Genomic DNA, 115,343 nt, shown 5'->3' with positions numbered 1-115,343 from the left:
TTTTCGAAACGGTCCTGGAGCCTGTGCTTTTCCTGTTGAATCTCGCGGCCGGAGTTTTGTTGCTGTCCCGAAAACCCCCTATGATGTGGTTTGGGATTGCCGTGCTTGCCCTGAGCACGCTGATTTTTGCTTTATCCGCTTCTGGGGAACCCGATTCTGAAGGGCTTGGCTTGGTCCGTATGGCTGGATATTTTTCCTTCTATCTCTTAGTCGCAGTGGAAATTATTAAGCAGGTGTGGCGCGCAAAAAAAGTAGGCCGCAATGTTATTTATGGCTTAACCAGTGGATATATCTGCCTAGGGCTGATCGGCTTTTTCATTTGCCTCAGCATTGAGCTGGTACACCCGGGTTCATTTCAGGGATTGGTGGCGGAAAATTCAGGGACCTCTACAGGTGCTTTAACCGAACAACTGATGTATTTCAGTTTCATAACCCTGATGACCATCGGCTATGGGGATATCCTGCCCATCACCGCACTGGCCCAGAAAGCGGCTATGTTTATTGGGTTGGCAGGACAGTTTTATCTCGTAATTATCACCGCAGTAGTGGTGGGCAAGTTTTTGCAGCAGCGAACCGAGGCGCAATAGTCCTTATCGCGTCATATTGTTTTCGGCCAGGGAACCTACCAGTTCTTTGGCGTATTTATCTACAGTTTTCCTGATATCCATCGGATCCTTGAACTCAAACCGACCTACCCATTGCATATTTTCTGTGGTATTGGCATCCAGACGAAAGAGGCTGCTTTCAAAAACATAGCGCACTCCACTTACATAATCGTCCGGTTCCCAGGTGGTATACGGGTAAAAGGAGATGTAGCGACCAAACCGTCCGACCCGCGTGGGAATGTAGGTGGTATTCACGCTTCCCGGTAGTACTTCGGTATAATCTTCAGCCGAAACTAAATGCGTAACGATGACCCCGTCGTAACCTGCGGAGAGCAGATTGGCTTTTATAGTCGCCAGCTCACTATCGGAATATTCCCGGGTAATGTCCAGCACCTGTGGGTTTTTAAAAGAGGCTACCCCCGTATATCCCCGGGCAGCAAGTTCATTCACGACAGCGTTCTCGAAAGCCGCGCGGGCAGTATTATCCTTAGAACGACCTACCACGAGAATCTTGTTATACGATTCTTTGGTGTTACTGACATTTTCGAAATGGGTGAGGTAGGTGGAACAGCTTTGCGTGAGCAAGATCGCAAGAATCAGCAGGAATGTGAATTTTGGTTTCATAGGACAGTAAATAGCTGGTTTTGTGTTAGGGACATGAAAATAGTAATTGTTCAATAAACGTAAATCGGGTTTTGCCGAAATCTTTGTTGGTAACCGCTTATCCGCTACAATTTTAATACACATTTAACCTGGTGGTTTTTACAAAACATATTAAATCTATTAGTTTTGTAGGGTAATAAAATTTAGCAACAAGAAATCCTATAAAATATCATGGCAACACTACGATTAGGGGATACTGCCCCGAACTTTACCGCTGAAACTTCACAAGGCACCCTGGACTTTTACGACTATCTGGGAGATGGATGGGGAATACTGTTTTCCCACCCTGCCGATTTTACACCGGTCTGTACTACCGAACTCGGTACCGCTGCCAAATTCAAAGACGAATTCGAAAAGCGCAACGTAAAAATGATGGCCCTGAGCGTAGACCCGATCGATTCCCACCACGAGTGGATTAAAGACATCAATGAAACCCAGAATACGGTGGTGAATTTTCCCATTGTGGCCGACGACGGAACGGTGGCGGAGTTGTATGACATGATTCACCCAAAAGCCAATGATAAGCTCACCGTGCGTTCGGTATTTATCATTGCCCCGGATCGTACCGTAAAACTCATCCTTACCTATCCGGCTTCCACCGGGCGTAATTTTTATGAACTCTTAAGGGTAGTGGACTCGCTCCAGCTGACTGCCTATCACAAAGTAGCCACTCCTGCCAATTGGAAGAACGGCGAGAAAGTAGTGGTGAGCCCTTCCATTCCTACTGAGGAAGCCCGGGAAATATTTACCAAGGGGGTAGAGGAAGTAAAACCTTACCTGCGCTTTACTCCGGATCCATTGGCCGTATCTCAGGTGTAAACTGTTCAATCCAGAATACTTGATTTAACATTTTATTAAGTTTAAGTGTCTGATAATAAGTGATAAACGAGTCAATGATTCGTCTAATAGCAACCCGATTCTCGGCAATCTCCGATTAAATTTGAGATATGGAAATTGCTATTTTTATCGGAATACTATCAGTGCTAGCGCTGGGCGTCATTGTCTACATGCTGTGGATTAATGAGAAAGATGCCCGGCAGCAAGAGCGAGAAGACGCGATACTTCATTCCTGGAATGAAGAGAAACAGGCACACGAATCTGGTTTTTTAGATAATTAAGGTTGTTCTCTGTCCCGAAATAATTGCACCGGCAAGCCTCAAAGCCGGAGTAATTATCAAAAAAAGCCCATCAAAACTGATGGGCTTTTTTAGGTTCAAGGTTATTTTTTATCAAGAAGCAATCTTCCTCATAAGCCAAACCATTCCCCACCTTCTGGCAAGCTTTAGTACCATACTAGTTAAGTTATTGGGTATAAAGCGTTGTTGAAATGTCAGGCCAGCGGCCTTTGCTTCTTCTACCGCTATTTGACGTTGCAGATCATAGACTCTGAGGTCTTGTTCTATTTCTTCCAGGGAATCGTATATGCGCATCTTAACTAAAATAGGTTTTAGACAATTTTTGAATTATTGGCCGGTACAACTTCTTCCTCAAAGCAAGGGTAAGGCCTGCGAGGCCAATGAATACCAGTGCTACGAGGATCCATCCCAATGCAGGATTTTGCAAGAGGTCACCCAGGGCAATGGCGCCGGCGATTGCGCCAAAAACAGCTGCGAATAACAGCAAACTTCCAACAATCAACGCCTCAACTAAGGAGGTTGAGAGGGTAGCCAGTAGCTGGAATATTTTTAAATCATAATATTTCCTGCTGGCTTTTAAATAGCGTTTGCCTTGCTCCAGGGTACCGGGCTCATGATGTGATTGAACTTCTGTAGACATATTATGCAGAGCGAAGGTTTTTATTCTTTTTCTTGAGTACCTCCAACTTGGTTTCCAAGGCAGTAATCAAATCCTCTGCTTTGTAGCTGCCATCTTCGACCAACTCAGAAATTCGTTCGTCCATAGATGCCTTGTGGTCTTGAGCACTACTTACAATGGCCTCTTTTACCTCCATGGCTTTGGCGCCGATTGCATCAGTTGTTTCTGTCGCCTTTTCTGAAATTTTACGTCGGGTTACCGAGCCTTTATCAGGGGCGAACAGAATTCCCAGCGTTGCTCCGATGGCGGTTCCGGCTAAAATTCCCAGTGCAGTATTTGTGTTATTACTCATTATGTTTTTGTGATTTTAGGGTTAAACAATGCTTTAAAGAAATATGCTAATGTGAAAGCGAATTCCTTAACTCTTTTGATTTTGATCTTGGCTGATTTCCTAAAAACCGGATTAAACCAGCCCATTCACCTATTATTTGACCAGCTTGCAGAAAGAAATTTCTTATAATTTTCGGGAATACTATCTTTATGAAAATACCTGAGATTACTTCCTGAATGCTGGACTCCCAAGACTTTGATTATTCGCCACGCAGGATTTTGCGGGACATGCTTCCCTATCCCATCCTGACCATTCTATTACTAGCCCTGGTCTTTTTGTTTTGGACGGATGGCGTTTTTCTAAGGATTCTGTTTGTGGTCTTTATGATCTACGCGGTTAACCTGGTCGCCTTAGTCGCATTGGGGACGGGAGAGCAAACGAGCCATTTATCCGGGCGCATTCTGCTTTGCAACCTGGGCTATTCGGCCGGCCTAACCTTAATCCTTCTCCTCTTTACCGGCTTTTTCAGGGACTCCGAAAGCGGCGTACTCTATTTTGCTGCGGCCGGTTTTGGCCTGCTGATCGCAACGTTTTTCATCACCACCCTTTCCTTTCTATCCTATTATCTTATTTGGCGCAAGCAGCCTGCCCGCGAACCCTGGAATTGGAAATCGCTTCCCGTCTCAGGTTTCCTGCTGGTTAGTCTGTTCGTTTTTGGTTTTTTTACCAATTCAAGGCAGGAGGAAAAAGGTATCGTCAGATGGTCGGAACGGGAGGTGAATTGGGAGGATTTTTACCAGGTCGGCAGCATCGAAGGTGGCTATTCCGCTTCCATCTATTCGGGAATTGCCAGTCCGGATGTCATTACCGATTCCAACCCGAGTATTTATGCCTATATGGATCCCGATTTTTCCGAGAAATTGGAGGGAATGGAGGCCTATGACGACGTGCTGCGACACGAGCAATACCACTTCAATATTACCGAATACTGCGCCCGTTTAATGCGCAAGGAAGTTTTGGAAACCGGCCTGGGCGGCTTGTCTACTCCGAAATTGAAGGAGATGCATCAGCGCTATTACCGCAAGCTGGACAGCCTGCAGGATGCCTATGACACCGAGACTGATCACAGTGTAAAATACCATAGCCAGCAGGCCTGGGAAGCCCAAATAGACGACTGGTTACGGCAAACTGCCAATTTTGCCGAAGAGAACATGTATAACTACCATCAGTTTGCCGGGGGCAGTGCCCAGTACTACAAGCACATCTATTTTACAATGGATCAGGAACTCCTGACCAGTCTGCCTGTTGGGCCTGCTGAATTTCCCAATGGAGAAACCTATGAAGTGGAATACTCAGGTCGCGGGAATCGCACCATTACCTTTTATCGCAACGGGGAGGTGACCAATGGCGGTTATTTCGGAACCGCTGTGGTGGAACTTTACCGCAAAAAAGGAGGAATTACAGAGGTGCACTACAAAAATCAGGACAAAGTATATACCCGGAAATTGATGAGTGCTATAATTCGGACCCAGGTAGATTCTACCGGTCGCATAACCTCCCAGTATTTTAATGATAAAGACCAACGGATAGCCCAGGATGGGGTATATGAAATAAGCTGGAGGTTACAACCCGATTCCACCTATCGATCCGTCTCCCGGAATCAAAAAGGAGAAATCGTTCCCAAGGAGGGCCCGATATATTTTGAGGAACGCCGCCTGGATAAACGGGGCCGGACCATTTACTCCCGCTACCTCGATCGGGCAGGACGCCCGGTGTTGGACGACGAATTTATTGCGAGCAGGCAGTGGGAATACAACAAAAAGAACCAAAGAATCCGTTATCGTAAATTCGATAAATCCGGGGCTCCTGCGGTGTATCTATCCGATTATCACCTTACCTACGACTACGATGAATACGGTCAGATTTCCAGGGTCAGTTCCCTGGACCAAGAAGGGAACCCTACCTATGATAACAACGGGGCTTCAATTTACGAATATACCTATGACCTAAAGGGCCGCGAGACCAGTATTAAACGTTTAAATGCCGCTGGCGACCCCATTGTAGCCAATGACGACTACTTCATGAAAGTCTACGAATATGGGGACAATGGGAAGTTGGCTTTCGAAGCGAGTTATTACCCGGGTTATGTACTGAAGTTTACCGAAGATCGTTGGGGAGCCACCCGTTATGCGTATGAAGGGGACAGCATTACCCTGCAATATAACTACGACGCCTATGGGAACCTCATGTCTAATGATGATGAGGTAGCCGCCATTAAGCAGGTACTGAATGCCGAAGGGCAGGTTGCGAGAAAAATTTACCTGGATACCCTGGGATTACCCATGGCCAAGCCCGATGGGGTAGTGGCCCACCAATATACCTATGACGACGTGGGGAACACCCTGAGTGAACATACCCTGGATTCCCTGGGAAGCCCGTTAGCAAATAAGGGAGACGTGGCGCTGACCCGTTGGGAATACGATTCCGAGGGAAATGTAGTTGCCACCCGATATTTTGATACCGACGATAAACCTGTTGCATTAGACGGAACCCACAAGACAACCATGGAGTACAACGAAACGGGTTTAGTCACTGCCGTGCATGAATATGATTTGGAAGATCAACCGATTCCTGGGGTTGCTACAACGCGCTATCGCTACAATACCTACGGTACCTTGTTCGAGGAACTGTATTTTGATGGCCGTGGCCGGCGAACCATCAATGCGAGTGGTATCAGCGGGCAACGCTATTTATTGAACAAGAGGGACTATGCCACCGGGGTTGTAAATATCGATTCCCGTGGGCGTATTACGAATAATTACTCGGGTTATGCCTTACAACGAAGGCAGCTGAATGAATTGGGGCATTTGGTTTCTCTTTCATATTACGATGAGAGGAGCCAGCCGGTAAGTGGGCCATCGGGTTATCACAAACTGGTTTACGAGTGGGCCCCCGTCGGGGAAATCGTGAAAGTCGCTTATTTCAACACCTCCCTGAATCCTACCAGCGATAATGAAGGCACTGCGGTTTACGAATATACCCTGGCGCCCTCTGGGATGGACCTGGAGGTCCGCCGATATAATGAGTTCGGCAGGCTGGCCGATAATTGGGAAGGCAAGGCAATCAGCAAATATGCAGAGACGCAGAATGGCCTGTATTATCTCTACGAGGAGTTAAATTCCTCCGGGGAAGTCGTATTCGAGGATAATGATTATCGGTTTATAGAGTAAAATGGCCTTCTGTATCTAGCGTAAACCAACACTATTTCAGTAAGCCCGTTCCCGAATTGATCGCTATTGCTCGCTCATTTTCCTTTTGGAATTTGGCCATTAATTAAATACTTGAAGGAAAATAACCACCATGACCCGAGTCCTGCTTTTAGCTGTAGTCTTCCTTTTCTCAACCATTTCTATCCAGGGACAGGATTTTAACGCATTATGGGAGCGTGTAGATTCACTGGAACTGGAAGGTAAATTTAAAAGTGCTGCCAGCCTGGTAGATTCCATTGCTGAGGTAATCCAACAAAAAAGGCTTTCTAACCAGGATCCATCGATTTCCCCTGAGCTATCGGGGAATCACCTGAAGAGTTTCCTGTTTCGATCCAAATTTATTCTCCACCTGGAGGAAAATGCCCAGGAGACTGTGTTTCGCGAATTGGAAGAGGCTATTGCCCAAGCCGAATTTCCAGAGCGAAATATTCTTTATTCGATCCAAGCCGGGATACTTCAGCAATACTTGTTGGAAAACCTTTACCAGGTCCGTAATCGCACAGCGCTTTCCGATACCATATCGAATGCTGATTTCAAACAATGGGATGCAACGACCTTAGTCCTGCAAATTGGTAAATCCTACCAAAAGTCACTTTCTAAAAGCGACTCCCTGAAACAAATAGATATTGCTCTTTACAGTCAACTCCTTGCAGACAAGCAGGCCGATTTAGATACGCGTCCTACCTTATTCGATGTACTAGCCCATAGAGCTCTTGATTTTTTTAAGGTAGATCGTTGGTATGTGGACAGACCTGCGGAGCGATTCTTTATGAAATCTCCTGAACTTTTTGATAGTGAAGGGGGCTTTGGTGCTTTGGAATTCAATACTCCGGATAGCTTGTTTTCTGAAATTCCGGCACTTAAAATTATGCAGGAACTCGAGGCATTCCACAAGGAGAAAGATACGCTGGCCTATGTTTACGTACTAAATGAACGTTTGGGCTATGTACGCGATAACAGTACGCTGGATAATCGTGCTGAACTATACCAGGCTAGTTTGGAATCAGCGTGGAAGCGGCTTCAGAAAAGCGAGGTGGCTTCGTTCTTGGGTTTTCGCCTGGCTGAGGATTTATTTCGGATTTCTGAAGGATACAATGCTAAAATGCAAGCATCACTTGCCGGGCATCGGGTGCGTGCCCATCAAATTTGCACTGATATAATCGAACAGTATCCCAATAGTGATGGGGGGCTTCGCGCTACGCTATTAAAGAATAAAATAGAGCAGCTCCATGTGAGTATAGAAATGGAATCTCAGGTCTTGCCTAATAAGCCATTCCTTACCCGGGTGGAATACAAAAATTTGGATTCCCTTCATCTTTTCGTTTTCAGGGGAGGTATCCCAACGCGCAATACAACTCCCTTGTCCAATGATAGTTTGCTCCTGGAATATATTCAATCCGGCTCGGTTAGCATTGTCAAGTCCTATAAGGTTCAAAAAAGAACAGATTATTACAGCTATTCCACAGAATTAGGATTGCCTCCGCTGCCCATTGGAAATTACATTGTCATTGCAGGTAAAAGGGACAAATTAGTGAATCTGGCAGATGTTCTGGCCTACCAGGAACTTCGGGTAACCCGATTGTCGCTACTGAGCACCTTAAGGGAAAAAGAATTGGAACTCCGGGTGCTGGACAGGGAGACAGGCGTTGCCGTGGAAGGGGCAAAGATTGCGATCCTGAATAAGGGGGAAACGCTTAAGGCCGGACGAACTGATAAGCAGGGACGGTATGTTGTGCGTAGGAAACGAAAAGGTTACCGTCCGGATATTTTGATCGCCCTTGAAGGAGACAGTCTGTTACATTCAAATAAGAATTTACCTGTTCGCAATGGTCGGTACGATGAAGATGAAGAACACCGAGCTAAAGGCTATGTCTTTCTGGACCGGGCAATCTACCGTCCTGGCCAGGAGCTTTTTTTTAAAGGGCTTTTGATTGAAACCCGTAAGCGCAAAACGCGGGTCGTTCCAAAAACCTGGGTGACTATAGTCATTTATGATTCAAACAACCAGGAGCTTAAGGAGTTTCGGCTGAAAACCAATGATTATGGTTCGGTTCACGGCTCTTATAAATTACCCAGGACAATTGCTACCGGGGAGTTCAGCATTGAACTGGACGAGGACTTTAATGAAGATGGGGATGACGATCCGTACTGGTATAAGGTAGATGATTTTGATTGGGCGGAGACTGAATTTTCAGTGGAAGAATACAAAAGGCCCCGCTTTGAGGTGCAGATGGATAGTATAACTGCCGATGTACTTCTTGGGGACGACATCCTGGTAAGTGGACAAGCCAAGGCGTTCCTGGGAGCTGGTATCGATGGCGCTCTGGTGAAGTATTCGGTTACCCGATTGCCAAACTTCTACCATATGCAAACCCCTACAGCGATTGTGGCGGAAGGCGAAACTACGACCAATCGGGAGGGAATTTTTGAGCTATCATTCCGAGCCCTGCCAGATTCTTCCTTAGTCCCGAAGGACAGAGGAGTTTACAGCTTTAAGGTCCTGGCCGAGGTAACGGACATCAATGGCGAGACGCGGACAGGAGAAATTTTTGTTCAAGCAGGCGACCATAACTTAAATGCCGAATTGCTGCTGAAACCTACCTGGCGCAAAGGACAAACCCAAGGCTTTGCCGTGCAAGCCCGGAATTTAAATGGCGGCAAAGCCAAGGCCAATGCCAGCATTAAGATTCATAAGTTGCGTGAACCGAAATATGTACTGCGAAAGAAACCCTGGCAAACAGTAGAAGTGCATACTCTTAACAGGGAAGAATACCGTAGCGCCTTTCCTTATGAGCCCTACGATAGTCTGGACCTAAAAGAAAATTGGCCTGTTGACCAGATCGTCTATACCGCAGACCTTGTTATTGATGGAGAAGCCACAGTAGATATACCTGAAATTTTGGATTGGGAAACGGGAACCTATCGCATTGAGCTAATGGCTTCTGATTCTCGGCAGGATACCGTAAACCTTAAGCGCCAGTTCGATCTGTTCGATCCAAATGGTAGTACTGTTACTATGGACACACGCTTTGATTACAACTTATTAAATGTTGATTTCAAGGAGGATGGATTCATACTGATGGAATTTGCCTCCCCTGCCAGGGCACTTACTTTCCATCTCGATGCCTACTACGAGAAGAAGCTCGTATTCAATTACAGTGGAACGCTGAATGACAGCAAACAACAGGTAGGGATTCCGGTATCACCGGAGTATAAGGATCGGATTGAATTCAATCTCTACTACGTATGGAATAATATGGTTTTCCAGGATCAGGTTACCGTTAATTTTCCGGAAGCTCCCAAAAAACTGAATATTGAAACCCTGAGTTTCCGGGACAAGCTTGTTCCAGGGACCCCGGAATCCTGGTCCTTTAGAATCACCGATTCCAATGGGGCTGCGGCCAACGCAGAGGTGCTGGCTTCCCTATACGATTCCTCATTAGATCAGTTCAAAGCGAATTCATGGCCAACTGACCTGAACACTTCCTATTACTATGACAATAACTCCGCCCCTCGGGTCGATACCTATGGCTCTTTCAATACTTCTTATTTCCGGATATTCAACAGGGATAGAAGACGATTCAAGTTTCCACCCTTACCGGTATTTCCTGAAATAGGATGGTTTGGCTTGAACTTTGGCAAGGGTACCTACGAGACTTCCGGATATTTGCATAAGCTAAGGCGGGAAAAATTACGCGCTCAACCGCGCAAAGAAGGAAATATTAGTGGTATCGTTACCGATCAAATGGGTTTGCCCTTGCCTGGGGTGAATGTTATAGTGCAAGGCACCACCTTGGGAACACAGACAGATTTTGATGGATTTTATACCCTGAATGCCCCCAGGGGTTCCGTCCTGATCTTTAGTTACCTCGGATTCTCAAGTACTTCGATATCGGTCAAGAAATCGCAAGCGGTTAATGTTTCCCTTTCCGAGGATGCCCAGGCACTGGATGAAGTTGTCGTTACTGCCTACGGAATTCAGCGCAGAAAGAATGCGTTGGGTTATACTGTAGTTTATGACGAGGCCGAGGAGGTAGTCAATGATATTGACCGTCAATTAACAGGAACGGTCAGTGGAGTTACAATTTCGGCGACTAGCGGTGCACCTGGAGCTGCCTCCAATGTCGTTATTCGAGGAATGAATTCAGTATCTGTCAATGATCGCACCTTGATCATAGTAGATGGTGTTCCTATGACTCAGTTACAGTATGAGATTTTGCTGAAACCCGGAGATATTTCCGATATCAACGTGCTGAAAGGCTCAAGTGCTGCAACATTATACGGTGAACGCGGGGCGAATGGGGTAATCGTGATTACAACCAAACAAGGCGCTCGGGCATTAGAAAACGTAGGGCCAAGGAGTGATTTGCGCGAAACGGCAATTTTCATGCCTCAACTCAGGACAGACGCATCAGGAGAAGTACGTTTGGAATTCAATGCGCCTGAAGCGCTTACCCGCTGGCGTCTAATGTTATTAGCGCACACCCGTAAACTCGATGTTGGGGCCTTAGAACATAAGGCAGTCACGCGAAAAGATATTTCAGTAGTTCCTAATTATCCCAGATTCCTTCGATCAGGAGATACCCTGGTGTATTCTGCTAAAGTGAGCAACCTCACCGAACTACCTCAGCAAGGAACTGCCCAACTTACATTAATGAACGGTCTGACATTGGAAGATGTTACCGGACAGGTGCTCAATGCCAATGTTAGTTCCAATCTTAGACAACAATCGTTTACCCTCGATCCAGGGGCCAGTCAGAATCTGGAATGGGAGTTGGTGGTGCCGGAGTACCTGGAGATTCTGGAGATCAAAACTGTGGCTACAACAGGGCAAAAAAGCGACGGAGAATTGAAAGTTATTCCAGTACTATCAAATCGATTGATGATCACGGAATCCAAACCATTCTGGATTCAACCCGGAAAAAAAACTACCCTTGCTTTCCCACAACTTGAGCAAAACGGAAAGCCTTCCCTGGAAAGTCTTGGATTCCGCTTGGAATATACATCGAACCCGGCCTGGATGGCTGTTAAGGCTCTTCCCTACCTTATGGAATTTCCCCATGAGTGTGCTGAACAGACCTTTTCCAGGTTCTATGCCAATGCCATAGCTTCTCATATTCGTGATGAGAATCCTGAAATGGAGACGCTTTTTGCCAGTTGGGAAGACCAGGAGATTTCCACCCGTCCCCTGGAAAGCAATGAAAGTCTAAAAACGATCTTACTCGAAGAATCTCCCTGGGTTCAAGAGGCCCTCGATGAGAAGGAGAAGCAGGCCCGTTTAGGCCAGCTATTCAAGAAAGGCAACACCCGCGATGTCCAAAAGGAAATGGTTAGTAAACTCAAGGAACTTCAACTGAAAAGCGGTGGTTTTCCCTGGTTTGCAGGAGGTGACGAGAATGATTTTGTTACCCGGCATATCGTTGCAGGGTATGGCCACCTGAAGAAATTGGATATAAGAACTGAGGAGGATTATCGGCTGGAGAGAGTTATTGAAGAGGCCGTTACTTATCTCGATACTTCCATTGTTGAAAAAGCGCAAAAACGAAAAGCCAGACTTTTATCCGGAGACAATGTAGGGAACTCAAACAAGCGCTTGCATGCTATTATTGATCCGGAGACTCAGGACACGATTGTCTTGGATGGTATTGATCATTCCGATATACACTTTTTGTACGCACGTAGTTTTTATTTGGAGGAACAACCGCTTTCAGGAACTTTAAAAGCCGTGGTAAATGTTTATCTGGATACCCTGAAGAATGATTGGATTACCCGGTCTGTGTATGACCAGGCATTAACCGCCCTGGTTATGAAACGATATGGTTTTGCAGAAATAGGAAGAAACATTGTGGAAAGCCTGGAGCAACAAGCAGTAGAAAGTGAAGCCAATGGGATTTATTGGAAACAAGTTGTTGCTGGCACTTCCTGGTATGAAGCTCCAGTGGAAACCCAGGCACTTCTGATTGAGACATTTGCCGAATTTGGGGCATCCGATGCCTGGATTGATGGCATGAAACTGTGGCTTTTGAAAAATAAAAGGACCCATAAATGGTCTACTACTAAGGCTACTTCGGAAGCAATATATGCCCTGGTAATGAATGGTACAGATTGGCTGTCTGTACGGGATGGTATGGAAATTAAACTGAATAGCGGACAGATACCTCAGGCAAAGCTGAAGGAAGTGACTAAGGAAGCAGGTACGGGGTATTTTCAGCTTAGATGGGATAATGAGGAAGTAGACGAATCCCTGGCAAAAATTACGATTAACAATACATCAGCGGTCTCTGGATTCGGAGGGGCCTATTGGCAGTATTACGAGGAAATCGATAAGGTAACTTCCGATTCAGAGGGACCATTGCAAGTCGAAAAGGAGATCTATCAGAAAACCCGAAGTACGCAAGGAGAACGTCTACAGAAGATTGACCAGGAAAATACATTGCAAGTAGGAGATCTGGTTACAGTTCGCCTGGTAATTTGGGCCAAGGAGGATCTAGAATTTGTTCATTTGAAGGATTTGCGGGGATCTGGCCTGGAACCGGTAGATGTGCTTTCCGAATATCGTTGGCGTAATGGGCTGGGCTATTATCAGGCTACAAGAGATGTGGCGACCCATTTTTTCTTCGATAGACTACCCAGAGGGACTTTCATTTTTGAATACGATTTAAGAGTTAATAATCCCGGGAATTTTGCCAGTGGTATTTCCCAAATTCAAAGCATGTATGCCCCTGAATTCAGTGCCAAGAGTTCGGGAGGTAGGATAGCTGTAATGAAAGATTAAATTCGAGTCGATTTGATAACAGTTTTCCATATAGGCTTATTTTTTCCACTTCTTTAAGTTAAACTTAACAGAATTCCTCCCGTCTGGTTTTTATTTTTAGGGGCTTCCTGTAACATTCTGGGGGTAGTGCACGTCCTATAGGACGTACCTTAAAGGCTTGCCCAATATTTTTCTTTCCGGAGAATTCGCGAGTCGGACTAATTTCAAACAATAGAGAACACATGAAAAGAAGAGACTTCGTGCAATATGCCGGGTTGGGAAGTGGGGCGCTTATGATGCCTTCACTGCTTATGGGGAATCCGATTTCCCAGGAAGCCCTCCTTGCCCCTAGAATGGATGTTGCACTTAAAAAGCAACTGGCGGATGTTGCCCTTAACACCGCCAAATCCCTCGGTGCTTCTTATGCCGATGCCCGTATCGGACGTTACCTGAATCAATTCGTGATCACGCGCGAAGACAAGGTTCAGAACGTCGTTAATACCGAATCTTTCGGGGTGGGAATTCGCGTAATTGTCAACGGGACCTGGGGCTTTGCCAGTACCAGTACCGTTACGGAAAAAGGAATTCAGGAGGCGACCAACCAGGCCGTTGGAATTGCCAAGGCCAATGCCATCCTGCAAAAAGAACCAGTAGTCCTGGCCCCTACGGAATCCCATGGGGAGGTCAGTTGGAAAACACCAATTACAAAAGACTTCCGAGAAGTGCCGATTTCCGAGAAGGCCGACTTGCTGCTCAGCGCAAATGCCGCTGCCATGGAAGCTGGAGCCAGCTTTGTAAACAGCGGGCTTTTCATGGTGAACGAACAAAAGTATTTCGCCTCGACCGATGGATCCTACATCGATCAGGATGTACACCGTCTCTGGCCATTCCTCAACGTAACCGCAGTGGATCGCGCTGCCGGAAAATTCAAAAGTCGCCAGGGCCTCAGTGCTCCGGTAGGAATGGGCTTTGAGTATATGGATGGTTTGGATTCAGAAAAAGTAGCGGGTCCAGCTGGAATGAACCTCTACCGTAACAGCTACGACATCATTGAAGATGCCAAGATGGCGGCGGAACAGGCCAAGGCCAAACTCACTGCGAAGTCAGTTGAAGCCGGTAAATACGACCTGGTGCTTGAGCCGAATCACTTAGGACTCACCATCCACGAATCTGTAGGGCACCCGCTGGAACTGGACAGGGTTCTCGGATACGAGGCCAACTATGCCGGAACGAGTTTTGCCACCCTGGACAAATGGAAATCAGGAGACTTCAAATACGGTAGTGATATCGTAAACCTGGTTGCTGACAAAACACAGGTTGGATCCCTCGGAGCTGTAGGCTATGACGACGAAGGGGTTAAAACCAAGAAATGGGATCTGGTGCGCAACGGAGTCCTGGTGAATTACCAGGCTATTCGCGACCAGGTGCACATGATCGATCAGAACGCTTCTCACGGTTGCTGCTATGCACAGAGTTGGAACGATGTACAATTCCAGCGTATGCCTAACGTGAGCCTGGAACCCGGAACGGAAAAATATTCTGTTGCCGATATGATCAAGGACGTTGAGAAGGGGATTTATATCGCCGGTCGGGGATCTTATTCCATTGACCAGCAGCGCTACAACTTCCAGTTTGGTGGAACCGTCTTCTTTGAAATCAAAGATGGAGAAATCGCCGGTATGTTGGAAGATGTCGCCTACCAATCCAATACTCAGGAATTCTGGAATTCCTGCGTAAAGATTTGCGATAAGGACGATTACCGAATGTTCGGGTCCTTCTTTGACGGTAAAGGCCAGCCTTCACAGGTGAGCGCGGTTTCCCACGGGAGTTCTACTGCCCGATTCAACGACGTAAATGTGATCAATACAGGACGAACCATTTAATCGGTTCTCAAAATATTTTAACAATGGCTATTTATTCAAAAGAAGAAGCGAGAAGCATTCTTGAAAAAGCCCTTAGCTTTTCTCAGGCAGATACCTGCGAGATCAACCTGGGAGGAAGCAATGAAGGGAATATCCGCTATGCCCGGAATACGGTGTCCACGGCGGGATACAATTCCAACCAGACCCTGGTTGTTCAATCCAGTTTCGGGAAAAGATCGGGTACAGCTACAATCAACGAATTCGACGATGCCTCCCTGGAAAAGGTAGTGCGCCGTGCAGAAGAGCTGGCAAGACTATCCCCGGAAAACCCGGAATTCATGGAGCCCCTGGGGCCCCAGGAATACGACGACTCCCTGACTTACAAGGAGTCTACCGCCAACATTACCCCGGAATACCGGGCCAAAGTTGCACAGAGCAGTATTGATCCCGCTGCGGCGGAGGATGTGACTGCTGCCGGATTCTTTAACGATTCTGAAGGCTTTAGCGCCATGATCAATTCCAAGGGGTTATTCGCGTACAACCGCTCCACCAACATGGATTTCACGGTTACTATGCGCAGTAACGACGGAACTGGTTCGGGCTGGGTAACCCGGGATTTCAACGATGTCGATAATTTCGATGCTGCCGAAGCGTCGCGCACAGCGATCGACAAAGCGGTGATGTCCAGAGAAGCCCAGGCAATTGAGCCCGGGAAGTATACAGTTATCCTCGAGCCAGCAGCTTCCATAGGACTGTTGCAGAATATGGTGGGGGCATTCAGCGCCCGTCAGGCCGATGAAGGTCGTAGCTTTATGTCTGCTCCGGATGGAGGAAACAAGCTGGGGCAAAAGATCGTCGATGAGCGCGTTTCATTCTATTCGGATCCCCTGGATCCAAGAGTGCCAACGGCTACCTGGAACGGTGCAGGCCAACCCCTCAAAAAGACGGTGTGGCTGGAAAATGGCGTGGTGAAGAATCTCGCCTATGACCGCTACTGGGCCGAACAGAAAGGTGTTGAGCCGGTTCCTTTCCCACAAGGAGGAATCATGGAAGGTGGAGACGCCAGTCTGGAGGACCTGATTGCAAGTACCCAAAAAGGAATCCTGGTGACGCGTTTCTGGTACATCCGAAGCGTGGATCCACAGACCTTACTCTATACGGGACTCACCCGGGACGGAACTTTCTACATAGAAAATGGAAAGATCAAACACCCGGTCAAGAATTTCCGATTCAATGAGAGCCCGATAATTATGTTGAATAATCTCGAAACGCTCGGGAAACAGGTGCGGATTAACGGAAACCTGATTCCCTACATGAAAATTCGGGACTTTACCTTTACCAGTCTTTCCGATGCGGTATAATTAAGGTTGAAGCTTTTAAACTGGTTGTCCTTTTGACGGGGCAACCAGTTTTTAATTTATGAATAACGAATTCTTCTTTACGCGCCTGCAATACGAATCCGGGGACTGGGATGTGGACCAGCGCATGCCTTCGAATCTGCTGAATTCCCTGGTGGAGTACACCACCCTCAGGGTAGATACCCTCGAGCGCATTGTTCCGCTGAGTAGTGAGGAGCTTTTTAAGAGTCCGTTCTGTTATATCTCCGGCCACAAGCTGGTAGAATTTACCCCCCGGGAAAAGGAGAATTTTGAAAAGTATGTGCGCAACGGGGGTTTCGTTTTTGCCGATGACTGCAACCACGATATCGACGGTCTGTTTGCAAAGTCTTTCGAGCGGCAGATGGCGGAAATATTCGGGAATGATGCCCTGAAAAAAATTCCCAATGACCATCCGCTTTATACGGTGTTTTTTGACTTTGAGGATGGTCCGCCTACAACCTCCCAGGAACTGAATGGATGGGGAGACGATTTGGTTCACGACTACCTGAAGGCTATAGAAATCGACGGGCGTATCGGGGTGTTGTACAGCAATAAGGATTACGGTTGCGAGTGGGACTATGATTTCCGCAATAAACGCTGGTACAAAATTGACAATACACGGTTTGGGGTCAACATTGTTTTGTACGCCCTTACCGCTTAGAATATGAATCGACTACGGTCTGCGTAGTAAACAGTAATAAAATGAATGAATCCCTGGAGGCTATTGCCAGTGAAGTAGAAACCCTGAGTGCCAAGCTTACCGACCTCAAAGCGGAGATTGGTAAAGTAATCGTTGGGCAGGAAGCCACAATCAATCAGTTGCTCATTACCTTTCTGGCCGGCGGACATGCCCTGCTGGAAGGGGTGCCCGGACTGGCCAAGACCCTGATGATCCGAACCCTTGCAGAAGCCGTAGACCTGAAATTCAAGAGGATTCAGTTTACTCCGGATTTAATGCCTACCGATATTCTGGGAACGGAAATTCTGGAGGAAGACCACAGCACGGGTAAGAAGTTTTTTAAGTTTAACAAGGGGCCGATTTTTGCCAATATTGTCCTGGCCGATGAGATAAACCGGACACCACCCAAGACCCAGGCTGCCCTGCTCGAGGCGATGCAGGAATACTCCGTAACCTACGGAGATCAGACCTATCCCCTGGAGCGGCCATTCTTTATCCTGGCTACCCAGAACCCTATCGAGCAATCGGGGACCTTTGTGCTACCCGAAGCGCAGCAGGATCGCTTCCTCTTGTACATCAAGATCGGCTATCCCACAGCTGGGGAAGAAACTGCGATCCTCAAGGCTACAACAGGTACAAAGGCTACCGAATTGAAGAAAGTCATTAGCGCCGCCGATATTCTTCGCCTGCAGGAGTTGGTGCGAGAGGTAAGCATTAGCGATGCCCTGGTTTCTTATGTGAGTGAATTGGTGCGCGCCACCCGACCGGCAGACTCTTCCGTGGAATTTGTTCGGAAATGGGTAGACTGGGGTGCGGGACCGCGTGCCGGTCAGGCCATGATCCTTACCGCTAAGGCCAATGCCCTGTTGCAAGGTCGCATGGCCGTGCATCCCGAGGATCTCAAAGCGGTAGCTGGTCCGGTATTCCGCCACCGGGTACTGGTAAATTTCCGTGCCGAAGCGGAAGGGGTAGATGCTGATGCGGTTACCCGGGAAATTTTGGCTGCTACAGCGCTAAAAAAGGGATAAGCAGTGGCAACAAGCGCACAACAGGAGCTTCTTACACCAGAATTACTGGGGTCCGTAGCTGGCCTGCAACTGTTGGCGCGGGTAATTTCAGATACCATAAACCCAGGATTAATTCGCAGTGTCCGTCCTGCCCCGGGGATGGAGTTCAGTCAGTACCGAGCCTACCAACCCGGAGACGACCCGCGCTTGCTGGACTGGAAAATGTTGGCGCGTTCCGAACGCTACTTTATCAAGGAAAGTGAACGGGAGAGCCTGGTTACTGTAAAATTTGTACTCGATGCCAGTGCTTCCATGCTGCATCGGGAAAATAAACTATCCAAGTGGGAATACGTGCGTGCCCTGGTAGCCATCCTGGCGTACACAGTTCAGAAACAAGGCGATTCAATTGGACTTTATGCCATTGGTAAGGAGCAGCAGGCTGCCTTGTATCCGCGAACTGGCGGTCGCCAGTTCAACCGGTTGCTCACGACTTTGGTGGGAATGGAGCCTGGAGGAACATGGCCGCAGCGCGATCGGGTTGCCCGGCAATTGTCGGGAGGAGATGGCCGGGAGTTGATTTTATTTTTTACAGACTTTTATCAGGAAGAAGGAGAGCTATTGGAATTTATACGCAGCTTGAAATCCCCTCGAAACGAAGTGGTCGTGTGTCGTATCATGGGTAAGGAAGAACTCGAGTTTTCACATAAGCAGCCCCTCATGTTCGAAGATTTAGAAACCGGAATGCGGGTTGAAGTAGATCCGGGAAAGGCGCGGAAAGCTTATTTGGAGCGTATACATTCCGATATGGAGCAAATGCGGTCCACTCTTTTAAATCTTGGGATAGGGTATTACTTATTCCGGATGGGTGATCCGCTGGAAGACACCCTGAGACGTTTTTTAAAAGAGCGCGATCTAAAAGGCACAAGTTAAGCCGTATAACCGTGATGAGATTAAAATGAGTTTTGCGAATCCTACCCTATTATGGACCCTTCTGGGGGTTTTGGTTCCAATCAGCATCCATCTGTGGAGTCGTAGGGAGGCGCGTACCCTTAAGGTGGGAAGTGTTTCCTTGCTGGAGGCCTCTTCTACGGTTAAGTCGCGGGCGCTCAGGCCCAGCGAATGGTTATTGCTCTTTTTGCGGTGTTTGGTAATTGCATTGCTCGCCCTCTTGATGGCCAACCCATTTTTCGAGAAGAAGGGGGAAACTGTGGCTACTGTATATGTGCTGGATCCTGCCTTGCTGATCGATGGATATCCCCAGGGGCTCCTGGATAGTCTGCCCGAAGATGCTGAGGTTCGATTACTACAATCGGAATTGCCTGTTTTGGATGTTTCTGATGACGACGTAGTAGTTTTTACAGAAGATAAAGATCAGGTGAAGGCACCCGGGTATTGGCAATTGATTCCCGAGCTCACTGAATTGAAGGCCGACAGTGTTGTGGTATACACGCGCGGATATGTCAGTGGTTTAAAGGGACGCAGACCGGCCATTCCGGGAAGAATCCGGTGGAAAGTACTCCCGGAGGAAGGAGAAAAGACCATTCCGCTGGTAGCCCTGCAGGGGCAAAACACGCAACGCCGCGTTTCGATTCAAAGTTCAGGAAAGACCACTTCCTGGGTAAGGGAGGAAATGGGCAATGAGGATTACGGAGACCAGCTTGCTCTGGTCCGGGAGGAAGCTCTTGCAGTTCAATTGGATTTACCGGATAGTCTCGAAAACGAACGAAGGTTTCTCCTGGCCTCATTAAAGGCGGGCGCTTCTTTCTTACAACGGGAATTACAGCTAGACTCGGGTCCCGTACTTTACTTTGAAAGGGACCCCCTGAGTAAGGACTTAATCCGTTTAGATCAGGCGGGAAATTTGCGGCTTACACGTCGCCTTAACCCCCAGAATACGGTAGAAGAGCGGCTTACCGAACAATTGGTAGCCTTATTGGTCTCCGATTCACTCCCGGCAGCATTAGCGCGCAAGTATGATAGACGGCAGGTAGCTTCAACGGTACTGGGAGGTCCCGAAAGTCACGAGCAAATCGAAAGCACAGCAAAGGCATCAATGGGTGTCACCGGTCACATACGCCCCTGGATTTTAGGGCTGTTGTGTGCGGCACTCATTGGCGAACGTTTAATCGCAAGGATTCGAAAGCAATGAAGGCAACAGCAGCAATTCCGGTAATTAGTTTTCAGCGTCGCTGGCAATGGTTGCTGACGGCTGAAACTGCCATTGTTGCGCTGGGTGTAGGTGCCGGCTTCTGGCTCGCCAGCGGAAACATCCTTTACGGCTTGCTGGCCGGCCTGCTTGTTGGAGGGTTGTTGCTATTGATCCGCCGACCCTGGCACGTATCTGCCGCGAAGGCCGTGGCTTGTATCGATGCTTCTTATCCAAAAGCTGGTTTTAGCAGCGGTCTGCTTTTGCAATCTGAAGGTGAACTGCCCGGGCTGGCCCGATTACAGCGGAATCGGATCGCCGGGGTGCTGGAGGAAGAACTCCGGGGCAAACTTCCACCCAATCAATTGGGACTGGCGTTACTCGTAGCCATATTCCTGGTCCTGGCAGGTTGGGGCATATCCTACCTGGGGGGCTTGGGATTGGCGAATCAGCCCAATGCGAACCCTGCGTCAGAAACGATTGTATTTCAACCCGTAGACAGTACTTCAGGAGAGGTTCCGATGCCCGTATTGAGCCGTCAGGAAATAGTGCTGGATTACCCCAGCTATACCCGAAAGGGCAACCAGCGCCTGGACAATCCAAACATCAAAGCCCTGCAAGGGTCGCGTATTACCTGGAAGCTTTTCTTTGAAGGATCTGTGGACCAGGTGATTTTTGAATGGGGCGATCAGGAAATACCGCTTCAAGAAGTAGCCGGCTCTTATCTGCTGGAGCGAGTGGTGCAGAATTCTGGATTCTATAGCTTTCGGTTTACCGACTCCCTGGGCCGTTCCCAGGTTTCGGATCTTTATGCCTTTGAAGCCCTGGAGGATCAGGTACCGGAAATCGAAGTCTCTGGGATTGACCAGTATACCTATTTTGAACCCGGACAAAAGGGGAGTATTCAATTTTCAACCCGAATTACGGACGATTGGGGCCTGGGGGCCACTTATATAATCGCCACAGTGAGCAAGGGGTCCGGAGAATCCGTAAAATTTCGGGAAGAGCGCCTTGAATTTTCAAAGCCGGTTCGGGCAGGTGTTCAGGAGGCCAACCTAAACCGTGAATTAGACCTGCAGGAGCTCGGAATGGCTATGGGCGATGAGCTCTATTTCTATGTCGTCGCGGAAGATCTTAAATCCCCGCAACCCAATGTGGGTAGAAGCCCAACCTATTTTGCTGTCCTGAAGGATAGCGTACGGGATGTATTCGGAGTGGAAGCCGGACTTGGGGTAGACCTCATGCCGGATTATTTCCGCAGTCAGCGGCAGCTTATTATCGACACCGAAAAATTAATCGCTTCCAAGCCCAAACTTTCCGAATACGATTTTAAATTCCGGAGCAACGAACTTGGATTTGACCAGAAATCCCTGAGGATCCGATATGGTCAATTCATGGGGGAGGAGACCGAGGAAGGCATGGTCGTAGAAGGGCCGGCTTCAGGAGCTGAAGGCGAAGCAGGAACCGGGGAAGACCACGATCATGAAGGGCACGACCACGAGGGACACGACCACGGTGAGGAATCCGATCCGCTTGCCCCCTTTACCCATGACCACGACGGGGATAATGAACACAACCTGGTGGCTACCCCACAACAAAAAAAGGACGACAATCCCATTAAGGAATTTGTACACGATCACTCCGATCCGGAGGAAGCTACCTTTTTCGAGGAATCCCTCAGGGCAAAGCTCCGCAGAGCCCTGGATATCATGTGGGACGCGGAGCTGCAATTGCGTCTCTACAAGCCTGAAGCTTCCCTGCCATATCAATATCAAGCCCTGGAACTCCTACAGGAAATAAAGAACAGTGCACGCATCTATGTACATCGCATCGGGTATGACCCGGCACCGATAAAAGAAGACAAAAGGTTAACCGGAGACCTAAAAGGAATTGGCAATGCCAGCAGCAATGAAACCAACCCGTATGAAAGTAGTTATCCTTCTATTCGGGCTGCGATCGGCCGGTTGAACAGTTTGATCAGCGCGCAAGAACCTCCCCGGATAGAAGATCGGGAACTTTTTGCCAGGGCCGGACAGGAGTTGGCGCAACTTGCGATCGACAACCCCGGCTCCTACCTGCAAACGCTAAGAAAGCTTAAAACCCTGGAGACGGGGGCAGACAATACCCAGGAAGGTTTACGGGCCGTTCGCAGGGAGCTCCTGCAAATCCTGCCTAAGGCGGCGGATATCCCCGAGGGGAACCCCCAATTTCGGGATACCCTGAATGTTTTATTCCTGAATCAGTTACAGATAAATGAATGAGGGAGTGAGCTTTTTGAACAGCGCCATATTTTGGCCTGTCATAGTCGGTATCCTGTTGCTGGCTGTTGTATTTACCTTCAAGGAATGGCCTACCCGAAGCGCTTCCGGTTTTGCCAGAAGGTTGTGCCTGGGAGTGCTGGCTCTCCTTGGTCTGGCACAAATAGCACTGGAGCCGGCTTATTGGAAAGCAGCTAAAAAAGAGACCATTATATTGGCTACTCCGGGAACTTCAGACGCCCAACTCGATAGTTTAAAGCGCGTAAACCGAAGAGCCAAAATCATCGAATATAAACCGGGTATGGATCGCTCCGGGGAACTGGCCGGGAAGTCCGTTTTTCTGCTGGGTCACGGGCTGGCTTCTTATGATCTTTGGCAAACAGCGGGTGCTGAAGTAGTTTTCCTGGAGGCGCCAACCCCCAGTGGCGTTGTTCGGCTGCAGCAATCGGAATCCGGAGTTTTGGGTTACCCTATTGAGGTCCGCGGTAGTTATGCTAAGCCTGATAAGGGTACCTCCTTGTTCTTGCTCGATCCGGGAGGAAATCCCGTAGACTCCTTACTGTTGAACGAAGAACCCGAGACAGGAATAACGGCTGGGGAAATCCCCTTCAAATTGGAAGCGCAACCGCAGGTTGCCGGAAACCTGCTCTATTATTTGGAGGAGCGGGACAGCAGCGGGGCACGGCTGCGGACGAATCCTATTCCCTTTAGGATTTCCGGACCTTCCCCCAGGAATATTTTAATCCTCAACACCTTTCCCACCTTTGAAACCCGGAGACTAAAGGAATTCCTTACTGCAAGCGGAGCAAGTGTCCTGATTCGTTCTCAACTAACGCGTGGCGCCTACAAATTTGAATACATCAATCGGGAAGCGCGTCCGGTATACCGTTTGAATGCCGAGAGCCTGGAAGGATTTCAACTTGTCATTTGCGATACCGGATCCCTGTTGAATTTATCTGCGAATTCCCTGGCTGCGCTTCAGGAAGCCATCCGAAATCGTGGCCTGGCCCTATTGGTACAGCCCGATGCAGGTTATTTTTCCCGGAATAGTTCGTTTGGACGCTTGCCGTTTATCCGTGATAACCAGGAGAGCTTCACCCTTACCGCCCAGGATGTCGTGGTACAGAAATACCCCTATAGACCGGCGTTGCAGTTTCCGGAAGAACGGATCACCACCCGGGAAGGCGAGTTACTTGGGGTTTATCGTCCTTCCGGTTTGGGAAGGATACTCGGGAGCGTACTCAAGGACACGTATCAACTCCCGCTTCAAGGGAATCAGGCGAGCTACAACGCGCTCTGGACAGCTTTACTGAACGCTGCCCTTCCCCCTGCCGAACAAGGTCTGCAATGGGAAGCGCAAACGGAATTACCCCGCATCGATGCGCCGTTTCGCTTTCAACTGCGGACTACTTCCGATGCTACTAGGGTACGCGACGATAGCGGAAATGTTATTCCGTTGATACAGGATTTTCACCTGCCCTATCTCTGGGAGGGAACGGATTATCCGCTAGCACCGGGGTGGAATCGCTTATCTGCGGTGGAATCCGGTGAAGACGCCACTCCGGGAAATCCTGCTAATTTTGACTTCTACACTTTTGGTGACGAGGATTGGCAGGCGCTTGAAGCTGCAACCCGCCTGGGGACCAACCGCGATCACTTTAGCCAGCAGTCCGGGAACCCGAAAGCTGCTATGGAAGTCGCTGCCATTTCCCCGATATGGGGCTTTATCTTGTTTCTGTTGAGTATGGGATGGTTGTGGCTGGAACCACGGCTAATGGGATGATTTTCCTAACTTCACCGAAGTACTTTTAAGTATGTTGCTACAACCCCAGCTCGAGAATGAACGAATCCGCATCAGGCCACTGAAGGCAGCTGATCGGGAAGCCCTTTACCGGGTAGCATCTGATCCCGGATTGTGGGACCAACATCCTGTTAAGCGATACCAACGAGACGTTTTCGACAATTTTTTTTCGGATTCCCTGGCCAGTGGCGGGGCGCTTCTGATTAGCCGGGCAGATAGCGGGGAGGTCATAGGCTCCAGCCGGTATGCCGTATTCGAAGGGTTCCCAACCATGGTCGAAATTGGCTATACCTTTCTCGGCAGGGCATATTGGGGAGGTAAATGGAATGCAATGATTAAGGAAATGATGTTGGAGCATGCCTTCAGGTATGTTGAGCAGGTATTATTTTTCGTTGCCGTCGAGAATTTCCGATCTGCCGGTGCCCTGAAAAAAATTGGGGCGGTGCAGATACCACAGGAGGAATATGACCAGTATCCGACTAAGGACAAGGAGTACCTGCTTTTCGCGATTAAACGCGAAGAATTTTAAGCTACCTTTATCCTTAATGAAACCCAAACCATTGACCCCATCGCTTCGATTTTCCACTCTCTTACTGGGATGTTACTGTTTCCTTCTGTTACAGGGGTGCATGACCTATAAAACTGCGGATACCCAGGAACTGCAGGATAATCGTCTTTATGAAATAACTCTGAAAAACACGAAAGTACTGGAGGGTAAATTCCTCCGGCAGGGTTCCGAATCCTATGTCTTTCAGATCAATGGCAATCAGGTGGTGATCCCAGGGGATCAGATTTCCCTGCTGCGTCGTAAAAAAATTTCCCTGGTAAAGCTGGGGGTGGGTACTGCACTGGCTACAGCCGGAGTAATCCTGCTGCTGGAGAATGCGGATAAGAGAACTTTTGACGAGGCCATAAACGACATCCGGAACTAATCATCCCACAGTACTTTGTACAATTCGGTATCCTCGGTTTTGCCCTTGAGATTGACTGTTCCGACCTGCTCAAAATTCCAGTTACTTTCGGGAAGGGCCCTTTTTAATTCTCCTGAAACAAGTGCCCTGGCTTCAAATTCATGACAGCGACCAAGAATTCGCGCCGTGGTGTTGAGCACATCCCCGGTATGGATCAAAGCTTTTTTGAGTTCTCCGATTTCGCCCGTAGTGACCTCCCCGAGGTGGAAGGCTGCCTTGCATCCTGGTGCTGCGCCATAGCGGTCCAGGAAAAAGGATTCGCGAGACTCCAGCCGCTTCGAAATTTCCCGGAAGCATTGCAGGCATCGCCCATTGGCCAGTCCTTCTTCGAGATTCCAGCTCACGACAACTTCGTCTCCAACATAGTGGTATATCTCGCCGTAATTGCTGAGTATCGGATCCGACATCTCGGCGTAATAGGCGCGCAGTAATGCAAAGTACTTTTCATGCCCAAGCGACTCCGCCAGGGTCGTGGAATCGTTCATATCCAGGAACATAAATATCCGCTGCTCCCGAAACGGCTTGTGGTATTTCCCGATAAAGAAATTGGTTAGCATGCCGGGTCCTAAATACTGGCTCACTTCAGATAAGAGCATGGCAACCAGAAGTATGGCCCCGACATAGATGACCACACTCCAAAAGGCGAATCGGGATAAAAAGGCAGCGAGGTTATCCGCTATGATAGGATCGGCCAGACCCACCTTCAGGCGTTGCGTATTGGTAAGAACAGCCAGGATTATGATAAACAGGCAAATCATAAAAAGGTAAAGAAGACTCTTAAAAATTACCTTAAACCACAAGGGTCTGCGCTGGAAGAGCCTCTTTAACCAAAGCACTTCAAAGCTTCCCTGTAGCAACCCCATCACAAAACTTCCCGAAACGGTGTAGATAAGGGCGTTGGCAAAATCATAAGGGTTGGAAGTAGAAGGGTAGTAGTCCAGTCGACCCAGCAGGCCAAATTCCACCAGTGCATATAACAAGGCTGCAAAAAGCCATACCGTCGCGAAAAAGGCGATCTGTCGTATATTTCGTTTGAGGTGTGCCCGTTTCATTTTGTTCTGCTTAAGATACTACTTTGAATTTGCAAGGCTGGCCGTGGGATTGAGTTTTGTGTATCTTTAGATTAGTTTGGGACGCGCGCTGCGATGATTACAAAACCAGAACTTGTGGATTTCCTTTCCGGAGTACCTTTTTTTCAGGAGGTCTCCCGCGATTCCCTGAATAATTTATCCGATCATTTCCAACAGTTTACTTTTGACCGCGGCGACCAGATTCTGGAAAAAGGAGATCCGGGCTCTTCCCTTTTTGTGATTTACACCGGACGGGTAAAGGTTCACGATGGCGAGCACCAATATGGCATTCTGAAAGCAGGGGCCAGTTTTGGGGAGTACTCGCTAATCGATAAGGAGCCGAGGTCGGCCTCGGTTACGGCACTGGAGCATAGTGTGTTATTGGAGTTACCAGCGCAGCGCTTTTTGGAGCTGATGCAGGAGGATCCTGGTTTTTCGCGGGGAATCCTGGCGGTAATGATCCGCAGACACCGAGAACTCGATGAGGTTCAGGAAGGTCTGGCTAGCAGTAAGGCAGCCATAGAAGTTGCCCATGCTCAGATCAGTAGTCTGATTGAAGGAGCCATGGACGCGATCATCGTGTTTGACGAGAGAATGCAAATTTCCCTGACCAATCCGGCAGCTTGTCAAATGCTGCAGAACGAGGATGCCATTGGCAGAAGGCTGGATTTTTTCCTGACCGAGGAAACGGCCAACTTTATCAGGGGATTTGTGGAAAGATGTCAGGAGGAAGGGTCTGAGCGTTTACAGGGCCGGCTTCCAGATCCGGTTGTGCTTCATGGATCGGAAGATATGGAAACCCCTGTAGAAGGAACCATAAGCGGCTATCCCGGGCAAAAGGGATTGCAATTCACCCTTATTTTGCACAGCATACAGGAACGGATTGCCAATGCCGAAGCCATCAGTGTCTTGTCCAAACAGACGGATTACCTTCAGGAGCAAATCCGTGAGCTGACCAACGATCACGGGATTGTTTCTGATTCTCCTGAAATGAGGCAGGTGGTTCGGATGGTGGAACAGGTTAGCCAAACCGATGCTACAGTTCTGGTACTCGGGGAAACCGGAACGGGGAAGGAATTAGTTTCCAGGGCGATTCACCGTGCGAGTCCCCGGGCCGATAAGGCCTTGATCCGCGTCAATTGCGGCGCCATACCGGCAAACCTGATCGAGAGTGAGCTCTTTGGACATCAGAAAGGGGCATTTACTGGTGCGGTCGCCGATCGCAAGGGTCGGTTTTTACTGGCCAACGGCGGCACGATTTTCCTGGATGAGATTGGGGAACTCCCTCTGGACTTGCAGCCCAAGCTGCTTCGGGTTATTCAGGAAGGGGAGTTCGAACCTTTGGGAAGTTCCGAGACCATATCCGTAGATGTTCGAATCGTTGCGGCTACCCATAGGGACCTGAAAAAGGCGGTGACAAAAGGAACTTTTCGGGAGGACTTGTATTACCGTTTGAACGTATTTCCCATTCGGATACCCCCGCTTCGGGATAGAGGTGCAGACATCCTTCGGATTGCTGAGGATATGATGGGTGCCCTTTCGGTAAAAATGAATCGCAAACCCTTAAAGCTTTCTGATGGCGACAAGGCATTGTTACTTAATTACAAATGGCCGGGAAATGTTCGGGAACTCCAGAACTTATTGGAGCGGGCCATGATTCTGGCACAAAATGGAAGAATAGATTGGCAGTCGCTGCTGATTCCTGCACAAGAGACCTCTTCGAATGCCACAACTACAGCTGCGCCTACAAAGGTCATGACTCAAGAAGAGCTTCGAAAACTGGAGAAGCAAAATATTCTTCGGGCACTGGAGCTTACAGGGGGTAGGGTAGCGGGTAGTACCGGGGCAGCTGCCCTGCTCGGGATCCCTGCGACCACCTTGTTTTCCAAAATGAAATCTTTGGGGATAACAAAAGCCTTTTCGAGTTACGAAAAATCGTAATATACTCACTTAATTACGTATAATTACGATATATCGTAATATTAATAATCCTCCTGTTTTAGTTTAAGTAACTGTTAATCAATTGTTTGAGTTTTTTGGCACGGTAGCTGTCTTAATATGGCTGTCGTTAAAGTTTAATCACAATAAAACCAAAAAACAATGATTTCAACAGACAACATCAGAAACGGAGTAAACGTAGATCAATTAGTAGGAACTATCGAAGCAGTTCAGGGTAACCCCGAGCTGGCAAAGTTTGAGTTCCGTGCCAAAACCGACTGGATCGAAGGTGGCCACTGCCGCACCAGTGCCAAAGGATTCTATGGCGTATGTCAGGAAGACGAAACCCGCCAGGAAACCTTCACCATGGAGGCCGACCACCCCGAAGTATTGCTCGGGAAGGACAAAGCGCCAACACCCGCAGAAATTGTACTTCACGGTTTGGGATCCTGCCTGACAGGAGCCCTAATGTACCATGCCGCTGCCCACGGGATCGACATTGAGTGCATGGAGACCAAGCTGGAAGGTAATTGCGACCTGCATGGATTCCTTGGATTGGATCCTAACGTACGTAAAGGATTTGAAGGGATCAACGTTACCTTCAAGGTTAAGTCCGATGCTACTGAAGAGCAATTGCTGGAGCTGGCCAAATTCTCACCAGTTTACGATATCGTTACTAACCCTACACCGGTTAGTATCAATTTCGCCAAGTAAGCTGCACGATTTATCCGCCCCGGTATTCACACTGGGGCGGATTTTATTTATCCGGAATGACAACCTCCAATTACATATTACAAACAGGCTACCAGGCCGTGGCGAACATCGCCTATAAACTCAGTGAGTTTTTCCCGCTGTATCCCATTACTCCAACCTCGCAGATGTCTGAGTTGGTGGAAGCCTTGAGCGCTAGCGGACAAAAAAATATTTTCGGGGATGTCCCCCAAACCCTTCAGCTTCAAAGCGAAGCCGGAGCTGCAGGGACCCTTCACGGAGCCTTGCAAACCGGAACCTTTGCTACCACATTTACCGCCTCGCAGGGCCTGCTTTTGATGCTGCCTAACCTTTATAAGATAGCCGGGGAACTAACCCCGGGGGTTATCCATGTGGCTACCCGGGCTATTGCCACACACGCACTTTCCATATTTCCCGATCACAGCGATATTATGGCGGTTCGGCAAAGTGGTTTTGCCATGCTTGGCGCAGCTACCGTTCAGGAGGCCCAGGATTTTGCCGCGATCGCCCACCTGGCTACCCTGGAGAGCCGCCTGCCCTTCATACACTTCTTTGACGGATTTCGAACCTCCCATGAGTGGAACGCTGTAAACCCAATACCTGATAACATTTTGAAGGAGCTTCACCCAAGTGAAGCGGCAAGAGCCCATAGGGAACGAGCCCTGGATCCATTGAATCCTTCGGTGCGGGGCACCTCACAATACCCGGATCGCTATGCGGCCACACGGGAAGCTCAAATCCCTTTTCACGAATCCTGCCCGGGGATTGTGCAGGAGGTAATGGACCGATTTGGTGCGCTCACGGGGCGGTACTATAAACCCTTTGAATACCTCGGGCATCCTGAGGCCGATACCGTATTAGTTACCATGGGTTCCTCCTGTGAAACGGCATCCGAAGTTATAAGGCGCAAGAATGCCCGCGGACATAAGTTAGGTTTGATCAAAGTCCGGCTTTACCGTCCTTTTGGAGTAACCCAATTTTTAAATGCCCTGCCCGGTTCAACCAAACGGATTTTGGTTATGGATCGCACTGCGGAAACCGGGGCTACGGGAGATCCACTTCATCTCGATATTCTGGCAGCCTTGCACCAGCAAACGCCGGCTCATAGTTGCCCTGAGGTAGTGCCCTTCCGCTACGGTATAGGGGGAAAGGATTTGAGCCCTGGAGCGCTCGGAGCGTTTATCGATGATCGGTTCGGAGCAGTTGGCAAAGCGCTACCTACAAAAATGACTACTGATCCCGGGAGTTTTCATATTCACCTGGATTTGGATAAAACAGAGGAGTCCTGTAGCCTTCTGGGCAATTGGTGCCGGGGAATATTTCAGGAGGAAGGAATGTTTGTACAACGTTTTGATTACCCTTCCTATGACAAGGCCGAGGCGCGTCTATCTTCGGATATGCGCCTCGCGTCCTCCCCTGTTCAGGCTCCTTATGCGCTTGAAAATATAACGCTATGGGTTACAGATAGCCTTGCAACTTTTATGGCGGAAGCCCATTATTTGAAGCTCACAGCGGAATCCATTGTTGTGGTTGCAGGCAACAGTGATCAGGCTAGTCCCGATTTATGGACCCGCGGAATCCCGGTATCCGTAGCGGCTTCCCATAACTGTACGATATACCAACTACCTCTTGATGTAGCGGCATTTTTTGCGAAATTCACCCGGCACCTGTCTTCAGGTATTTCGGGAAGTGTGCAGGAGATTGACACCTGGCTGGGAAGTATAACCGAACCCGTCCGCCTGCTCGACCTTGCTCAGGGGCCAGTTCAAAACAATGCTCGGGCCATAGGGGATGCATATCCCATGCATATTCCCGAATTAACAGCTGGTCTGGATGGTGCATTTCAAACCAATACGGTTCAGGAAAACCCATTAAACACCGTTGCCTGGATTCCTTCATGGGATGCGGATTCCTGTACGGCCTGCGGGCTTTGTAGTTTGGTTTGTCCGAGCGGTGCCCTGCGCGCCAAAGCCCTCGAACAGCAAAGCGACCTCTTTGGTTTTCGTATCGCCATAAACCCGGATCAATGTACGAGTTGTGGCCTTTGTGTGGAGGAATGCCCAGAGAAAGCTCTGGAAGAAACAGCGGAGTTTGATAGGCAATCCCACCGTAAACAATGGAAGGAATTTGAAGCACTTCCCAACCTGCAATCCGAACAAGTTTCGGCAGTAAAAGTTGGGAATAGAACGGTTCGGGAATTTAATAGTGTCGGCAGGCTACAGTTTGCCGAACCCTTGTTTCGATATCCCAGGGGGGTAAAGGGATGTGCGCAGGGACAGTACTACAAACTGCTCAGCCAGCAATTCGGGGAACGGCTGCTCATTGCCAATGCTACGGGTAGCGGATCCATTTTCGGGGGACATGTACCCGCCCTGCCATGGATTGCGAATAAGAATGGCCATGGGCCCGCCTGGTCCAATTCTCTCTTCGAAGACAATGCCGAATTTGGCCTGGGATTCCGCTCCAGTCTGGACCTGAAAATGAATCGGGCCAAGCGCTTACTTCAAAAACTCCGTCCCTCACTTCCAGCTGCACTGGTTCGCGATCTTCTGGAATCTGGCCGTGAATGCGGAACTCCGGACGTGCAGTTGGAGCAATTCGAAAAACTTACGCTTCATTTGAAGCGTATCGATAGTCCGGAGGCCTGGGAACTCGAATCCTGTGCCACAGATTTGATGCCCAAGGATGTGTGGATCGTTGGCGGTGATGGATGGGCCTATGATATTGGTTTCGGAGGTCTGGATCATGCCCTGAGTACCGGAAAGAACATCAACATCCTGGTACTGGATAATGAATTGTATTCCAATACCGGAGGCCAGCAATCCCGGGCTACGCCTAAAGGGGCGACCGCGGGGATGGCCTCGGCTGGGAAGAAAGCCAATAAAATGGACCTGGGCTGGCATGCCATGCGCTATCCGGGAGTATATGTTGCCTCGGTAGCCCTGAGCGCAGATCCGGAGCAAGCGATCAAGGCATTGGAAGAGGCAGCCGCCCACGAAGGTCCTTCCATAGTCCTGGCCTACTGCCATAGTCCGGCTCATGGGGTAGCACCGAGAAATGGGGCCAGACATCAGCAAGCTGCTGTGGATTCCGGACACTGGTTACTCTACAGAAGGCAGCCTCGATGTGCAGGAGAAAATCTGTACCTGGATAGCCCGAAGCTCACGCTGGAAGCCACTCAGTTTTACAAAGAGGAATTGCGTTTTCATGAAATGCTTAATGCCCGGGAGGCGTTAAATTCAGGTTTGCAGCAGGCGGAGTATCTGTATGAGCAACAACATTTCCTTCTGGCAAGATACCAGGAATATAGCGAGCGTTCTAGGCGGTCATTTTTGGGTAAAAACAATGCCCACGTCGCCGTCTGAGGAAATTTTGTTCAGGGTGTATTCGGCGCATTTGGTAATGAAGTACTGCGCAACCCCATCCTTGGGATTTGCCTGTAGAATTTGATCGAATTTGGCAGAAGCCTGTGAAAATTGCTTGGTGGTAAACAGGTTCATGGCCTGATCAAAATCCTCCCGGGAAGCTAATTTTAACTTGCGCTGGTCTTCGGTGTCACCATCAAAGCATTCGAATATTTGAAGTGGATGGTCCTTGCCTTTAACCTGAACACGACCCAGCGGACGGATGCCGTAAGCCGATTTCTCCGGAAGTTGGGCCAGGGTATCTTCGCTGAGGATGATTCGTGCATCAAAGTATTTGCTCACACCTTCCATCCGGGAAGCGGTATTGACCGTATCGGCAATAATGGCGGTGTCGTTGCGGTGGACATCCCCGATTATTCCCATGACCAGGGGTCCAGTATGCAGGCCAATACCCACTCGGATGGGTTCGTACCCGTCGCTGGACCTGCGGACATTGTAGGCGTCGACCTCTCGCTGCATCGCAATAGCCGCATCCAGGATGTCTTCCCCGTTATTGGGGAATAAGGCCATAATCCCATCGCCGAGGTACTGGTTTACAAATCCGTTGTGCGCATGAATGATTGGTCCCATTTTTCCCACATAGGAATTCACAAACTTGAAATTTTGGCGGGGGGTCATCCCTTCGGATATTCGGGTATATTCCCGGATATCACTGAATAATACGCTCACCTCCCGTTCGGCGTGGTCTCCGAGTTCCACTTCTGTTATTTCCTCCCGTCCAACGGATTTAATAAACTCCGTGGGTACAAATTTGCTGGCAGCCAGGTGGAAGGTGTTGAGGTTGATGTGCGTTCGCATTCGGCTCAACAACTCATTCCTGGAGAAGGGTTTGGTCAGGTAATCGTTGGCCCCTGCATTGAATCCCTCGACCAAATCGGAAACCCGGTTTCTCGCAGTGAGCAGTACAATGGGTAAATCCCCTGGCGGGCGTTTTTTACGGATAGCTTCGCATACCTGGAAGCCCGACATCCCCGGCATCATAACATCGAGTAAGACCAGGCTCACATCGGGATGACGCTGTAATATCCCAAGGGCTTCAGGGCCATTAACTGCCTGCAGCACCTTGTATTTGGAAAGTTTCAGATAGTTTTCCAATACCTTACGGTTCACAGCCTCGTCGTCTACAATCAATATTTTTTTAGCCTGTGGCGCTGCTTCTGGTACTGCCTCCGAGGTAGTTTCGGATTGCTCTTCGGCGATTACGCGGCTTACCGGTTCTGAAACGGCAAGAGGTTGTTGTTGTTCCCGTTGCATTTCGCTTATGGGAATGCTGAATTCAAACGTTGATCCCTTGCCTTGCTCGGATTTGACCCGAATTTGTCCACCGTGTAATTCCACCAGGTTCTTGGTAACGGAAAGCCCCAGGCCAGTGCCACCGAATTTCCGGCTAATCGAGCCATCGCCCTGTTGGAAGGCTTCAAAAATAGTCTCCAGGCGTTCCGGTGCAATGCCGATCCCGGTATCTTTTACCTGAATCCATAGCGCCGATCCCGCTGTCTTCGTACTCAGGGTAACGGTGCCGCTTTCCGTGAATTTTACCGCATTACCCAGCAGGTTAACCAGGATTTGCTGAAGCCGATCTTCGTCGGCACGGACCAGGGGGCAATCGGCGGGAATATTATTTTTGATAACCAGCGATTTGTCCAGGGTAAGGGGTTCGATCAGCTTAATCACGACCTCACTCACAGCCGCGGGATCCACATCCCGAATGGTCAGGTTGAGATCCTGGTTTTTGAGCTTTGAGAAGTCCAGGATATCATTGATCAGGTGCGCCAGCCTTTTACCGCTGTTGCTGATCATATCGAGATTTTCCTTTACCGATTTTGGGAGTTTGCCCGCAGCGCCGTCTTTCAGGGACTCCGACAGGCCAATGATACCATTTAATGGGGTGCGGAGCTCGTGGGATGTATTGGCCAGGAACTGGTCTTTCAGCGCGTCGACTTGTTGCAGGCGTGCCACCATGGCTTCCTGCTGTTGCAACTTTTTGGACTTCTGTCGGTTGCGCCAGAAAAGTCCTCCTAACAAAAGCAGCCCCAGCCCACCGAACACGACAATATTGAATTTGTTCTGCTGGCGATTCAGGTCCTGTTCGAATTGCAATTGCTGGGCAGCCTGCTCCCGGACATTGGCCAGCGAATCAGCAAGTTGTTCCTTTTCGAATTGATAGCTTATTTCCTGGCGAGCAATTTCCCTGTTTGTTTGTTCATTCATGATGGAATCCCGAAGTAGTGCACCTTGCTTATAATACGTCAGGGCTTCTCTGGAATTCCCCAGGGCTTCGTTGGCCTGACTCAGGCAGGCACAGGAACCTTCCTGTATGGCCACGGCTCCATTTTCCCGGGATAAACGGAGGCTTTCACGGCAGTCAGCAATGGCAGCCTTATAGCGTTTCAGCTCCAGATTTGCCTGACCGCGATAGAGGTAGGAGTGTTCCAGACCATCGGGGATATCCTGTCCTTTTTTGCTGGCAATGCTCCGGTCTAAATAGGTAATTGCTTTAAGCGTTTGTCCGTTTTTACGATAGGCATCCCCCATATTCGAAAGCGCACGGGAAAAGCCGGAGTCGTCTCCTGTTTCCCGGGCCACCATTGCACTGCTATCCAGGTAAGTAATAGCACTTTCCAGCATACCCATTTCGGCATAGACCAGGCCGATATTGTTGTACGCATAGCTCAACGACCGACGCATGTTCAGCTTTTTCTTGAGCTCCAGGCTATAGCGGTAATAGCGCATGGCATTGGCCGAGTCGGATCGCCCAATTTTGGTATACAGGTTCCCCAGGTTGTTGGTTACCCGGGAAAGATTAGCGGAGTCCTTTAAGATTTCGGAGAATTTAAGCGCTTCCAGGAGATAGTCTACAGATTGGGGATAGTTGCCCAATTCGTAATATACTGTGCCGATATTACTGAAGGTAATGGCCATGGATGCACTATCCTTGAGCGCTGTGCTGAGATCGTGGCTGCGGTGGTAATACCCAATGGCATCCGGGAAGTTCCCCTGGATTGCATAGGTGTTTCCGATAAGTTTCAGGGCGGTGGCTTCCCAGGAGGGATTTTCGCTATTAGCCGCAAAACCAAGGACTTCTTGCCCCAGGTTTCGAGCCTCTTCCATGCTACTCCTCATAAGCATCAGGGAAGCATTGATCCCGGCTTCGAAGCGAACGCTGTCGGCCAGGTTATCATCTGCCCAAAGGGTGCGCAAACTGTCGAGTCGTGCCTGTTGGGCATTGCCTTGCGAGAAAACAAAGAAAAGCCCAAGTCCAAGAAACACCAGGTTTCTCATGAATTTGTTTATCAGGTGGTTAGGCAGTTAAATGTACCTTTTTCTCATAAGGGATGCAACCCGCGGGATTCAGGGTCTTTTTGGCTTCTCCCGTAAACAGGGGAATTCCCGCTTACTTTACGCTAAATCGAAAACTGGTTTTGCTGGTGAAAACAAGGCCCGGATCCAGGCGGGTGGAGGGAAATTCAGGCCGGTTCGGGGCGTCGGGATAGTGCTGGGTTTCCAGGCACAGTCCAGCGCGGTAGGGATAGGTGCCGCCGCCTTTGGCCCGAAGCTTACCCTGCAGGAAATTTGCGGTGTATACCTGAATGGCAGGTTGGTCTGTAAATACTTCGAGTAGCCGACCACTTAAGGGGTGGTACGCCTGGGCGGCTGGCTTGTCGCGATTGATCCCATCGGTAAATATCCAGCAATGATCGTATCCTCCAGCCAACTTAATTTGCGGGTGGTCCGCGTCTATGTCCGCACCGATTTCACGGACTTCCCGAAAATCAAAAGGCGTTCCTTCGACAGGGAGTATATTCCCGGTGGGGATGAGGTCAGCATCGACCTCCAACAGTGATTCGGCCTGTAGTTGTAAATTATGGTCCGTAATGGAGGTGTTGAAGTTACCTGAAAGGTTGAAATAGGTGTGTTGGGTAAGGTTTAGCACGGTAGGGCGATCCGTGGTAGCCTGATATTCCACAGATAGGGTGTTATCGTTGCTCAAACTGTATAAAACTCGGGTTCGCAGGTTTCCGGGAAATCCTTCTTCCCCATCCGGGCTTAGGTATTCCAGTTGTAGTTGCAAGCTGTCCGGATTGGCCTTTACTTCCGCCTTCCAAAGTTTACGGTCAAAGCCGTAATCTCCTCCGTGCAGGTGATTCGGCCCATTGTTGGTTGCAAGCGTATATTCCTTATCGTCCAGGGTAAATTTCCCGAGGGCAATGCGATTGGCGTAACGCCCTACTAGGGCCCCAAAGTAGGGGTGACGCTCAAGATACGGCTCCAGGGTTTCAAAGCCTAGTACGACATCCTGGTAGTTTCCTTCCCGATCCGGTGCCGTCCATCGGGTGATAATTCCACCGTAATCCAGTATATCCACTGCCATTCCCTGTGTATTGACCAGGGTGTAGCGGGTAACCTGACGTCCGTCCTCCATAGTGCCGAATACGCTGGAGGTAATGCTGCCGGCGGCAGATGAAGCTTGGGACATAGTGGTTTTGTTTTCCTGGGATTGACCTGGGGTTGTGCCGCCCAAAATAAGGGATAATAGATAAAAGGCAAGAGGAATGCGGGTTTTCATTCGTTTCTATTCACGGGCCATTTCCTGATGCAGGGCTTTTTCCTCTTCTGTCAAATTCAGAAACAGGGCTGCATTGTTGTAGAAGATATCCGCTTTTTGTTCCAGGCTCAGAAAGGGAGCGGATTGGATGCTTTCGATGCCCTGATCAAAAGTCCCCAGAAACGCCATTTGATCGGTTCCATACATGATGCGTTTCCCGAAACCCGCATCGATCAAACCCTTGAGAAAGTTGTGGAATTCCGCCCTGGGTTGCCCCCAGCAAATTACGCCGACATCGACATAGAGTTGGGGATGCGCGTACAACAGGGCCTTCATGTCATCCAAATAGGGCCAGCCGGCGTGCATGATGTATACTTTCAGTTTAGGATGGTTTACCAGGACCTGTTCAATTTGCATCGGGTCGGCATTCGCAGCGCGAACCCCGGGATAGCCTGCGTACATTCCCCCTGGAGGTCCTCCCGGATAAATGTGATACCCCACCGGGATATCGAGGGTTTCCGCCAAATCAAAAAGCGGATCAAGGGCAGGATCATCGGCCTGGGCTCCCCCATAATATTGGGCCATTTCGGCCATGACATGCATTTTGTCTGCAGCGTGTAGTTCTTTCAGTTCTTCAGGGTCACCATTTCCCATACCCAGTAGCACCCGATACGGATCTTCCTCGTACCACTCCGGGTTGTAATTAACCACAGCCTTTACAATCCGGTGCTCTTTAAATTTTGCGAATGTCCAGGTCTTGTGTTCTTCCAAATTACTGACGGTATTGTATACCGCACCGGTTAGCGGATGGGTAAAAGACATCCCAAACATAGGATTGGGTTGCTGGTAGGCATGCACGTGCATGTCGATAATCGGGCCGGTATACTCCGCACTTTGTGCACGCCCAACATAGGAGGAAGCAATAGTAAATGTCAGGATGCATGTGAATACCCGATGGGTTTGAAAAAGCAGGCGCATGATTAAAGAGGTTTAGACTATTTCAGAGATATCAGGAACTTAGGTGTTGCTTAAAAAAGGTAATGGTTCGCTCCCAGGCTAGTTTTGCAGCTTCTTCGTCGTAGCGGGGGGTAGTATCGTTGTGAAAGCCGTGGTTGGCGTCGGGATAAAAGTGGACCGTGTACTTTTTCTCTGCCGCCAAAAGTGCTGCCTCATAAGCTGGCCAACCTTCATTGACCCGCTTGTCCAAATCGGCATATTGCAGCAAAAGGGGAGCTTGTATCTCCGGAACCAGTTCCGCCGGCGGTTGCCCGCCATAAAAGGGAACTGCTGCGCTTAAGTCGGGAAGGCGTACGGCCATCATATTTGAGATCCAGCCACCAAAACAGAATCCAACCACACCAACCTTGCCCGTGCACTTCTCATCGGATTTCAGGTAGTTGAAAGCGGAGATAAAGTCTTCGAGCATCTTATATCGATCCCGTTGGCGTTGCAGGGTGCGTCCATCGTCATCGTTCCCGGGATATCCGCCCAGTGGCGTGAGCGCATCCGGGGCCAGGGCTATAAAACCGGCCAGGGCAGCGCGCCTGCATACATCTTCGATGTGCGGGTTTAAGCCACGATTTTCATGAACCACCACAATTCCCGGAAGCGGACCTTCCGCATTGGCAGGCATGGCCAACAGGCCTTTGATTTTTCCACCACCTTCCGGAGAATTATAGGTGATATACTTCGTTTCCAGGCGCGGATCGTCCTGGGTGATTTGCAGTTTACTCACATAATCCGGCATGATAAAACTCATCAGGGACATTACCGTAATCCCGCCAACGGCGTAGCTGGAGAGTTTGTTCATAAATTCGCGACGGTCTATCTGGTTGTGCGCGTAGGCATCGTAAAGGTCAAAGACGCCCTGATCGATGTCTTCTTTTCGAAGTTTTTTCATTTTATGGTCGGTTAGGCCCCGTATTCGAAGGGCATTTGTTATTGTTTGCCGGAAATCACAGGGGGAAGTGTCCTTACAAGATAAGAAAAAGGCATGAGCTTCGGCCGTATTGCGCTTCCCGGCTACGTCCGGTCTTTTACCGGGATCACAAACTTATGCCCACTCCAGGTTTCGTCTATCGATGCCACTTTCACATCCACCAAACCCATGGACAGCCCTGTCTGCATCACATCAAATTTTCCGATTTCTGAGTTTAGTCCGGAAGCCTTTTTAGGCCAGCTCACCCAAACCATGCCTTTTTGAGTCATCATGGAATGGGCCACGGCCAATCCGCGCTCTAAAGATTCAAATGTGGAGGCAAACAAGTGGATGAAATCGAAGGTTCCGGCATCGAGTTCCCGGGATTCAATAGATTGGAGGGTAGCCAGCTCTACCAGGTCATTGACTTTGGGCCATTCATTAAAAAAATCCCGATAGGGTATCGGGCCTTCAATAACCAGCAGTTTCATACCTTCTTTGATCCCCAATTTGCGGTGGAGTGGGGTGCCGGAATAGCCAGAAGAGGCCTTGTTGGTAGCTGACATGAATTGGATCGGTAATCCCTTCTAATTTAAGAGTTTTTTATCATTATTTGGCGTGATTATTGCTCATATTTGACAAACCAACACTATGATTACTAACCTGTTCCGCGCATTACTGCCTGTGTTCTTTTGTCTTGGTTTGTCGGGTCACTTTTCCCTACAGGGCCAGGCCAGGGCATTGGCCAATCCATCTTCGGAATTGCTCAATCTCCATCTTAACAAAACCTTCTTCTTTCGCGGAGAGGAATTGTGGTTTAGCGCTTACTCCCCAAGCCTGTCCGATCAGGAGAATTCTGAAATCCCGGTGCTCATAGCGTTATATAATCAGGAAGGTGAGGAGAAATCAAGGCGAATTATTGGTCTGAGACAAGGGAAGGGATTTGGCCAGATTCCCATTGATACAACCTTAAAGGATTCGCTCTATTTTGTTCGGGCTGCCCTGATTTCCCCAACGCAGCTGCTCAATTCCGGAAATGCATCGGTGGCTGAATCCACCCCTGTGCTGAAGGCTGCCTTTGAACAAGCGATAGGAATATTAAAAGATGAACCCTTACCGCTCAGGCCGGATACCCGCGAGGAGCCTTTAGCCCTGGAAGTGGTTCCTGAAGGAGGCGAATTACCCGCAGGGATACCTGCTAATGTCGGTTTTCGCGTCCTGAATTTTTTCCCCTGGGAATACGAAGGTTTTAAAGCAGAACTCCTCGGGGATTCCGGTGAAATACTCCTGCGGAATATTACTGTAAATCACAAAGGACACGGGATATTGCAGTTTGCCTTTGAATTGGGAAAACAGTACACGCTTCAACTAACCACCGCGCGTGGTGAAACCCTACAGGTGCCTGTTCCCAGGGCGACGTCTCAGGGAATTGGGCTAAGAGTAAATGCCATAAATGAGGAATTCATTTTTGTCAATATCCAGGCGAATCCTGAATTCCGGGCGGCGCATAATACGATCATTTGGGCTTTAGATGGTGCAGATGAATCCGATTTGCAAAGTTTGGATTTGGAGGCCGATCAAACCCTCAGAATAGAACGCAGAAAAGTGCCTGAGGGAATCCTGACTTTAAGATTATACACCCTGGAAGGAGAGGAATTGGCCAAACGCCTGGTCTACAATGAGTATCCGGCCACAGATCGCGGGATTAATGCAACGCTGACCCGTTCGCAGGTAGGGGATTCCCTGGAACTTAGAATGTCCTGGGATCACAATGATTCTGAGAAGAACCTTCCTTTGGTACGCTCGCGAATGAGCCTGTCTGTCCTTCCCGGGGAGTCCCAGGCCTATCGTCCGAATGGCGTAATGACCACCCGGCGTTCGGAATCGATGCGAGGGGAACGATTCATCCGGGATCTTGCTCTTTTGTTAGAGGAGGAAGTTCCCTCAGAACCTGTAGCTGTTACCGGGACGTCCGGGAACTTGGTTAGCGAAGAAGTGTTTCCGGTTATTTCTGGTCGTGTTGGGGATGCCGATTTGAGTGTGGAGAATCAGGTTGTGGCTGTTTCCGATTTTGGCAAGGACATGACTGTGCTGGACCTGAACTCCGATAAAACTTTTGAATTTCGTTCGGCCCATTTCTATCAGGATACCCTTCGCATTAGCCTGATGGGAAGAAATGGCCGCCTGAACAAGGGAGATGTAATATTGGATTGGGAGTTTCCTAAAATATGGGAGGCGACCATAGCTCCTGCCCTACAGGAGCCCGAATTGCCCGAATGGCCCTATCGGGACGAGTTCCGCAAGGGGGGTTCCGACCGCCGAATGATCCAGGAGGATTTGAGCGCCATAGCCCTGGAGGAAGTAGAAGTTACTGCAGAGGCAGAAAGCAGCGACATCCCTTTAATGAATGTAAATATGAATGGAAAGCGAATCAATGCGGAAGAACTCCGGCGCAGTACGTCCCTCGCCTCTTTTTTGCGTCGACAAGGGTTTGTGATTACGTATGGTGGGCAAGGCAGATTGGTCGTGCTCTCGCGAAGGCTAAACCCAGAGAGTGCCAGTGGTGGAGGACCACCCAGGCGAACGCCTGTCCCTATTGTTGTAAATGGGATGGTGAGAGAGGGGCTGGACCTGAATATCCCATTGAGTAAAGTGCAAACCGTGTTTTACACAGACTATGCCGTATCCGTTCAATTACACCGTGATAATTTCTTCATCGCAAACCGGGAACGTTATTCCAATTTTGAGGTGCCAGCGGGATATGTAAAGCCCGATCGATTTGCCATCCCCCTGAACTTTAATACTCAGAGTCCGCGATTTCTAAGTTTCGGCCAGGTCTTCTGGGAGCCAGACATAATTCTTCCCGCTGAAGAGGAAGTAGTAATTCGCTTTCCCGATCCCGGATTGACCAATTTCCGGGTATTTATTGAAGGGGTTTCAGATACCGGTGAAGCGTTCGCCGAGGAGGTAAGCGTTTCCCTTCCTAAGCCGTAATTCCTTATCTTCCCGGGTAATAGTCCACAGCTTATGCGAATCTGTAACCTTGCCGCAACGGCCTTCGTTCTTGTACTGCTATTATCCTGCAAAGGGGAATCTGAGAGTCAGGTAGCCTCGGCCGAAGTTGAAAGTCGCTTTTCTGAGCCGCACCGTCCTCAATTTCACTTCACGCCAGAAGCGAATTGGATGAACGATCCCAATGGCATGTTTCACCTCAATGGAGAGTATCATCTCTTCTATCAGTATTATCCGGACAGCACGGTTTGGGGGCCCATGCACTGGGGGCATGCAGTTTCTGAGGACCTGGTCCGCTGGAAGCACTTACCGGTTGCACTGGCACCGGATTCTTTGGGTTATATTTTCTCGGGTAGTGCAGTTGTGGATCATCGAAATAGTTCTGGTTTTTCACAGGATTCTACCCCTCCCATCGTAGCGGCCTTTACCCATCACGATCCGGTAGGGGAGCAGGCGGGGACGGACGATTTTCAAGTTCAAAGTCTGGCTTATAGTGTGGATAAGGGCTATACCTGGACCAAGTATGACGGCAACCCGGTTCTCCCTAATGATACGGGAATCCGTGATTTTCGCGATCCAAAAATCATATGGAATCCGCAAACCGAGCAATGGATTATGACCCTTGCCGTATATGATCGGGTCAAATTTTACGGTTCGCCTGATTTGAAAAATTGGCAATACCTCTCGGAATTTGGAATCGAAGGAGATACCCGACTATGGGAGTGCCCGGACTTATTCCCCATGCGGGTTTCCGATAGTCGTGATTACAAGTGGGTGCTGATCGTCAGCATTCAGCAGGAAGGTCCAAATGGAGGGACCGGAACTTCTTATTTCGTTGGGGATTTTGATGGCACTAACTTCCTGGCCGATCCCGGGCAGCAACAGTGGTTGGATTACGGTGCCGATAATTACGCTTTTGTGACCTGGGATAATGCCCCGGCCACTTGGGGCAGGCGCCTGGGGATTGGATGGATGTCTAACTGGCAATACGCTCAGCAGGTACCCACCGCAACCTGGCGATCGGCCATGACCGTGCCACGTGTACTGGAATTACAGGGGGAAGCAGGCGCCTATCACCTTATCGCCAAACCAGTCCCTTCCCTGGCTGGCTTGCGGGGTGAGGCTACTCCTTTGGACTCCGTGATTACGCAATCAAAAATCGTAAACGGTAATTTTGATCCGTCAATGGCCGACCTGGACCTGGTGGTAGATCTTCAGGAAACCACGGCCTCCGTATTCGGGATTACTTTGAGCAATGCACAAGGGGAACAGGTGGAGATCGCCATTGATCGGATCAATGGCCTGATGCGGGTTGATCGAACGCAATCCGGGCCGAAAGGCTTTTCCGAAGACTTTTTCAAACGACCTCACGACGCCCCTTTGAATACCTCTAGAGCAACCCTGGATTTAAGATTGCTGTTCGATGTAGCTTCCGTTGAAATTTTTGGCAATCGGGGCGCCCTGAACTTCACTGATATTTATTTTCCATCCAGTCCGTATTCCCAAATGGAAATCTGGGCTCGGGATGGAGAACTCCACCTGTCTGAAGGAATGGTTTACGCCATGAATTCCATCTGGGAATAATCGCAATTCCATAGGTGGAAATCAGGAAATTTTACGATCTTGCGACCCCTTTCGGGATATTAGCTCAGTTGGTTTAGAGCGCTGCCTTGACAGGGCAGAGGTCACTGGTTCGAATCCAGTATATCCCACATCAAGCAGTTTACCCCGCGACGAAAGTCGCGGGGTATTTTTTTGGACCGTCCGTCGAAAATTTATTTTCGCAAGGGAGGGACGAAAAAATGCCCGTAGCCTGCGAATAGCAGGCTGGGTAAGCTATTTGCAGTCGCGGGATTTTTCTGGATCACGCTGCAAGCGTAATCCAGAATACCAGCCCACCAGCTGGCTCCTCACTATCTAACTCCATTCACCTCCTCAAATACCTTCTGGCAAATACTTCAGTTTCTACACAAAGCGCCTGTAAGTGGCGTCCCAGCGCATCAAAAGGCTTGTATGATAGTTGCCGCAGGACAATGAACAGGCCGGGTAAGTTATTGAGGATTTGCCGCACTTCCTGAAATTGAAATACACTCACCGTAATATTCCTCCTGCAATTCATACAGCGGAACACGAGCAAATTGCGATCGTGATCCCAAAGCTCGAACCGACCGGCAGTACAACTGGAACAGCCGGGCAGTTTCGGACGCAATCGTTTTAAAGTAAAGTTGAGAATCAACAGCTGACGCACGGCGCGGCGATTCTGTAATAGCCAACGCCTTAATTGTCGGTTTTGATTCCAGGGTATAAACAGGGACACATAAAACAGCGCAATGGCAACGGAGGGTATAACAAATAGCAGGATTTCCGGGCCAGCCTCAACGAGAAAATCTCGTATGTGGAGACTGGGGATAGGCTGGTATTGTGCGTAAGATTTGGGGGACCACATACCTGTTGGCTTGTTTTCGAAGCCAGCGCTGAAATTACCCTATCTCAGGAGAAGGGACAAGAAGCCTAGGTTATGAAAGGAAAAAATTTGGTGTTTTTTCGATGAAATGCAGTAGGAGCCTATTCCGATAGCAAGCCAAGTACCCGCTCCAGGGCCATACCCCGGGAACCCTTGATCAAGACTGATGCAGGTCCTGCAATAGGGTTAGCCTGCAGCGCTGCAGCCAGGGCAGCAAAATCCCTGAACCGGGGCGCATCCAAATCAGTGTCGGCAAAATTCTCACCTACCAGATACAACTGATCCAGGTTCAGGTCCATGGCCTGCTGGCCAATCGCTCTATGCTCCTCGGGAGCATCTTCACCCAGCTCAAACATATCTCCCAGGATCGCGATTTTACGCTGCGCCTTTCGACTATCGAAAGACTCCAGGGCTACCTTCATACTGCTCGGATTGGCGTTGTATGCGTCCAGGATAATCTCAAGGTCCCCCTGACGAATAATTTGGGAACGATTGTTTTCCGGTACATAGGCCTCTATTGCAGCTTTTATTTTCAGTGGGGGCACATTAAAATATTTCCCCATGGTAACCGCAGCAGCACAATTGGAGAAATTATACCCGCCGTTAATCTGGGAGTGGATTTCGATTTCCTCGAAACGCAGGCTTACCTCCGGATCAGCTCCCAGGTTTTCAATAAGAAAATACATCGTATCCGTCGTGCTGAAACCCACTTTGTGGACATAGTCCGATAATTTTTCGCTCTGTATGGGATCGTCCGCATTCATAAATAGCGTTCCCCCTGCACCGCGTATAAATCGATAGAGTTCTGATTTCCCTTTGATGACGCCCTGAACACCACCGAAGCCCTCAAGGTGCGCCTTTCCGAAGTTGGTGATATAGCCGAAATCCGGCTCGGCAATTTCACAAAGGGCCGCGATCTCCCCCTGGTGGTTGGCGCCCATTTCCACGATGGCGTATTCCGTTTCCGGTTGTATACGCAGCAGGGTCAGGGGTACCCCGATATGATTGTTGAGGTTTCCCCGGGTAGCAAGGATATTGTAATGCGATCCCAGGACAGCTGCGATCAATTCTTTGGTAGTGGTTTTACCATTGCTGCCCGTGAGGGAGACAATACGCGCGGGGGAATTTCGCCGATGATGACGCGCCAAATGCTGCAGGGTAGATAGTACATCAGGGACCAGGAGGGTACGAGGTCCGGTTGCAAATTCCGCTTCATCCACCACTGCGTAGGCAGCTCCTTTCGAAAGCGCTTCTGCCGCATAGGCATTGCCATTGAAGTTGGGACCCTTCAGGGCAAAGAACAGGCCATTTTCGGGGATGTCCCGACTATCAGTACTTACCTTGGGATGCTGGAGGAATATCTCGTAAAGGGAATCGATGTTCATGTAGCCATTGTGCTAGCTGGGTTCGTTCCCAAAAATAAAAAGCCCGGACGTACATCCGGGCTTCTTGCGATAATATTTTGGCGAAAATTACTTGCGAACTTTCTTTCCGCGAACGGTTTTGTTCTTTGTCTTGGACTTGGAACCTACACGTGACATGGCACAGCGGAAACCGATATAGTCGGTAGCCATATACTGTGGCAGGTAGCGGCGTTGTGCCGGATCCAGCCAGTAAGCACGGTCTCTCCAGGAACCTCCTTTGAAAACTCGAACCTCATTATTGATAAGGCTGGTGCGGTAGTTACTCTCATCGTACTCCCGTATCAGGTTTCCGGCAGAATCCCGCTCCACACGGTGCTTAGGTGCATTGTACATGGTTTGAGCAACTTCTCCGGTGTCTTCACCATCGCCTTCCTCGTCACCGAAAGTAAACTGATCCAGCAAGCGGGAAGATCCAGGATCTCCATCACGGAATCCGCGGTTATCACTTTTGTCGAAGTTGGTTCGCAGATAAGTGTCTTCTTCATCTACAGGTACCATTTTCACTTCACCAGGCATGTTCACGGCTACGATTTTACCATTAGGCAGGGTATCGTAAACAATTTCTCCTTCGGGAAGCACCATGGCTTTTCCGTCCTCATCGATTGCTTTCTTCATGAAGATGTTTCCACGGTAGTAGTTGAAATCGCTGATTTCATCGTCTACGATTGGGCGATACACATCGGCCACCCACTCGGCTACGTTACCAGCCATGTCATAAAGACCGTGATCGTTAGGCTTGTAAGACTTGACCTCTGCGGTAATGTCGGCACCGTCATCGGACCATCCGGCAATCCCGCCGTAGTCTCCCTTACCTTGCTTGAAGTTTGCTAACTGGTCTCCGCGACCAACGCGCTGCCCATTACGGGTATAGTCTCCTTCCCATGGGTATTTCTTACGACCGCGGTAGTTGTTGTACTCGCGGCTTCCCACCAGCGCCTGAGCGGCATATTCCCACTCGGTTTCTGTTGGCAGGCGGTATTCCGGCATAATAATTCCGCTGCTTCGTTTGGCGAAATTCGGAACAGAATCTTTTTGTTGCTTTCCACCCAGGGAGTCGATCTGACCACCGTAGACGGAAGTTGGGTTATTCAGGTAGGCTTCAGTACTGAAGGTTCCCCCAATTTCACCTTCCATAGCGCGGTACTTGACATCATTTGCCAGGTAACCTTCACGCTCCAGCATGGCCTCGTTAACACGATCGGTACGCCATTCGGCAAATTGTACGGCCTGTACCCAGTTCACACCCACTACCGGATATTCGGCATAAGCGGGGTGACGCAGGTAGTTATTGGTCATGGTTTCATTAAACCCAAGGCGGTTTCGCCATACCAGCGTATCGGGCAGGGCACCTACGTAAATATTGGTATACTGTGGATTTTCCGGAGGATATACCGACTTGAGGTAGTCCAGATATTCCAGATACATCACATTGGTAACTTCGGTTTCATCCATGTAGAAGGACTGAACGTGTTGTGTGGTTGGAGTGTTGTTCCAATCGTGCATCACGTCGTCCTGCACTTTTCCTTTGGTAAAAGTTCCGCCTTCAACAAAAACAAGACCAGGAGCTGTTTCCTGCTCCTTGAAATCTGTGTTGTACTGGAAACCACCTTCCTTGGCGTTGATTTTCCAGCCGGTTGCGCGGGACGTATTTTTGGAGCTCACGGACTTCTTGCAGCTTTGAAGACTCAGGGAACCTGCCACCACGGCTACCGATAGTAAAGCGCTGATTCGTGTTCGTTTCATCTGTATTTAGGACTTAAGTTCATTGTCAGGTCTGCACTGCGACCTGGGTTGCTAACTTGGTTTAGGTTGCATTCCGGTCATTACAACGGGGTTTTCCCCATTATATTTTACCAGGATGCAATTTTTGACTGGGTATGAAAACCAGCGGGAACAATGCCTCGTTCCCTACGGGGATTCGTTACCATTGATAACGGGCAATTCGGTTTTCTAGTATGGTGGTAGCGGTAAGATTTGGCCTAAAATATTTTCAGGGGTACATAAGATAATCCCCAAAAAGGCGTTTGCATACAATACATCGGATATATTTTTGTTATTTGCCCCGATTTATCACTTTTGAACTAACGACAACATTTTGAAAGGAAAGATGAAAAAAATTTGGATTCTCGCTTTGTTGGTCATCGCCGGTAAGGCCTTTGCCCAGGAGGGAGAACGAGTTATCACTACAGCGGTACCCTTTTTAACAATTGCCTCAGATGCCCGGGCTTCCGGGATGGGTGATATCGGGGTCGCAACTTCCACAGATGCGTTTTCACAACAATGGAACCCTGCAAAGTTTGCGTTCGCCGAGCGCAAAATGGGAATAGGGATCAGCTACACGCCTTATCTCGAAAGTCTGATCACTGATATCGCATTGCTCAACGGAAGCTATTACAATAAAATCAACGATCGAAGCGCCTTTGCGGTTTCCCTGCGTTATTTCACCCTTGGGGAAATTGAGCTGAGAAACTCTTTTGAAGAGATCGGTCAGCGTGTCAAGCCCAATGAGTTGGCTATTGATGGTTCCTACTCCACGAAACTGAGTGAAACATTCTCCATGGCGGTTGCCGGTCGTTTTATCAGTTCCAACCTGGAAATTCCACAGCAGAACAATGCGGTGCAAGCCGGTAATACTTTTGCCGTGGACGTGGCCGGATACTATCGCGGACGGGAGCGGGCTTACAATTCCTTTGACGGACGCTGGAGAGCCGGTTTCAATATTTCCAACCTGGGAGGAAAAATCAAGTACGACGATGGGGGTCAGGAAAACTTCCTGCCAACCAATCTCGCTCTTGGAGGTGGATTTGATTTCATCTTCGATGCCGATAATGTACTTGGACTTACTGCGCAGGTGAATAAACTGCTGGTTCCCACCCCCCAGGATTTTGACGGGGATGGCGACCTGGATGCCGATGACAACCTGGAATACCAGAGTATCGGATTTTTTGATGGTGTCTTCAAGTCCCTCACAGATGCCCCTGATGGATTCGGGGAGGAGCTTCAGGAAATGACCTGGGCCCTTGGTGCTGAATACGCCTTCCGCAACCAGTTTATGCTCCGCGGGGGATATTTTAACGAATCAGAAGAAAAAGGTTTCCGCAAGTTTTTTAGCCTTGGTGCCGGATTCCGCTACAATAATATACAGATAGACCTCAGTTATCTATTCTCTACCGCGCAGGTGCGTAACCCGCTGGAGAATACACTTAGGTTCTCCCTCAGTTTTAACTTGGGAGAGGAATTCTATAACGATTAAGTATTTTTTGTTTATCCATTTAAACCTGCCTTCGGGCGGGTTTTTTTGTACCTGATCCGTAGCGGCATTTCATGCCAAGGTGTAATTGCTTAACTTTTATCCATGCAAAAGCAAAAGATTCAGTTCGAAATCTCGTATTTGAAACCCCAGGATTTATCCGTTGCCGATACTGAACTTTTGGCCAGTGCCCATGAGGCGCTGAACACCTCCTATTCCCCTTACTCAAACTTTAAGGTTGGCGCTGCACTGCGACTGGCCTCCGGAACAATTGTCCAGGGCAGTAACCAGGAGAATGCCTCCTTTCCTGCGGGCTTGTGCGCCGAACGCGTCGCCGTATTCCAGGCAGGTGTGCGATTCCCCGGGGAAGTCATTGAGACCATTGCCATTGCGGTTTCAGGAGGAAGTCTGCCCGCAACTCCGGCCGCCCCTTGTGGCAACTGCCGCCAGGCGATCCTGGAATACGAGCTCCGGCAGGACCGACCTATCCGTTATTTGCTGGCCGCAGGTAATGAAACGGTTGTGGCCATTCCCTCTACCCGGGACCTGCTCCCTTTAGGCTTTGATTCGAGCTACCTGAAGCAGTGAGGAAAGCCCCATTTTCCCGGTTCAAAATCAGGCTTGCAATGCTTTTTCATTCTTTGGATTTAATACGTATTTTTGCTCTTCTGGCAGGGTAGGTCCTGCGCAGATTTTAGGGTATTAATTCAACGTCACCCGCATTTCTAAATAACACTTGATGAAAAAAATTACCAAAGAGACTTACCTGCAGTGGTATGAGGATATGCTGTTCTGGAGGAAGTTCGAAGACAAGCTTGCTGCGGTATACATTCAGCAGAAAGTTCGTGGTTTCCTGCACCTTTATAATGGACAGGAAGCTGTTTTGGCCGGATCCCTTCATGCCATGGACCTTGAAAAGGACCGTATGATTACCGCCTACAGGAACCACGTACAACCCATAGGTATGGGAGTAGATCCGAAAAAGGTAATGGCTGAGCTTTTTGGTAAGGTAACCGGAACTTCCAAAGGAATGGGAGGCTCCATGCACATCTTTTCGAAAGAACACCGGTTTTATGGTGGTCACGGAATTGTGGGCGGGCAGATTCCCCTGGGGGCCGGATTAGCCTTTGCAGACAAGTATTTTAAGCGTGATGCAGTAACCCTGTGTTATATGGGCGACGGAGCTGTACGTCAGGGAAGCCTCCACGAGGCCTTTAACCTGGCAATGCTCTGGCAACTTCCGGTGGTTTTTATCTGTGAGAACAATGGATATGCGATGGGGACATCAGTAGCTCGAACTTCCCACAGCACCGAGATCTGGAAACTGGGTCTGGGCTATGAAATGCCCTGTGGACCCGTAGATGGAATGGATCCTGTAACCGTCGCTGAGGAAGTGCACAAAGCGGTCGACCGCGCTCGCAAAGGGGGAGGCCCAACCTTCCTGGAAATGAAGACATACCGCTACCGCGGACATTCCATGTCGGATGCCCAGCACTACCGTACCAAGGAAGAGGTAGAAGAGTATAAGAAGATCGACCCGATTACCCAGGTACTCGATGTTATCAAGGATAAAAGATACGCTACGGACGGAGAGATCGCCGCTATAGACAAGCGGGTTAAGGAAATGGTCAAGGAGTGTGAAGAATTTGCTGAGAACAGCGACTTCCCTCCAATAGAACAACTTTACGACGTGGTTTACGAGCAGGAAGATTACCCCTTCCTCCCACATAAATTATAATAGCGCAAGCATGGCAGAAGTAATAAATATGCCTCGCCTCTCGGATACCATGGAAGAAGGTACCGTAGCTAAATGGCTGAAGCAGGTTGGCGATAAAGTAGAGGAAGGTGATATCCTCGCGGAGATAGAAACCGACAAGGCAACCATGGAATTTGAGTCTTTCCATGAAGGAACCCTGTTGCATATCGGTATCGCAGAGGGCGATGGAGCTCCGGTCGATACCCTTCTGGCCATCATTGGTGAGGAGGGCGAAGACATTTCGGGACTCCTGAACGGTGGTTCCTCCGGTGGAGGAGGCGAAGCAGCTGAGGCCGATAGCGCATCCAGCACCGCGGACAGCGCTTCAGAAGCTACTCCTGCCAAGGAAGAACCCCCTGCCGCTTCGGGCGGTTCCGCTGCGCCGGCAGCTATTCCCGAGGGGGTAGAGGTCGTACGAATGCCACGGCTGTCCGACACTATGGAGGAAGGAACTGTAGCCAGTTGGATAAAAAACGTAGGGGATGCCGTTGAAGAAGGTGATATTCTGGCCGAAATCGAGACCGATAAGGCCACTATGGAATTCGAATCCTTCTATTCGGGAACCTTGTTGCACATAGGAATTCAGGAAGGCGAATCCGCACCAGTCGATGACGTGCTTGCGATTATCGGGCCGGAAGGTACTGATGTCCAGGCTGTACTGGCCAGTGCTGAAGGAGGAGCTCCTGCTGAAAGCTCGGCACCGGCGAGTGAAGCCAAATCAGAAGCTTCTTCCACCGAAGCTGCGGCTTCAGCCCCGGCTGATACCGCCGCTGGAAGTCAGGAAGCCGTTGCCGATGCTGATGGCAGTCGTATTTTCATTTCTCCTCTGGCTCGTAAAATGGCCGAGGACAAGGGAATAGACATTCGCCAGGTAAGCGGAAGCGGAGACAATGGACGTATTGTAAAACGCGATATCGAAAACTTTGTACCGGCTGCCAAGGCAGCACCTGCGGCTGCACCTGCTGAAGCTGCCAGTGCCGCAGCGGCTAGTGCCGGATCTGCTGCTCCCGCCATGGCACCACTGCCCGTTGGAGAAGAACGCGTAGAGGAAGTTAAGAATTCCCAGATGCGCAAGGTTATTGCCAAACGTTTGGCAGAGTCTAAGTTTACCGCTCCGCACTACTACCTGACCATTGAAGTAGATATGTCGCAGGCTATGGCTTCCCGCAAACAGATCAACGAACTGCCGGATACCAAGGTCAGCTTTAACGATATGGTCGTCAAGGCCTGTGCCCTGGCGCTCAAGAAGCACCCTCAGGTAAATACAACCTGGAACGGTGATACGACCAAATACAATCACCACGTGCACGTTGGGGTGGCCGTTGCTGTAGACGACGGTCTGGTGGTACCTGTTTTAAAATTCACAGACCAGATGACCCTGACCCAAATCGGGGCCGCGGTAAAAGATCTGGCCGGACGGGCGCGCAACAAGAAAATTGCGCCGAACGAAATGGAGGGAAGCACCTTTACGGTTTCCAACCTGGGAATGTTCGGAATCCTGGAATTCACTTCCATCATTAACCAACCCAATTCGGCGATATTATCGGTAGGGGCCATTGTTGAAAAACCTGTGGTTCGCGATGGAGCAGTTGTACCCGGGCATACCATGACCATTACCCTTGCCTGTGACCACCGCACAGTAGACGGAGCCACCGGAGCTCAGTTCCTCCAGACCCTGAGATCCTATCTGGAATTTCCTGTAACCATGTTGGCCTGATGCATAAATTACTGGATAGCTCTCGGCCATTCCGGCCGCTTGCCGGGTTGAAGTGCCTGCTGCTTGTGGCAAGCCTGACCCTGGCGAGCTGCCTTTCTGTGGGTGTAGGTGGGAAACCCGGGAAAGACGGCGCTTCCCCAGCCAAGGATGGAGAGGAGCAAACTGTAAATTATCCTGATTTTACCTCTGCCTCCGATGTTGGTGCTATAATGGAATTCCTGGCATCCGATGAACTGAAAGGCCGGGATACGGGTACGGAGGGTATTGAAGCAGCTGCGGCCTATCTGGAGGCTCGGCTGGAGTCCTATGGCGTACAACCGTTATTCTCGTCTTACCGGGACACCCTGGGGAATATAAAAGATATAGCCTTTAATGTAGTGGGTATCCTTCCGGGCAGCGATCCCTCCCTGGCCGGAGAAACGCTGCTTATCGGAGCACACTACGATCATATTGGGATTGTCCCCCTGAAGAACGGGGACGGAATTGCGAATGGGGCAAACGACAATGCCAGTGGATCGGCCACAGTCCTGGAGTTAGCCCGGTATTTTGGACAGGCAGAGCGACCCAAAAGAAGCTTGATTTTTGCTTTTTTCAGTGCGGAAGAACGCGGGCTGCTCGGATCCAAGCACCTGGCTGAAAAATTAGCAGCGGAGGGAATTTCCATTTCCGGGATGCTGAATTTTGAGATGACAGGCGTACCGATGATGGGTAAGGATTATTTGGTCTACCTAACGGGCTACCATAAATCTAACATGGCGGAGCTTTCCAACCGCTATGGCGGGGAAGACCTGGTGGGCTATCTCCCTCAGGCAGCCGAGTACAATCTTTTTGAACGCTCTGATAACTACGCATTCTTTAAGATAAGTGATATCCCTGCGCATACCTATTCCACCTTCGATTTCGAAAACTACGCCTATTACCACCAGCCGGGCGATGAAGTTTCGGAAATGGATTTTGAGCATATGGCCCTGATCTGCAATCGCATGATCCCGGTTGTCAATGGCCTGGCCAATGCTGCGACCTCAGAATTAAAGATGAATTAAATGGCCGGGATAATCGTTACCGGATCCAGTCGCGGGATTGGCTATCAGTTGGTCAGGCTGCTCTCCGAGAACGGTCATCAGGTTCTGGCGCTTTCCCGAAATAGCCAACGTATTGAACAACTGAACCTCCCAAGGGTGCACAGTATTGCCATAGATCTGGAAAACCCCGAATCCTGTGGCCAAATCCCACAGTGGATTGCAACCCATTGGGGCAAGGCCAGCACGCTGATCCACAATGCCGGCGCCCTTGTGAATAAGCCGTTCGCCTCGATGCAATGGGAGGATTTTGAAAAAGTATATCGGGTAAACGTTTTTGGGGTCGCAGAATTAACCCGCCTGGTGTTACCTGTTTTTGAACCGGAAGGTCACATCGTAGCCATTAGTTCAATGGGCGGAATCCAGGGAAGTGCAAAGTTTCCCGGGTTGGCTGCCTACAGTTCCAGTAAAGGCGCCGTAATAACCCTAATGGAGCTATTGGCCGAAGAATATAAGGAGACAGGACCTTCTTTCAATACCCTGGCCCTGGGTGCGGTGCAGACCGAAATGCTGGAAGAGGCATTTCCGGGATATAAGGCCCCATTGGAAGCGCATGAGATGGCGGCATATATTGCCGATTTTGCCTTGACGGGGCATCGTTTTTACAATGGGAAGGTACTGCAGGTAAGCAGTTCCACCCCCTGAGAATTCATGGAAGCTATACTCGCCAAATATATACCGGAACAAGCAGTTGCTCCTTGTATGGAACTGATTGCGGGTAACGGGGTACACCTCAAGATTGTTTCCAAGCGACAGACACGACACGGGGATTACCGCAGAATGCCTGATGGCAGGCATATGATTACCGTGAACGCGGGTACCAATCCCTATCGATTCCTGATCACATTAATTCACGAAATTGCCCATTTGGTGGCCTTTGAGCGATTTGGCCGGGCCATTAAACCCCATGGAAAAGAATGGAAACATACTTTTCAGCAACTAATGCTGCCTTTTTTGCGCCCACAAATATTCCCACAACGCTTATTGCCTGTATTGGCGCATCACTTTAAGAATCCCAAAGCGAGCAGCAGCACAGATTCTGTCCTCGCCCTGGCCCTGGCGCATTACGACCAGCGTGAAAGCGCGGTACAATATGTTTATCAGATTCCGGAAGGTGGAAAATTTCGTTGGAACAACGGAAGGGTATTCCAACGGGGCGTGCAGTTGAGAAAGCGCTTCCAGTGTATGGACCTTGCCACCGGAAAATTGTATCTTTTTCAACCACATGCAGAAATAGAACCCTTATAGCTATGGATAACAAGAATTTTTATGCCGTATTGATGGCAGGAGGAGTAGGTTCCCGATTCTGGCCAGTCAGCACCAGTTCCTATCCAAAACAATTCCACGATATGCTCGGGAGCGGGCAGTCCCTTTTGCAAAAGACATTTGGACGGCTGGCTCGATTTATCCCTAAAGAGAATATCCTGATTTTGACCAACGAGCGCTATGGAGATCTGGTTATGGAGCAACTTCCCGAAATAAGCCGGGAGCAGGTAGTCGCAGAACCGGCCATGCGCAATACCGCGCCTTGTATCCTCTATGCCGCATTGAAAATATCCAAGCTTAATCCGGATGCGCTGATGCTGGTGGCGCCCAGCGACCATTGGATCGAAGACGAAGCAGCCTTTGAAAATGACGTTCGCTCCTGTTTTGCTACCGCAGCAGCGAGCAACTCCTTATGTACGCTGGGTATTCAACCCACTTTTCCGAATACCGGTTTTGGCTATATAGAATATCAGCAGGGTGAGCCTAACGCCCAGGGATTGTTCCCGGTTCAGCAGTTTCGCGAGAAACCGGATTACGAGACGGCAAAAGCATTTATTGCGCAGGGCAACTTTTTATGGAATGCCGGGATTTTTGCCTGGAGTGCGGCCTCAATTCTGCAAGCATTTAAAGACTTCCAACCGGAACAACACGAGCTACTGGCTGCAGGGGTTTCCTGCTTGAATACCCCGGAAGAAGCTGCATTTATTGCGGAGAACTACCCGAAGGCAGAGAATATATCTATCGACTATGCGATTATGGAGCAGTCCGATGCCGTTTTTGTCCTGCCAGCAACATTCGATTGGAATGATCTGGGGACCTGGGGCTCGCTCTACGATAAGATGGATAAGAACGAAGCCGGCAATGCTGTGGCCCAGGGCTCCGTACTGAGTGAAGATTGCAAGGGGAATATGATCCGCTTGCCAAAGGGTAAGATCGGTGTTATTGAAGGCCTGGAAGACTTTATCATTATAGATAAGGCCGAAGTGCTTTTGATCCTGCCCCGGGAAAAAGAACAGGATATTAAGCAATGGGTGAACCGGGTACGCGAGTCCTTCGGGGATGAGTATTGCTAAGAACTCCATTAAACGCGAATTATGAAGGATTCATTTGGTCAGGACAACGTAACTCCTACCGGGCAACCGGATCAGGGGGAGGAAGTCAAAAAGGATTTCAAAGGGCTATTGGGAAGTACGCGAAAGTTTATTTCCGAACTCCTGGATATCCGGCAGAATACCGATCAGGAAGCTACCCGGGAGGCGATTGTTGCAGACATCCCGTTCAAAGGACACACCGCCTGGATTCTGGTCTGTTCCATATTTATCGCGTCGGTAGGTCTGAATGCAAACAGCACGGCAGTGGTAATCGGAGCCATGTTAATTTCCCCCCTCATGGGTCCTATCCTGGGGATTGGGATGTCTATTGCGATCAATGATATCGATACCCTGCGCCGTTCTCTGAAGAATTTTACCGTAATGGTGGTACTCAGTGTGCTCACGGCTTATTTGTTTTTTAAACTTTTCCCCCTGCGCAACGAATCGTCTGAGTTACTCGCGCGGACTGCCCCGGATATTCGCGATGTGCTGATTGCCTTTTTCGGTGGATTGGCCCTGGTTATAGCCCGGGCCAAAAAAGGGACCATAGCCAGTGTAATCTTTGGGGTGGCGATCGCCACGGCCCTGATGCCACCGCTGTGTACCGTGGGTTTTGGCCTGGCCATTGGTAATTTGGACTACGCGGGAGGAGCCATGTATCTGTTCTCGATCAACACGGTTTTTATTGCTCTGGCAACCTTTTTGGTACTGAAATTATTGCGGTTTCCCATGGTCCGCTATGCCAATTCCAAGCGGCGGCGATTTATCGCCAGACTGGCATCACTCATAGCCATTGGGGTAATGATCCCAGCCGGAATAACGTTTTACGATGTTTTCCAGGAGTCGCGATTCCGCGCTCAGGCCCAGGAATTCATTTCTGAAACCATAGCAATCTATCAATTCGAGGACAACGGACGGTTTATGGAAAGCCTCTCTGAGATCGATTATCAGGAAGATGGAGTTTCAATCCTTGAACTCGTATGTATGGGAGATGATCCCATTCCGGAAACGGTCATTGAAACCTGGAAGACGCGAAAGAATAGTTATTCCAAATTGGCGGATGCCGAATTGCGAATTGTTCAGGGTTCGGGAGAGGAAGACCAGCGCATGCGCTATGTCAGTGAATTATACGAATCCAAGAAAGCCGAATTGCTCGGCAAGGATGAGCGCATTCGCTTGTTGGAGGAAGAGTTGGCCAAGGTAGGCAGCCTGAAGGATGTAATGCTTCCCTTTGCTGCCATCAGCGCCGAGGCGCGGGCTAATTACGAGGATTTAGCCGGGGTTGGGTTTTCCTATACCCTGCAGACGGATTTCCAGAAAACCGATACCATTCCGGTATTTGAATTGCGTTGGAAACAGGGGATTTCGACCCAGCAGCGCGCCGAAAACCTGCAGAAATTGACCAACTGGCTCAAACTGAGATTGGCCAACGACAAGATTCAGGTGCGGGAAGCGGTGAATTAAGTAAGTAGCACATTTCTTATTTCAGGAAGCAGCAGGAATTCCCACTGCTTAATTCCGTTCCTCCAGATACATCTGGCGTACCTTTTTGAAGAGTTCGGAGGAATAGACAAAGTTGGTCACTGCCTCGTTATCGGTCTTGAAGATATCCTTGTTGGTCCCTTCCCAGGCTTTATAACCATCTTTCAAAAAGACGATTTTTTCCCCGATTTCCATGACCGAATTCATGTCGTGGGTATTGATTACGGTAGTGATATCGTATTCCCGGGTAATTTCCTGAATCAGATTATCGATAAGGATAGCCGTTTTAGGGTCGAGTCCGGAATTGGGTTCGTCGCAGAACAGGTATTTGGGATTCATGACAATGGCCCGTGCAATGGCCACCCGTTTCTGCATTCCCCCTGAGATTTCGGCCGGGTACTTATTATGCGCATCGATCAGGTTTACACGCTCGAGCACAAAATCTACTCGATCCATCATTTCTGATTGGGACTGTTTGGTAAACATGTCGAGGGGGAACATGACGTTTTGGGCAACCGTCATGGAATCGAACAGGGCACTTCCCTGAAAAACCATCCCCATCTCCTGGCGCAGGTCGCGTTGTTCGGCAGGGGAAAGCTCGGAATACACCTTGCCGTTGTAGCAAATCGTTCCTTCATTTGGGGTGATCAGGCCCAGCAGGCATTTCATGAATACTGTTTTCCCGGATCCGCTTTGCCCGATGATCAGGTTGGTCTTCCCCTTGTCAAAGCATGTCGTGATCCCCTTGAGGACTTCTACCCCGGAAAATGACTTTTTTAAATTATCTACTTCTATCATTATCCGAGCAGCAACTGGGTTAGGATATAATTCATTACGATAATCACCACACTGGTCCAGACAAAGGATACGGTAGCTGCTTTTCCTACTTCCAGCGCCCCACCTTTCATGTAATAACCGTGAAAAGAGGGAACGGTAGCAATTACAAAGGCGAATACGATGGATTTTACAAAGGAATAGGTAACGTGGAAGGGGGTGAAATCGAGTTGGAGGCCTTCCACAAAATCAGCACTGGAGCTGAACCCGCCGAATACCCCGGCGATCCATCCCCCCAGAATCCCAATGTACATGGCGATGGCCACTACAAAAGGGTAGAGCAACATGGCAATAATCTTTGGGAATACCAGGTAATTCAGGGAATTGACCCCCATAACTTCCAGGGCGTCGATTTGCTCAGTGACCCGCATCGTTCCAATACTCGAGGTAATATAGGAGCCCACCTTTCCAGCCATGATAATGGAGGTAAAGGTTGGGGCGAATTCAAGGATTACGGATTGACGGGTTGCAAAACCGATCAGGTTTTTAGGGATCAACGGATTACTGATATTCAGGGCCGTTTGAATGGCTACCACCCCGCCGATAAAGAAGGAAATAAAGATGATTATCCCCATGGATCCATAGATAAGCTCATCGATTTCCTTGAGGATCAGGGACCTCATTATCGGCCACTTGGTGGGCTTTCGGAAAATTTCCACAATCATCAGGGCATAACTGCCAATGGATGCCAGGTAGTTCATAGAGGCGGCTCTGGGCTCGGGGAGCGAAACGACGGTGTCTCGCCCATCGAGGGTAAAAATAAGAAACTTCGCATTGATTTAACCCGGCCGGCTTTACCGAATCTTGGGGTTTTGGTATTTTAGGACTCTAATTATCCCGCTCATGACAGCTCGCTTCAGATGGCACTTTGCCCTTGCTTTTTTTGCCTTACTACTCAGTACACCATTGCTTTCTGCCCAGGTGACTATCCGAAAGAAGGCCGTAGATAATGATCCGGCATTTGCCGCCCAGCCTAAACTGGTGGTTGGGGTTGTGGTAGACCAGATGCGATTTGATTATCTCTCGCGATTCTGGGAGGTTTATGGAGAGGATGGGTTCAAGCGCCTGGTTCGGGAAGGCTTCCTGGCCCGAAACCACCATTTCGGCTACGCCCCGACCAGTACGGGTCCGGGACACGCCTCTGTCTATACAGGGACTACGCCAGCGATGCACGGGATCATCGGGAACAACTGGTTCGATAAGGAGGCAGGTGTTGAGGTGTATTGTGCCGGGGACGACAATGTGGAATCGGTGGGAACCACATCGGATGCCGGAAAGAATTCCCCACACCGGATGAAAGTATCTACCATAACGGACGAGCTCCGCTTACACCATCAAATGCGGTCCAAGGTAATCGCGATTTCCCTGAAAGACCGGGGGGCGGTGCTGCCGGGTGGCCATACTGCCAATGCTGCCTATTGGTTCGAAGGGGGGACCACTGGAAATTGGATCAGCAGTTCGTACTATTTGTCGGAACTGCCCGAGTGGGTCCAGGATTTTAACGCATCGGATAAAGCTGCGTCGTACAAACGCGTTTGGGAGCCTCTGGGGGAACCAGAAGATTATCAGTATAGTGGCCTGGACAATACACCGTTTGAAGGGCTTTTTGACGGGGAGCAACTCCCGGTTTTTCCACATGATTTGCCCGCACTTTGGGAAGAGAACGGTTCCTATGGCCTGCTGAGGATTACGCCTTTTGGCAACAGCCTCCTTATGGATTTTGCCCTGGAAGCTTTAAAGAAGGAGGATCTGGGACGGGACGATATTACCGATTTCCTGGCGATCAGTTTTTCCAGTACGGACTATGTCGGACACTTCTACGGCGTGAATTCCAAAGAGGTCCAGGATACGTACATGCGCCTGGACCAGGATCTGGCGCGGCTGCTAAAAGCCCTGGACCGGCAGGTGGGGGAGGGAGCGTATACCCTATTCCTTACCGCGGATCACGGTGCGGTGGATGTTCCTTCCTATTTGAACAGTCAAAAGATTCCTGCTGGATACCCGGAATCAGAAAGCCTGGAGCAGCGTTTTGGTGAATTCCTTCAATACAAATACGGGACCACTGACATCATTCGCAATGCTTCGAACAATCAAATATTCCTGGATCACGATTTTATCCGTAACCTGGAACTCGAACCCGGGGACGTACAAGAAGCACTTGCTGCTGAATTGCTTTCTTATGATGGGATTTACAAGGTATATACGGCAGAGCAGATGCAGGAAGGAGAATACACGGAAGGCTTGGCACAAATCCTCCAGGAAGGGTACAACCAAAAACGATCCGGAGATATCCTGTTTGTTTACGACCCTGCTTATGCGGATTACTCCCGGACGGGGTCTACACATGGGACTGCCTACATTTACGACACCCACGTACCGCTTATATTTTATGGAAACGGGGTTCGTCCCGGGACAACCTATCGCAAAACATATATCAAGGATATTGCACCTACCCTTTCGTCCCTGCTTGGAATTGCGTTTCCTAATGGAACAACGGGGCAGCCTATCGGGGAAATCCTAAAATAGCTTCTTTAGAATCTGATTCCACCGCCATTTCCGGCTGAATTTACCGGCTTCAGGGCTCAGCAAGCGCTTAGCCCCGGCTTTCCATGCGGAGTAGGCGCCTTGTGCATAACCCCAGAGACTTCCGGGACTGCGCCGTTTCCAGGCCATTTTCAGGGCGGCAAGGATGCCCAGGGCCCATCCATAGCGCAGTTTGTAGATTGCCTCACCCTGTTTTCGAGCGTTTGACGCAGAATAGGCAGCGGCGGTTGGTCTCAGGTGGCGTACGGTTAATTCCGGGAGGGTTTCAACGGTGTAACCCTTAAACCGGGCCGTAAGGGTATCGGCGGTATCCCAGCCAATGGATTCGGCCAGCCCACCTATGGCTTCAAAACACGATTTCCGATAGAGCTTCACCGGTCCCCGGACATGGCTTTTGTCGGCTATAGGTTCGTAGACCCAGGACTCTCCACTGCGGACATACATCAATCCCGAACAAAGGCCCACCTTGGGATCGCTTTCCATCCGATTCAGGACTTCTTCAAAGTAATTGTCCGGCAGGCAAATGTCGGCATCGAATTTTCCGATAAAATCCCAGGTCTCTGAAATTCTCCCGGATTGTTCCTGCACCTGCTCCAGGCCATAATTAAAACACTGAATAACCTTGGCGCCCGGACGGTGAACTTGCTCGGAATCCGTTTTTTGGACTACCTGGATCCAGGGGTGCTGTTGGGCAAATCGGGAGCCAATAGCCGCCGTGTCATCCGAACTCCCGTCATCCACTATAACCAGCAGATCGGGTTTCCGGCTTTGGGCAACAAAAGATTCCAGGCAAGTGGCGAGATACTCCTCCTCGTTGTGTGCGGGTAGGATGATTAGCAGTTTCGCCATTACCGGGTGCTTTAGATACTACTCCGTTTCTTCCAGATAAGCCTCCAGCGGGGTACAGGTACAAATCAGGTTACGATCTCCGTAGGCATCATCGACACGTCGGACACTGGGCCAGAATTTGTTCTCCCGTACATAGGGCAGGGGGAAGGCTGCTTCCTCCCGGGAATACGGCTGCTCCCAGGTATCGGAGACCACCATTTCCATGGTATGGGGTGCATTCTTCAGAATCGGGTTGGGTCCGGCTTCCGTGCTCTCCTCAATCTCCTGACGGATAGCGAGCATGGCATCGCAGAAACGGTCCAGTTCTTCCAGGTTTTCACTCTCCGTTGGCTCGATCATCATGGTTCCCGCAACTGGAAAACTTACAGTTGGGGCATGGAATCCGTAGTCCATCAATCGCTTGGCGATGTCGGTTACTTCCACACCAAGTGCCTTAAATGGCCGGCAATCGATTATCATTTCGTGGGCAGCCCGGCCGCGCTCTCCGGTATATAGGATAGGGTAGGCCTTTTCGAGCCGCGCCTTCATATAATTGGCGTTCAGAATCGCAATTTCAGTAGCTTGAGTAAGCCCTTCGGCTCCCAGCATTCGGATATAGCCGTAGGAGATCAGACAAACCAGGGCACTTCCCCAGGGAGCTCCGGAAATTGCAGGGATTCCCTTGCTTCCCCCCGTTGCAATCCAGGGATTGCCCGGCAGGAATTCTGCCAACTGTTCTGCCACGCAGATGGGTCCTACTCCGGGTCCTCCACCACCGTGTGGAATGGCAAAAGTCTTATGCAGATTCAGGTGGCAAACATCGGCCCCAATGGTGGCAGGGTTGGTCAGGCCAACCTGTGCATTCATATTGGCGCCATCCATATAGACCTGTCCGCCGTGGTCGTGGATAAGTTGGGTAATTTGCTTAATGGCCGATTCAAAAACCCCGTGGGTAGAGGGGTAGGTTACCATGAGCGCCGCCAGATTTTCACTGTTGGCGACTACTTTTTCCTCCAGATCTGCCAGGTCAATATTCCCCTGTTCATCGGTCTTGGTAACCACAACTTTCATTCCAGCCATTACTGCTGAAGCCGGATTGGTTCCGTGTGCAGATGCCGGGATTATACAGATATTGCGGTGACCTTCGCCTCGGGAATCATGATAGGCCCTGATAAGCATCAGTCCTGCATATTCCCCCTGGGCACCGGAATTCGGTTGCAGGGAGGTCGCAGCAAAACCTGTGATCTCGGTCAGGGCATCTTCCAGATGACGCAGCATCTTTTGATATCCGCCTGCCTGCTCTACGGGAACAAAGGGGTGCATGTTGCTCCATTCCGCCATACTCAGCGGCAGCATTTCGCTGGCTGCATTGAGCTTCATGGTACAGGAACCCAGTGATATCATCGAATGATTCAAGGCCAGGTCTTTGCGTTCCAATTGCTTCAGGTAACGCATCATTTCCGTTTCGCTGTGGTAGCGGTTGAATACCTTTTGATCCAAATAGCCCGAGCTACGCTTCAGTCCGTTGGGAATGCGGGCGTCCCCGGCAACCTCAGTGCGGGCCGGAATAGTTTTTCCGGTTGCGGCTGCGAGTATGTTCAGGATCTCATTGACATCCTCAAGGCTGGTGGTTTCGTTTAGCGAAATCAAAACCGTTTGGGGATCCGGATAACAGAAGTTCACCCCATTGCTCTCGGCCGCTGCTCGTACCTTGTTGGCGTCAAGCTCCAGGCAAAGGGTGTCAAAGAATTGGTTGTGTCGCAACGCGATTCCCGCATTTTCAATGCTTTCGGCAAGAGAGGCAGTCAGCAGGTGGATGCGTTGGGCAATCGCACGCAACCCTTTGGGTCCGTGATATACTCCGTAGGCACCGGCCATGACGGCCAGCAGCACCTGGGCAGTACAGATATTCGAAGTTGCCTTATCCCGTTTGATATGTTGCTCCCGGGTTTGCAGGGCCATACGGAGCGCAGGTTTGTCGGAAACATCTTTGCTGAGTCCGATTATCCGTCCAGGGATCTGACGCTTATAATCCTCCCGTGTAGCAAAATAGGCAGCATGTGGGCCGCCATAGCCCATGGGCACCCCAAATCGCTGGGTACTACCAACTACAACATCCACTCCCATTTCACCAGGAGGGGTGAGCAGACACAGGCTCATCAAATCCGCGGCTACCACTACTTTGGCATCCAGGGCGTGGAGGGCCTCCACAAGCCCGGAATAATCCCGGACGGCTCCGTGACTACCCGGATATTGCAGTAAAGCGCCGTAATACGTATTGTCGGGCGTAAAGTCTTCTGCCTTTCCGATAACCAGCTCAATACCCAGGGGTGCTGAGCGTGTTCGCAACAAGGCCAGTGTTTGCGGTAAAACATCATCTGCCACGAAGAACTTCAGGCAATTCGCCTTTTTCTGGTCCCGGCTTCTGAGATCATAAAGCATGGTCATGGCTTCCGCCGCAGCCGTACTTTCGTCCAGGAGGGAAGCATTGGCCAGTTCCATTCCCGTGAGTTCCGTGACCAGGGTCTGATAATTCAGGAGGGCTTCCAACCGGCCCTGGGCAATTTCCGCCTGATAGGGCGTGTAGGCAGTGTACCAGCCCGGGTTCTCCAGGATGTTGCGTTTAATCACCGATGGAGTCACCGTTGGGTGGTACCCCATACCGATGTAATTTTTGAATAATTTATTGGCTCCGGCCAGCTCCTGGATGTGCTGCAGGAATTCGAATTCACTCAGCGCAGGGGAGAGGTCCATTGCCGCCTGGAGGCGTATCCCCTCAGGCACGGTTTCTTCAATGAGTTGATCAAGGCTTTCGGCGCCGATGGAGGTCAGCATGTATTCGAGATCTTCCGATCTGATACCCAGGTGTCTGTAGGCGAATTGAGCAGTGTACATTGTAGGGTGCAATTTTTAGCTATCGAGGCACAAAATTAGGGATAAAATTCTAGGTTTCCATCGCCTTTCATCGAGCTTATTTGCATTTCGTTACATTTGTTTTTATGCGAGCTCTGAACGGGATTTTCCGCTTTTATATTCACGGGAGTTTTCACGTTGCCTTTGCCTTGCTCGCCTTTCTTTTTTACAGCCTGGAACTCACCGGGCAGTCTGTTCCCTCCGCCTATGTATTTACTTTGTTTTTCGGGGCGGTAGCCGGCTACAATGCGATCAAATGGGGGGCAGAACCCTGGAAGCGAAGGCCCAGTTGGCCCGCTCCGGGAAAGATTCTCATGCTAAGCGGTATTTGCGGGGTAATCGCGTTGATCGCAGCCATGGATCTCTCGTTGCAATTCTGGTTATTACTCGGTCTGGGAACGGCCCTGGCTGCGTTGTATGCACTGCCGGTATTTCCGGGCTTTCGAAACCTGAGAAGTTTCGGGGCCATCAAGGTGCTGATTGTAGCCCTGGTTTGGGTTCACCTCACGGTGTGGATACCGTTATGGGAAAGCAAGCCCCTTTTGAATTGGGACCTGCAAATCGAAGCCATCCAACGGTTTTTGTGGGTGCTGTTACTGATGCTTCCGTTTGAGATACGGGATATGAAAGCAGATCCGGCGGAATTGCGAACCTGGCCCAGACGATGGGGTGAAAAAACGACGCAACGGCTCAGTTGGGTGGGAGCACTGCTTCTTTTCCTCCTGACTTTTTGGAAGGATTATTTTACGGGGGCCGAAGTACTCAGCAAAGCTTTGGCAGCAGTGTTGATCGTGATAGCGGTTGGTGCAGCTTACAGGAGGAAAACGGCTTATCTGGCATCGTTTTGGGTGGAAGCCATACCCATCATTTGCCTGGCCGCACTATTAGTATTGCGTTGGATTTAATTTGATCCGGCTTCCTGAAGTCGGGCCTTCATCTTCTTCTTCTCGGCTTCTGGGAGTGCATGGAAGGTAGCCTTGCTGCACAACTCGGTGAGCTTGGTATTTTTGCTGGAAAACCCGGAACAGGCTTTACAGATCATCAAGTGGAAGCTCAGTTGCATCCTCTGGACCCAGGTAGCTTCGTTGTACTGTTTCTTATTGCAAAAATCTGCGGCTTTTTCGCAAGAAATCATCATCGTTATCTAAACCAATTATCATTCAGGCAAGACATCAGCGCGCTTCGCGCCCTGTGCACAATTACCCAGAGATTAGACGGACTAATATCCAATTCTTTACAAATATCTTCGGTTTCCATCCCCAGCATGGTTTTCATTTCAAAAACACGTGCCTGTTTTTCGGGTAAACCGGCGATGCAGTCCTGGATCGCCAGTCCCAATTCCACATTCTCAATGGAGTCGTTTTCCCGAATACTGTCCGGGTCTGCAGCCATGGCCTCCAACCAATCTTCGTCCCGGTCGGCGTTCTCTGAAAAATTCATCCGAACTTCGGCTTTGCCTTTTTTGCTGTTCGCCTTGCGGTACTGATCGATTATTTTGCGTTTCAGGATAGCCGTTAGCCAGGTTCGCTCTGCAGCATTCCCCTTAAATTTGGGAGCAGATTCCAGGCCGGCAATAAAGGTTTCCTGTACCAAATCCTTAGCCAATTCCTCATCGCCCAAGCGGGTAATGGTATAATTGTAAAGGTAATCGGCATAGCGATCAACCCAGGTTTCAGGATGTAAACTGTGAGCGGTCATGGGGACTAATGCAACTCAAAAATACACGATTTTAAGGAATTGCTTTACCTTTATGGGTGCAGCAAATCGCTGCCCATTTTAAGTGAGCATCCTATGAAAAACATTTCCTTCAAATTCCGGACCCTCATTGTTTGTTTTATTGTGCTGCAGGCTTGTGGCGATAGCAAATCCCAGGTACCGGCCGGGGAAATGCCGATTACCCAGTTGGAAGCCACTCAGCTGTCCGAAGGCGCGGTATTATTGGATGTGCGAACGCCAAAAGAGTATGCCGCAGGTCATTTGGAAGGCGCAGTGAATATGGATATATTCTCTGATGATTTTACTACACAACTCCAGGAACTGGACAAGGACGCCACGGTTTACGTCTACTGCAAGAAAGGTGGGCGCAGCGCCCGTGCGGCTGCACTCATGGATTCCCTGGGATACTCCCATGTTATAGACTTAACAGGCGGTTATGACGCCTATAAGGCAGCGCAACAATAGTCTTGTTTCACGAAGCCGCTTCAAGGAGCCCTGCGCGTTTGAGTAAGGCCTCAATCTTGGGCTCGCGACCGCGGAATCGCTTATAGAGTATCATCGGGTCTTCCGTGCCTCCTTTCGAAAGGATGTGTTCGCGTAATTTATCGGCGGTTTCCCTGTTGAAAATACCCGTTTCTTCAAAATAGGCAAAGGCATCAGCATCCAGCACTTCGGCCCACTTATAACTGTAATAGCCCGAGGCATAACCACCCTGGAAAATATGGGAAAAGGAGGTGCTCATACAAGTATCCGGCTGCTCCGGAAATAATCGGGTTCCTGCAAAAGCCTCGGATTCATGGGCCTTAACTGCTGCGATTCCACTTGGGTCAATGCCGTGCCAGGCCATGTCGAGATAACCAAAGCTCAATTGACGCACATTAGCCATTCCCTCCTGGAAATTGGCGCTTTCACGAATCCGCTCCACCATGGTCGTCGGCAGGACTTCCCCGGTCTCGTAATGCCGGGCAAAGCGGGCGAGGGCCTCAGGCTGATAGCACCAGTTTTCCATCAGTTGGCTGGGGAGCTCAACGAAATCCCAGAAAACGGAGGTGCCGGATAAGCCGGGATAGTCGGTATTGGCCAGCATGCCGTGCAGGGCATGGCCAAATTCGTGAAACAAGGTGGTAACCTCATTAAAGGTAAGCAAGGCCGGGGCCTTCTTGGTCGGGCGGGAAAAGTTGCAAACAATACTTATATGCGGCCGCTCCTTTTGCTTCTTGTATTGCGGTTTATAAGAGGTCATCCAGGCACCCCCGCGCTTGCCGGGACGGGGATGGAAATCGGCATAGAAAAGCGCTACGGGCAGGCCACCTGTTGCAGATACCACATGAAACGCCCGTACCTCTTCATGGTACGTCTCCAGGGTATCATCTTCCCGGAATTCCAGATCAAACAGGGTTCCTGCGATATCGAAAACACCTTGTAAAACCCGTTCCAGTTCAAAATAGGGCTTGAGGATTTCGTCGTCTAACGCAAATTTTTCCTGGCGTAATTTTTCAGAGTAAAAGGCGCGGTCCCACGATTGAAGCGACTCGAGATTATCTCGTTTTTTGGCAAAATTGGTCAGTTCTTCGAGTTCGCGACGAGCAGCCGGAAGCGAACGCTCAAGGAGTTCATCCAGGAAATCCCGGACTGCCTTGGGGGAGGTGGCCATGCGCTGCTCGAGCACAAAATCGGCATGGGTGGCATATCCCAGGAGTTTTGCCCGCTCAAAGCGCAGCCGGGCGATGTCCAGAACGGTCTGCTGGTTGTCGAGGGAATCTCCCTGAAAACCTTTTCGACCAAAAGCCTGTGCAATTTCCCGGCGCAATTCCCGATCTTCAGCATACTTCATTACCGGTAGATACGAGGGGTAATGCAGGGTAAAGACCCAGCCTTCCATACCCAGGGACTGCGCGAGGTCTGCTGCTGTTTCCCGGGCAGATTCAGGAATGCCTTCTAAGCGCTCTTCCTCGGTTATATTCAGGTTGTAGCGGTTGGTCTCTTCCAATACCCGTTCTCCAAATTGCAACTTCAGGGTGGCCAGCTGGGCATCGATCTCCCGCAACTTGTTTTTATCTTCAGGTCCCAATAGCGCCCCGTTGCGTCGGAAATGCTGGAATTTGCGCTCCAGTAAGGTTTGTTCCTCGGGATTGAGCCCGAGTTGTTCCCGCTCGGAATAGACGGTGTTTACGCGTTCAAATAAATCCGAATTCAGGGTAATATCGTTGGCAAAGGCAGTGAGTTTAGGGGAAATTTCCTGGGCTAGCGCCTGGATTTCCGGATTGGTTTCTGCCGAATTCAGATTAAAGAAGATGCTGCTGATTCGATCCAGGTGGAGACCGGCAAAATCCAGTGCCGCTATGGTATTTTCAAAACTGGCTGGCTGTGGATTCTCCACAATGGCATTGATTTCTTCCCGTGCTTGTCCGAGAGCCGCTTCAAAAGCCGGTTGAAAATGTTCGATTTTTATTTGGGAAAAAGGTGCCTGGTCAAAGGGCTTCAATAAGGGGTTGTCCATAGGTGGATTGGGCGTACTTATCCGTTAAACTTCTTTCTTACCTCGGTAGAACCATTTTCTACCTTGTTCTTCAACGCTTGTTTGTATTCGGCTATGCGATGGCGCAGGTCGGCATCGGCTGCACCCAAAATCTGGGCAGCCAGGATACCAGCATTTTTTGCCCCGTCGAGGGCCACCGTAGCTACCGGGACTCCCCCGGGCATTTGCAAAATAGAGAGGACGGAATCCCATCCATCTATCGAATTACTGCTTTTTACAGGAACACCGATTACAGGCAGCGGGCTGTAGGCGGCCAGCATCCCCGGGAGGTGGGCTGCACCACCGGCTCCGGCAATGATCACGTCAAAGCCCTGCTCATGTGCCGTTTGCCCGAACTCCGCCAGTTTTTCCGGCGTGCGGTGTGCCGATACAATATCCACGAAGCAGGGTACGTCCAATTCCCTGAGGACATCTATGGCCTGTTGCATCACTGGCAGATCGCTCGTACTTCCCATTACAATAGCTACTTTTCGCATCACTTGTTCGATTTAGCGTGAACGCGGATGACTGACTTAACCCGGGCGGCTGTTGCCCGGGCTTCCTCCAGGGAGGCATCCGCTATAGTTACATGGCCCATCTTCCGAAAGGGCCGTGTTTTTCTTTTACCGTATATGTGCGGGCTAACACCCGGCATGGCCAGGATTTCGTCCAGCCCTTCGTAGCGCACATCCCCCGTATGCCCCTCGGCACCCACCAGGTTTACCATTACCGCGGGTACCTTACTGTCCGTTCTTCCCAGAGGCAGGCCAAGAATGGCCCGAAGGTGTTGCTCAAACTGATCCGTATAACTTCCTTCTATGCTGTAGTGTCCGCTATTGTGAGGGCGAGGAGCTGATTCATTGACCAGGATTTCTCCTGATTCGGTCAGGAACATTTCCACCGCAAGCAGGCCAACGATACCAAGGCCTTGCGATACCTTAAGCGCAATATCCTGAGCTTTCTGCGATAATTCTTCAGGTATTCTCGCCGGGCAGAGGACATATTCTACCTGGTTGGCCTCGGGATGGAATTCCATTTCGACCACCGGATAGGTTTTGACTTCCCCCTGCACATTGCGCGATACGATTACCGCGAGTTCGTGAGTAAAGGGAATCAGCGATTCGGCAATGCACTCTACGTTGGGAAGGCCTTCCAGATCGGCAGCCTCCCGTACAATTTTTACGCCTTGCCCATCATAACCAAAGCGGGCACTTTTCCACACAAAGGGAAAGGCCAGCCCCCCATTGGCCAGGCTGTCCTCAATTTCACTGGTATAGGCAAAGCGCGAGAAGGGCGCTGTCGGGATATTATTGTCGGTATAAAAGAGTTTTTGCTGGGCCTTATTCTGGATAATTCGGAGCGCCTTGGGCTGGGGAAAGACTTCGACTCCCTTGTTCTGCAGGTCCTCCAGGGCTTCAACATTGACGTTTTCGATTTCAATGGTAAGCAAGTCCGCGTCTTTGCCAAAAGCCATGACCGCGTCGTAATCCATCAGGTCCCCGATAACGAATTCATTACAGGCCAGGCGGGAAGGGGCTTCCGGCGAGGCGTCCATGACCTTGGTTCGCAAATCCCATTGACGGGTTTGATAGAGCATCATCTTTCCCAATTGTCCTCCCCCTAAAATAGCGAGGCAGAAGTCTGAAGAAAAGAGGTCCCGGGATTCGGACATAGCAGCGTGTTTGGTTTGCACAAAAATAAGACGAAATCTCCTAAAGCACAGGGCGCAGCGAAAAAAGAGTCGGCAAAACACTATATTCGCAGACTGGACGCAATGCAAGATTCTATCCGCATATTCGACAAGCAATTCAAGGCCTATATCTCCGAGGCAGAAATACTCGCGGCCGTGCGTAAAATGGCCGATGATATCGCTCGGGAGTACCGGGACCAGACCCCTGTTTTTGTAGGGGTACTCAACGGGGCCTACATGTTCGTTTCGGATTTTATGAAGTGCTATCCCTATCCCTGCGAGCTGACCTTTGTAAAGCTCAGTTCGTATCGGGGGCTCACCTCCACCGGGATCGTTGAGACCTTATTGGATTTACCCGAGGAGGTCGAAGGGCGGCATGTGATCATTCTCGAAGATATTATCGATACCGGACGTACCCTGCAGGAACTGGTTCATATGTTTTCCAACCGCAACGTAAAGGATTTTAAGATAGCCTCGCTCTTTTATAAGTCCGACAGCTATAATGGGGAATATCCCATAGATTATTTCGGGATGGAGATTCCCGATAAATTTATCGTGGGTTATGGACTGGACTATCGCGAACAGGGAAGGAATCTGCGCGACATTTACCAATTAAACGAAGAAGACATGACCAACTTAGTCTTGTTTGGGAAGCCTGGAGCTGGAAAAGGTACCCAGGCGGCATTTCTCAAGGAGCATTACAACCTCAAGCACATCTCCACCGGAGATGTTTTTCGCTACAACATATCCCAGGGTACTGACCTGGGGACATTAGCCAAATCCTATATCGATAAGGGCGAGCTGGTACCCGATTCTGTAACGATTAAAATGTTGCAGGAGGAAGTGGAAAAGAACCCGGAGGCTTCCGGATTCATCTTTGATGGTTTTCCCAGAACCGTTGCCCAGGCCGAGGCACTCGATGCCTTTCTCGATTCCAAGGATATGAAAATCGATGCGACCATTGCCCTTGAGGCCGACGACCAGGAGCTGATCAAAAGGTTGTTGCAACGTGGTAAGGATAGTGGCCGTTCCGACGATCAGGACGAATCCAAAATCCGCAACCGCTTCGAAGAATACAATGCCAAAACGGCTCCTTTAAAAGATTACTACTCCGCTCAGGGTAAATTTCACAGTGTTAACGGGATTGGAGAAATCGCCGAAATTACCCGAAGGCTGCAGCAGGTTATTGAGAACTTGTAATCCATGACCGAAGGCAACTTTGTCGACTATGTTAAGGTCCACCTGCGATCCGGAGATGGCGGACGGGGATCTACGCATTTACGGCGTGAAAAATACGTTGCCAAGGGTGGGCCTGATGGGGGAGATGGTGGCCGCGGTGGCCATGTTATCCTCAAAGGCAATAAAAACCTGTGGACCCTGCTCAGCTTTAAATTCAAGAGGCACTACAAGGCCGGTAATGGCGAGAATGGGGGAAAGCAGCGAAGCACCGGTGCCGATGGGGACGATGTGATCCTGGAAGTTCCCTTGGGAACTACCGTTAAGCGAACCGATACCGGGGAAACACTTCTGGAAATCACGGAAGATGGGCAGGAGGAAATCGTAGCCCGGGGCGGATTAGGAGGTCGTGGGAACTGGCATTTTAAAAGTGCCACGAATCAGACCCCCCGTTATGCCCAACCGGGATTGGAAGGGGAAGACCAGGATCTTACCCTGGAGCTAAAAGTACTGGCAGATGTTGGCCTGGTAGGCTTTCCCAATGCAGGTAAATCCACCTTGCTTTCTGTAATGACTTCGGCCAAACCTAAGATTGCGGACTATGAGTTCACCACCCTGAAACCCAACCTGGGCATTGTACAGTACCGGGATTACCGTAGTTTCGTAATGGCCGACATCCCCGGAATTATTGAAGGAGCTTCCGAAGGCCGCGGCCTGGGTCATTATTTCCTCAGACACATTGAGCGCAACGCGACCCTGCTTTTCATTGTGCCAGCCGATAGCAAGGATATCGCGAAGGAATATGGAATTTTACTCAGGGAATTGGAACGCTATAACCCCGAAATGCTCGACAAGCGACGCCTTCTGGCCATTTCCAAATGCGATATGCTCGATGAGGAACTACTTGCGGAGTTAAAAGCAGAATTGGACGAAACCCTTCCCGGAGTCGAATGCATGTTTATTTCCTCCGTAGCCGGTAAAGGACTTAGCGAGCTCAAAGACCGACTCTGGACGCTTTTGAATACCTAAACAACTAGTAATGCGAATCCACTTTATTGCCATAGGAGGAAGCGCCATGCATAACCTGGCCCTGGCCCTGCACGATTCCGGCAATGATATTACAGGTAGTGACGACGTAATCTTTGAACCTTCCCGGGGAAGGCTGGCTCGTGCGGGATTGCTTCCCGAAACCATGGGATGGAACCCCGATCGCATTCATGAGGACCTGGATGTGGTGATTCTGGGCATGCATGCCAAAGCAGATAATCCTGAACTGGCCCGTGCTCGTGAGCTGGGGTTGAAGATTTATTCTTACCCAGAATTCCTCTTTGAGCATTCCCGGGAAAAGACCCGGGTGGTGATCGCTGGAAGCCATGGAAAAACAACGATTACCTCTATGATTCTCCATGTGATGAACTATTGGGACAAGCCTGCAGATTATATGGTCGGCGCCCAGCTCGAGGGATTTGACCGTATGGTTCACCTTACCGAGGAGAATGAATTTATTATCCTGGAGGGGGACGAATACCTCTCCTCAGCCCTGGATCCCCGGCCAAAGTTTCATGCCTACAAGCCCAATATTGCCTTGCTTTCCGGGATCGCCTGGGACCACATCAACGTTTTTCCAACTTTTGAGAATTACAGCGATCAATTCCGGATTTTTCTCGAGTCTATTGTTCCAGGAGGGAGTATAACCTACAATTCTGAAGATGCTGAGGTCCGCAGGCTTCTGGATGCGCTGCAGGCACCGATTCGCAAATTTCCGTATGAAACTCCAGCTTATGAGGTTCAGCAGGGAACGACCTATTTGGATACTCCGGAAGGCCAGCTTCCGCTTCAGGTATTCGGGAAGCACAATTTGAATAACCTGGCAGGGGCACGCTGGATCTGCCAGCAATTGGGTGTGGATGAGGCGGACTTTTACGAAGCCATGGCCACGTTTAGTGGTGCTGCCAAACGCCTGGAAACCCTGAAGGATACCCCGGAACATAAAGTCTTCAAGGATTTTGCGCATTCCCCTTCCAAAGTGCAGGCGACTACCCGGGCCGTGCGGGAACAGTTTCCCGGGCTTCCCTTTACGGCCTGCCTTGAACTCCATACCTACAGCAGCCTGAATTCCGAGTTTTTAAAGGAATATGCCGGGAGTCTGGAGGCGGCGGATAATGCCCTGGTGTTCTATATTCCCGAATCACTGGAAATTAAGGGTCTGGAGCCAATTGACCCCGAAGTCATCCGCAAGGCTTTCGAGCGGGACGACCTTCAGGTCTTCACACAGACCAAAGCATTGGAACAGGCCTTGAATGCCCTGGGCCAACAAGGTGTTCTCCTGCTTATGAGTAGCGGGAATTACGGCGGGTTGGATCTGGGAGCCATCTAAGGTTCAGACCCCGAATTGCCGGAGGTGGTGATCCAGATGTTTGTACTGCATTTGCCCCCACTGCTGCCGGGTAAAAGTCCCAAACATCGGATGCGGATTCCAGTTTTCGCGAGTCTTCAATTCATTGAATTCTGTCACAAGTTTCCGCAAAGGGGGAAATTCCTGGGCAAAATCTTTGGGCTCGGTGGCTTTTAATTTTGGGGCAGTGGGCAGGTTTTTCCTCCAGGGTTTATCACTGTACAAACTCCTTTTGAAAAGCCATCGCAGCAAACGATTTCCTTTCTCGCTGGTAGCTCTGTTTTCAATGGCCAATTTTAGCGGGAACTGACAGTGCCAGGCCATTTGCCCAACGGTCATTTTGCCCCACTCGCCCTGACTTTCCGGGCTCAATTGGTCGAGCCGGTTAAGGATTTCCTCACAGGCCGCGTCGTCGAAGAGTGATTTCATTTGCGCTGTTGTTTCTCTAAAATTACGCATTTTTTGATCCATGCTGCTTCGCATTTGCGCCCACCCGATTTAATTGGACCTCCTATTGATAGTTGAGAAGGAGACATACAGGATTCGGGAAAGGGCGACCCGGGATCGGCCCAGGGAACGTCTGCTGCGACTAGGCCCCGCAGTCCTTACGGACGTCGAACTCCTGGCTATCCTATTGGGATCAGGAACTTCGGGGGAGTCTTCCCTGGACCTGGCTGGCCGGATTATTCAGGGAGGTAGGATTTCGTTTAAGGGACTCAGGGAGTTGTCCCTGGAGCGGTTACAGCAATTCAAAGGAATTGGACCAGCTAAGGCAGTAATTCTTTCCGCTGCGCTCGAAATCGGCAGGCGGCTTCAGGAGGACCCGGGTGGAAAGCAGGTACGCATCCGTCAGAGTCGGGATGCTTTTTTGCTTCTCAAATCCCGGATCGGACATTTGGAGCACGAGGAATTCTGGGTAATCTGCCTGAATAGCGCGAACAAGGTGCTGTGCACCCATCAACTCAGTAAAGGAGGTATAACGGGAACCCTGGTCGATGTCCGGCTCATCCTCAAAAAAGCCCTTGAACTACAGGCGGTAGCTTTGGTCCTGGCTCACAACCACCCTTCAGGAAACCTGAAACCAAGTCGGGCCGACCAGCAGATTACCCGCAAGGTTAAACGGGCGGCAAATCTTATGGATATACGGGTTTTGGATCATTTGATACTCAATGGGGAAGAATATTATAGCTTTGCAGATGAACAACTGCTTTGATTCTTGGAACAGCTCCTGATTTACACACATAAAGTCAGTCCGCGGCTTACCTATATTACCCGTCAGGTTTTTACCCGGATCCTGGGGATAGACATACGCCTGAGTACCACCGTAGAAGACTTTATTGCACACAAAGGCCCCAAACTAACGTATAGCAGGCAACCGTTGCAGAACGAATTTTTTATAAGGAGCCAGGAGTTGTTGTTTGAACAAGGCCTTGGGGAGGTCGAGATTCAAATGGGGACCTGGGACGATTTACCTTGTTTTTTCAAAGCGGGGGAGCGCAGTACCCTGCCCTTCGATATATTGGCAGCATCCTTTTACCTGATCAGTCGATATGAAGAATACCTGCCCCATGTCAAGGATAAACACGGCCGTTTTCCCCCGCGGGAAAGCCTGGCCTATCAGGAAAACTTCCTGCATTTACCCCTGATCGATCTCTGGGCCTATAAATTGAGGGATGCCCTTCTGGAACGATTTCCACAGATGCACTACCGGGAGCGCGCCTATCGGTTCAGACCCATAATCGATGTGACCACTTCCCACTGTTTTGCACGGCGGGGCCTGGCAAGAAGTATTGGCGGGATGATGTACGACCTTTCCAAATTCCGGATCAGACGCCTTTTTCAGCGAATCCGTGTCTGGTTTAACCCATCTGCCGACCCCTACGACAACTTTGACCAATTAATTGCCTTGCACAAGAAGTACCCGGTCAAGGCCATGTTCTTTTTCCAGTTTGCGGCGTATTCCACTTACGATAAAAATGTAAGTCCGAACAATAACAAGTTCCGCCACCTGATAAAATCTGTGGCGGATTACTCCATTGTTTCCCTGGCGATATCTTATACGGCTTCAAGGGATGCCGTGGTCATGCGGAAGGAAAAAACCAGGCTTTCGGAGGTGTTGAATCGCCCGGTGAAGTATTCTAGGATCCGCTACAACCGGGTTTTGGTACCCCATACCTATCGGGATTTGGCAGAAGCGGAGTTTGCCGAGGATTACACCATGGGGTATACCCACCTGATAGGCTTTCGGGCAAGTACGAGCATTGCCTTCCCCTTCTATGATATTTCACTGGAAAGCCAACAGCCGATTCGCATATTTCCCTTTGCTTTCCAGGACTATGCCCTGCTGAGGTACCCCAGCCGGGAGGAGATGATGGAGGCCATTGGAGGCGTTTATCAATCGGTCAAAAAGGTAAATGGTGACATGACATTCATTTTTTCGAATGAATTATTGGGGGGTCACGAAACGGAAAACTGGCTGGAATTATACGAATCTATACTCAGAACCTACTATGCTTAAACCGGGCGTTACCGATGTGTTTTTTGATCTGGATCACACCTTGTGGGATTTTGAAAAGAATTCGGCCCTTACCTATGCCTCCCTGTTCGAAGACTACCAGGTAGACGTTAACCTGGACGACTTCCTCAAGGTTTATGTCCCGCTGAACCGTCAATACTGGAAGCTATTCCGCAATGGGAAAATTGGAAAGCAGGCCTTGCGCTTTCGAAGGCTAAGGGATGCCTTTGACGGCATTGGGTATCGGGTATCGGATCGCCGGATTACCTTGTTTTCCCAGGTTTACATTGAACGTCTCAGCAACCACACCCATTTGATGCCCGGCGCACAGGACATCCTGGATTACCTGGCTCCCCGTTACCGGTTGCATATCATTACCAATGGATTTGAGGAAGTACAACATCGCAAGCTCTCCAATTCGGGAATTTCTGAATATTTCGCTGTGGTCATGAGTTCGGAAGCCGCGGGGGTCAAGAAGCCGCATCCCAAAATTTTTAATACCGCCCTTGAGCGCGCCAACGTTCCCCCCGAGCAATCCTTGATGATCGGTGATAGCCTGGAAGCAGACATACAGGGCGCCCTGAAGGCTGGACTTCAAACCCTGTTCTATATGCCACCCGGGGAGGAGATTTCCGATTTTGAGGATTATCAGGGGCCTGTGCTGGGTCATCTTCACGAAATAAAACAGTATTTGTAGAGTTATTAGTAGGGAATACAGGCTTTGAGCTGTTACTAAGCAGCTATACACCTCAAATAATTTTACTGATGCACAAGGCGAAAAACTACCTTCTCGGCCTCGCGATTGCCCTGATCGGCTCGATCTCTTGTTCAGAATCCCAGGATTTTGACCAGATCGACGCGCTTGAAGTTACGCCAACGGTTGAGGCAAGCATGATTTATGTAGAGGCCCCGGAACGCATCATCAATCAGCTGACTGGCGTTAATTTTATCCAGCAAACCTTCAATTTTGACGCATTTGCGGAGGATTTCGTAAGCGAAAACCTGCTCGACGGGGTTGTGTCCTATGAATTGGAAAACACAACCAGCAAGCCCCTGGAAGTACTTATCGAATTCCTGGACGACGCCGACAATGTCCTGGATTCCGAATTCTTTACGATGCCTGCAGCCCCGACTGCCTTACTCCGAAGGGATGTTGCTTACGGAATGGGCGGACGCAATATTGACATTATCAGAAACACCTCAGGGATCCGCGTCAGTGCCGAGAACCTTGGGGATAACAGCAGCACCTCCAGTCTCCCAAATCCAATGGTTATCCTGCGTTCGAGCGCAGCCTTCCGCATCCGGCTCCAATGAGGAAGTACTTAATAGCATTCTCAATCTTTCTTTTGCATGCTGTGGTTTTTTCGCAGCATAAATCCCTGTTGTACGATTTCTACGAGATTCCCCAATCGCTCTTACTGAATCCCGGAGTACGCGCTTCCTATCAATGGTATGCCGGGGTGCCCCTGGCCTCAGGGATTTCTGTTCAGGCGGGTACCAGCGGGATCGCTGTCAACGATATTTTTGCACAGGACGGACTGGATATCAATGACAAGATCAGGGATCGGGCCGTCTATGGACTAACTTCCCGGGACGACGTCAGCAGTACGATCCAGCTGGAGTTACTCAGCGGGGGATTTCGCGATCCAAACCGGGACGACACCTTTTATTCCTTTGGTTGGTACATAGAACAGGATGTGATTAATTACTGGCCCCGGGACCTGGCCGTCCTCGCCTGGGAAGGAAACGCCGGCCGCTATGGGGAACGCTTCCGTTTAAGCCATTTGAAGACCCGGGGAGAGGCTAACAGCGTATTTCACTTCGGGATTAATCGCCAGATGAACCGACAGCTTACCCTAGGTGCTCGGGCTAAGATTTATTCAGGGATTTACCACTTTAGCAGTACCCGAAACCGGGGATACCTCCTGACTCAGGAAGGAATAAACAATCTGGTTTCCAACACCCTGGTTGCAGATATGCGTTTGCAGACTTCGGGAATAGCTGCCCTGGAAGACGGGGCCGATTCGGATGCCGGATTAAGCAGCACGTTAATGAAGCGCGCACTTCTCGGGGGTGACCTGGGGTTAGGCGTGGATCTCGGATTTACCTGGGCAGTGAATCAACAACTATTGATCACGGGAAGCTTACTAGACGTTGGGTTCATGCTGCACAGTGGTGATGTGCGGACCTTTACCCTGAAAGGAAGGGCAACCGTAGAAGGGGTCGAAGTGATTCTCCCGCAAGCCCTCGCCGATCCCAATGCCGATTTCTGGGAGGATTTGGTCGATGAGATCGAAGAACTCATTCCCTTTGAAGAGGAAAACTCGTCCTATGTCAGTTTTCGTCCTACCAAGTTATATGGGTCCGTGCGCTACGATTTTGGTGAGCCTTCGGCGGGAGGAGGACAACAATCCTGTGATTGCGATGTCGGTACAACAGGTGGCGCAGAATTGAACAATACCTATCGCAATGCAGTAGGAGGTCAGTTATTCCTGATCAACCGGCCAAGGGGCCCACAAGCAGCCATTACGGGTTTTTACCTGAGGCGAATCGGGAATTTCCTGGCGCTCAAGGGCACCTACACCGCAGATAAATACAATCTTGCCAATTTGGGCCTGGGGCTCAATGTGCAGGCAGGACCCATACAATTCTATGTCCTGGCAGACAATCTTCTGGGATACCGAAATATCGCGAACAGCCACTATGCTTCGGTACAGTTCGGATTAAATATCCTATCTTGGGGCAGCAAATAAAAGCTCCACATGAATCGGTTACGCAATGTTCTAATCTGCTGTTTGGCAGGACTTTCCTTTGCTCAGGCACAAACTGAAATCAACGCCTACAAATACCTTATCGTTCCCACGCGATTCGAAAATTTCAGGCAGACTAACCAATACAATACCAGTACCCTCACCAAGTATCACCTTACTCAAATGGGCTTTCCGGCAGTTTATGACAATAAGTTGCCCAGGGATTTGCGCATAGACCCTTGTCTGGGATTGATGACCGCTATGGTGGAGGAAGGAAATATGTTCAGATCCCGGATTAAGTTTGTCTTTTCCGATTGTGAGGGCAAAGTAGTTTACGAAACATACCATGGAGAAAGTAAATCCAAGGATTTTGCAGAATCCTATAAGGAAGCTATTGCGGACGCCCTGCTGGGATCGATGCAGGGAATGACCTATTCCTATGATCCCCCGGAGGATCCTCAGGAGGAGGAAGTTCCCGCAGAATCCGCTGCACCAGCTGAGGTGGTAGCGGAAGCAACAGCGGCTGAAGAAGCAGTCCAGGAGGAAGTTTCTACAGCCAAAGAGGCCGGCAAGGACGAAGTTTCTGCAGCTGAGACTGAAGTAATGGAAGTCGAGGAGCAGGTTGTCATGGCCGAAGAAAACCCCCAGGAGGAGCAATGGGAAGCTTCCGACATGTTATATGCGCAGCCCATTGCCAATGGGTATCAGTTAGTGGATAGCACCCCAACCGTGCGTATGGTACTGTTGAATTCCTCTCGCCCGGATAATTACATTGCAATGGTCGATGGTGTGGCCAAGGGAACGGTCTATCAGGAGGGGGAGACCTGGTGGCACGAGTACATCCAGGACAATGTAGTTTTCAGGGTAGCCCTGAACGTTAAATTCTAGCAGCCCTGAACGTTAAATTCTAGAAGTCGTATTTGTCTTTCCAGCGCGCTTTGAGGAAATCGGCCAGTCCCTTTTCTCTGGAATTTGCTCCAGGGGTGTAAAAATTGGCATCCTCCAGGCCTTCGGGCAGAAATTCCATAAAAGCAAAATTTCCCGGAAAATCGTGGGCATATTTATAGGCATCCCCGTAACCCAGGTCTTTCATCAGGCGGGTAGGGGCGTTGCGTAAAGGCAGTGGAACACTGAGGTCCCCCGTTTTGCGAACAGCTTCCTGGGCACGGCCAATGGCCATATAGCTACTATTGCTTTTGGGAGAAGCTGCTAGGTAAACCGCACACTGACTTAGGATTATGCGTGCTTCCGGGTACCCAATGACTTCCACGGCCCGGAACGTTGCATTGGCCATTACCAGGGCTGTCGGATTTGCCAGCCCGATATCTTCCGAAGCCAGGATAAGCATGCGACGGGCAATGAATTTTACGTCCTCCCCACCTGCGATCATGCGCGCCAGCCAATAGACGGCGGCATTGGGGTCGCTCCCCCGGATAGACTTGATAAAGGCCGAAATTATATCGTAGTGTTGCTCACCGGTTTTATCGTAGCGGGCCGGGGATTGCTGGACCAATTCCAGGACGCGCTCGTCCGTTACCTGTATACTATCGGTTTCCGCCGCAGAGACAACAAGCTCAAATATATTCAGCAATTTTCGCCCGTCCCCTCCGGAAAGCCTGAGCAGTGCATCGGTTTCTTCCAGATGAATATCCTTGGATGCCAGCCAGGAATCACGCTTGATCGCGCGTTCTACCAGCCGAATGAGTTCCTCCTTTCCAAAGGAATTCAGGGTATATACCTGGCAGCGGGAAAGCAAGGCGGGTATCACCTCAAAACTCGGATTCTCGGTAGTGGCACCGACCAGGGTAACCCATCCTTTTTCGACGGCCCCCAGTAGCGAATCCTGTTGGGATTTGCTGAATCGATGGATTTCGTCAATAAATAGAATGGGATTTTTTGTGGTAAATAAACCGTCGCTCTTCCGGGCCTTGTCAATGACCTCCCGAACGTCCTTTACACCGCTATTAATGGCAGAAAGCGTAAAGAAGGGACGACCACTTTCCTGGGCAATAATTTGAGCCAGGGTGGTTTTACCGGTCCCCGGAGGTCCCCAAAAGATCAGCGAGGGGATGTTTCCCGAACGGATTTGCCGGGTTAGGGCACCCTCAGGACCCACCAGGTGGTCCTGGCTTACGTAGTCTTCCAGGGATTTAGGTCTGACCCTTTCGGCTAATGGTTCATTCATAAGCTAAAAATAGTACAATTAGCCTGTTTGGTCATGGCCTTTGGGAAAGACCGATAAGATGTACCTTTGAATATCTCATTAAACGATTCTGCAATGTCTCCCGGTCCTGATGCCAAACCCAATTTGCGTCTGCTGCTATTGCCGCTCTTTTTGGTGCTAGTTATTTGGGTTGTTTTTATGATGGAATTGCGGGTGGGTAGTAATTTCAGCCGCTGGGGGGTTTATCCCAGGACGCTCGAAGGACTGAGGGGTATACTATTCAGTCCCTTTATTCACGGTTCCACCACCCACTTATATAACAATACCCTGCCGCTTTTTGTCCTGAGTGCAGTATTGTTGTACTTCTATCCACGTTCCACTTTCAAAGTCCTGGTAATCGGGGGATTGCTTTCCGGCTTGCTCACCTGGATTATCGGCCGACCCTCTTATCACATAGGCGCCAGCGGAATCATTTACCTGTTAGCGAGCTTCATTTTTTTCCGGGGAATTATCTCCAGGCATTATCGCCTGGTTGCCCTGTCGCTGATCGTGGTGTTCATATACGGAAGCATGGTCTGGTATGTATTCCCGATTCAGGATGGCATATCCTGGGAAGGGCATCTGGCAGGCGCAGTCTCAGGATTATTGCTGGCACTGCTGCTGCGCCACGAAGTACCTGAGAAGCCAAAATATACCTGGGAATCCGAAGACTACCGGGAAGAGGACGATCCTTTTATGCGGCAGTTCGATGCCGATGGAAATTTTATTGATTCCAGGGAACTGGAACAGGAGCAAGAGCCTGCATCTCCAGAAGATGGTTCGGGAGAGCAACACGATCCCGGTAGGCCCGCACTGCGGGTCCGCTATTCCTATAAACCAAAGAATAGCCCTTACAAACCAAAGAATACCCCGGATAATTCGGGGGAGCAATAGGGGGGAGGAACTATCTTTTCTGCCGGAGGATTTCGTAGAGCATTGCCCCGCAAGCTACGGAGACATTCAAGGAGGCAATATTTCCTTCCATGGGTAATTTTAGCTGCATGTCGGATAGTTTCAACAGCGAAGGATGAATACCTTTTCCTTCTGACCCCATAAGCAGGGCAAGGGGCTGATTGAGATCCTGGTCATAGATGGATTCTTCAGACTTTTCCGTAGCCGCAGCGATCCGAACTCCGCTGGATTGCAGGTAATATATGGCATCCTTCAGATGCGGGCATCGCGCAACGGAAAGGCTAAAGACGGCACCGGCCGATGTTTTGACCGTGTCCGCGTTAATGGGAGCGGTACCCTGAGTAGGGAGGATGAGGCCATGTACGCCGGTGCAGACTGCGGTCCGGATAATGGCTCCGAGATTACGCACATCTGTAAGACCGTCCAGGAGCAGGAAAAGCGGTTTCTCTTCAACGGAAACAACCGAATCGATAAGGTCGGTATACTCCAGGTATTGAATAGCTGGGAGGAAGGCAACAACGCCCTGATGATTCCGCGAGGCATATTTATTGAACGCCTTTTGGGGTGCAAAGCTCAGAGGAACATTTTGTTTCCTGGCTTTTTGCTGGATCTCGGTAAGCAATCCACCGGAGAGGCCATGCTGCACCAATATTTTCTCGGGCACCTCACCAGCCTCCAGGGCCTCAAGTACAGCCCGCGCGCCAAAAATGCGTAGATCTTTTCCCATGATACTTCAAAGATAATCGCCTTGGGCAATAAAAAAACCATCTGCTGAAAACAGATGGTTTTTTATGCTTTGGATTCCTGGCTTTTGGTTATACGCCTTGCTGGTTCAGGAATGCGAAAATTTTGACAAGGTCTTCTTCTTTTTTCACATTAAGTCCTTCCTCTTTCATGTATTCTTTCAAAGAGGATTGGATAGACTTATCAAAAGAGGAAATGAATGCCCCCTTTCTGGAGGGAACAAAGTTTACCACTTTTCCATCCTTATCGGAATAGTAGTAGTCCGTAAAGATTGAGAATCGGTTGGGCTGAGAACGCACGTAGGAACTAACGGCTTCCGTTCCTTCCGTAAACTTTACCTTATTGCGCTGATACAATTGATAATCACCTTCTCCTGTGATGGCGTAGAGGTAACCGTTGCGCAGTTGGTCTTCTTTAGTTTCGAAGGTTTGCATGCTAATCTCCTGCCCGGATTTCTTAACTATAATCCGCAATTGACGCATAGTAGCCAGAGAGCTTACTTCTGCATCGGGCATCGGGTTGTCTTTGATTTCAATCTCGTCATTTACGGCGTTATGTCGGTAGTAGAAAGTTCCGACCAATTCGTCGTTATAGTAAACCTCACAGGGAGCGAATGATTCGTCGATATAAGGAGACCCTACAGTTCCCAGAGGAACTTCAGTGGCTTTCTTCTTGCGAAGTTCGGTGAACATTTGATTGGTTGTGGCGCTGAATCCGTCATTTCTCAACTGAACTCCAGCTTGTGCGTAAGCACCTGCAAAAGATGCTACAGCAAGGAATGTGAATAGTATTTTTTTCATCTCAATAATTTGAGCCGAAAGATACTAAAAAGCAAGGCCTGTTGGGGCCTGCGCGAAGAACATTAACAATTTCTTCGCATTTGATCGAAATAAAAAGGCCGCTCATCAGAGCGGCCTTTTATTTATGATGGCTAAGCGTATTACAGCTTGGTCAATCTTACAGTAATCTGGTTTGGTCCAGTGTCACAACCTGCATCGTCATCAAAGTCCTGAATGAACAGCGTAATGTCTGTATCGTTCTGGAATGTTTGATCGAAGAAGGTAGGCATGCCTGGTGTGTTCCCTTGGGTAATGGTTCCTCCACCACATCCTAAGGTTCCTGAAACTGCACTACTGGAGAATTCAATTCGATCACAAACAAAGTTCATAACGAAGTTTTGTTCGAAGTCAAAGTTTCCAGGGTAGTAAAGGAATACGAAAGAACGCTCAGTTCCATTCGCAACCAATTCCACAGTCTGCGTTCCAAATGTCTCGTCAGAGAAGAATGGATCAGAACCTGTCAATTGCTCAATTTGATAAGTACCAGTGAAGAAATCTGGCTCATCAAAGTTACAAACCAGAGAAGCAGTCAATTGGTACTGGGCAGAGTAGTATCCACCAACAGCAGCAACGTCACCACTCACATCTTCTGGTCCGATAACCGTACCGTCATCCAGGCTCATTTCCCAGCTTACGATAAAGATGTCACCACCGTTCAATTGATTCAACTGAAGACCCAGTGCATCCATGGCGCCCTGCAGGGTATAGCTATATTCGGCTACAGATCCACCGAAATCACCAGGGATATCAAAATCTCCAGGGGAAAGGGATCCGAAAGGTACAGGACCGGTAGAGTTATCAACTCCGTCATTAAAGTTATCGATAAAACTTACCGTAAAATCTACCCCGGTAAGACCTTCCAGTGAAGGATCGTTAGCCGTGAGTTGATATTCCAATTGCCAATCTACTCCAGAGGAAGTATCGAAGATATCCAGGTTAGAACCGGACACATTCAAGATCCTAAGGAAAGCCTGACTGGTGTTCACATCGTCCAGTACAGTAGATATTACTCTATCATCGTTCTCACACCCAAATAGGATGAGTGCAAAAGCGAAGGTAAAAATTGATTTATAAATCTTTCTCATCTTTCTTGGTGTTAGTATTAATTAGAGAATGGGAATGATGGTCCCGAAGGATTGTTATCCCAGAATACCTGCTGCAAGTGATCAGGCTTTTGCGTAATGTTTGAATTCGCATTCGCCGCATTTGCAGGATAGAAGAACGATCTATTCACGCTACCAGGATTAGGCTCCAGGTTTGGTTGCAAATTATCTGGGTATCCAGTTCTTCTGTAGAAGTTGAAGCCATCCAGTCCGTTTCCGTACAGGGACACATAGAACTCCTGAGCAAGAACATTCCATCCTCCAGTAGCATCAGCATCAAAATCGTCATCGATCAGGTTAGCGTGAGCAGTAATGTCTGCCTCGCTTGGTTCGAAAGACAAATCAGCGGTTGGGTCAACACTACCAAAGGCAGTAACCTTTTCTACTGATTTGGCCAGTCCGTCGAGCATGAATTGCTTAGCTCCGGGAGTGTTCCCCTGAACCATAGCGATTTCAGCACGCCAGAAATCAACTGTAGAGGCCATCAGTACAGGTGTAACACCAGCACCACCGCCACCGTTGCCAAGAACCTGGCCTTCAAAGGTGTCATCGTCGAATTTACCTCCTGCTGGATATACTCCAATCAGAGATCTCAGGAATCCATCTGGTGGAATACCTTCGTCACTTCCGTGGTCACGTCCCCAGTATCCATTTTCCAGGCTACAGAATGGGAAACCGAAGTAGTGTGGAGGAGGAGACTGTAATGAACATTCGATAGTCTCCAGATCTCCAGGGATACCTGGAGCTCCAGGAGTATCAGCGTTCTGACGGTAGAAGAAGTATCGGATTCGTGGATCATCTTGATTGTTCATGTAGTTCATCAAGTGATTCGCGCGATAATCTCCACCACCTGTTGGTGTATAGTCTCCAGCGTACTGTGGATGACGAACATCGGGTTGTACTGCGTTAGTACCCCATTGGAAGTCCATATCCTCATCAACTGAAGAGATGTAATTTCCTGTGTTGATAATACCATTGAAAGTTGCGATGGATCCGGCATCTACCGTACGACGGTTGATAAGGATTTTCAACTTTAAAGTATTACAAGCGCGTACCCAGGCAGCAGCGTCTCCATCGTAGAAGAAGTCGTTCTGAGGAGCAACACCACCTGCGTTGAAATTGGCAATGGCTTCATCCAGAAGGCTCAGCATTTTGTCATAAATGCTTGCACCACTTTCAGGGGATGGGTTAAAATTCTCAGAACCGAGGTTTGCCTCAGCATAAGGAACATCTCCAAAGAAATCTACCAACATAACCATGGAATATGCTTCCATGAACTGACCCATTCCCTTGTGATAAGGTAGGTCACGGTCATCAGCTAATCCGTACAGCGTATAGGTGTCGGTTAACTGCTCTGTGTAAATATCCTCCCACTGCGCATCGAAGTTAGATGGCTGATAGGTCTGTTGGTACTGTCGGCCAAACAGATATTCGATTCGCACGAATTCCGCAGCTCGTGTTCCCATAGTCTGTACGGTACGAATAAAATCTTCTTGGATACCGTTCAGAAGGAAATTGGGATCTGCGTTGTCGGGAGAGAGGGCGTTTGGATTGTTTCTCAAATCCAACTCAATACTCTCGCAGGACTGGAACGTAAGGGCTCCAACCGCTAGAATACAACTTGCTATTTTTACTATATTTTTCATAATCATCTATGCTATTTTTTTTAGAAACTGGCGCGTACACTCACTCCGTAACGTCTTGAACTTGGTCCGTTCAGGAAGTCGAATCCACGTCCGTTACCTACACCAACCCCTGCAATATTAGGATCGAAGTTAGCACCGTCAGGGGTGTTGAATGCTTCATACCAAAGATTAAATCCTGAGACTGTTACCGAAAGCGAGCCAAACGGCGTCTTGTCGAGGAACTTCTTAGGGAAAGAGTATCCTAAAGAAACTTCCTGAAGACGAAGCGTTGTAGCATCGTATATCTGAAGCTCATTGGGTCCGAAGAGTACATTACTAAAGTAGTACGCAGAGTTGTTGATAGCTACTGTGTTCGGGCTACCATCTGTACTTACCCCAGGAAGGATAAAGGTAGTCTCACGATCTACAGTTTCTTCGATCAATCCACGACCTAAAAGTACCGCAGTTGTTTCTGAGTAGATATCCCCTCCTTGCTGGTGGTTGAACAGGAAGCTGAAGTTGAAGCCTTTGTAGCTCAAGTCAGATCCGATGTTTAAGAGGAAGTCAGGAGTTGGATCCCCGATAATTGGGAGCCTTCCGTTTTCATCTACTTCTTCGTCGATGTAGTTACCACTGGCATCTACTACGAAGTTACCGTTCTCATCGCGTTGGATACGGCTACCTACGATAACCCCAAGACGCTCACCTTCAATCGCAGCGTTACCTAAGTTGGTGAAACCGGCATATACGATGATGTCTGTATCCAGACCCAAATCGTTAACGACTGACTCACCGGAGGTGAAGTTAGCGTTCACATTCCAGCTGAAGTCTTCAGTGTTGATCAGTGCCAGTCCTAAGTCGGCCTCGATACCAGTACCTTCAATCTCCCCAACGTTGGTTTGGATTGCGGTACCACCGGTAGAAGGATCCAGAGGACGGTTGATGATAAGGTCGTTAGTAATACGACGGTAAACCGAAAGGTCAAGGGTAACGAAGTTGAAGAAACGTCCTTCAATACCTGCTTCGATCTCGGTATAACGCTCAGGCTTGATACCTGGGTTAGCCACAGTATTCGATACAGTGTTCGTCACTACGAAGCCTCCATCTTGGTTGACGAAATCCTGAGTGTCCAGGAATAAGTCAACAGAAGTTGGATATCCGGTTGCGAAACCTGCAGATTCCCCGTATCCACCACGAAGCTTCAGGAAGTTAATCCCACCCTGGCTAGAGAGGCCTTCGAAAGCTGAAGTTGGAATGAAGGAGAAAGAGGCACCCTTATAGAAGAGGGAGCGATTTTCTACAGATTGGTTAGATACCCAGTCGTTACGACCATTGAGTGTCAGATAAAGGAAATCATCGTATCCAAGGTCAACCTGTCCGTAAACACCAACAAGGTTGTTACGTTGGGTAAACTGGATTTCGTTCTGAAGGTCGTAGTTGAAGTGGCGCAGTACACCAAATACATTCTGACCACTACTGAATACTCCGTTACGATCGTAGTAAGTAGATCGCGCCTGACCACCCACGTTGAAGGTAAGGTCAAGTTTCTCAGTCAGGTCGTAAGAACCATTCAGGATAACATCGTGGTTCCAGATGGTATTGTTGTTATCCCAGCTTCCGTATACACCGGAGAGGAACTGCGTCGAAACGTCGATACCTCCTTTGTGCTGGAACTGTGTGTTACGCTCGTTATAAACGTCATATCCAAAGCGGTACAACAGGTTCAGGTTGTCGCTGAAGTCGTACTGTGCAGACAGACGTCCAAAGGCACGGTTGGTCAACTGACGTGTTCCGGCATTGGCCACAGTCCACAGCGGGTGCTGGATACTGTTGTTCTGACGGTAGTAAACACTTCCACCAGTAATAGGATTCTGGAAAGGAATGTTAACCAAGTCAACCGAACGAGGCGTAAAGAATACATTCGAGAATACCGAAGCTCCATCACCAGATACCTGGCTACCGTCTCCACGAGCAACAGGAGGCGAGCGGAAATCAGTACGCGAGTAGTTCATGGTTCCAGAAATGGTGAACTTGTTGCTCAGCTGAGCACGTCCCCCTACACCAATCGTGTTACGCTTCAGGTTGTTTCCAGGTGTAAACCCTTCATCGTCCAGGTGACCGTAACTCGCGTTGTAAGTGATTTTACCATCCTCAGAGGCTCCGTTAGCGTTGATCGAGATGTTCGCTACAGTACCAGTGCGGAAGAATTGCCCAACACTGTTGTAAGGCTTCCACGCGTAACGACGTCCCTGAAATTCTGGGAACGCAGCAGGGATTCCTGTAGAAGCACCTGCAGTTGAGAATGGGTGAAGGATGGTACCGTCGTTTTGCAGATCGTAAATTCCAGGGAAGTTGGCTGCGTTACCCCATCCAGCGCGACCTTCGCGATCGAAGGAAGGACCCCAGTTAGAGAAGAACCATCCAAATGCCTGGTCAAATCCGTTACCGTACTGATCTTGGTAATCCGGCATTGAAGCCAGCTCATTGAAGAATAAGCTAGAAGCAATGGTGATTTCGGATTTCTTAGGCTTTCCACCCAAAGATCCGTTTTTGGTGGTAATCAGGATTACCCCGTTCTTTCCTTGCTCCCCGTACAGGGTTGCTGCAGAAAGACCCTTAAGAACGTTAACGCTCTCGATATTGTTAGGATCCAGATCCAGGAAGCGAGAAGAACCGTTGTTACCGTCGGCAAAATCACCTTGAGCGTTGGTGTCACTACTGAAAGGTACACCGTCAACGATGAAAAGCGGCTGGTTGTTCTGGCTAAAGGACTGATATCCCCGGATAACGATGTTAGTCGCAGAACCGGAAACACCACTCTGCTGAGTAATGTTAACCCCTGAGGCCTTACCTGTAAGTACACGACCGATATCACCTTCCGTACGGTCGGCGAGTTTTTCCTCGTCTACGTTAGATACAGCATAACCCAGTGCTTTTTTCTCACGCTTAATACCCTGAGCCGTTACAACTACCTCTTCGAGGGCCTGGGCGTCTTCGGACATTTGAACGTTAATCGTGCTGCCCGCTCCGACACTTCTCCGCTCGGCGCGCATCCCCAGGTAGGTAAATACCAATACCTGGCCAGTGCTGGCCTGAAGAGAATAATTTCCGTCGAAATCGGATTGAGTACCGGTAGTGGTACCCTCAACAACGATGTTCACTCCAGGTAGCGGCAAGCCATCGGCATCCGTGACCGTACCTGAAATCGCCCTGTCTTGTGCAAAGGAAATCTGCACAACAAACGCCAATAACAGCGTCAAGATTCCATTTAAATTTGTTCTCATTTTTTAATTATTTGAATTAGCTACCTGCGAAAATCTTAATTCTGTGTTAATAATCCAAACTTATTTTAATAAAACTTTAAGCGAAAGTTTGTTAATGACTATCACAGATTTTAAAGGCAGGTTTATTGAGACCGCGCTAATTCAATCTCACTTTAATTGCGAATTTGAAAAAATCCGTCTTGTACTTCAATCAGCTCTATTACTAGAATGCAAAACTCCCCGAACCGTTGCGTTGCGCTGGGGGGTCTAAGTAAATCCCATGGAAACCAGCATTTTTAGTGTTGTGCTTTTGTGTCGGTAGGAAAAGAATTCATTTGAGTATTTTAAGGTAGTATATATATTAAGGTATAAATTCCCTTGAAAGGCACAACCACATACGTCTTTTCAATCCCGGTCGACAGATCTGGATAGCGGATGGCCAGGCGCGCTGCTCTCGCGCAGATAAATTTTACCCAAATTTCCAGCACACCCATTTGAATTATAAGTAAAGTTTAGTACATTTGCCAGCCCTTAAACGAGGGGAGTTTATATAAAAGCTTATATGCCAACGATTTCACAATTAGTACGAAAAGGAAGAGCCACAATTACCAAGAAGAGTAAATCGGCTGCTTTGGATTCGTGCCCTCAGCGAAGAGGAGTATGCACCCGAGTGTACACCACTACGCCTAAAAAGCCTAACTCCGCAATGCGGAAAGTGGCCCGGGTAAGGTTGACTAACGGTAAGGAAGTCAACGCTTACATCCCCGGAGAGGGACACAACCTCCAGGAGCACTCGATAGTATTGGTTAGAGGCGGACGGGTAAAAGACCTGCCAGGTGTTCGTTACCACATTGTACGGGGAGCATTGGATACTGCCGGTGTAGCCGGACGTACCCAGAGACGTTCCAAGTACGGTGCGAAGCGACCCAAGAACTAGGTCTAACCCATTAATTAGCAGCAATGAGAAAAAGACAGGCAAAAAAGAGACCGCTGTTACCAGATCCGAGATTTAACGATCAACTGGTAACGCGCTTTGTCAATATGATGATGTGGGACGGTAAAAAATCCGTCGCCTTCAAGATTTTCTACGATGCCATGGATATCGTAGAACAAAAGAAAACGGATGAGGAGAAATCCGCTTTGGAGCTTTGGAAAGACGCACTTTCCAATGTTATGCCTCACGTAGAAGTACGCAGCCGCCGTGTAGGGGGTGCTACTTTCCAAATCCCTATGCAAATCCGTCCGGATCGCAAAATTTCCACCGCTATGAAGTGGTTGATCAGCTTTTCGCGCAAGCGTAATGAGAAATCAATGGCTCAGAAGCTGGCTGCTGAAATTATTGCTGCTTCCAAGGAGGAAGGTGCTGCAGTTAAGAAGCGTGTTGATACGCACAAGATGGCAGAAGCCAACAAAGCATTCTCACATTTTAGATTCTAAGCGATAGCATGGGAAGAGATTTAACATACACCAGAAACATCGGAATTGCCGCGCACATCGATGCCGGGAAAACGACCACTACGGAGCGAATCCTCTTTTATACCGGGGTAAGCCACAAGATCGGGGAGGTGCACGATGGTGCAGCGACCATGGACTGGATGGAGCAGGAGCAGGAGCGTGGAATTACCATTACCTCTGCAGCTACCACCTGTACCTGGAAATTTCCTCTTTTAAACGGGCAGCCTCAGGCTAATACAAAAGATTACCACTTCAATATTATCGACACCCCCGGGCACGTTGACTTTACCGTTGAGGTAAACCGTTCCCTCCGGGTACTCGACGGATTGGTATTCCTTTTCAGTGCTGTAGATGGGGTAGAACCTCAGTCGGAGACCAACTGGCGTTTGGCGGACAACTACAAGGTTCCACGTATGGGCTTTGTAAACAAAATGGACCGTCAGGGATCTAACTTTTTGGCAGTTTGCCAGCAAGTTCGCGACATGCTGAAATCCAATGCAGTGCCAATCGTATTGCCTATCGGGGATGAAGCGGATTTCAAAGGAATTGTAGACCTGGTTAAGAACCGTGCCATTGTTTGGGATGAGGATAACATGGGATCTACCTTCCAGGAAATTGAGATTCCTGCTGAAATGGTAGCCGATGTTAAAAAATATCGCGCCGAGCTCATCGAAGCAGTTGCTGAATACGATGAGAACCTGATGGAAAAATTCTTCGAGGACGAAGATTCCATCACTGAAGATGAAGTACACGCTGCCTTACGCGCCGCTGTGATGGACATGAGTATCATCCCAATGGTTTGTGGTTCAGCGTTTAAGAATAAAGGTGTGCAGTTCTTATTGGACTGTGTATGCCGCTACCTGCCTTCTCCACTGGATAAGGAGGCAATCGAAGGTATTAATCCGGATACTGAGCAAAAAGTATCCCGTAAGCCCGATCCAAAAGAACCTTTCTCGGCCCTGGCCTTTAAAATTGCTACCGATCCTTTCGTAGGACGCCTGGCATTTTTCCGTTGCTATTCCGGTCGTTTGGATGCCGGTTCTTATGTATTGAACAACCGTTCAGGAAACAAGGAGCGTATTTCCCGTATTTATCAAATGCACTCGAATAAGCAGAATGCTATTGAGAGCATTGAAGCCGGGGATATCGGAGCTGCGGTAGGATTTAAAGACATCAAAACAGGGGACACCCTGAGTTCTGAAAAACACCCGATCGTTCTGGAGAGTATGAACTTCCCGGAGCCTGTGATCGGTATTGCCGTGGAGCCAAAGACCAAGGCAGATGTCGATAAGCTCGGGATGGCACTTGCTAAACTGGCGGAAGAAGATCCGACCTTCCAGGTTAAAACTGACGAGGCCAGCGGACAGACTATTATCTCCGGAATGGGAGAGCTTCACCTCGACATTATCGTAGACCGTCTGCGTCGCGAGTTCAAGGTGGAAGTAAACCAGGGAGAACCTCAGGTAGAGTACAAAGAAGCACTTACCAAGGAGGCCAACCACAGAGAGGTGTACAAGAAACAAACCGGTGGTCGCGGTAAATTCGCGGATATCGTGTTTACCATGTCGCCTGCCGATAGTGAAGAAGATCAGGGACTTACCTTTGTCAACGAGATTAAGGGAGGTAATATTCCTAAAGAATATATCCCTTCTGTAGAGAAAGGATTTAAGACTGCTATGCAGAATGGTCCTTTGGCTGGATTCGAAATGGACAGCATGAAGATTACCCTTAAGGATGGATCATTCCACCCTGTGGATTCTGATTCGCTCTCTTTCGAACTGGCTGCAAAAATTGGTTACAAGGAGGCTGCAAAAGCTTGTCGTCCTGTACTGATGGAGCCCATCATGAAACTGGAGGTACTTACTCCAGAAGAAAACATGGGGGATATCGTAGGAGATTTGAACCGCCGTCGCGGACAGGTAAACAACATGTCCGACCGCGCTGGTTCCAAAGTGATCAAGGCCGATGTGCCACTTTCAGAAATGTTCGGATACGTAACTTCCCTGAGGACGTTGTCTTCTGGTCGTGCCACGTCTACCATGGAATTCTCCCACTACGCGGAGACTCCGTCGAACATCGCTGAGGAAGTGATTAAGGCAACCAAAGGTGTAACCGCATAAATCAGGTAGTGATGAGTCAGAAAATCAGAATTAAATTAAAGTCTTACGATCACAACCTGGTAGACAAGTCTGCTGAGAAGATCGTAAAAACGGTGAAAACCACCGGAGCAGTGGTAACCGGGCCTATTCCGTTACCAACGCACAAGAAAATCTTCACGGTATTGCGTTCGCCGCACGTGAATAAGAAATCCCGGGAGCAGTTTGAGCTGAGCTCTTACAAAAGGCTTCTGGATATATATAGTTCCTCTTCCAAAACCATCGATGCACTGATGAAGCTCGAGCTTCCCAGCGGGGTTGAGGTAGAGATCAAGGTCTGACGACCTTTACGACATGTCCTTCTGCTGCGTGCAGGGGGAAAAACGGAAACAAAAATACATTCGGGGTCGAATTATTTTTGGCCCTGTTTTTTTGTCAGAAACTTTAGTAAAAAGAGTAATAATCGGGATGGAGTAGCCCGGTTCCACGAAGGAATCCAAGGATGCGCCACCCACTTAATTAGTTAAATCTATGTCTGGGTTAATCGGAAGAAAAGTCGGCATGACCAGCATCTTTGACGAGAACGGTAAGAATGTACCGTGTACCGTTATCGAAGCAGGACCTTGTGTCGTCACCCAAGTCAGAACCGAAGAGGTTGACGGGTATCAAGCCCTTCAGCTCGGTTTCGATGACAAGGCAGAAAAGCGTGCTAACAAGGCCGAGAACGGTCATTTTAAGAAAGCAGGCACTGCACCTAAGAAAAAGGTTGTCGAATTCCGCGATTTTGATGGGGAACACAAATTAGGAGACGTTATCGGCGTCGACTTGTTTCAGGAAGGAGAATTCGTCGATGTAAGCGGAATTTCCAAAGGAAAAGGATTTCAGGGAGTTGTAAAGCGCCATGGTTTTGGTGGTGTGGGACAAGCTACTCACGGTCAGCACAACAGGCTGCGTGCTCCCGGATCTATTGGGGCGGCATCTTATCCAGCCCGAGTTTTTAAAGGTATGCGTATGGCCGGACAAATGGGGAACGAGCGGGTTACCGTTCAGAACCTGCGTGTCCTGAAAGTCGTTCCGGAAAAGAACCTCCTGGTTCTTAAAGGAGCTGTTCCTGGTCATAAGAATGCGTACATAACCATTGAGAAGTAATGAAGGTAGCAGTATTAGATATCAAAGGCAAAGAAACCGGTCGCAAGGCAGAGCTGAGCGATGCAGTTTACAAAATTGAGCCGAATGAGCATGCCATCTACCTGGATGTCAAGCAGTATCTGGCCCATCAGCGTCAGGGAACGCACAAGGCAAAAGAACGTGCAGAAATTGTCGGTAGTACCCGTAAGCTCAAAAAGCAAAAGGGAACCGGTACAGCGCGTGCGGGTAGCATCAAGTCTCCTATCTTCCGCGGTGGGGGTCGAATCTTTGGTCCACGACCAAAGGATTACACCCAAAAGCTGAATAAAAATGTGAAGCGTCTGGCCCGAAAATCAGCGTTGAGCATCAAGAATAGCGATAAGGCGATCACTGTAGTTGAAGACTTCCAGATGGAGGCACCTAAGACCAGTGATTTCAAACAAATCCTTGCCGCTCTGGGAATCGCCGACAAAAAGTCCCTCATCGTGTTGGGCAATACGAATAATAACGTATATTTGTCGTCGCGCAATTTGCCAGGCGCAGAGGTTATAACTTCCTCAGAATTAAGCACTTACAAAATTATGAACGCAAATTCTGTCGTTCTTACCGAAGGTGCTTTAGAAGGAATTGAAGCGAACCTTTCAAAATAGGAACCATGAGTGTGTTGATTAAACCGATAATTACGGAAAAAATGACAGCCGATAGCGAGTTGTATAACCGCTATGGTTTCCTGGTGAACCCAAAGGCCAACAAGCTCCAGATTAAGGAAGCGGTTGAGAACACCTACGGGGTTTCAGTAACCAAGGTTCGCACTATGAATTACGGTCCAACCCGTCGTACCCGATATACGAAGACTGGTATTCAGCACGGGAAAACGGATGCTTACAAAAAGGCAATCGTAGACGTACAGGACGGAGACGTAATTGATTTTTACAGTAATCTTTAAAGACCAGACAAGCGATGTCAGTCAGAAAGTTAAAACCAATAACCCCCGGACAGCGATTTAGAGTAGTGAACGGCTTCGACGCGGTAACTACTGATAAGCCGGAGAAGAGCTTGCTCGCTCCGTTAAAAAAGTCCGGTGGGCGAAACAGTCGAGGAAAAATGACCATGCGCTACAAAGGTGGTGGTCACAAGCGTCGTTATCGAATCGTTGATTTCAAGCGCGATAAGCAGGATATGGCAGCAGAAGTGCTCTCTATCCAGTACGATCCTAACCGATCTGCTTTTATCGCCCTGGTTCAGTATACCGATAATGAAAAGCGATATGTAATTGCGCAAAACGGTTTGCAGGTAGGCCAGAAGATCCAATCCGGATCCGGAGTTGCTCCTGAGATCGGAAATGCAATGCCCCTTTCGGAAATTCCCCTGGGTACCATTATTTCCTGCATCGAGCTTCGGCCAAGTCAGGGAGCAGTAATGGCACGTAGCGCGGGAACTTTCGCTCAGCTCATGGCACGGGATGGTAAATATGCCACCATTAAGCTGCCTTCCGGAGAAACCCGAATGATCCTGGCAAATTGCCTGGCGACTATCGGTGCAGTATCCAACTCCGACCACCAGCTTATAGTGAGTGGAAAGGCCGGTCGCAGCCGCTGGTTAGGACGTCGTCCACGTACCCGTCCTGTGGCTATGAACCCAGTAGATCACCCAATGGGTGGTGGAGAAGGAAGGGCGTCCGGAGGACATCCTCGCTCCCGCAATGGAGTTCCTGCAAAAGGATTCCGTACGCGCTCCCGTACCAAGGACAGCAATCGCTATATCGTAGAACGCAGAAAGAAATAATAAGACATGGCACGTTCGCTTAAAAAAGGACCATACGTTCACTACAGCCTGGAGAAGAAAGTTCAGCAGAATGTCGATTCAGGTAAGAAAACGGTAATCAAAACCTGGTCTCGGGCATCGATGATCACCCCTGATTTTGTAGGGCAGACCATCGCTGTTCACAACGGAAAGCAATTTGTACCGGTATACGTAACCGAAAACATGGTAGGACACAAACTGGGTGAATTTTCACCAACGCGTTCCTTCCGCGGTCACGCCGGAGCTAAAAATAAAGGTAAAAGATAAGCGCTATGGGAGTTCGTAAAAAAGAAATGGCAGAGCGTATCCGCGAGGAAAAGCAGCAGTTGGCTTTCGCCAAACTGAACGACTGCCCGACTTCCCCCCGCAAAATGCGCCTGGTCGCTGACCTGGTAAGGGGAAAAGGTGTTGAAGAAGCCCTGGCCATCCTGCGATACAATTCTAAGGAAGCTTCCCGCAAGCTCGAAAAACTCGTGCTTTCGGCCATAGCTAACTGGCAGGCTAAGAATGAGGAAGCCGATGTGGAGGAAGCTGAGTTGTTTATCAGTGAAATCCGTGTAGATGGTGGCCGAATGCTGAAAAGACTTCGTCCTGCACCACAGGGTCGCGCACACAGAATCAGAAAGCGTTCCAACCACGTAACAGTCGTGTTGGGATCCAGAAATAATGCAGTAAGCTAGAGTAAACTATGGGACAAAAGACCAATCCAATCGGGAATCGCCTGGGAATTATCCGGGGCTGGGAGTCCAACTGGTACGGAGGAGACGACTACGGAGACAAGCTCGCCGAAGACGATAAAATCCGCAAGTATATCCACGCCCGTTTGGCAAAAGCCAGCGTTAGCCGCGTAATTATTGAGCGTACCCTGAAACTCATTACCGTAACCATTACCACGGCTCGCCCTGGGATCATTATCGGTAAAGGAGGTCAGGAAGTAGACAAGCTCAAGGAAGAGTTGAAAAAGATCACCAACAAGGAGGTCCAGATCAACATCTTTGAAATTAAGCGTCCTGAATTAGATGCAAACCTGGTTGCCGCTAGTATCGCCCGTCAGATCGAGAGCCGTATTTCTTACCGCCGTGCGATCAAAATGGGAATTGCTGCAGCCATGCGTATGAATGCAGAGGGAATCAAGGTTCAGATCTCCGGACGTTTGAACGGAGCTGAAATGGCCCGTTCCGAAACGTACAAGGATGGTCGTATCCCATTGTCCACCTTCCGTGCGGATATCGATTACGCATTGCACGAAGCCCACACTACTTATGGCCGTATCGGTGTTAAGGTGTGGATCATGAAAGGTGAAGTATATGGTAAGCGCGAGCTTTCTCCTCTGGTGGGGATGAGCAAGGGCGGTGGCGGAAAATCTGGAGGAAAAGACCAGAAGAAACGTCGCAGAAAGTAATAATAAGGAGTAGAGAAAGATGTTACAGCCAAAAAGAACCAAGTTTCGGAAGGCCCAGAAAGGCCGAATGAAGGGAATCTCCCAACGCGGACACCAGTTGTCTAACGGGATGTTCGGGATCAAATCCCTGGATTCAAATTTCATTACCTCCCGTCAGATCGAGGCAGCGCGTATCGCCGCTACCCGTTACATGAAACGACAGGGACAACTCTGGATCAAAATCTTTCCGGACAAACCCATCACCAAGAAACCTCTCGAGGTTCGTATGGGTAAAGGAAAAGGTGCTCCTGAATACTGGGTGGCCGTGGTAAAACCAGGTCGAATCATGTTCGAAGTAGCCGGTGTTGATAAGGAGATCGCTCAGGAGGCACTTCGCCTGGCCGCGCAAAAATTGCCGGTTAAAACCAAGTTTATCGTGGCCCGGGATTACGATCCCTCCTAAAGAATACGAATGATGAAACAGTCAGAGATAAAAGAAATGTCAGTCGAGGAACTGCAGGAGAAAATGGTATCGCTCAAGAAGCAGTACGAGGACATGAAAATGTCACACTCCGTTACTCCCCTGGAGAACCCACTTCAACTGCGCGATGCGCGCAGAACCGTGGCTCGGCTCGCAACTGAATTAACTAAAAGGGAAAACCAATAATTGGTGTTGCTTTATGGAAACGCAAACTAGAAATCTGAGAAAAGAACGTATCGGCGTCGTCACCAGCAATCGTATGGAGAAATCCATCGTGGTGTCTGAAGTTAAGCGCGTGAAGCACCCCATGTACGGAAAGTTCGTATTGCGGACTAAAAAGTACGTGGCCCACGACGAAAGCAACGATTGTAACATCGGGGATACCGTGAAAATCATGGAAACTCGTCCGATGAGCAAGACCAAGTGTTGGCGATTGGTAGAAATCCTTGAAAGAGCTAAATAATTATGTTACAGCAAGAATCCAGACTCAAAGTTGCGGACAATACAGGGGCTAAGGAAGTCCTTACGATCCGCGTGTTGGGAGGAACCAAAAGGCGTTATGCTTCTTTGGGCGACAAGATCGTAGTAACCGTTAAGGAAGCTACCCCCAACGGAACCGTTAAGAAGGGAGTTGTTTCTACTGCTGTAGTAGTGCGCACGACCAAGGAGGTTCGCCGTCCCGATGGATCTTATATCCGTTTTGACGACAACGCCTGTGTACTCCTCAACCCACAAGGTGAAATGCGCGGGACCCGCGTATTCGGACCAGTGGCCCGGGAATTACGGGACAAACAATTTATGAAAATCGTTTCCTTGGCTCCCGAGGTACTCTAAAGATATCATGACCATGAAAATCAAGATCAAATCCGGAGACACCGTTCGCGTAATTGCTGGAGACCACAAAGGCAGCGAAGGCAAGGTAGTTCGCATCTTCCGAGATAAGAACAAAGCGATTGTGGAAGGGGTGAATACCGTTTCCAAGCACGAGAAACCAAGCGCTAAAAACCCACAAGGGGGGATTATTGAAAAGGAAGCTCCTATTCATATTTCCAACCTGAGCCTTATCGATCCTAAGTCGGGAGAGGCTACCCGTGTCGGTTACGAAATGCGCGAAGGTAAAAAAGTAAGGATTGCAAAGAAATCCAACGAAGTAGTATAGTTATGGCTTACGAACCGAGATTAAAGAAAGAATACAAGGACCGCGTGGTAGCGGCCCTGCGTGAGGAATTCGGCTATGACAATGTCATGCAGGTTCCCAAACTGAAGAAAATCGTTTTGAGTCGCGGTGTTGGAGCGGCCGTTGCGGATAAGAAGCTCATTGAGCATGCCGTAGACGAGCTGACCATGATCGCTGGCCAGAAGGCGGTAGCCACGGTTTCCAAGAAAGACGTTTCCACCTTTAAGCTGCGTAAAGGAATGCCTATCGGCGCCAAAGTTACGCTGCGCGGGGAGCGGATGTATGAATTCCTGGATCGCCTGGTAACCAGTGCTTTGCCACGAGTTCGCGATTTCCAGGGGATTCGCGCCACCGGTTTTGACGGTCGCGGGAATTACAACCTCGGCGTAACCGAACAGATCATTTTTCCGGAGATCAACATTGATCGTATCAATCGCATCAACGGAATGGACATCACATTTGTGACTTCCGCCGAAACCGATCAGGAGGCGAAGTCATTGTTAAGCGAATTGGGATTACCCTTTAAAAAGAATTAAGAATGGCCAAAGAATCAATGAAAGCCCGTGAGCGGAAAAGGGCAAAAATGGTAGCTAAATATGCCGAGAAGCGCAAAGCTCTTAAAGAAGCTGGCGATTATGAGGCGCTGCAAAAGCTGCCTAAGAATGCCTCACCAGTACGCATGCACAATCGTTGCAAACTTACTGGTCGTCCTAAAGGGTATATGAGAACCTTCGGAATCTCAAGGGTAATGTTCCGCGAAATGGCTAACCAGGGTCTGATCCCAGGAGTCAAAAAAGCGAGTTGGTAACCGAATTAATACAGGAAGAGCAATGTTTACAGATCCAATTGCAGATTATTTAACCCGCGTCCGCAACGCAAGCCGTGCCGGACACCGCGTGGTAGAGATCCCCGCTTCTAACCTGAAGCGCGAGATCACCAAAATCCTGTTTGATCAGGGGTACATCCTCAGCTACAAGTTTGAGGAGCAGGGACCGCAGGGAACCATCAAAATCGCCCTGAAATACGACAAGGTCACTAAAGAGCCGGTAATCCGCAAAATCGAGCGTGTTAGTAAGCCCGGTTTGCGTAAGTACTCCGGTAAAGATAGCCTCCCACGGGTACTGAATGGCCTGGGGATTGCAATCGTGTCTACCTCTCATGGGGTAATGACCGGAAAGCAGGCTCAAACAGAAAACGTAGGCGGAGAAGTGCTTTGCTACGTCTATTAATGAACGAATAAAGAAACCGACAAGCATGTCACGAATAGGAAATAACCCAATAGCAATCCCCGAAGGAGCTTCAATAGAAGTTAGCGGGAACGTCGTTACGGTTAAAGGAAAGCTCGGGGAACTGACCCAGGAATTTTCCGGAGTAACGATCGATATTGCCGATGGAGAAGTGGTGGTTAGCCGCGATTCTGATTCCAAAGACCACCGGGCTAAGCACGGTCTGTACCGCGCCCTGATCAACAACATGATCGAGGGGGTAACCAAGGGATGGACCAAAGAGCTCGAATTGGTCGGGGTAGGATACCGCGCCAGCAACCAGGGTCAAAAACTGGATCTTGCACTGGGATTCTCCCACAACATAGTGATGGACCTGGCCCCAGAGGTAAAGGTGGAAACAACTTCCGAAAAAGGAAAGAACCCCACCATTAAGCTTACTTCCCACGACAAACAACTGGTAGGGCAGATAGCGGCCAAAATCCGCTCCTTCCGCAAGCCAGAACCTTACAAGGGTAAAGGAATTAAGTTCAAGGGCGAGCAGCTCAGAAGAAAAGCAGGTAAATCAGCTTAAGAAAGGAATTATGGGACTAACTAAGTCTGAACGTAGAAATCGCATCAGAAGACGTATCCGCAAGGTATCTTTCGGAACGGCTGAGCGTCCGCGACTGTCGGTTTTCAGAAGCAACAAGGAAATTTATGCCCAGGTTATCGACGATACCACCGGGAAAACGCTTGTTGCCGCTTCTTCCAGGGATAAAGACCTGAGCAAGGCAAAAGGAACCAAATCAGAAATTGCTACCGCAGTTGGAAAAGCACTGGCGGAAAAAGCAATCAAAGCCGGAGTGGAAACTGTGGCTTTTGATCGCGGAGGATATCAGTATCACGGAAGAGTTAAGTCGTTGGCCGAAGGAGCCCGCGAAGGCGGTTTAAAATTTTAATCGAAGTTATGTACGGGAAATACAAAAATGTGGAAACGGTTAAGCCCGGTGGTCTGGAACTCAAAGATCGTCTGGTCGGGGTACAACGCGTTACCAAGGTAACAAAAGGGGGTCGTGCCTTCGGATTTTCTGCCATTGTTGTGGTAGGAGATGAGAATGGTGTGGTTGGTCACGGTCTTGGAAAATCCAAGGAAGTTGCCACTGCCATTGCCAAGGCTGTTGAAGACGCCAAGAAAAACCTGGTTCGTATCCCCCTGAACAAGGGAACACTTCCACACGAACAAAAAGGAAAGTTTGGCGGAGCACGCGTTTATATCCAGCCTGCTTCCCACGGTACCGGGGTTATTGCCGGTGGAGCTGTACGCGCCGTATTGGAAGCTGTTGGAGTACAGGACGTACTGTCCAAATCTCAGGGATCTTCCAACCCGCATAACGTGGTTAAGGCCACATTTGATGCCCTGCTGCAACTTCGGGATGCCCGTACGGTTGCCAAGCAACGCGGTATTTCTCTGGATAAAGTTTATAACGGATAAGCGATAGCGCCATGGCAAAAATTAAAGTAAAGCAAGTACGCAGCAGTATCAAACGACCTGGGAATCAGAAGAAGACTCTTGAGGCGCTGGGATTGCGCGGAATCGGCCAGGAAGTTGTGCACGAAGACAGCCCGAGCATCCTGGGGATGATTGAAAAAGTAAAACACCTGGTTTCAGTAGAAGCCTAAAATCGTTCCGAGAAGGAACTATAAAAAGAACAAAGCATGGATTTAGGGAATTTAAAACCTGCGAAAGGATCGGTACACAAGGCGGGTAAAACCGTAGGCCGCGGACAGGGTTCCGGGAAAGGTGGTACAGCGACCCGTGGTCACAAAGGGGCCAAGTCGCGTTCCGGATATTCCAAGAAGATCGGCTTCGAAGGAGGTCAGATGCCCCTGCAGCGCCGGGTACCTAAATTCGGATTCAACAATATCAACCGTAAGGAGTACCGGGGAATTAACCTCGATACCTTGCAAGGACTGGTCGATAGTGGAGCGGTAAAGAAAGAAGTTTCTCTGGAGGAACTCATCGCACTACGCCTGGCCGGTAAAAACGATTTGGTAAAAATTCTGGGACGGGGCGAATTGAAAGCTCCCCTGAAAATCACGGCTCATAAATTTACTGCCAGTGCCAAAGCGGCCATTGAAGCTGCAGGTGGCGAAGCCGTAAGTTTATAAGCGCACCCGGTATGAAGAAGTTTATCGAGATCATAACGAATATCTGGAAGATCGAAGAATTGCGATCCAGAATCCTTATTACCCTGGGCTTGCTGTTGGTGTACCGCTTTGGTGCCCAAGTGGTACTTCCGGGTATCGATACCACCCAGCTCGCGGAATTGTCCAGCAATACCGAGCAGGGGATTTTGGGGATTCTGAACGCATTTACTGGCGGTGCATTTGCTAATGCCTCCGTCTTTGCTCTTGGGATCATGCCTTATATCTCGGCATCCATTGTAGTTCAGCTAATGGGAATTGCGATTCCCTACCTGCAGAAACTGGACAAGGAAGGCGAGAGTGGGCGTAAAACCAAGAACCAGATTACGCGTTGGCTCACCATTGCCATTTGTATTATCCAGGCACCGACCTACCTCCTGAGCCTCGGGGCTCTGGGAGTGCCGGATTCGGCCTTCCTCTTAGGGAAAGGGTTGAGTTTTATGGTGCCTTCGGTAATTATCCTGGTAACCGGATGTGTATTTGCCATGTGGCTTGGAGAGAAGATTACCGACAAGGGAATTGGAAATGGTATTTCCCTCCTGATTATGATCGGTATTATCGCTACCCTGCCTCAGGCATTCCTGCAGGAATCGGCGTCCCGTCTGAACGGGAATGGAGGACCCATGCTGATCCTGGTTGAGGTAATCCTGTGGTTCGTTGTAATCTTGGCCAGTGTGCTGTTGGTTATGGCCATGCGCCGGGTACCGGTACAGTACGCGCGTCGTACCGCTTCCGGAGGATACGAAAAGAATATTATGGGCTCCCGGCAATACATCCCTTTGAAGTTGAACGCTTCCGGGGTAATGCCGATCATCTTTGCTCAGGCGATTATGTTTGCGCCTGGCCTGATAGGTAGCTCTTTTAATGATACAGCCATAGGTCAATGGATGGAGGTGCAGTTTTCCGACATCTTTGGATTGGCCTACAACATATTATTCGGCCTGCTGATTATCATCTTCACTTATTTCTACACGGCGATTACCGTGCCTACGAATAAGATGGCGGATGACCTGAAACGCAGCGGCGGATTTATTCCGGGGATTCGACCCGGAAAGGACACGGCGGATTTCCTGGATAAGGTAATGTCGCTGATTACATTCCCAGGATCTATTTTCCTGGCCATCCTGGCGGTCTTCCCAGCAATTGTTGTGAAGCTCATGGATATCCAGGCAAACTGGGCCCTGTTTTACGGTGGAACTTCCCTGCTTATTATGGTTGGGGTTGCCATCGACACAGTACAGCAAGTAAACTCCTATCTCCTCAACCGCCATTACGACGGTTTGATGAAGTCAGGAAAAAACAGAAAAGTAGCATAAGCCATGGCCAAGCAAGCACCTATTGAGCAGGACGGGACCATTAGCGAAGCGCTTTCCAACGCCATGTTTCGTGTGGAATTGGAAAACGGTCACGTGGTAACGGCCCATATTTCAGGGAAGATGCGTATGCATTACATCAAGCTCCTTCCCGGGGATAAGGTAAAGCTCGAGATGAGCCCATACGATTTGACCAAGGCGAGAATCACCTACAGATACTAAGACAACGTAAGTCAAGATGAAAGTTAGAGCATCCATAAAAAAGAGAAGTGCAGACTGCAAGATTGTACGTCGGAAAGGCAGACTGTACGTGATCAACAAGAAGAATCCTAGATTTAAACAAAGACAAGGGTAATTATGGCTAGAATCGCAGGGGTAGACATCCCCAAACAAAAAAGAGGCGTTATTGCCCTGACCTATATCTATGGGATCGGGAAAAGCCGGGCTCAGGAGATCCTTGAGAAGGCTGAGGTTAGCCAGGACACCAAAGTTTCGGACTGGTCTGATGACGAGATCGGACGTATTCGTGACGCGGTTTCCGGATTCACCATTGAAGGTGAATTGCGCTCAGAAACTCAGCTCAACATCAAGCGATTGATGGATATCGGTTGTTACCGTGGTATTCGCCACCGTAGCGGGCTTCCGCTTCGTGGTCAGCGTACCAAGAATAACTCCCGTACCCGTAAAGGAAAGCGTAAAACTGTAGCCAACAAGAAGAAGGCCACCAAATAATAAGCGATAGCAATTATGGCAAAGACAGGTTCAAAAGGTAAAGCTTCAAAAGCTACCCGTAAGCGGAAAGTTGTGGTGGAATCCACCGGGGAGGCGCACATCACTGCCTCTTTCAACAACATCATTATTTCCCTGACCAACAAGAAGGGCGATGTGATCAGCTGGGCTTCTGCTGGAAAGATGGGCTTCAGAGGATCAAAGAAAAATACTCCTTATGCTGCTCAGGTAGCTGCCGAGGAATGCGTTAAAACTGCACATGAGGCAGGATTGCGCAAAGTTAAAGTCTACGTGAAGGGACCGGGGAACGGACGCGAGTCTGCTATCCGTACTATCCACAACAACGGGATTGAAGTTACCGAGATCATCGATGTAACTCCACTACCGCACAACGGATGTCGTCCTCCGAAACGCAGACGCGTCTAATTATATTTTTTCAACCGGGGGTGATCGGCGGTTATCGAAGGATAAGCCTTAATTCATAACCACACTCCTTTTAATATCAGAAAATGGCAAGATACACAGGACCTAAGAGTAAAATCGCCCGTAAATTCGGCGAGGCGATCTTCGGAGACGATAAGGCCTTCGAGAAAAAGAATTACCCTCCCGGGCAGCACGGAAACAACCGTCGCCGGGGTAAGAAATCAGAATACGCTATCCAGTTGATGGAAAAACAGAAGGCCAAGTATACCTATGGTATTCTGGAGCGTCAATTCCGCAACCTTTTTGACCGTGCCAACCGAAGCAAAGGCGTAACAGGTGAAGTACTGTTGCAACTCTGCGAATCCCGATTGGACAATGTCGTATATCGCATGGGGATTGCTCCCTCGCGTCGTGCTGCCCGTCAGTTGGTAGGCCACCGTCATATCACAGTAAACGGAGAGCTCGTTAATATTCCTTCCTACAGCCTGAAAGCCGGGGACGTTGTTGGCGTTCGCGAGAAGTCAAAATCCCTGCAGGCAATCGGAGATTCCCTCGCTGCCCATAGTAATGTTTACGAATGGATTAGCTGGAACTCTGAGAAGAAAGAAGGGACTTTTGTCTCTATCCCAGAGCGTTTGCAGATTCCTGAGAATATCAAGGAACAACTGATCGTCGAGTTATACTCCAAATAAAAACAACACAGAGATCCGATTATGGCATTATTTAATTTTCAGAAGCCCGATAAAGTAATCATGATAGACTCGACCGATTTCGAGGGGAAATTCGAATTCCGCCCCCTTGAGCCCGGTTATGGTCTTACTGTCGGGAACGCGCTGCGCCGGGTATTGCTGGCCTCTCTCGAGGGGTTTGCAATCACTGCCGTTCGCATCGATAAGGTAGAACATGAGTTTTCGGTCATCGAAGGTGTTGTTGAGGATGTGACCGAGATTATCCTGAACCTGAAACAGATTCGTTTCAAGCGTCAGATCGACGATGTTAACGAAGAAACTGTTACCATTTCCGTAAGTGGAAAGGACCAGCTTACTGCTGGAGACTTCCAGAAATTCATCTCCGGATTCCAGGTATTGAATCCTGATCTGGTGATCTGCAACATGGATCCCAAGGTGAGCTTGAATATGGAAATCATTATTGAAAAAGGACGTGGATACGTACCTGCCGAGGAAAACAAGAAATCCAATGCTCCCCTGGGTAGCATCGCGGTTGATTCCATCTTCACCCCAGTGCGCAATGTGAAATACAGCATTGAGAACTACCGGGTAGAGCAGAAGACCGATTACGAAAAACTTGTTTTCGAAATCGCGACCGACGGATCCATTCATCCTAAGGATGCCCTGACTGAGGCTGCCAAGGTGCTTATTCATCATTTCATGCTCTTCTCCGATGAGCGTATTACGCTGGAAGCCGACGAAATCGCGCAGACAGAAACCTATGATGAGGAGTCCCTGCACATGCGTCAGCTGCTTAAGACCAAACTGGTCGATATGGATTTGTCCGTACGCGCCCTGAACTGTCTTAAAGCTGCTGAGGTCGACACCCTCGGAGACTTGGTTTCCTTCAATAAGAATGACCTGATGAAGTTCCGGAACTTCGGAAAAAAATCCCTTACTGAGCTGGAAGAACTGGTGATCAATAAGGGCCTGAACTTTGGGATGGACCTTTCAAAATACAAACTGGATAAGGATTAAGCACGCTAAGGGAAAGCATCGGGTCACTGACCGGATAGCTTTGAATCCCTCTGCTTAAAACGAATAGTACAATGAGACACGGAAATAAAATCAATAACCTCGGAAGGAAAACAGCGCACCGTAAGGCGATGCTCGCTAACATGGCCTGTTCCCTGATCGAGCACAAGCGAATCAACACTACGGTTGCCAAGGCCAAGGCGCTCAAGCAGTTCATCGAGCCGCTGATCACTAAGTCTAAGGCAGAGAACAACCAGAGTGCTGAGAAAGGCACCCACAACCGCCGAATCGTTTTCAGTAATCTCCGCAATAAATATGCGGTATCCGAATTGTTCGGAACGGTTGCCGAAAAAGTAGGCGATCGTCCAGGTGGATATACCCGCATCATTAAGCTGGGGAACCGTCTGGGGGATAACGCGGACATGGCGATGATAGAGCTGGTAGATTTCAACGAGCTTTACAACGCAGACAAGCCTAAGAAGAAAAGCACGCGACGAAGCCGACGTTCTAAAGGCGGAGGCGGAGCGGCTGCACCTGCAGCTGAAGTAGCAACTGCTGCGAAAGCAACGGATAACGAAAGCCAGGCAAAAGCCGATGATTCGGAAGAGTAAATCAGAAGGTTTTCAAAAGTTTTAAACAGGAAAGGATAGTCACGGTTGGCTATCCTTTTTTTTGTGTTATTTTGTAATGATCCACTAAAAACTGGGAAATTCAATGAAGTATCAATCCAAACGCAAAGCCCTGATCCTGCTGGAGGATGGCACTATTTTTTATGGAAAATCGGTCGGGGACCGGGAAGGAACCGCCTTCGGCGAAGTTTGTTTTAATACCGGAATGACCGGGTATCAGGAGATCTTTACGGATCCCTCTTACTACGGGCAATTAATGGTAGCGACCAACGCCCATATTGGGAATTACGGCACCAAAATTGCCGAGAACGAGTCCGGTGGGGTAAAGATAGCCGGATTAATCGTCAAGAATTTCTCCTATACCTATAGCCGACCCGACGCCGATCACAGCCTGGAAGAATTTCTGGAGGCAAATAACTTATTCGCCATTTCGGATGTAGACACCCGTGCACTGGTGAGTTATATTCGGGATAACGGGGCGATGAATGCGGTAATTTCTACGCGTGTAAACGATCTTGAAGGTCTCAGAAAGGAACTTAAGGAAGTCCCGAATATGGAAGGCCTCGAATTGGCATCCAGCGTGTCGACCAAAGAGCCCTATTTCGAAGGGGATCCCGACGCGGCGATCAAAATTGCAGCCCTGGATATCGGAATCAAGAAGAACATATTGAGAAACCTCGCCAAGCGCGGGGCGTATATCCAGGTGTTTCCACATGATACTTCCTATGAAACCATGGAAGCCTGGAACCCTGACGGCTATTTCATTTCCAATGGCCCAGGGGATCCTCAGCCACTGGAGGCAGCCATCGCGGCAGCCCGCAAGATTATTGCTGCCGATAAACCGCTGTTTGGTATCTGCCTTGGGCACCAGGTTATTGCCCTGGCCAATGGCGTAAGCACCTTTAAAATGCACCATGGTCACCGGGGAATCAACCACCCGGTAAAAAATCTCGTGACAGGGAAAGGGGAGATAACCTCCCAGAACCACGGGTTCGCCGTTAATCGCGAGGAAGCTGAGGGGAATGCAGACCTCGAAGTTACCCACCTCCACCTCAATGACGGAACGGTAGCCGGTTTACGCATGAAGAACAAGCCGGTCTTCTCGGTGCAGTATCACCCGGAGGCCAGCCCCGGACCGCACGATGCGGAATACTTGTTCGATCAGTTTTTTGAGCTGATCAATGCCGAGGTAGGCAAGGACGCGGTTGTCTGACTCCTGTAGACTTCGTGCTCTAAAACCACCCGGGTTTACCATTTTGTTACGAAATCGAAAATCCTGAGGTTGCAGCTCCGGCTCACCCTCAGGGTTTTGTATCTTTGACTCTCCTAAAACGGATAACCAACTTTAGTATAAAAATTCACCTATGAGTATTATTATAGACGTACATGCCCGTCAAATCCTTGATTCCCGTGGCAATCCAACTGTAGAGGTAGATGTAGTAACCGAAAACGGTGTTATGGGCCGCGCTGCGGTTCCTTCCGGTGCTTCTACCGGGGAGCATGAGGCCGTTGAACTCCGCGATGGCGGCAAGGCCTATATGGGTAAAGGCGTAAGCCAGGCTGTGAAAAATGTCAACACGGAAATCGCCGAGCGCGTTCGTGGTATGTTGGTTTACGATCAGAATCAGATAGACCAGGCCATGATCGAACTCGATGGAACCCCCAATAAAGGGCGTCTGGGAGCCAACGCTATTTTGGGCGTAAGTCTGGCTGCTGCCAAGGCTGCTGCCAATGAACTGGGTCAATCGCTCTATCGCTATGTAGGCGGGGTAAGCGCGAACACGCTTCCGGTTCCCATGATGAATATTATCAATGGCGGATCCCACTCGGATGCCCCAATTGCGTTCCAGGAATTCATGGTCATGCCGGTAAAAGCGGAGAGCTTTAGCCATGCCATGCAAATGGGAACGGAAATTTTCCACAACCTGAAGAAAGTATTACACGACAGGGGTTTGAGTACTGCCGTTGGCGATGAGGGTGGTTTTGCGCCCACGCTGGATGGAACCGAAGATGCTCTGGATACCATAGCCAAAGCCGTTACCCAGGCAGGTTACAAAATGGGGGATGAGGTAATGATTGCGCTGGACTGTGCAGCTGCCGAATTCTACGTGGATGGCAAATACGATTACACCAAATTCGAAGGAGACAAAGGGGCGGTTCGCACTTCTGCCGAGCAGGCGGCCTACCTGGCGGAGCTCTGCGAGAAATACCCCATTATTTCCATTGAGGACGGTATGGATGAGAATGACTGGGACGGTTGGAAGATGCTTACCGACAAAGTAGGGGATAAGGTGCAATTGGTGGGAGACGACCTCTTTGTAACCAACGTTGAGCGACTCTCTCGCGGTATTGAGCAGGATATTGCCAATTCCATCCTCATTAAGGTGAATCAGATCGGTACCCTGACAGAGACCATTGCAGCAGTGAATATGGCTAAGAACGCCGGATATACCTCTGTAATGTCGCACCGAAGTGGGGAAACAGAAGACAATACAATTGCCGACCTCGCGGTTGCACTGAATACCGGACAGATCAAAACCGGATCTGCCTCCCGTAGTGATCGTATGGCCAAATACAATCAATTACTCCGAATCGAGGAAGAGCTGGGCAGCGTTGCCTATTATCCCGGTTTGGATGCCTTTAAAATTGGGTAGTTACCCTGGAAATACGCTTACTGAACAAAGAATAAGGCCTCAGTAACGTGAGGCCTTTTTTAATAGTCTTGCTAAACACGATTTGAGTACTATGAAGCGATTCCTTTTCGTTTCTGCTGAGAATGATGCGCTCCACGCCTGTAAGGCAGGGGGAATGGGGGACGTGGTTCGGGATGTACCCCGGGAAATATCGAATCGGGGAGATGAGGCGGCAATCGTGGTTCCGGCCTATAATCGGTTGCATAAAGACGGAGAACGCATCAGCGCACTCGAGGTGAGCCTTCGCGGGCAGGCGTATACATTGGAGCTCTATGAGGTCGCTCCTAAGAAAACGTTTCCTGGCCTAAAGCACTATGTGCTGCACCACCCTGAAATTGAAGCCGGGGATATTGCCCATCTCTACCACCACGACCCGGAGGAGCCCTTCTACAATGACTTTATCAAATATGCCATTTTTTGTGCGGGAGTAGCCGAGGCCATCCGTACCCAAGCCTTTGGCAGGCTGGATGTGGTGCACCTGCACGACTGGCACAGCAGTTTATTATTGGCTTTACGGGAATTCCACCCGGATTTTTCAGACCTCAAATCGCTGCGATTCGTATATAGTATTCACAACCTTGCCATCCAGGGAATTCGTCCTTTTGATGACAATTACGCTGCTTTGAACAATTGGTTTCCCCAGGTAGACTGGCCGCAGGACCGGCTGCGGGACCCGCGCTACACGGATTGCATTAATCTGATGGCGGTTGGGATCCGGTTTGCAGATGCGGTACATACGGTTTCCCCTTCATACCGGGAAGACATTATGAAGCCCAGTAATCCTCCTGAGTTTATCGGGGGCGAAGGATTGGAAGACGACCTGAAACAGGCCGATTCCGATGGGAGGCTTTTCGGGATCCTCAACGGGTGCAATTATGCCAATATCCGGGCTGCTGAGCGGGGAACACTGTACTACAATACCATTCGAGCCCTCTTTGGATGGTTACAGGAGGAAAGCAAGAAATACAAGGCAGATTTCCTTGCACATACCGGGGAAAAGGTACTGCCCTTACTGAAAAAGCCCCCAAAAATGGTTTGTTCGAGTGTTGCCCGACTGACCGAACAAAAGTTTTACTTTTTCCGTAACAATCCTGAGCGATTTAAAGCTTTGCTCGCCAGGCTCGAAGCGGTAGACGGGATCTTTATGTTGCTTGGAACCGGCGCCCCGGAATATGAGGAATTATTCCGGCGGATGAGTTACGAGCATCCCAATTTTATTTTTACCAACGGGCAATCGGAAGATCTCATCGATTCCATATACCTCGAAACCGATCTCTATGTGATGCCGAGTCTGTTTGAGCCATGCGGGATCAGCCAGATGCTTTCCATGCGCAACGGCAACCCGGTCCTTGCCCATGCTACCGGTGGGCTCAATGATACGATCCGGCACCAGGAAACCGGTTTTCTTTTCAGGGGGGCTACCTACGAGGCTACCCTGGATTCCCTGGACGCTGTCTTTGGGGAAGTTTTGGAAATCTTCTTTAACGATAAGGAGCGTTGGGCACTTATTCGCGAAAAGGCGGCGGCAGAGCGTTTTACCTGGGCCAAATCCCTCGATTCGTACTACGCGGAACTTTACGAAGGTTAAAGTCTGTTAAATTCTTCCCGGAAACACCGCATAACGGGGACTTCAGAGGTTTCGAGGCATTGCCCGAACCATTGGTTTTTCGTACTTTTACGGGAATACCATTAAAAAACGAAACTAGACACATGGCTGACAAAGCAAGCTTTACTTATGACGGGAAAACCTATGAATTCCCGGTGACCGAGGGTACTGAAAATGAAAAGGCAATCGATATTAAAACACTGCGTGCCGCCTCGGGCATGATAACCCTGGATCCCGGTTATAAGAATACCGGATCCTGCGAAAGCGCCATTACCTTCCTCGATGGGGAAAAGGGAATTCTGCGTTACCGGGGGTATTCCATAGAAGAGCTCGCTGAAAAAGCCGATTTCCTCGAGGTTGCCTACCTGTTGATCTTTGGAGAATTGCCCAACAAGGAGCAACTGGAAAAGTTTGATGAGGATATCAAAGCGGAATCCCATGTAGACGAGGAGATGAAAAAAATCCTCGATGGTTTTCCGAAATCCGCCCACCCCATGGGCGTGCTGTCCTCCCTGACCAGCGCCCTGATCGCCTTTAACCCTTCTTCGGTTAATGTAACCTCCGAGAAGGATATGTATCATGCCATTGTGCGTTTGCTGGCAAAGTTCCCGGTATTGGTTGCCTGGACACTCCGAAAGAAAACAGGATTGCCCCTCGACTATGGAGACAATTCCTTGGGGTATGTAGAGAACATCCACAAAATGATGTTCAAACGTCCGAATCGGGATTATACCCGAAATGAAATTGTAATCGAAGCCCTCGATAAGTTATTGATCCTGCACGCCGACCACGAACAGAATTGTTCGACCTCGACGGTACGTATTGTCGGTTCTTCGCATGCCGGATTATTTGCATCGATCTCGGCCGGGATCTCTGCCCTCTGGGGACCACTTCACGGCGGAGCCAATCAGGCCGTACTCGAAATGCTGGAAGCTATTCAGGAAGATGGGGGAGATACCAAGAAATATATGGCCAAAGCCAAGGATAAGGAAGATCCTTTCCGACTGATGGGCTTTGGACACCGGGTATACAAAAACTTTGATCCAAGGGCGCGTATCATAAAAAAGGCTGCAGACGATGTATTGGGCGATCTAGGAATCGAAGATCCTATTCTCGAAATAGCCAAAGGCCTGGAGAAAGAAGCCCTCGAAGACCAGTACTTTGTAGATCGAAAGCTGTACCCTAACGTTGACTTTTATTCTGGTATCATTTATCGCGCGCTGGGCATACCCACCGAAATGTTTACGGTGATGTTTGCGCTTGGCCGCCTTCCGGGTTGGATTGCGCAATGGCGAGAGATGCGTTTAAAAGGTGAGCCTATCGGAAGACCGCGTCAGGTATATATTGGCGAAGGTGCTCGTCCTTTCAAAGCGCTGGACCAGCGATAAATCGCGTTAGATCTTTTACAAATTTTGGCTTTAAGGCCTTATGGTAGATTTAAATATTAAGGACGAAACTTCACGGCTCAAAGCCGTCGTCCTGGGCACCGCTACCCTCAGTGGACCGGCGCCTACTCCGGAAGAGGCCTACGACCCGAAATCCCTGGAACATATATTGGCTGGAACCTATCCCAAGGAGGCGGATCTGATCCGTCAGATGGAAGGTTTTGCGGCTGTGCTTGCCAAACACGATGTCCGGGTTTTCCGTCCGGAAATTATTAAGGATTGTAACCAAATATTTTCCCGTGATATCGCCTTTGTAATCGATGATAAATTGGTGGAAGCCAATATACTTCCTGACCGTGATCGCGAATTTGAGGCCATTATCCACGTTATCGATCACCTGGAGGACTCTCAGATCCTGGTCCCGCCTGAAGTGGTCCACGTAGAAGGTGGGGACGTAATGCCGTGGGGCGAATACTTGTTTGTTGGCACCTATACCGGAGCCGATTACAGCGATTATATCACCGCGAGAACCAATGGGGCAGCCGTGGAATTTTTACAAGAAGCCTTCCCCAAGCGAAAGGTTAAGGCATTTGAACTCCGCAAGTCCAATACCAACCCCCGTAAGAATGCCCTCCACCTGGATTGTTGTTTTCAGCCCGTTGGACGCGATATGGCCATTTTGCACCGGGAAAGTTTCCTGGACCAGGCCGACTATCATTGGCTGCGCGACTTCTTTGGCGCGGAGAATGTCTTTGAAATCACCACAGAGGAAGTCTACCATATGTTCAGCAATATCTTTTCGATTTCCCCGGAAGTCGTGGTTTCCGACCGCAGTTTTACAAGGCTCAACGATTGGATGCGTTCCAGAGGCATCACGGTGGAGGAAATTGAATATCAGGAAGTAGGAAAGCAAGGCGGCCTCCTGCGATGCAGTACACTTCCCCTTGCCCGGGAATAGGTATTCCGCGGCGGTTGACTTAAAGATAATTCAGTAGGCCTTTCGTTACAAAAATGAGAATCTAAAGCACTACATTTGGGGGAAATTTTCAGGAAATCCTATGCATTCCCCCAAGCAAATAACCGATACCATTCTAATGATCCGGCCTGTTCAGTTTCGGATGAACGAACAGACGGCAGTCAATAATTATTTTCAGGAGGACCTCAATGTGCGCAATTCTGAAATAAACCAGCGGGCGCAGGAGGAATTTGATGCCTTTGTAGACGTACTCCGGGCTGCCGGGGTACGCGTAATTGTTGTCTCTGATCGCCTGGAAACCGATACGCCGGATTCTATTTTTCCCAACAACTGGATTTCTTTTCACCGCAACGGAACGGTGGTTGTGTATCCCATGTACGCGGAAAACCGCCGCAGGGAACGCCGGGAAGACATCCTGGATATCCTGGAAGGGGAAGGGTTTAAGATTGACCAGGTAATCGATTATACCTCAGCCGAAGAAGAAGGTCTCGCTCTGGAGGGAACCGGCAGTATTTGTATGGACCGCGTAAACCAGAAAGCCTACTGCGCCCTTTCAGACCGGGCCGATGAAGACTTATTCATAGAATTCTGTGAGGAATTCGACGTGGCACCGGTAATCTTTACCGCCAATCAATCTGTCGATGGGAAAAGGCTGCCTATTTACCATACCAACGTTATGATGTGCCTGGCAGAGGAATTTGCGGTGATCTGCCTGGATACGATAGACGACCGGAAAG

The 115,343-nt window shown here is 49.4% G+C and carries 109 protein-coding genes and 1 tRNA gene (2 of these 110 running past the window's edge); 81 read left to right on the top strand and 29 right to left on the bottom strand.

The window, feature by feature from the left end; translation table 11 throughout:
• A protein-coding gene (locus BM318_RS14030) for a potassium channel family protein (RefSeq protein WP_092983343.1) crosses the window boundary here: on the top strand, positions 1-587 show its 3' portion. The gene continues 91 nt to the left of window position 1, outside the view; 587 of the gene's 678 nt are visible here — the last part of the coding sequence; its start codon lies beyond the left edge, outside the window; the stop codon is at positions 585-587.
• Positions 588-590: 3 nt separating this feature from the next.
• Here BM318_RS14030 and BM318_RS14025 read toward each other — a convergent pair whose 3' ends face one another.
• Positions 591-1,229, bottom strand: a complete 639-nt coding sequence (locus BM318_RS14025) for a hypothetical protein (RefSeq protein WP_092983341.1) — start codon at positions 1,227-1,229, stop codon at positions 591-593.
• Between the two features lie 210 nt (positions 1,230-1,439).
• Here BM318_RS14025 and BM318_RS14020 point away from each other — a divergent pair, with 210 nt between their 5' ends.
• Together BM318_RS14020 and BM318_RS14460 are read left to right on the top strand one after the other, a co-directional pair.
• Positions 1,440-2,087: a peroxiredoxin gene (locus tag BM318_RS14020; RefSeq protein ID WP_092983340.1), complete on the top strand. Its 648-nt coding sequence runs from the start codon at positions 1,440-1,442 to the stop codon at positions 2,085-2,087.
• A gap of 128 nt (positions 2,088-2,215) precedes the next feature.
• The gene (locus BM318_RS14460; RefSeq protein WP_177218320.1) at positions 2,216-2,386 is read left to right on the top strand and encodes a hypothetical protein; all 171 of its coding nucleotides are present in this window, start codon (positions 2,216-2,218) and stop codon (positions 2,384-2,386) included.
• Positions 2,387-2,497: 111 nt separating this feature from the next.
• Here the strand turns inward: BM318_RS14460 and BM318_RS14015 are convergent, their stop codons facing one another.
• The 3 genes from BM318_RS14015 to BM318_RS14005 are packed head-to-tail and all read right to left on the bottom strand — an operon-like array spanning position 2,498 to position 3,375.
• Positions 2,498-2,698 carry a hypothetical protein gene (locus BM318_RS14015; protein WP_092983338.1) on the bottom strand — a complete coding sequence of 67 codons (201 nt, stop codon included), beginning with the start codon at positions 2,696-2,698 and terminating at the stop codon, positions 2,498-2,500.
• Between the two features lies 1 nt (position 2,699).
• A complete protein-coding gene (locus BM318_RS14010) occupies positions 2,700-3,044 on the bottom strand; it encodes a hypothetical protein (RefSeq protein WP_092983336.1) in 345 nt (114 codons plus the stop codon).
• 1 nt (position 3,045) lies between these two features.
• Positions 3,046-3,375 (bottom strand): YtxH domain-containing protein, encoded by a 330-nt coding sequence (locus BM318_RS14005; protein WP_092983334.1) that lies wholly within the window; start codon positions 3,373-3,375, stop codon positions 3,046-3,048.
• Between the two features lie 215 nt (positions 3,376-3,590).
• Here BM318_RS14005 and BM318_RS14000 point away from each other — a divergent pair, with 215 nt between their 5' ends.
• The 12 genes from BM318_RS14000 (at position 3,591) to BM318_RS13945 (ending at position 25,441) form a co-directional block, all read left to right on the top strand.
• Positions 3,591-6,584: a hypothetical protein gene (locus BM318_RS14000; protein WP_092983333.1), complete on the top strand. Its 2,994-nt coding sequence runs from the start codon at positions 3,591-3,593 to the stop codon at positions 6,582-6,584.
• 130 nt (positions 6,585-6,714) lie between these two features.
• Entirely contained in the window at positions 6,715-13,398 is a 6,684-nt protein-coding gene (locus tag BM318_RS13995; RefSeq protein WP_092983331.1) for an alpha-2-macroglobulin family protein, read from the top strand.
• Positions 13,399-13,619: 221 nt separating this feature from the next.
• Positions 13,620-15,260, top strand: coding sequence for a TldD/PmbA family protein (locus BM318_RS13990; protein ID WP_092983329.1), 1,641 nt, complete (start codon positions 13,620-13,622; stop codon positions 15,258-15,260).
• Between the two features lie 23 nt (positions 15,261-15,283).
• A complete protein-coding gene (locus BM318_RS13985) occupies positions 15,284-16,600 on the top strand; it encodes a TldD/PmbA family protein (RefSeq protein ID WP_092983328.1) in 1,317 nt (438 codons plus the stop codon).
• Between the two features lie 58 nt (positions 16,601-16,658).
• Entirely contained in the window at positions 16,659-17,279 is a 621-nt protein-coding gene (locus BM318_RS13980; RefSeq protein WP_092983326.1) for a DUF4159 domain-containing protein, read from the top strand.
• Between the two features lie 41 nt (positions 17,280-17,320).
• A complete protein-coding gene (locus BM318_RS13975) occupies positions 17,321-18,325 on the top strand; it encodes an AAA family ATPase (protein WP_092983324.1) in 1,005 nt (334 codons plus the stop codon).
• Positions 18,326-18,328: 3 nt separating this feature from the next.
• A complete protein-coding gene (locus BM318_RS13970) occupies positions 18,329-19,234 on the top strand; it encodes a DUF58 domain-containing protein (RefSeq protein WP_092983322.1) in 906 nt (301 codons plus the stop codon).
• Between the two features lie 25 nt (positions 19,235-19,259).
• The gene (locus tag BM318_RS13965) at positions 19,260-20,453 is read left to right on the top strand and encodes a BatA domain-containing protein (RefSeq protein WP_092983320.1); all 1,194 of its coding nucleotides are present in this window, start codon (positions 19,260-19,262) and stop codon (positions 20,451-20,453) included.
• Complete coding sequence (locus BM318_RS13960) at positions 20,450-22,711, top strand: hypothetical protein (RefSeq protein ID WP_092983318.1); 2,262 nt, start codon at positions 20,450-20,452, stop codon at positions 22,709-22,711. Before BM318_RS13965 ends, BM318_RS13960 begins: the two co-directional genes overlap by 4 nt.
• Positions 22,704-24,491, top strand: coding sequence for a hypothetical protein (locus BM318_RS13955; protein ID WP_092983316.1), 1,788 nt, complete (start codon positions 22,704-22,706; stop codon positions 24,489-24,491). Before BM318_RS13960 ends, BM318_RS13955 begins: the two co-directional genes overlap by 8 nt.
• A 31-nt stretch (positions 24,492-24,522) precedes the next feature.
• Positions 24,523-25,038 (top strand): GNAT family N-acetyltransferase, encoded by a 516-nt coding sequence (locus tag BM318_RS13950; RefSeq protein WP_092983314.1) that lies wholly within the window; start codon positions 24,523-24,525, stop codon positions 25,036-25,038.
• 100 nt (positions 25,039-25,138) lie between these two features.
• Complete coding sequence (locus BM318_RS13945; RefSeq protein WP_092983312.1) at positions 25,139-25,441, top strand: hypothetical protein; 303 nt, start codon at positions 25,139-25,141, stop codon at positions 25,439-25,441.
• On the opposite strand, the gene BM318_RS13940 is transcribed toward BM318_RS13945, so the two are convergent.
• Positions 25,438-26,532 (bottom strand): adenylate/guanylate cyclase domain-containing protein, encoded by a 1,095-nt coding sequence (locus tag BM318_RS13940; RefSeq protein ID WP_092983310.1) that lies wholly within the window; start codon positions 26,530-26,532, stop codon positions 25,438-25,440. The two genes, BM318_RS13945 and BM318_RS13940, sit on opposite strands and share 4 nt — an antisense overlap.
• 93 nt (positions 26,533-26,625) lie before the next feature.
• Between BM318_RS13940 and BM318_RS13935 the strand changes: the two genes are divergently transcribed.
• The 3 genes from BM318_RS13935 (at position 26,626) to BM318_RS13925 (ending at position 32,585) form a co-directional block, all read left to right on the top strand.
• A complete protein-coding gene (locus BM318_RS13935) occupies positions 26,626-28,491 on the top strand; it encodes a sigma 54-interacting transcriptional regulator (protein WP_092983308.1) in 1,866 nt (621 codons plus the stop codon).
• A gap of 159 nt (positions 28,492-28,650) precedes the next feature.
• Positions 28,651-29,202 carry an OsmC family protein gene (locus BM318_RS13930; RefSeq protein WP_092983306.1) on the top strand — a complete coding sequence of 184 codons (552 nt, stop codon included), beginning with the start codon at positions 28,651-28,653 and terminating at the stop codon, positions 29,200-29,202.
• A 56-nt stretch (positions 29,203-29,258) separates the two neighbouring features.
• Positions 29,259-32,585, top strand: coding sequence for a 4Fe-4S binding protein (locus tag BM318_RS13925; protein WP_092983304.1), 3,327 nt, complete (start codon positions 29,259-29,261; stop codon positions 32,583-32,585).
• Here BM318_RS13925 and BM318_RS13920 read toward each other — a convergent pair.
• The 5 genes from BM318_RS13920 to BM318_RS13900 all read right to left on the bottom strand — a co-directional run bounded on the left by BM318_RS13920 (position 32,547) and on the right by BM318_RS13900 (position 39,675).
• The gene (locus BM318_RS13920; RefSeq protein WP_092983302.1) at positions 32,547-35,927 is read right to left on the bottom strand and encodes an ATP-binding protein; all 3,381 of its coding nucleotides are present in this window, start codon (positions 35,925-35,927) and stop codon (positions 32,547-32,549) included. The two genes, BM318_RS13925 and BM318_RS13920, sit on opposite strands and share 39 nt — an antisense overlap.
• Positions 35,928-36,039: 112 nt before the next feature.
• On the bottom strand, positions 36,040-37,122 hold the full coding sequence (locus BM318_RS13915; RefSeq protein WP_245759841.1) for an aldose epimerase family protein: 1,083 nt from the start codon (positions 37,120-37,122) through the stop codon (positions 36,040-36,042).
• 96 nt (positions 37,123-37,218) lie between these two features.
• The gene (locus BM318_RS13910) at positions 37,219-38,169 is read right to left on the bottom strand and encodes an amidohydrolase family protein (RefSeq protein ID WP_092983298.1); all 951 of its coding nucleotides are present in this window, start codon (positions 38,167-38,169) and stop codon (positions 37,219-37,221) included.
• A 31-nt stretch (positions 38,170-38,200) separates the two neighbouring features.
• A complete protein-coding gene (locus BM318_RS13905) occupies positions 38,201-39,091 on the bottom strand; it encodes a dienelactone hydrolase family protein (protein WP_092983296.1) in 891 nt (296 codons plus the stop codon).
• A gap of 122 nt (positions 39,092-39,213) precedes the next feature.
• Entirely contained in the window at positions 39,214-39,675 is a 462-nt protein-coding gene (locus BM318_RS13900; protein ID WP_092983294.1) for a hypothetical protein, read from the bottom strand.
• A gap of 85 nt (positions 39,676-39,760) precedes the next feature.
• Between BM318_RS13900 and BM318_RS13895 the strand changes: the two genes are divergently transcribed.
• The 3 genes from BM318_RS13895 to BM318_RS13885 all read left to right on the top strand — a co-directional run bounded on the left by BM318_RS13895 (position 39,761) and on the right by BM318_RS13885 (position 43,833).
• The gene (locus BM318_RS13895; protein WP_092983292.1) at positions 39,761-42,103 is read left to right on the top strand and encodes a hypothetical protein; all 2,343 of its coding nucleotides are present in this window, start codon (positions 39,761-39,763) and stop codon (positions 42,101-42,103) included.
• 33 nt (positions 42,104-42,136) lie between these two features.
• On the top strand, positions 42,137-43,705 hold the full coding sequence (locus BM318_RS13890; protein ID WP_092983290.1) for a glycoside hydrolase family 32 protein: 1,569 nt from the start codon (positions 42,137-42,139) through the stop codon (positions 43,703-43,705).
• Between the two features lie 53 nt (positions 43,706-43,758).
• Positions 43,759-43,833 (top strand) — tRNA-Val (locus BM318_RS13885).
• Positions 43,834-44,048: 215 nt separating this feature from the next.
• Here BM318_RS13885 and BM318_RS13880 read toward each other — a convergent pair.
• The 3 genes from BM318_RS13880 to gldJ form a co-directional block, all read right to left on the bottom strand.
• On the bottom strand, positions 44,049-44,567 hold the full coding sequence (locus tag BM318_RS13880) for a hypothetical protein (RefSeq protein ID WP_092983288.1): 519 nt from the start codon (positions 44,565-44,567) through the stop codon (positions 44,049-44,051).
• A 119-nt stretch (positions 44,568-44,686) separates the two neighbouring features.
• On the bottom strand, positions 44,687-45,970 hold the full coding sequence (locus tag BM318_RS13875) for a UDP-N-acetylmuramoyl-tripeptide--D-alanyl-D-alanine ligase (protein WP_092983286.1): 1,284 nt from the start codon (positions 45,968-45,970) through the stop codon (positions 44,687-44,689).
• A gap of 87 nt (positions 45,971-46,057) precedes the next feature.
• Positions 46,058-47,752: a gliding motility lipoprotein GldJ gene (gldJ, locus tag BM318_RS13870; protein ID WP_092983285.1), complete on the bottom strand. Its 1,695-nt coding sequence runs from the start codon at positions 47,750-47,752 to the stop codon at positions 46,058-46,060.
• A gap of 364 nt (positions 47,753-48,116) precedes the next feature.
• Here gldJ and porV point away from each other — a divergent pair, with 364 nt between their 5' ends.
• The 9 genes from porV (at position 48,117) to BM318_RS13825 (ending at position 57,632) form a co-directional block, all read left to right on the top strand.
• Positions 48,117-49,262 (top strand): type IX secretion system outer membrane channel protein PorV, encoded by a 1,146-nt coding sequence (gene porV / locus BM318_RS13865; protein ID WP_092983283.1) that lies wholly within the window; start codon positions 48,117-48,119, stop codon positions 49,260-49,262.
• A gap of 102 nt (positions 49,263-49,364) precedes the next feature.
• Positions 49,365-49,847: a cytidine deaminase gene (locus BM318_RS13860; protein WP_092983281.1), complete on the top strand. Its 483-nt coding sequence runs from the start codon at positions 49,365-49,367 to the stop codon at positions 49,845-49,847.
• A 151-nt stretch (positions 49,848-49,998) separates the two neighbouring features.
• A complete protein-coding gene (pdhA, locus tag BM318_RS13855) occupies positions 49,999-50,997 on the top strand; it encodes a pyruvate dehydrogenase (acetyl-transferring) E1 component subunit alpha (RefSeq protein WP_092983279.1) in 999 nt (332 codons plus the stop codon).
• A 10-nt stretch (positions 50,998-51,007) separates the two neighbouring features.
• Positions 51,008-52,732, top strand: coding sequence for a pyruvate dehydrogenase complex dihydrolipoamide acetyltransferase (locus BM318_RS13850; protein WP_092983277.1), 1,725 nt, complete (start codon positions 51,008-51,010; stop codon positions 52,730-52,732).
• Entirely contained in the window at positions 52,732-53,775 is a 1,044-nt protein-coding gene (locus tag BM318_RS13845) for a M20/M25/M40 family metallo-hydrolase (protein ID WP_092983275.1), read from the top strand. Before BM318_RS13850 ends, BM318_RS13845 begins: the two co-directional genes overlap by 1 nt.
• A complete protein-coding gene (locus BM318_RS13840) occupies positions 53,776-54,456 on the top strand; it encodes an SDR family NAD(P)-dependent oxidoreductase (RefSeq protein ID WP_092983274.1) in 681 nt (226 codons plus the stop codon).
• Between the two features lie 6 nt (positions 54,457-54,462).
• Positions 54,463-55,059 (top strand): SprT-like domain-containing protein, encoded by a 597-nt coding sequence (locus BM318_RS13835; protein WP_092983272.1) that lies wholly within the window; start codon positions 54,463-54,465, stop codon positions 55,057-55,059.
• 2 nt (positions 55,060-55,061) lie between these two features.
• A complete protein-coding gene (locus BM318_RS13830; RefSeq protein WP_092983270.1) occupies positions 55,062-56,150 on the top strand; it encodes a mannose-1-phosphate guanylyltransferase in 1,089 nt (362 codons plus the stop codon).
• A gap of 21 nt (positions 56,151-56,171) precedes the next feature.
• Entirely contained in the window at positions 56,172-57,632 is a 1,461-nt protein-coding gene (locus BM318_RS13825; RefSeq protein WP_092983268.1) for a DUF389 domain-containing protein, read from the top strand.
• 48 nt (positions 57,633-57,680) lie between these two features.
• Here BM318_RS13825 and BM318_RS13820 read toward each other — a convergent pair whose 3' ends face one another.
• Positions 57,681-58,448 (bottom strand): ABC transporter ATP-binding protein, encoded by a 768-nt coding sequence (locus BM318_RS13820; protein WP_092983266.1) that lies wholly within the window; start codon positions 58,446-58,448, stop codon positions 57,681-57,683.
• A complete protein-coding gene (locus tag BM318_RS13815; protein ID WP_092983264.1) occupies positions 58,448-59,185 on the bottom strand; it encodes an MlaE family ABC transporter permease in 738 nt (245 codons plus the stop codon). The genes BM318_RS13820 and BM318_RS13815 overlap by 1 nt, the downstream gene beginning before the upstream one ends.
• A 142-nt stretch (positions 59,186-59,327) precedes the next feature.
• Here BM318_RS13815 and pafA point away from each other — a divergent pair, with 142 nt between their 5' ends.
• A complete protein-coding gene (gene pafA, locus BM318_RS13810) occupies positions 59,328-61,010 on the top strand; it encodes an alkaline phosphatase PafA (RefSeq protein ID WP_092983262.1) in 1,683 nt (560 codons plus the stop codon).
• Here the strand turns inward: pafA and BM318_RS13805 are convergent.
• Together BM318_RS13805 and gcvP are read right to left on the bottom strand one after the other, a co-directional pair.
• Positions 61,002-61,877, bottom strand: a complete 876-nt coding sequence (locus BM318_RS13805; RefSeq protein ID WP_092983260.1) for a glycosyltransferase family 2 protein — start codon at positions 61,875-61,877, stop codon at positions 61,002-61,004. The two genes, pafA and BM318_RS13805, sit on opposite strands and share 9 nt — an antisense overlap.
• An 18-nt stretch (positions 61,878-61,895) precedes the next feature.
• Positions 61,896-64,751: an aminomethyl-transferring glycine dehydrogenase gene (gene gcvP / locus BM318_RS13800; RefSeq protein WP_092983259.1), complete on the bottom strand. Its 2,856-nt coding sequence runs from the start codon at positions 64,749-64,751 to the stop codon at positions 61,896-61,898.
• 104 nt (positions 64,752-64,855) lie between these two features.
• Here gcvP and BM318_RS13795 point away from each other — a divergent pair, with 104 nt between their 5' ends.
• On the top strand, positions 64,856-65,674 hold the full coding sequence (locus tag BM318_RS13795) for a UbiA prenyltransferase family protein (RefSeq protein ID WP_092983257.1): 819 nt from the start codon (positions 64,856-64,858) through the stop codon (positions 65,672-65,674).
• On the opposite strand, the gene BM318_RS13790 is transcribed toward BM318_RS13795, so the two are convergent.
• Both BM318_RS13790 and BM318_RS13785 read right to left on the bottom strand, forming a co-directional pair.
• Positions 65,671-65,907: a hypothetical protein gene (locus tag BM318_RS13790; protein ID WP_245759840.1), complete on the bottom strand. Its 237-nt coding sequence runs from the start codon at positions 65,905-65,907 to the stop codon at positions 65,671-65,673. The genes BM318_RS13795 and BM318_RS13790 overlap by 4 nt on opposite strands.
• 2 nt (positions 65,908-65,909) lie before the next feature.
• The gene (locus BM318_RS13785) at positions 65,910-66,467 is read right to left on the bottom strand and encodes a sigma-70 family RNA polymerase sigma factor (protein WP_092983255.1); all 558 of its coding nucleotides are present in this window, start codon (positions 66,465-66,467) and stop codon (positions 65,910-65,912) included.
• Between the two features lie 93 nt (positions 66,468-66,560).
• On the opposite strand from BM318_RS13785, the gene BM318_RS13780 reads away from it, so the two are divergent.
• Positions 66,561-66,950: a rhodanese-like domain-containing protein gene (locus BM318_RS13780; RefSeq protein ID WP_092983253.1), complete on the top strand. Its 390-nt coding sequence runs from the start codon at positions 66,561-66,563 to the stop codon at positions 66,948-66,950.
• A 7-nt stretch (positions 66,951-66,957) separates the two neighbouring features.
• Here the strand turns inward: BM318_RS13780 and BM318_RS13775 are convergent, their stop codons facing one another.
• Genes BM318_RS13775 through purK form a run of 3 tightly spaced genes read right to left on the bottom strand, consistent with a single transcriptional unit; the run spans position 66,958 to position 70,675 of the window.
• Positions 66,958-68,985 carry a M3 family metallopeptidase gene (locus tag BM318_RS13775; RefSeq protein ID WP_092983251.1) on the bottom strand — a complete coding sequence of 676 codons (2,028 nt, stop codon included), beginning with the start codon at positions 68,983-68,985 and terminating at the stop codon, positions 66,958-66,960.
• Positions 68,986-69,002: 17 nt separating this feature from the next.
• Positions 69,003-69,500 carry a 5-(carboxyamino)imidazole ribonucleotide mutase gene (gene purE, locus BM318_RS13770; RefSeq protein WP_092983249.1) on the bottom strand — a complete coding sequence of 166 codons (498 nt, stop codon included), beginning with the start codon at positions 69,498-69,500 and terminating at the stop codon, positions 69,003-69,005.
• On the bottom strand, positions 69,500-70,675 hold the full coding sequence (gene purK, locus BM318_RS13765) for a 5-(carboxyamino)imidazole ribonucleotide synthase (RefSeq protein ID WP_092983247.1): 1,176 nt from the start codon (positions 70,673-70,675) through the stop codon (positions 69,500-69,502). Before purK ends, purE begins: the two co-directional genes overlap by 1 nt.
• A gap of 102 nt (positions 70,676-70,777) precedes the next feature.
• On the opposite strand from purK, the gene BM318_RS13760 reads away from it, so the two are divergent.
• The 3 genes from BM318_RS13760 to BM318_RS13750 are packed head-to-tail and all read left to right on the top strand — an operon-like array spanning position 70,778 to position 74,246.
• Positions 70,778-71,893, top strand: a complete 1,116-nt coding sequence (locus BM318_RS13760) for an adenylate kinase (protein WP_092983245.1) — start codon at positions 70,778-70,780, stop codon at positions 71,891-71,893.
• Between the two features lie 3 nt (positions 71,894-71,896).
• Entirely contained in the window at positions 71,897-72,898 is a 1,002-nt protein-coding gene (obgE, locus tag BM318_RS13755; RefSeq protein ID WP_092983244.1) for a GTPase ObgE, read from the top strand.
• 10 nt (positions 72,899-72,908) lie between these two features.
• Positions 72,909-74,246 (top strand): UDP-N-acetylmuramate--L-alanine ligase, encoded by a 1,338-nt coding sequence (locus tag BM318_RS13750; RefSeq protein WP_092983242.1) that lies wholly within the window; start codon positions 72,909-72,911, stop codon positions 74,244-74,246.
• A gap of 3 nt (positions 74,247-74,249) precedes the next feature.
• On the opposite strand, the gene BM318_RS13745 is transcribed toward BM318_RS13750, so the two are convergent.
• Positions 74,250-74,693 carry a DUF1569 domain-containing protein gene (locus BM318_RS13745; protein ID WP_092983240.1) on the bottom strand — a complete coding sequence of 148 codons (444 nt, stop codon included), beginning with the start codon at positions 74,691-74,693 and terminating at the stop codon, positions 74,250-74,252.
• Positions 74,694-74,778: 85 nt separating this feature from the next.
• Between BM318_RS13745 and radC the strand changes: the two genes are divergently transcribed.
• The 6 genes from radC to BM318_RS13715 all read left to right on the top strand — a co-directional run bounded on the left by radC (position 74,779) and on the right by BM318_RS13715 (position 80,417).
• Positions 74,779-75,477: a RadC family protein gene (gene radC / locus BM318_RS13740; protein ID WP_317040368.1), complete on the top strand. Its 699-nt coding sequence runs from the start codon at positions 74,779-74,781 to the stop codon at positions 75,475-75,477.
• Positions 75,478-75,480: 3 nt separating this feature from the next.
• The gene (locus BM318_RS13735) at positions 75,481-76,782 is read left to right on the top strand and encodes a polysaccharide deacetylase family protein (RefSeq protein ID WP_092983238.1); all 1,302 of its coding nucleotides are present in this window, start codon (positions 75,481-75,483) and stop codon (positions 76,780-76,782) included.
• Complete coding sequence (locus BM318_RS13730; protein ID WP_092983236.1) at positions 76,775-77,476, top strand: YjjG family noncanonical pyrimidine nucleotidase; 702 nt, start codon at positions 76,775-76,777, stop codon at positions 77,474-77,476. The genes BM318_RS13735 and BM318_RS13730 overlap by 8 nt, the downstream gene beginning before the upstream one ends.
• A 68-nt stretch (positions 77,477-77,544) precedes the next feature.
• Complete coding sequence (locus BM318_RS13725) at positions 77,545-78,093, top strand: hypothetical protein (RefSeq protein ID WP_092983234.1); 549 nt, start codon at positions 77,545-77,547, stop codon at positions 78,091-78,093.
• Entirely contained in the window at positions 78,090-79,532 is a 1,443-nt protein-coding gene (locus tag BM318_RS13720; protein WP_092983232.1) for a DUF5723 family protein, read from the top strand. Before BM318_RS13725 ends, BM318_RS13720 begins: the two co-directional genes overlap by 4 nt.
• Positions 79,533-79,541: 9 nt before the next feature.
• A complete protein-coding gene (locus BM318_RS13715; RefSeq protein WP_092983230.1) occupies positions 79,542-80,417 on the top strand; it encodes a hypothetical protein in 876 nt (291 codons plus the stop codon).
• A 19-nt stretch (positions 80,418-80,436) separates the two neighbouring features.
• Here the strand turns inward: BM318_RS13715 and BM318_RS13710 are convergent, their stop codons facing one another.
• Positions 80,437-81,714, bottom strand: coding sequence for a replication-associated recombination protein A (locus BM318_RS13710; RefSeq protein ID WP_092983228.1), 1,278 nt, complete (start codon positions 81,712-81,714; stop codon positions 80,437-80,439).
• A 93-nt stretch (positions 81,715-81,807) separates the two neighbouring features.
• Here BM318_RS13710 and BM318_RS13705 point away from each other — a divergent pair, with 93 nt between their 5' ends.
• Positions 81,808-82,626: a rhomboid family intramembrane serine protease gene (locus tag BM318_RS13705; RefSeq protein ID WP_092983226.1), complete on the top strand. Its 819-nt coding sequence runs from the start codon at positions 81,808-81,810 to the stop codon at positions 82,624-82,626.
• Between the two features lie 10 nt (positions 82,627-82,636).
• Here the strand turns inward: BM318_RS13705 and rlmB are convergent, their stop codons facing one another.
• From rlmB to BM318_RS13680, 5 genes are all read right to left on the bottom strand, one after another.
• Positions 82,637-83,371, bottom strand: a complete 735-nt coding sequence (gene rlmB / locus BM318_RS13700; RefSeq protein ID WP_092983224.1) for a 23S rRNA (guanosine(2251)-2'-O)-methyltransferase RlmB — start codon at positions 83,369-83,371, stop codon at positions 82,637-82,639.
• An 88-nt stretch (positions 83,372-83,459) separates the two neighbouring features.
• Complete coding sequence (locus tag BM318_RS13695; protein ID WP_092983222.1) at positions 83,460-84,188, bottom strand: hypothetical protein; 729 nt, start codon at positions 84,186-84,188, stop codon at positions 83,460-83,462.
• 140 nt (positions 84,189-84,328) lie between these two features.
• On the bottom strand, positions 84,329-85,312 hold the full coding sequence (locus tag BM318_RS13690) for a hypothetical protein (protein WP_092983220.1): 984 nt from the start codon (positions 85,310-85,312) through the stop codon (positions 84,329-84,331).
• A 17-nt stretch (positions 85,313-85,329) separates the two neighbouring features.
• Entirely contained in the window at positions 85,330-86,976 is a 1,647-nt protein-coding gene (locus BM318_RS13685) for a SusD/RagB family nutrient-binding outer membrane lipoprotein (protein WP_092983548.1), read from the bottom strand.
• 20 nt (positions 86,977-86,996) lie between these two features.
• Complete coding sequence (locus BM318_RS13680; RefSeq protein ID WP_092983218.1) at positions 86,997-90,239, bottom strand: SusC/RagA family TonB-linked outer membrane protein; 3,243 nt, start codon at positions 90,237-90,239, stop codon at positions 86,997-86,999.
• Between the two features lie 541 nt (positions 90,240-90,780).
• Here BM318_RS13680 and rpsL point away from each other — a divergent pair.
• The 38 genes from rpsL to ctlX all read left to right on the top strand — a co-directional run.
• Positions 90,781-91,155, top strand: coding sequence for a 30S ribosomal protein S12 (gene rpsL / locus BM318_RS13675; RefSeq protein ID WP_014032016.1), 375 nt, complete (start codon positions 90,781-90,783; stop codon positions 91,153-91,155).
• 23 nt (positions 91,156-91,178) lie between these two features.
• Positions 91,179-91,655, top strand: a complete 477-nt coding sequence (gene rpsG / locus BM318_RS13670; protein WP_092983216.1) for a 30S ribosomal protein S7 — start codon at positions 91,179-91,181, stop codon at positions 91,653-91,655.
• Positions 91,656-91,663: 8 nt separating this feature from the next.
• Entirely contained in the window at positions 91,664-93,793 is a 2,130-nt protein-coding gene (fusA, locus tag BM318_RS13665) for an elongation factor G (RefSeq protein ID WP_092983214.1), read from the top strand.
• An 11-nt stretch (positions 93,794-93,804) separates the two neighbouring features.
• Positions 93,805-94,110 carry a 30S ribosomal protein S10 gene (gene rpsJ, locus BM318_RS13660; RefSeq protein ID WP_013073266.1) on the top strand — a complete coding sequence of 102 codons (306 nt, stop codon included), beginning with the start codon at positions 93,805-93,807 and terminating at the stop codon, positions 94,108-94,110.
• A gap of 190 nt (positions 94,111-94,300) precedes the next feature.
• Entirely contained in the window at positions 94,301-94,918 is a 618-nt protein-coding gene (gene rplC, locus BM318_RS13655; RefSeq protein ID WP_092983212.1) for a 50S ribosomal protein L3, read from the top strand.
• The gene (gene rplD / locus BM318_RS13650) at positions 94,918-95,547 is read left to right on the top strand and encodes a 50S ribosomal protein L4 (RefSeq protein WP_092983210.1); all 630 of its coding nucleotides are present in this window, start codon (positions 94,918-94,920) and stop codon (positions 95,545-95,547) included. The genes rplC and rplD overlap by 1 nt, the downstream gene beginning before the upstream one ends.
• A gap of 5 nt (positions 95,548-95,552) precedes the next feature.
• Complete coding sequence (gene rplW / locus BM318_RS13645) at positions 95,553-95,843, top strand: 50S ribosomal protein L23 (RefSeq protein WP_092983208.1); 291 nt, start codon at positions 95,553-95,555, stop codon at positions 95,841-95,843.
• Between the two features lie 14 nt (positions 95,844-95,857).
• Positions 95,858-96,682 (top strand): 50S ribosomal protein L2, encoded by an 825-nt coding sequence (gene rplB, locus BM318_RS13640; protein ID WP_092983206.1) that lies wholly within the window; start codon positions 95,858-95,860, stop codon positions 96,680-96,682.
• A gap of 6 nt (positions 96,683-96,688) precedes the next feature.
• On the top strand, positions 96,689-96,967 hold the full coding sequence (rpsS, locus tag BM318_RS13635) for a 30S ribosomal protein S19 (RefSeq protein WP_092983204.1): 279 nt from the start codon (positions 96,689-96,691) through the stop codon (positions 96,965-96,967).
• A 5-nt stretch (positions 96,968-96,972) separates the two neighbouring features.
• Positions 96,973-97,380, top strand: a complete 408-nt coding sequence (gene rplV / locus BM318_RS13630) for a 50S ribosomal protein L22 (RefSeq protein WP_092983202.1) — start codon at positions 96,973-96,975, stop codon at positions 97,378-97,380.
• 8 nt (positions 97,381-97,388) lie between these two features.
• Positions 97,389-98,102, top strand: a complete 714-nt coding sequence (gene rpsC, locus BM318_RS13625) for a 30S ribosomal protein S3 (protein WP_092983200.1) — start codon at positions 97,389-97,391, stop codon at positions 98,100-98,102.
• A 19-nt stretch (positions 98,103-98,121) separates the two neighbouring features.
• Complete coding sequence (gene rplP / locus BM318_RS13620) at positions 98,122-98,544, top strand: 50S ribosomal protein L16 (RefSeq protein WP_092983198.1); 423 nt, start codon at positions 98,122-98,124, stop codon at positions 98,542-98,544.
• A 12-nt stretch (positions 98,545-98,556) separates the two neighbouring features.
• On the top strand, positions 98,557-98,748 hold the full coding sequence (gene rpmC, locus BM318_RS13615; RefSeq protein WP_092983547.1) for a 50S ribosomal protein L29: 192 nt from the start codon (positions 98,557-98,559) through the stop codon (positions 98,746-98,748).
• 13 nt (positions 98,749-98,761) lie between these two features.
• Positions 98,762-99,025: a 30S ribosomal protein S17 gene (gene rpsQ, locus BM318_RS13610; RefSeq protein ID WP_092983196.1), complete on the top strand. Its 264-nt coding sequence runs from the start codon at positions 98,762-98,764 to the stop codon at positions 99,023-99,025.
• 2 nt (positions 99,026-99,027) lie between these two features.
• Entirely contained in the window at positions 99,028-99,396 is a 369-nt protein-coding gene (gene rplN / locus BM318_RS13605; protein ID WP_092983194.1) for a 50S ribosomal protein L14, read from the top strand.
• Positions 99,397-99,409: 13 nt separating this feature from the next.
• Entirely contained in the window at positions 99,410-99,721 is a 312-nt protein-coding gene (gene rplX / locus BM318_RS13600; protein ID WP_092983546.1) for a 50S ribosomal protein L24, read from the top strand.
• Between the two features lie 2 nt (positions 99,722-99,723).
• Positions 99,724-100,275, top strand: coding sequence for a 50S ribosomal protein L5 (gene rplE / locus BM318_RS13595; RefSeq protein ID WP_092983193.1), 552 nt, complete (start codon positions 99,724-99,726; stop codon positions 100,273-100,275).
• A 2-nt stretch (positions 100,276-100,277) separates the two neighbouring features.
• Complete coding sequence (rpsN, locus tag BM318_RS13590) at positions 100,278-100,547, top strand: 30S ribosomal protein S14 (RefSeq protein WP_092983192.1); 270 nt, start codon at positions 100,278-100,280, stop codon at positions 100,545-100,547.
• A gap of 22 nt (positions 100,548-100,569) precedes the next feature.
• The gene (gene rpsH, locus BM318_RS13585; protein ID WP_092983190.1) at positions 100,570-100,968 is read left to right on the top strand and encodes a 30S ribosomal protein S8; all 399 of its coding nucleotides are present in this window, start codon (positions 100,570-100,572) and stop codon (positions 100,966-100,968) included.
• A 25-nt stretch (positions 100,969-100,993) separates the two neighbouring features.
• Positions 100,994-101,536, top strand: a complete 543-nt coding sequence (rplF, locus tag BM318_RS13580) for a 50S ribosomal protein L6 (RefSeq protein ID WP_092983188.1) — start codon at positions 100,994-100,996, stop codon at positions 101,534-101,536.
• A 10-nt stretch (positions 101,537-101,546) separates the two neighbouring features.
• The gene (gene rplR / locus BM318_RS13575) at positions 101,547-101,903 is read left to right on the top strand and encodes a 50S ribosomal protein L18 (RefSeq protein ID WP_092983186.1); all 357 of its coding nucleotides are present in this window, start codon (positions 101,547-101,549) and stop codon (positions 101,901-101,903) included.
• A gap of 8 nt (positions 101,904-101,911) precedes the next feature.
• Positions 101,912-102,436 carry a 30S ribosomal protein S5 gene (gene rpsE, locus BM318_RS13570; RefSeq protein ID WP_092983185.1) on the top strand — a complete coding sequence of 175 codons (525 nt, stop codon included), beginning with the start codon at positions 101,912-101,914 and terminating at the stop codon, positions 102,434-102,436.
• A gap of 11 nt (positions 102,437-102,447) precedes the next feature.
• Positions 102,448-102,624, top strand: a complete 177-nt coding sequence (gene rpmD, locus BM318_RS13565) for a 50S ribosomal protein L30 (RefSeq protein WP_092983183.1) — start codon at positions 102,448-102,450, stop codon at positions 102,622-102,624.
• 36 nt (positions 102,625-102,660) lie between these two features.
• Positions 102,661-103,113, top strand: a complete 453-nt coding sequence (gene rplO / locus BM318_RS13560; RefSeq protein ID WP_092983182.1) for a 50S ribosomal protein L15 — start codon at positions 102,661-102,663, stop codon at positions 103,111-103,113.
• A gap of 11 nt (positions 103,114-103,124) precedes the next feature.
• Positions 103,125-104,465, top strand: a complete 1,341-nt coding sequence (gene secY, locus BM318_RS13555; protein WP_092983180.1) for a preprotein translocase subunit SecY — start codon at positions 103,125-103,127, stop codon at positions 104,463-104,465.
• Positions 104,466-104,468: 3 nt separating this feature from the next.
• A complete protein-coding gene (gene infA / locus BM318_RS13550; RefSeq protein ID WP_092983179.1) occupies positions 104,469-104,684 on the top strand; it encodes a translation initiation factor IF-1 in 216 nt (71 codons plus the stop codon).
• Between the two features lie 16 nt (positions 104,685-104,700).
• The gene (ykgO, locus tag BM318_RS13545) at positions 104,701-104,817 is read left to right on the top strand and encodes a type B 50S ribosomal protein L36 (protein ID WP_010519235.1); all 117 of its coding nucleotides are present in this window, start codon (positions 104,701-104,703) and stop codon (positions 104,815-104,817) included.
• Between the two features lie 2 nt (positions 104,818-104,819).
• Positions 104,820-105,194, top strand: a complete 375-nt coding sequence (rpsM, locus tag BM318_RS13540; protein WP_092983177.1) for a 30S ribosomal protein S13 — start codon at positions 104,820-104,822, stop codon at positions 105,192-105,194.
• 15 nt (positions 105,195-105,209) lie between these two features.
• Positions 105,210-105,617: a 30S ribosomal protein S11 gene (rpsK, locus tag BM318_RS13535; protein WP_092983175.1), complete on the top strand. Its 408-nt coding sequence runs from the start codon at positions 105,210-105,212 to the stop codon at positions 105,615-105,617.
• A gap of 83 nt (positions 105,618-105,700) precedes the next feature.
• On the top strand, positions 105,701-106,306 hold the full coding sequence (gene rpsD / locus BM318_RS13530) for a 30S ribosomal protein S4 (protein ID WP_092983173.1): 606 nt from the start codon (positions 105,701-105,703) through the stop codon (positions 106,304-106,306).
• A 21-nt stretch (positions 106,307-106,327) separates the two neighbouring features.
• Positions 106,328-107,320, top strand: coding sequence for a DNA-directed RNA polymerase subunit alpha (locus tag BM318_RS13525; protein WP_092983172.1), 993 nt, complete (start codon positions 106,328-106,330; stop codon positions 107,318-107,320).
• Between the two features lie 71 nt (positions 107,321-107,391).
• Positions 107,392-107,928, top strand: coding sequence for a 50S ribosomal protein L17 (gene rplQ / locus BM318_RS13520; protein ID WP_092983170.1), 537 nt, complete (start codon positions 107,392-107,394; stop codon positions 107,926-107,928).
• A gap of 103 nt (positions 107,929-108,031) precedes the next feature.
• Positions 108,032-109,159 (top strand): glutamine-hydrolyzing carbamoyl-phosphate synthase small subunit, encoded by a 1,128-nt coding sequence (carA, locus tag BM318_RS13515; protein ID WP_092983168.1) that lies wholly within the window; start codon positions 108,032-108,034, stop codon positions 109,157-109,159.
• Positions 109,160-109,310: 151 nt separating this feature from the next.
• On the top strand, positions 109,311-110,600 hold the full coding sequence (gene eno / locus BM318_RS13510; RefSeq protein ID WP_092983166.1) for a phosphopyruvate hydratase: 1,290 nt from the start codon (positions 109,311-109,313) through the stop codon (positions 110,598-110,600).
• A gap of 91 nt (positions 110,601-110,691) precedes the next feature.
• Positions 110,692-112,227 (top strand): glycogen synthase, encoded by a 1,536-nt coding sequence (locus tag BM318_RS13505; RefSeq protein ID WP_092983164.1) that lies wholly within the window; start codon positions 110,692-110,694, stop codon positions 112,225-112,227.
• Between the two features lie 122 nt (positions 112,228-112,349).
• The gene (locus BM318_RS13500) at positions 112,350-113,633 is read left to right on the top strand and encodes a citrate synthase (protein WP_092983162.1); all 1,284 of its coding nucleotides are present in this window, start codon (positions 112,350-112,352) and stop codon (positions 113,631-113,633) included.
• Between the two features lie 40 nt (positions 113,634-113,673).
• The gene (locus BM318_RS13495) at positions 113,674-114,588 is read left to right on the top strand and encodes a dimethylarginine dimethylaminohydrolase family protein (protein WP_092983161.1); all 915 of its coding nucleotides are present in this window, start codon (positions 113,674-113,676) and stop codon (positions 114,586-114,588) included.
• Between the two features lie 100 nt (positions 114,589-114,688).
• A protein-coding gene (ctlX, locus tag BM318_RS13490; RefSeq protein WP_092983159.1) for a citrulline utilization hydrolase CtlX crosses the window boundary here: on the top strand, positions 114,689-115,343 show its 5' portion. It continues 287 nt past the right edge of the window; 655 of the gene's 942 nt are visible here — the first part of the coding sequence; it begins with the start codon at positions 114,689-114,691; its stop codon lies beyond the right edge, outside the window.

This window comes from Robiginitalea myxolifaciens (assembly GCF_900115205.1).
Classification (GTDB): Bacteria; Bacteroidota; Bacteroidia; order Flavobacteriales; family Flavobacteriaceae; genus Robiginitalea; species Robiginitalea myxolifaciens.
The sequence above is the reverse complement of the archived record's forward strand: the minus strand, read 5'-3'. Positions and strand labels throughout refer to the sequence as shown.

Bases quoted from the DNA above. Each gene is read 5' to 3' on its own strand.
- BM318_RS14025 (WP_092983341.1), bottom strand. From the start codon at position 1,229: ATGAAACCAAAATTCACATTCCTGCTGATTCTTGCGATCTTGCTCACG.
- BM318_RS14020 (WP_092983340.1), top strand. From the start codon at position 1,440: ATGGCAACACTACGATTAGGGGATACTGCCCCGAACTTTACCGCTGAA.
- BM318_RS14460 (WP_177218320.1), top strand. From the start codon at position 2,216: ATGGAAATTGCTATTTTTATCGGAATACTATCAGTGCTAGCGCTGGGC.
- BM318_RS14015 (WP_092983338.1), bottom strand. From the start codon at position 2,698: ATGCGCATATACGATTCCCTGGAAGAAATAGAACAAGACCTCAGAGTC.
- BM318_RS14010 (WP_092983336.1), bottom strand. From the start codon at position 3,044: ATGTCTACAGAAGTTCAATCACATCATGAGCCCGGTACCCTGGAGCAA.
- BM318_RS14005 (WP_092983334.1), bottom strand. From the start codon at position 3,375: ATGAGTAATAACACAAATACTGCACTGGGAATTTTAGCCGGAACCGCC.
- BM318_RS14000 (WP_092983333.1), top strand. From the start codon at position 3,591: ATGCTGGACTCCCAAGACTTTGATTATTCGCCACGCAGGATTTTGCGG.
- BM318_RS13995 (WP_092983331.1), top strand. From the start codon at position 6,715: ATGACCCGAGTCCTGCTTTTAGCTGTAGTCTTCCTTTTCTCAACCATT.
- BM318_RS13990 (WP_092983329.1), top strand. From the start codon at position 13,620: ATGAAAAGAAGAGACTTCGTGCAATATGCCGGGTTGGGAAGTGGGGCG.
- BM318_RS13985 (WP_092983328.1), top strand. From the start codon at position 15,284: ATGGCTATTTATTCAAAAGAAGAAGCGAGAAGCATTCTTGAAAAAGCC.
- BM318_RS13980 (WP_092983326.1), top strand. From the start codon at position 16,659: ATGAATAACGAATTCTTCTTTACGCGCCTGCAATACGAATCCGGGGAC.
- BM318_RS13975 (WP_092983324.1), top strand. From the start codon at position 17,321: ATGAATGAATCCCTGGAGGCTATTGCCAGTGAAGTAGAAACCCTGAGT.
- BM318_RS13965 (WP_092983320.1), top strand. From the start codon at position 19,260: ATGAGTTTTGCGAATCCTACCCTATTATGGACCCTTCTGGGGGTTTTG.
- BM318_RS13960 (WP_092983318.1), top strand. From the start codon at position 20,450: ATGAAGGCAACAGCAGCAATTCCGGTAATTAGTTTTCAGCGTCGCTGG.
- BM318_RS13955 (WP_092983316.1), top strand. From the start codon at position 22,704: ATGAATGAGGGAGTGAGCTTTTTGAACAGCGCCATATTTTGGCCTGTC.
- BM318_RS13950 (WP_092983314.1), top strand. From the start codon at position 24,523: ATGTTGCTACAACCCCAGCTCGAGAATGAACGAATCCGCATCAGGCCA.
- BM318_RS13945 (WP_092983312.1), top strand. From the start codon at position 25,139: ATGACCTATAAAACTGCGGATACCCAGGAACTGCAGGATAATCGTCTT.
- BM318_RS13940 (WP_092983310.1), bottom strand. From the start codon at position 26,532: ATGAAACGGGCACACCTCAAACGAAATATACGACAGATCGCCTTTTTC.
- BM318_RS13935 (WP_092983308.1), top strand. From the start codon at position 26,626: ATGATTACAAAACCAGAACTTGTGGATTTCCTTTCCGGAGTACCTTTT.
- BM318_RS13930 (WP_092983306.1), top strand. From the start codon at position 28,651: ATGATTTCAACAGACAACATCAGAAACGGAGTAAACGTAGATCAATTA.
- BM318_RS13925 (WP_092983304.1), top strand. From the start codon at position 29,259: ATGACAACCTCCAATTACATATTACAAACAGGCTACCAGGCCGTGGCG.
- BM318_RS13920 (WP_092983302.1), bottom strand. From the start codon at position 35,927: ATGAGAAACCTGGTGTTTCTTGGACTTGGGCTTTTCTTTGTTTTCTCG.
- BM318_RS13915 (WP_245759841.1), bottom strand. From the start codon at position 37,122: ATGTCCCAAGCTTCATCTGCCGCCGGCAGCATTACCTCCAGCGTATTC.
- BM318_RS13910 (WP_092983298.1), bottom strand. From the start codon at position 38,169: ATGCGCCTGCTTTTTCAAACCCATCGGGTATTCACATGCATCCTGACA.
- BM318_RS13905 (WP_092983296.1), bottom strand. From the start codon at position 39,091: ATGAAAAAACTTCGAAAAGAAGACATCGATCAGGGCGTCTTTGACCTT.
- BM318_RS13900 (WP_092983294.1), bottom strand. From the start codon at position 39,675: ATGTCAGCTACCAACAAGGCCTCTTCTGGCTATTCCGGCACCCCACTC.
- BM318_RS13895 (WP_092983292.1), top strand. From the start codon at position 39,761: ATGATTACTAACCTGTTCCGCGCATTACTGCCTGTGTTCTTTTGTCTT.
- BM318_RS13890 (WP_092983290.1), top strand. From the start codon at position 42,137: ATGCGAATCTGTAACCTTGCCGCAACGGCCTTCGTTCTTGTACTGCTA.
- BM318_RS13880 (WP_092983288.1), bottom strand. From the start codon at position 44,567: ATGTGGTCCCCCAAATCTTACGCACAATACCAGCCTATCCCCAGTCTC.
- BM318_RS13875 (WP_092983286.1), bottom strand. From the start codon at position 45,970: ATGAACATCGATTCCCTTTACGAGATATTCCTCCAGCATCCCAAGGTA.
- gldJ (WP_092983285.1), bottom strand. From the start codon at position 47,752: ATGAAACGAACACGAATCAGCGCTTTACTATCGGTAGCCGTGGTGGCA.
- porV (WP_092983283.1), top strand. From the start codon at position 48,117: ATGAAAAAAATTTGGATTCTCGCTTTGTTGGTCATCGCCGGTAAGGCC.
- BM318_RS13860 (WP_092983281.1), top strand. From the start codon at position 49,365: ATGCAAAAGCAAAAGATTCAGTTCGAAATCTCGTATTTGAAACCCCAG.
- pdhA (WP_092983279.1), top strand. From the start codon at position 49,999: ATGAAAAAAATTACCAAAGAGACTTACCTGCAGTGGTATGAGGATATG.
- BM318_RS13850 (WP_092983277.1), top strand. From the start codon at position 51,008: ATGGCAGAAGTAATAAATATGCCTCGCCTCTCGGATACCATGGAAGAA.
- BM318_RS13845 (WP_092983275.1), top strand. From the start codon at position 52,732: ATGCATAAATTACTGGATAGCTCTCGGCCATTCCGGCCGCTTGCCGGG.
- BM318_RS13840 (WP_092983274.1), top strand. From the start codon at position 53,776: ATGGCCGGGATAATCGTTACCGGATCCAGTCGCGGGATTGGCTATCAG.
- BM318_RS13835 (WP_092983272.1), top strand. From the start codon at position 54,463: ATGGAAGCTATACTCGCCAAATATATACCGGAACAAGCAGTTGCTCCT.
- BM318_RS13830 (WP_092983270.1), top strand. From the start codon at position 55,062: ATGGATAACAAGAATTTTTATGCCGTATTGATGGCAGGAGGAGTAGGT.
- BM318_RS13825 (WP_092983268.1), top strand. From the start codon at position 56,172: ATGAAGGATTCATTTGGTCAGGACAACGTAACTCCTACCGGGCAACCG.
- BM318_RS13820 (WP_092983266.1), bottom strand. From the start codon at position 58,448: ATGATAGAAGTAGATAATTTAAAAAAGTCATTTTCCGGGGTAGAAGTC.
- BM318_RS13815 (WP_092983264.1), bottom strand. From the start codon at position 59,185: ATGAACTACCTGGCATCCATTGGCAGTTATGCCCTGATGATTGTGGAA.
- pafA (WP_092983262.1), top strand. From the start codon at position 59,328: ATGACAGCTCGCTTCAGATGGCACTTTGCCCTTGCTTTTTTTGCCTTA.
- BM318_RS13805 (WP_092983260.1), bottom strand. From the start codon at position 61,877: ATGGCGAAACTGCTAATCATCCTACCCGCACACAACGAGGAGGAGTAT.
- gcvP (WP_092983259.1), bottom strand. From the start codon at position 64,751: ATGTACACTGCTCAATTCGCCTACAGACACCTGGGTATCAGATCGGAA.
- BM318_RS13795 (WP_092983257.1), top strand. From the start codon at position 64,856: ATGCGAGCTCTGAACGGGATTTTCCGCTTTTATATTCACGGGAGTTTT.
- BM318_RS13790 (WP_245759840.1), bottom strand. From the start codon at position 65,907: ATGATGATTTCTTGCGAAAAAGCCGCAGATTTTTGCAATAAGAAACAG.
- BM318_RS13785 (WP_092983255.1), bottom strand. From the start codon at position 66,467: ATGACCGCTCACAGTTTACATCCTGAAACCTGGGTTGATCGCTATGCC.
- BM318_RS13780 (WP_092983253.1), top strand. From the start codon at position 66,561: ATGAAAAACATTTCCTTCAAATTCCGGACCCTCATTGTTTGTTTTATT.
- BM318_RS13775 (WP_092983251.1), bottom strand. From the start codon at position 68,985: ATGGACAACCCCTTATTGAAGCCCTTTGACCAGGCACCTTTTTCCCAA.
- purE (WP_092983249.1), bottom strand. From the start codon at position 69,500: ATGCGAAAAGTAGCTATTGTAATGGGAAGTACGAGCGATCTGCCAGTG.
- purK (WP_092983247.1), bottom strand. From the start codon at position 70,675: ATGTCCGAATCCCGGGACCTCTTTTCTTCAGACTTCTGCCTCGCTATT.
- BM318_RS13760 (WP_092983245.1), top strand. From the start codon at position 70,778: ATGCAAGATTCTATCCGCATATTCGACAAGCAATTCAAGGCCTATATC.
- obgE (WP_092983244.1), top strand. From the start codon at position 71,897: ATGACCGAAGGCAACTTTGTCGACTATGTTAAGGTCCACCTGCGATCC.
- BM318_RS13750 (WP_092983242.1), top strand. From the start codon at position 72,909: ATGCGAATCCACTTTATTGCCATAGGAGGAAGCGCCATGCATAACCTG.
- BM318_RS13745 (WP_092983240.1), bottom strand. From the start codon at position 74,693: ATGAAATCACTCTTCGACGACGCGGCCTGTGAGGAAATCCTTAACCGG.
- BM318_RS13730 (WP_092983236.1), top strand. From the start codon at position 76,775: ATGCTTAAACCGGGCGTTACCGATGTGTTTTTTGATCTGGATCACACC.
- BM318_RS13725 (WP_092983234.1), top strand. From the start codon at position 77,545: ATGCACAAGGCGAAAAACTACCTTCTCGGCCTCGCGATTGCCCTGATC.
- BM318_RS13720 (WP_092983232.1), top strand. From the start codon at position 78,090: ATGAGGAAGTACTTAATAGCATTCTCAATCTTTCTTTTGCATGCTGTG.
- BM318_RS13715 (WP_092983230.1), top strand. From the start codon at position 79,542: ATGAATCGGTTACGCAATGTTCTAATCTGCTGTTTGGCAGGACTTTCC.
- BM318_RS13710 (WP_092983228.1), bottom strand. From the start codon at position 81,714: ATGAATGAACCATTAGCCGAAAGGGTCAGACCTAAATCCCTGGAAGAC.
- BM318_RS13705 (WP_092983226.1), top strand. From the start codon at position 81,808: ATGTCTCCCGGTCCTGATGCCAAACCCAATTTGCGTCTGCTGCTATTG.
- rlmB (WP_092983224.1), bottom strand. From the start codon at position 83,371: ATGGGAAAAGATCTACGCATTTTTGGCGCGCGGGCTGTACTTGAGGCC.
- BM318_RS13695 (WP_092983222.1), bottom strand. From the start codon at position 84,188: ATGAAAAAAATACTATTCACATTCCTTGCTGTAGCATCTTTTGCAGGT.
- BM318_RS13690 (WP_092983220.1), bottom strand. From the start codon at position 85,312: ATGAGAAAGATTTATAAATCAATTTTTACCTTCGCTTTTGCACTCATC.
- BM318_RS13685 (WP_092983548.1), bottom strand. From the start codon at position 86,976: ATGAAAAATATAGTAAAAATAGCAAGTTGTATTCTAGCGGTTGGAGCC.
- BM318_RS13680 (WP_092983218.1), bottom strand. From the start codon at position 90,239: ATGAGAACAAATTTAAATGGAATCTTGACGCTGTTATTGGCGTTTGTT.
- rpsL (WP_014032016.1), top strand. From the start codon at position 90,781: ATGCCAACGATTTCACAATTAGTACGAAAAGGAAGAGCCACAATTACC.
- rpsG (WP_092983216.1), top strand. From the start codon at position 91,179: ATGAGAAAAAGACAGGCAAAAAAGAGACCGCTGTTACCAGATCCGAGA.
- fusA (WP_092983214.1), top strand. From the start codon at position 91,664: ATGGGAAGAGATTTAACATACACCAGAAACATCGGAATTGCCGCGCAC.
- rpsJ (WP_013073266.1), top strand. From the start codon at position 93,805: ATGAGTCAGAAAATCAGAATTAAATTAAAGTCTTACGATCACAACCTG.
- rplC (WP_092983212.1), top strand. From the start codon at position 94,301: ATGTCTGGGTTAATCGGAAGAAAAGTCGGCATGACCAGCATCTTTGAC.
- rplD (WP_092983210.1), top strand. From the start codon at position 94,918: ATGAAGGTAGCAGTATTAGATATCAAAGGCAAAGAAACCGGTCGCAAG.
- rplW (WP_092983208.1), top strand. From the start codon at position 95,553: ATGAGTGTGTTGATTAAACCGATAATTACGGAAAAAATGACAGCCGAT.
- rplB (WP_092983206.1), top strand. From the start codon at position 95,858: ATGTCAGTCAGAAAGTTAAAACCAATAACCCCCGGACAGCGATTTAGA.
- rpsS (WP_092983204.1), top strand. From the start codon at position 96,689: ATGGCACGTTCGCTTAAAAAAGGACCATACGTTCACTACAGCCTGGAG.
- rplV (WP_092983202.1), top strand. From the start codon at position 96,973: ATGGGAGTTCGTAAAAAAGAAATGGCAGAGCGTATCCGCGAGGAAAAG.
- rpsC (WP_092983200.1), top strand. From the start codon at position 97,389: ATGGGACAAAAGACCAATCCAATCGGGAATCGCCTGGGAATTATCCGG.
- rplP (WP_092983198.1), top strand. From the start codon at position 98,122: ATGTTACAGCCAAAAAGAACCAAGTTTCGGAAGGCCCAGAAAGGCCGA.
- rpmC (WP_092983547.1), top strand. From the start codon at position 98,557: ATGAAACAGTCAGAGATAAAAGAAATGTCAGTCGAGGAACTGCAGGAG.
- rpsQ (WP_092983196.1), top strand. From the start codon at position 98,762: ATGGAAACGCAAACTAGAAATCTGAGAAAAGAACGTATCGGCGTCGTC.
- rplN (WP_092983194.1), top strand. From the start codon at position 99,028: ATGTTACAGCAAGAATCCAGACTCAAAGTTGCGGACAATACAGGGGCT.
- rplX (WP_092983546.1), top strand. From the start codon at position 99,410: ATGAAAATCAAGATCAAATCCGGAGACACCGTTCGCGTAATTGCTGGA.
- rplE (WP_092983193.1), top strand. From the start codon at position 99,724: ATGGCTTACGAACCGAGATTAAAGAAAGAATACAAGGACCGCGTGGTA.
- rpsN (WP_092983192.1), top strand. From the start codon at position 100,278: ATGGCCAAAGAATCAATGAAAGCCCGTGAGCGGAAAAGGGCAAAAATG.
- rpsH (WP_092983190.1), top strand. From the start codon at position 100,570: ATGTTTACAGATCCAATTGCAGATTATTTAACCCGCGTCCGCAACGCA.
- rplF (WP_092983188.1), top strand. From the start codon at position 100,994: ATGTCACGAATAGGAAATAACCCAATAGCAATCCCCGAAGGAGCTTCA.
- rplR (WP_092983186.1), top strand. From the start codon at position 101,547: ATGGGACTAACTAAGTCTGAACGTAGAAATCGCATCAGAAGACGTATC.
- rpsE (WP_092983185.1), top strand. From the start codon at position 101,912: ATGTACGGGAAATACAAAAATGTGGAAACGGTTAAGCCCGGTGGTCTG.
- rpmD (WP_092983183.1), top strand. From the start codon at position 102,448: ATGGCAAAAATTAAAGTAAAGCAAGTACGCAGCAGTATCAAACGACCT.
- rplO (WP_092983182.1), top strand. From the start codon at position 102,661: ATGGATTTAGGGAATTTAAAACCTGCGAAAGGATCGGTACACAAGGCG.
- secY (WP_092983180.1), top strand. From the start codon at position 103,125: ATGAAGAAGTTTATCGAGATCATAACGAATATCTGGAAGATCGAAGAA.
- infA (WP_092983179.1), top strand. From the start codon at position 104,469: ATGGCCAAGCAAGCACCTATTGAGCAGGACGGGACCATTAGCGAAGCG.
- ykgO (WP_010519235.1), top strand. From the start codon at position 104,701: ATGAAAGTTAGAGCATCCATAAAAAAGAGAAGTGCAGACTGCAAGATT.
- rpsM (WP_092983177.1), top strand. From the start codon at position 104,820: ATGGCTAGAATCGCAGGGGTAGACATCCCCAAACAAAAAAGAGGCGTT.
- rpsK (WP_092983175.1), top strand. From the start codon at position 105,210: ATGGCAAAGACAGGTTCAAAAGGTAAAGCTTCAAAAGCTACCCGTAAG.
- rpsD (WP_092983173.1), top strand. From the start codon at position 105,701: ATGGCAAGATACACAGGACCTAAGAGTAAAATCGCCCGTAAATTCGGC.
- BM318_RS13525 (WP_092983172.1), top strand. From the start codon at position 106,328: ATGGCATTATTTAATTTTCAGAAGCCCGATAAAGTAATCATGATAGAC.
- rplQ (WP_092983170.1), top strand. From the start codon at position 107,392: ATGAGACACGGAAATAAAATCAATAACCTCGGAAGGAAAACAGCGCAC.
- carA (WP_092983168.1), top strand. From the start codon at position 108,032: ATGAAGTATCAATCCAAACGCAAAGCCCTGATCCTGCTGGAGGATGGC.
- eno (WP_092983166.1), top strand. From the start codon at position 109,311: ATGAGTATTATTATAGACGTACATGCCCGTCAAATCCTTGATTCCCGT.
- BM318_RS13505 (WP_092983164.1), top strand. From the start codon at position 110,692: ATGAAGCGATTCCTTTTCGTTTCTGCTGAGAATGATGCGCTCCACGCC.
- BM318_RS13500 (WP_092983162.1), top strand. From the start codon at position 112,350: ATGGCTGACAAAGCAAGCTTTACTTATGACGGGAAAACCTATGAATTC.
- BM318_RS13495 (WP_092983161.1), top strand. From the start codon at position 113,674: ATGGTAGATTTAAATATTAAGGACGAAACTTCACGGCTCAAAGCCGTC.